Annotated in this window: 99 protein-coding genes (2 of these 99 only partly in view); 66 read left to right on the forward strand and 33 right to left on the reverse strand. The window is 69.6% G+C overall.

The window, feature by feature from the left end; genetic code table 11:
* On the reverse strand, window positions 1-426 hold the 5' portion of the coding sequence (locus RUR_RS22710) for a hypothetical protein (RefSeq protein WP_283137178.1). The gene continues 87 nt to the left of window position 1, outside the view; only the first 426 of its 513 coding nucleotides appear in the window; the start codon lies at window positions 424-426; its stop codon lies off the left edge, out of view.
* A 255-nt stretch (window positions 427-681) separates the two neighbouring features.
* On the opposite strand from RUR_RS22710, the gene RUR_RS22715 reads away from it, so the two are divergent.
* From RUR_RS22715 to RUR_RS22775, 13 genes are all read left to right on the forward strand, one after another.
* Entirely contained in the window at window positions 682-1,509 is an 828-nt protein-coding gene (locus RUR_RS22715; protein WP_283137179.1) for a septum formation family protein, read from the forward strand.
* Complete coding sequence (gene wsfD / locus RUR_RS22720) at window positions 1,506-3,035, forward strand: glycan biosynthesis hexose transferase WsfD (protein ID WP_283137180.1); 1,530 nt, start codon at window positions 1,506-1,508, stop codon at window positions 3,033-3,035. Before RUR_RS22715 ends, wsfD begins: the two co-directional genes overlap by 4 nt.
* A gap of 312 nt (window positions 3,036-3,347) precedes the next feature.
* The gene (locus RUR_RS22725) at window positions 3,348-3,893 is read left to right on the forward strand and encodes a YybH family protein (RefSeq protein WP_283137181.1); all 546 of its coding nucleotides are present in this window, start codon (window positions 3,348-3,350) and stop codon (window positions 3,891-3,893) included.
* An 11-nt stretch (window positions 3,894-3,904) separates the two neighbouring features.
* Window positions 3,905-4,726 carry an alpha/beta fold hydrolase gene (locus tag RUR_RS22730; protein ID WP_283137182.1) on the forward strand — a complete coding sequence of 274 codons (822 nt, stop codon included), beginning with the start codon at window positions 3,905-3,907 and terminating at the stop codon, window positions 4,724-4,726.
* Window positions 4,723-5,646, forward strand: coding sequence for a DUF1028 domain-containing protein (locus RUR_RS22735; RefSeq protein ID WP_283137183.1), 924 nt, complete (start codon window positions 4,723-4,725; stop codon window positions 5,644-5,646). Before RUR_RS22730 ends, RUR_RS22735 begins: the two co-directional genes overlap by 4 nt.
* Window positions 5,643-6,623, forward strand: a complete 981-nt coding sequence (locus RUR_RS22740; protein ID WP_283137184.1) for an LLM class flavin-dependent oxidoreductase — start codon at window positions 5,643-5,645, stop codon at window positions 6,621-6,623. Before RUR_RS22735 ends, RUR_RS22740 begins: the two co-directional genes overlap by 4 nt.
* 22 nt (window positions 6,624-6,645) lie before the next feature.
* Window positions 6,646-8,262, forward strand: coding sequence for an ABC transporter substrate-binding protein (locus RUR_RS22745; protein ID WP_283137185.1), 1,617 nt, complete (start codon window positions 6,646-6,648; stop codon window positions 8,260-8,262).
* 61 nt (window positions 8,263-8,323) lie between these two features.
* Window positions 8,324-9,346 (forward strand): ABC transporter permease, encoded by a 1,023-nt coding sequence (locus RUR_RS22750; protein WP_283137186.1) that lies wholly within the window; start codon window positions 8,324-8,326, stop codon window positions 9,344-9,346.
* A 5-nt stretch (window positions 9,347-9,351) separates the two neighbouring features.
* Window positions 9,352-10,194 carry an ABC transporter permease gene (locus RUR_RS22755; protein ID WP_283137187.1) on the forward strand — a complete coding sequence of 281 codons (843 nt, stop codon included), beginning with the start codon at window positions 9,352-9,354 and terminating at the stop codon, window positions 10,192-10,194.
* Window positions 10,191-10,973 carry an ABC transporter ATP-binding protein gene (locus RUR_RS22760; protein WP_283137188.1) on the forward strand — a complete coding sequence of 261 codons (783 nt, stop codon included), beginning with the start codon at window positions 10,191-10,193 and terminating at the stop codon, window positions 10,971-10,973. The genes RUR_RS22755 and RUR_RS22760 overlap by 4 nt, the downstream gene beginning before the upstream one ends.
* 2 nt (window positions 10,974-10,975) lie before the next feature.
* On the forward strand, window positions 10,976-11,890 hold the full coding sequence (locus RUR_RS22765) for an ABC transporter ATP-binding protein (protein ID WP_283137903.1): 915 nt from the start codon (window positions 10,976-10,978) through the stop codon (window positions 11,888-11,890).
* Complete coding sequence (locus RUR_RS22770) at window positions 11,887-13,089, forward strand: M20 metallopeptidase family protein (protein ID WP_283137189.1); 1,203 nt, start codon at window positions 11,887-11,889, stop codon at window positions 13,087-13,089. The genes RUR_RS22765 and RUR_RS22770 overlap by 4 nt, the downstream gene beginning before the upstream one ends.
* On the forward strand, window positions 13,083-13,685 hold the full coding sequence (locus RUR_RS22775) for a TetR/AcrR family transcriptional regulator (protein ID WP_283137190.1): 603 nt from the start codon (window positions 13,083-13,085) through the stop codon (window positions 13,683-13,685). Before RUR_RS22770 ends, RUR_RS22775 begins: the two co-directional genes overlap by 7 nt.
* Window positions 13,686-13,730: 45 nt before the next feature.
* Here the strand turns inward: RUR_RS22775 and RUR_RS22780 are convergent, their stop codons facing one another.
* From RUR_RS22780 to RUR_RS22805, 6 genes are all read right to left on the reverse strand, one after another.
* Window positions 13,731-14,846 carry a serine hydrolase domain-containing protein gene (locus RUR_RS22780; RefSeq protein ID WP_283137191.1) on the reverse strand — a complete coding sequence of 372 codons (1,116 nt, stop codon included), beginning with the start codon at window positions 14,844-14,846 and terminating at the stop codon, window positions 13,731-13,733.
* 311 nt (window positions 14,847-15,157) lie between these two features.
* Window positions 15,158-15,565, reverse strand: coding sequence for a RidA family protein (locus RUR_RS22785; protein ID WP_283137192.1), 408 nt, complete (start codon window positions 15,563-15,565; stop codon window positions 15,158-15,160).
* Entirely contained in the window at window positions 15,555-16,199 is a 645-nt protein-coding gene (locus tag RUR_RS22790) for a TetR/AcrR family transcriptional regulator (RefSeq protein ID WP_283137193.1), read from the reverse strand. The genes RUR_RS22785 and RUR_RS22790 overlap by 11 nt, the downstream gene beginning before the upstream one ends.
* On the reverse strand, window positions 16,189-17,010 hold the full coding sequence (locus tag RUR_RS22795; protein WP_283137194.1) for an SDR family NAD(P)-dependent oxidoreductase: 822 nt from the start codon (window positions 17,008-17,010) through the stop codon (window positions 16,189-16,191). The genes RUR_RS22790 and RUR_RS22795 overlap by 11 nt, the downstream gene beginning before the upstream one ends.
* Window positions 17,011-17,051: 41 nt before the next feature.
* Entirely contained in the window at window positions 17,052-20,159 is a 3,108-nt protein-coding gene (locus RUR_RS22800; protein WP_283137195.1) for a non-ribosomal peptide synthetase, read from the reverse strand.
* Window positions 20,156-26,656 (reverse strand): non-ribosomal peptide synthetase, encoded by a 6,501-nt coding sequence (locus tag RUR_RS22805; protein ID WP_283137196.1) that lies wholly within the window; start codon window positions 26,654-26,656, stop codon window positions 20,156-20,158. Before RUR_RS22805 ends, RUR_RS22800 begins: the two co-directional genes overlap by 4 nt.
* Window positions 26,657-27,021: 365 nt before the next feature.
* On the opposite strand from RUR_RS22805, the gene RUR_RS22810 reads away from it, so the two are divergent.
* From RUR_RS22810 to RUR_RS22825, 4 genes are all read left to right on the forward strand, one after another.
* Window positions 27,022-28,131, forward strand: coding sequence for a WD40/YVTN/BNR-like repeat-containing protein (locus RUR_RS22810; RefSeq protein ID WP_283137197.1), 1,110 nt, complete (start codon window positions 27,022-27,024; stop codon window positions 28,129-28,131).
* Window positions 28,132-28,545: 414 nt separating this feature from the next.
* The gene (locus RUR_RS22815) at window positions 28,546-34,692 is read left to right on the forward strand and encodes a phospholipase A2 (RefSeq protein ID WP_283137198.1); all 6,147 of its coding nucleotides are present in this window, start codon (window positions 28,546-28,548) and stop codon (window positions 34,690-34,692) included.
* Between the two features lie 78 nt (window positions 34,693-34,770).
* The gene (locus RUR_RS22820; RefSeq protein ID WP_283137199.1) at window positions 34,771-35,142 is read left to right on the forward strand and encodes a hypothetical protein; all 372 of its coding nucleotides are present in this window, start codon (window positions 34,771-34,773) and stop codon (window positions 35,140-35,142) included.
* A 285-nt stretch (window positions 35,143-35,427) separates the two neighbouring features.
* A complete protein-coding gene (locus RUR_RS22825) occupies window positions 35,428-38,502 on the forward strand; it encodes an AfsR/SARP family transcriptional regulator (RefSeq protein WP_283137200.1) in 3,075 nt (1,024 codons plus the stop codon).
* A 12-nt stretch (window positions 38,503-38,514) separates the two neighbouring features.
* Here RUR_RS22825 and RUR_RS22830 read toward each other — a convergent pair whose 3' ends face one another.
* A complete protein-coding gene (locus RUR_RS22830) occupies window positions 38,515-39,072 on the reverse strand; it encodes an ATP-binding protein (RefSeq protein WP_283137201.1) in 558 nt (185 codons plus the stop codon).
* A 238-nt stretch (window positions 39,073-39,310) separates the two neighbouring features.
* On the opposite strand from RUR_RS22830, the gene RUR_RS22835 reads away from it, so the two are divergent.
* The 5 genes from RUR_RS22835 (at window position 39,311) to RUR_RS22855 (ending at window position 44,773) form a co-directional block, all read left to right on the forward strand.
* Complete coding sequence (locus RUR_RS22835) at window positions 39,311-40,222, forward strand: helix-turn-helix domain-containing protein (RefSeq protein ID WP_283137202.1); 912 nt, start codon at window positions 39,311-39,313, stop codon at window positions 40,220-40,222.
* A 222-nt stretch (window positions 40,223-40,444) separates the two neighbouring features.
* Window positions 40,445-40,681 (forward strand): DUF397 domain-containing protein, encoded by a 237-nt coding sequence (locus tag RUR_RS22840; RefSeq protein ID WP_283137203.1) that lies wholly within the window; start codon window positions 40,445-40,447, stop codon window positions 40,679-40,681.
* A gap of 265 nt (window positions 40,682-40,946) precedes the next feature.
* Entirely contained in the window at window positions 40,947-41,906 is a 960-nt protein-coding gene (locus RUR_RS22845; RefSeq protein ID WP_283137204.1) for a LysR family transcriptional regulator, read from the forward strand.
* Window positions 41,907-41,989: 83 nt separating this feature from the next.
* Entirely contained in the window at window positions 41,990-43,468 is a 1,479-nt protein-coding gene (locus RUR_RS22850) for a S1 family peptidase (protein WP_283137205.1), read from the forward strand.
* A 318-nt stretch (window positions 43,469-43,786) separates the two neighbouring features.
* Window positions 43,787-44,773, forward strand: a complete 987-nt coding sequence (locus tag RUR_RS22855; protein ID WP_283137206.1) for an RNA ligase family protein — start codon at window positions 43,787-43,789, stop codon at window positions 44,771-44,773.
* Window positions 44,774-44,816: 43 nt separating this feature from the next.
* On the opposite strand, the gene RUR_RS22860 is transcribed toward RUR_RS22855, so the two are convergent.
* Window positions 44,817-45,224 (reverse strand): RidA family protein, encoded by a 408-nt coding sequence (locus RUR_RS22860; protein ID WP_283137207.1) that lies wholly within the window; start codon window positions 45,222-45,224, stop codon window positions 44,817-44,819.
* 75 nt (window positions 45,225-45,299) lie between these two features.
* On the opposite strand from RUR_RS22860, the gene RUR_RS22865 reads away from it, so the two are divergent.
* Both RUR_RS22865 and RUR_RS22870 read left to right on the forward strand, forming a co-directional pair.
* Window positions 45,300-45,917, forward strand: coding sequence for a TetR/AcrR family transcriptional regulator (locus RUR_RS22865; protein ID WP_283137208.1), 618 nt, complete (start codon window positions 45,300-45,302; stop codon window positions 45,915-45,917).
* A gap of 456 nt (window positions 45,918-46,373) precedes the next feature.
* Window positions 46,374-46,910 carry a GNAT family N-acetyltransferase gene (locus tag RUR_RS22870; RefSeq protein WP_283137209.1) on the forward strand — a complete coding sequence of 179 codons (537 nt, stop codon included), beginning with the start codon at window positions 46,374-46,376 and terminating at the stop codon, window positions 46,908-46,910.
* Between the two features lie 49 nt (window positions 46,911-46,959).
* Here the strand turns inward: RUR_RS22870 and RUR_RS22875 are convergent, their stop codons facing one another.
* Window positions 46,960-49,956: a leucine-rich repeat domain-containing protein gene (locus RUR_RS22875; protein ID WP_283137210.1), complete on the reverse strand. Its 2,997-nt coding sequence runs from the start codon at window positions 49,954-49,956 to the stop codon at window positions 46,960-46,962.
* A gap of 133 nt (window positions 49,957-50,089) precedes the next feature.
* On the opposite strand from RUR_RS22875, the gene RUR_RS22880 reads away from it, so the two are divergent.
* Window positions 50,090-50,236 (forward strand): hypothetical protein, encoded by a 147-nt coding sequence (locus tag RUR_RS22880; protein WP_283137211.1) that lies wholly within the window; start codon window positions 50,090-50,092, stop codon window positions 50,234-50,236.
* 174 nt (window positions 50,237-50,410) lie between these two features.
* Here the strand turns inward: RUR_RS22880 and RUR_RS22885 are convergent, their stop codons facing one another.
* From RUR_RS22885 to RUR_RS22920, 8 genes are all read right to left on the reverse strand, one after another.
* Complete coding sequence (locus RUR_RS22885) at window positions 50,411-51,628, reverse strand: ROK family transcriptional regulator (protein ID WP_283137212.1); 1,218 nt, start codon at window positions 51,626-51,628, stop codon at window positions 50,411-50,413.
* 624 nt (window positions 51,629-52,252) lie between these two features.
* Window positions 52,253-52,840, reverse strand: coding sequence for an alkaline shock response membrane anchor protein AmaP (amaP, locus tag RUR_RS22890; RefSeq protein ID WP_283137213.1), 588 nt, complete (start codon window positions 52,838-52,840; stop codon window positions 52,253-52,255).
* Complete coding sequence (locus tag RUR_RS22895; RefSeq protein ID WP_283137214.1) at window positions 52,837-53,475, reverse strand: DUF6286 domain-containing protein; 639 nt, start codon at window positions 53,473-53,475, stop codon at window positions 52,837-52,839. The genes amaP and RUR_RS22895 overlap by 4 nt, the downstream gene beginning before the upstream one ends.
* Before the next feature lie 5 nt (window positions 53,476-53,480).
* On the reverse strand, window positions 53,481-53,840 hold the full coding sequence (locus RUR_RS22900) for an Asp23/Gls24 family envelope stress response protein (protein WP_283137215.1): 360 nt from the start codon (window positions 53,838-53,840) through the stop codon (window positions 53,481-53,483).
* A complete protein-coding gene (locus RUR_RS22905) occupies window positions 53,837-54,025 on the reverse strand; it encodes a hypothetical protein (protein ID WP_283137920.1) in 189 nt (62 codons plus the stop codon). The genes RUR_RS22900 and RUR_RS22905 overlap by 4 nt, the downstream gene beginning before the upstream one ends.
* Window positions 54,022-54,318 (reverse strand): Asp23/Gls24 family envelope stress response protein, encoded by a 297-nt coding sequence (locus RUR_RS22910; RefSeq protein ID WP_283137216.1) that lies wholly within the window; start codon window positions 54,316-54,318, stop codon window positions 54,022-54,024. Before RUR_RS22910 ends, RUR_RS22905 begins: the two co-directional genes overlap by 4 nt.
* On the reverse strand, window positions 54,315-54,848 hold the full coding sequence (locus RUR_RS22915; protein ID WP_428847018.1) for an Asp23/Gls24 family envelope stress response protein: 534 nt from the start codon (window positions 54,846-54,848) through the stop codon (window positions 54,315-54,317). The genes RUR_RS22910 and RUR_RS22915 overlap by 4 nt, the downstream gene beginning before the upstream one ends.
* Window positions 54,849-54,873: 25 nt before the next feature.
* The gene (locus RUR_RS22920; protein ID WP_283137218.1) at window positions 54,874-55,122 is read right to left on the reverse strand and encodes a hypothetical protein; all 249 of its coding nucleotides are present in this window, start codon (window positions 55,120-55,122) and stop codon (window positions 54,874-54,876) included.
* A 555-nt stretch (window positions 55,123-55,677) separates the two neighbouring features.
* On the opposite strand from RUR_RS22920, the gene RUR_RS22925 reads away from it, so the two are divergent.
* The 3 genes from RUR_RS22925 to RUR_RS22935 all read left to right on the forward strand — a co-directional run bounded on the left by RUR_RS22925 (window position 55,678) and on the right by RUR_RS22935 (window position 58,732).
* Window positions 55,678-56,385, forward strand: a complete 708-nt coding sequence (locus RUR_RS22925) for a phosphatase PAP2 family protein (protein ID WP_283137219.1) — start codon at window positions 55,678-55,680, stop codon at window positions 56,383-56,385.
* 901 nt (window positions 56,386-57,286) lie between these two features.
* Window positions 57,287-57,874 (forward strand): sigma-70 family RNA polymerase sigma factor, encoded by a 588-nt coding sequence (locus RUR_RS22930; RefSeq protein ID WP_283137220.1) that lies wholly within the window; start codon window positions 57,287-57,289, stop codon window positions 57,872-57,874.
* 210 nt (window positions 57,875-58,084) lie between these two features.
* Window positions 58,085-58,732: a fasciclin domain-containing protein gene (locus RUR_RS22935; protein ID WP_283137221.1), complete on the forward strand. Its 648-nt coding sequence runs from the start codon at window positions 58,085-58,087 to the stop codon at window positions 58,730-58,732.
* 60 nt (window positions 58,733-58,792) lie between these two features.
* Here RUR_RS22935 and RUR_RS22940 read toward each other — a convergent pair whose 3' ends face one another.
* The 3 genes from RUR_RS22940 to RUR_RS22950 are packed head-to-tail and all read right to left on the reverse strand — an operon-like array spanning window position 58,793 to window position 61,082.
* Complete coding sequence (locus tag RUR_RS22940) at window positions 58,793-60,370, reverse strand: PH domain-containing protein (protein WP_283137222.1); 1,578 nt, start codon at window positions 60,368-60,370, stop codon at window positions 58,793-58,795.
* Window positions 60,367-60,858 carry a PH domain-containing protein gene (locus RUR_RS22945; protein ID WP_283137223.1) on the reverse strand — a complete coding sequence of 164 codons (492 nt, stop codon included), beginning with the start codon at window positions 60,856-60,858 and terminating at the stop codon, window positions 60,367-60,369. Before RUR_RS22945 ends, RUR_RS22940 begins: the two co-directional genes overlap by 4 nt.
* Window positions 60,858-61,082, reverse strand: a complete 225-nt coding sequence (locus RUR_RS22950) for a hypothetical protein (RefSeq protein ID WP_283137224.1) — start codon at window positions 61,080-61,082, stop codon at window positions 60,858-60,860. Before RUR_RS22950 ends, RUR_RS22945 begins: the two co-directional genes overlap by 1 nt.
* Window positions 61,083-61,189: 107 nt before the next feature.
* On the opposite strand from RUR_RS22950, the gene RUR_RS22955 reads away from it, so the two are divergent.
* Together RUR_RS22955 and RUR_RS22960 are read left to right on the forward strand one after the other, a co-directional pair.
* On the forward strand, window positions 61,190-62,407 hold the full coding sequence (locus RUR_RS22955) for a sensor histidine kinase (RefSeq protein WP_283137225.1): 1,218 nt from the start codon (window positions 61,190-61,192) through the stop codon (window positions 62,405-62,407).
* On the forward strand, window positions 62,404-63,057 hold the full coding sequence (locus tag RUR_RS22960) for a response regulator (RefSeq protein ID WP_283137226.1): 654 nt from the start codon (window positions 62,404-62,406) through the stop codon (window positions 63,055-63,057). Before RUR_RS22955 ends, RUR_RS22960 begins: the two co-directional genes overlap by 4 nt.
* On the opposite strand, the gene RUR_RS22965 is transcribed toward RUR_RS22960, so the two are convergent.
* Complete coding sequence (locus RUR_RS22965) at window positions 63,054-64,118, reverse strand: tetratricopeptide repeat protein (RefSeq protein WP_283137227.1); 1,065 nt, start codon at window positions 64,116-64,118, stop codon at window positions 63,054-63,056. The genes RUR_RS22960 and RUR_RS22965 overlap by 4 nt on opposite strands.
* A gap of 185 nt (window positions 64,119-64,303) precedes the next feature.
* On the opposite strand from RUR_RS22965, the gene RUR_RS22970 reads away from it, so the two are divergent.
* From RUR_RS22970 to RUR_RS23000, 7 genes are all read left to right on the forward strand, one after another.
* Entirely contained in the window at window positions 64,304-65,548 is a 1,245-nt protein-coding gene (locus RUR_RS22970) for a hypothetical protein (RefSeq protein WP_283137228.1), read from the forward strand.
* Window positions 65,545-66,720 carry a cytochrome P450 gene (locus tag RUR_RS22975; RefSeq protein WP_283137229.1) on the forward strand — a complete coding sequence of 392 codons (1,176 nt, stop codon included), beginning with the start codon at window positions 65,545-65,547 and terminating at the stop codon, window positions 66,718-66,720. Before RUR_RS22970 ends, RUR_RS22975 begins: the two co-directional genes overlap by 4 nt.
* A 301-nt stretch (window positions 66,721-67,021) precedes the next feature.
* Window positions 67,022-67,219 (forward strand): hypothetical protein, encoded by a 198-nt coding sequence (locus RUR_RS22980; RefSeq protein ID WP_283137230.1) that lies wholly within the window; start codon window positions 67,022-67,024, stop codon window positions 67,217-67,219.
* Entirely contained in the window at window positions 67,220-67,741 is a 522-nt protein-coding gene (locus tag RUR_RS22985; protein WP_283137231.1) for a DUF6879 family protein, read from the forward strand.
* Window positions 67,742-67,751: 10 nt separating this feature from the next.
* Window positions 67,752-68,594 carry a helix-turn-helix domain-containing protein gene (locus tag RUR_RS22990; protein ID WP_283137232.1) on the forward strand — a complete coding sequence of 281 codons (843 nt, stop codon included), beginning with the start codon at window positions 67,752-67,754 and terminating at the stop codon, window positions 68,592-68,594.
* Window positions 68,595-68,791: 197 nt separating this feature from the next.
* A complete protein-coding gene (locus RUR_RS22995) occupies window positions 68,792-69,652 on the forward strand; it encodes a radical SAM/SPASM domain-containing protein (RefSeq protein ID WP_283137233.1) in 861 nt (286 codons plus the stop codon).
* A 13-nt stretch (window positions 69,653-69,665) separates the two neighbouring features.
* Complete coding sequence (locus tag RUR_RS23000; RefSeq protein ID WP_283137234.1) at window positions 69,666-70,796, forward strand: methyltransferase domain-containing protein; 1,131 nt, start codon at window positions 69,666-69,668, stop codon at window positions 70,794-70,796.
* A 362-nt stretch (window positions 70,797-71,158) separates the two neighbouring features.
* Here RUR_RS23000 and RUR_RS23005 read toward each other — a convergent pair whose 3' ends face one another.
* The 6 genes from RUR_RS23005 to RUR_RS23030 all read right to left on the reverse strand — a co-directional run bounded on the left by RUR_RS23005 (window position 71,159) and on the right by RUR_RS23030 (window position 78,768).
* Window positions 71,159-72,904: a S8 family peptidase gene (locus RUR_RS23005; RefSeq protein WP_283137235.1), complete on the reverse strand. Its 1,746-nt coding sequence runs from the start codon at window positions 72,902-72,904 to the stop codon at window positions 71,159-71,161.
* 194 nt (window positions 72,905-73,098) lie between these two features.
* Window positions 73,099-73,776 (reverse strand): uracil-DNA glycosylase, encoded by a 678-nt coding sequence (locus RUR_RS23010; RefSeq protein ID WP_283137236.1) that lies wholly within the window; start codon window positions 73,774-73,776, stop codon window positions 73,099-73,101.
* 106 nt (window positions 73,777-73,882) lie between these two features.
* Window positions 73,883-74,770, reverse strand: coding sequence for a carbohydrate ABC transporter permease (locus RUR_RS23015; protein ID WP_283137237.1), 888 nt, complete (start codon window positions 74,768-74,770; stop codon window positions 73,883-73,885).
* Window positions 74,770-76,158 carry an ABC transporter permease gene (locus RUR_RS23020; RefSeq protein ID WP_283137238.1) on the reverse strand — a complete coding sequence of 463 codons (1,389 nt, stop codon included), beginning with the start codon at window positions 76,156-76,158 and terminating at the stop codon, window positions 74,770-74,772. The genes RUR_RS23015 and RUR_RS23020 overlap by 1 nt, the downstream gene beginning before the upstream one ends.
* Before the next feature lie 13 nt (window positions 76,159-76,171).
* Complete coding sequence (locus RUR_RS23025; RefSeq protein ID WP_283137239.1) at window positions 76,172-77,494, reverse strand: ABC transporter substrate-binding protein; 1,323 nt, start codon at window positions 77,492-77,494, stop codon at window positions 76,172-76,174.
* Window positions 77,495-77,505: 11 nt separating this feature from the next.
* Window positions 77,506-78,768 (reverse strand): ABC transporter substrate-binding protein, encoded by a 1,263-nt coding sequence (locus tag RUR_RS23030; RefSeq protein WP_283137240.1) that lies wholly within the window; start codon window positions 78,766-78,768, stop codon window positions 77,506-77,508.
* A 128-nt stretch (window positions 78,769-78,896) separates the two neighbouring features.
* On the opposite strand from RUR_RS23030, the gene RUR_RS23035 reads away from it, so the two are divergent.
* The 3 genes from RUR_RS23035 to RUR_RS23045 are packed head-to-tail and all read left to right on the forward strand — an operon-like array spanning window position 78,897 to window position 82,410.
* On the forward strand, window positions 78,897-79,403 hold the full coding sequence (locus RUR_RS23035; RefSeq protein ID WP_283137241.1) for a PadR family transcriptional regulator: 507 nt from the start codon (window positions 78,897-78,899) through the stop codon (window positions 79,401-79,403).
* The gene (locus RUR_RS23040) at window positions 79,400-80,128 is read left to right on the forward strand and encodes an ABC transporter ATP-binding protein (RefSeq protein ID WP_283137242.1); all 729 of its coding nucleotides are present in this window, start codon (window positions 79,400-79,402) and stop codon (window positions 80,126-80,128) included. Before RUR_RS23035 ends, RUR_RS23040 begins: the two co-directional genes overlap by 4 nt.
* A 2-nt stretch (window positions 80,129-80,130) precedes the next feature.
* Window positions 80,131-82,410: an ABC transporter permease gene (locus tag RUR_RS23045; RefSeq protein WP_283137243.1), complete on the forward strand. Its 2,280-nt coding sequence runs from the start codon at window positions 80,131-80,133 to the stop codon at window positions 82,408-82,410.
* A 68-nt stretch (window positions 82,411-82,478) separates the two neighbouring features.
* Here RUR_RS23045 and RUR_RS23050 read toward each other — a convergent pair whose 3' ends face one another.
* Window positions 82,479-82,823, reverse strand: a complete 345-nt coding sequence (locus tag RUR_RS23050) for a hypothetical protein (protein ID WP_283137244.1) — start codon at window positions 82,821-82,823, stop codon at window positions 82,479-82,481.
* On the reverse strand, window positions 82,820-84,490 hold the full coding sequence (locus RUR_RS23055; protein ID WP_283137245.1) for an asparagine synthase-related protein: 1,671 nt from the start codon (window positions 84,488-84,490) through the stop codon (window positions 82,820-82,822). Before RUR_RS23055 ends, RUR_RS23050 begins: the two co-directional genes overlap by 4 nt.
* A gap of 63 nt (window positions 84,491-84,553) precedes the next feature.
* Here RUR_RS23055 and RUR_RS23060 point away from each other — a divergent pair, with 63 nt between their 5' ends.
* From RUR_RS23060 to RUR_RS23080, 5 genes are all read left to right on the forward strand, one after another.
* Complete coding sequence (locus tag RUR_RS23060; RefSeq protein WP_283137246.1) at window positions 84,554-86,326, forward strand: glycosyltransferase; 1,773 nt, start codon at window positions 84,554-84,556, stop codon at window positions 86,324-86,326.
* 14 nt (window positions 86,327-86,340) lie between these two features.
* Window positions 86,341-87,063 carry a DALR anticodon-binding domain-containing protein gene (locus RUR_RS23065; RefSeq protein WP_283137247.1) on the forward strand — a complete coding sequence of 241 codons (723 nt, stop codon included), beginning with the start codon at window positions 86,341-86,343 and terminating at the stop codon, window positions 87,061-87,063.
* 383 nt (window positions 87,064-87,446) lie between these two features.
* Window positions 87,447-88,829, forward strand: coding sequence for a diaminopimelate decarboxylase (lysA, locus tag RUR_RS23070; RefSeq protein ID WP_283137248.1), 1,383 nt, complete (start codon window positions 87,447-87,449; stop codon window positions 88,827-88,829).
* 34 nt (window positions 88,830-88,863) lie between these two features.
* Window positions 88,864-90,156 (forward strand): homoserine dehydrogenase, encoded by a 1,293-nt coding sequence (locus RUR_RS23075; RefSeq protein ID WP_283137249.1) that lies wholly within the window; start codon window positions 88,864-88,866, stop codon window positions 90,154-90,156.
* Between the two features lie 71 nt (window positions 90,157-90,227).
* Window positions 90,228-91,085: a polysaccharide deacetylase family protein gene (locus RUR_RS23080; RefSeq protein ID WP_283137250.1), complete on the forward strand. Its 858-nt coding sequence runs from the start codon at window positions 90,228-90,230 to the stop codon at window positions 91,083-91,085.
* On the opposite strand, the gene RUR_RS23085 is transcribed toward RUR_RS23080, so the two are convergent.
* Complete coding sequence (locus tag RUR_RS23085; RefSeq protein ID WP_283137251.1) at window positions 91,064-92,623, reverse strand: glycosyltransferase family 2 protein; 1,560 nt, start codon at window positions 92,621-92,623, stop codon at window positions 91,064-91,066. The genes RUR_RS23080 and RUR_RS23085 overlap by 22 nt on opposite strands.
* Window positions 92,620-94,026 carry a glycosyltransferase family 2 protein gene (locus RUR_RS23090; protein ID WP_283137252.1) on the reverse strand — a complete coding sequence of 469 codons (1,407 nt, stop codon included), beginning with the start codon at window positions 94,024-94,026 and terminating at the stop codon, window positions 92,620-92,622. Before RUR_RS23090 ends, RUR_RS23085 begins: the two co-directional genes overlap by 4 nt.
* Window positions 94,027-94,253: 227 nt before the next feature.
* Between RUR_RS23090 and thrC the strand changes: the two genes are divergently transcribed.
* The 5 genes from thrC (at window position 94,254) to RUR_RS23115 (ending at window position 100,963) form a co-directional block, all read left to right on the forward strand.
* A complete protein-coding gene (gene thrC / locus RUR_RS23095) occupies window positions 94,254-95,312 on the forward strand; it encodes a threonine synthase (protein ID WP_283137253.1) in 1,059 nt (352 codons plus the stop codon).
* 109 nt (window positions 95,313-95,421) lie between these two features.
* Window positions 95,422-96,321, forward strand: coding sequence for a homoserine kinase (gene thrB, locus RUR_RS23100; RefSeq protein ID WP_283137254.1), 900 nt, complete (start codon window positions 95,422-95,424; stop codon window positions 96,319-96,321).
* A gap of 379 nt (window positions 96,322-96,700) precedes the next feature.
* Complete coding sequence (rho, locus tag RUR_RS23105; protein ID WP_283137255.1) at window positions 96,701-98,740, forward strand: transcription termination factor Rho; 2,040 nt, start codon at window positions 96,701-96,703, stop codon at window positions 98,738-98,740.
* Window positions 98,741-98,926: 186 nt separating this feature from the next.
* Window positions 98,927-100,231: a sensor histidine kinase gene (locus RUR_RS23110; RefSeq protein ID WP_283137256.1), complete on the forward strand. Its 1,305-nt coding sequence runs from the start codon at window positions 98,927-98,929 to the stop codon at window positions 100,229-100,231.
* An 81-nt stretch (window positions 100,232-100,312) separates the two neighbouring features.
* Window positions 100,313-100,963, forward strand: coding sequence for a response regulator transcription factor (locus RUR_RS23115; protein ID WP_283137257.1), 651 nt, complete (start codon window positions 100,313-100,315; stop codon window positions 100,961-100,963).
* Here RUR_RS23115 and RUR_RS23120 read toward each other — a convergent pair.
* The gene (locus tag RUR_RS23120) at window positions 100,960-102,000 is read right to left on the reverse strand and encodes a transthyretin-like family protein (protein WP_283137258.1); all 1,041 of its coding nucleotides are present in this window, start codon (window positions 101,998-102,000) and stop codon (window positions 100,960-100,962) included. The two genes, RUR_RS23115 and RUR_RS23120, sit on opposite strands and share 4 nt — an antisense overlap.
* A gap of 236 nt (window positions 102,001-102,236) precedes the next feature.
* On the opposite strand from RUR_RS23120, the gene rpmE reads away from it, so the two are divergent.
* The 16 genes from rpmE to RUR_RS23200 all read left to right on the forward strand — a co-directional run.
* Window positions 102,237-102,455, forward strand: coding sequence for a 50S ribosomal protein L31 (gene rpmE / locus RUR_RS23125; protein ID WP_283137259.1), 219 nt, complete (start codon window positions 102,237-102,239; stop codon window positions 102,453-102,455).
* Window positions 102,456-102,572: 117 nt separating this feature from the next.
* Window positions 102,573-103,625: a peptide chain release factor 1 gene (prfA, locus tag RUR_RS23130; protein WP_283137260.1), complete on the forward strand. Its 1,053-nt coding sequence runs from the start codon at window positions 102,573-102,575 to the stop codon at window positions 103,623-103,625.
* A gap of 12 nt (window positions 103,626-103,637) precedes the next feature.
* Complete coding sequence (gene prmC, locus RUR_RS23135) at window positions 103,638-104,492, forward strand: peptide chain release factor N(5)-glutamine methyltransferase (RefSeq protein WP_283137261.1); 855 nt, start codon at window positions 103,638-103,640, stop codon at window positions 104,490-104,492.
* 25 nt (window positions 104,493-104,517) lie between these two features.
* Window positions 104,518-105,180, forward strand: coding sequence for an L-threonylcarbamoyladenylate synthase (locus RUR_RS23140; protein ID WP_283137262.1), 663 nt, complete (start codon window positions 104,518-104,520; stop codon window positions 105,178-105,180).
* Between the two features lie 135 nt (window positions 105,181-105,315).
* Window positions 105,316-106,617 carry a hypothetical protein gene (locus RUR_RS23145; RefSeq protein ID WP_283137263.1) on the forward strand — a complete coding sequence of 434 codons (1,302 nt, stop codon included), beginning with the start codon at window positions 105,316-105,318 and terminating at the stop codon, window positions 106,615-106,617.
* The gene (locus RUR_RS23150) at window positions 106,614-107,027 is read left to right on the forward strand and encodes a hypothetical protein (protein ID WP_283137264.1); all 414 of its coding nucleotides are present in this window, start codon (window positions 106,614-106,616) and stop codon (window positions 107,025-107,027) included. Before RUR_RS23145 ends, RUR_RS23150 begins: the two co-directional genes overlap by 4 nt.
* A gap of 119 nt (window positions 107,028-107,146) precedes the next feature.
* The gene (locus RUR_RS23155; protein WP_283137265.1) at window positions 107,147-108,406 is read left to right on the forward strand and encodes a serine hydroxymethyltransferase; all 1,260 of its coding nucleotides are present in this window, start codon (window positions 107,147-107,149) and stop codon (window positions 108,404-108,406) included.
* 110 nt (window positions 108,407-108,516) lie between these two features.
* The gene (locus RUR_RS23160; RefSeq protein WP_283137904.1) at window positions 108,517-109,812 is read left to right on the forward strand and encodes an MraY family glycosyltransferase; all 1,296 of its coding nucleotides are present in this window, start codon (window positions 108,517-108,519) and stop codon (window positions 109,810-109,812) included.
* A gap of 183 nt (window positions 109,813-109,995) precedes the next feature.
* Complete coding sequence (locus RUR_RS23165) at window positions 109,996-110,421, forward strand: Cg1360 family ATP-synthase-associated protein (protein WP_283137266.1); 426 nt, start codon at window positions 109,996-109,998, stop codon at window positions 110,419-110,421.
* Window positions 110,422-110,544: 123 nt separating this feature from the next.
* Window positions 110,545-110,760, forward strand: a complete 216-nt coding sequence (locus RUR_RS23170) for a hypothetical protein (RefSeq protein WP_283137267.1) — start codon at window positions 110,545-110,547, stop codon at window positions 110,758-110,760.
* Between the two features lie 145 nt (window positions 110,761-110,905).
* Window positions 110,906-111,697 carry a F0F1 ATP synthase subunit A gene (atpB, locus tag RUR_RS23175; RefSeq protein ID WP_283137268.1) on the forward strand — a complete coding sequence of 264 codons (792 nt, stop codon included), beginning with the start codon at window positions 110,906-110,908 and terminating at the stop codon, window positions 111,695-111,697.
* 95 nt (window positions 111,698-111,792) lie between these two features.
* On the forward strand, window positions 111,793-112,023 hold the full coding sequence (atpE, locus tag RUR_RS23180; protein WP_283137269.1) for an ATP synthase F0 subunit C: 231 nt from the start codon (window positions 111,793-111,795) through the stop codon (window positions 112,021-112,023).
* A gap of 30 nt (window positions 112,024-112,053) precedes the next feature.
* A complete protein-coding gene (locus tag RUR_RS23185; RefSeq protein ID WP_283137270.1) occupies window positions 112,054-112,614 on the forward strand; it encodes a F0F1 ATP synthase subunit B in 561 nt (186 codons plus the stop codon).
* A gap of 19 nt (window positions 112,615-112,633) precedes the next feature.
* Entirely contained in the window at window positions 112,634-113,449 is an 816-nt protein-coding gene (locus RUR_RS23190) for a F0F1 ATP synthase subunit delta (RefSeq protein ID WP_346349060.1), read from the forward strand.
* Window positions 113,450-113,498: 49 nt separating this feature from the next.
* Window positions 113,499-115,151, forward strand: a complete 1,653-nt coding sequence (gene atpA, locus RUR_RS23195) for a F0F1 ATP synthase subunit alpha (RefSeq protein ID WP_283137271.1) — start codon at window positions 113,499-113,501, stop codon at window positions 115,149-115,151.
* A protein-coding gene (locus tag RUR_RS23200; protein ID WP_283137272.1) for a F0F1 ATP synthase subunit gamma crosses the window boundary here: on the forward strand, window positions 115,151-115,343 show its beginning. It continues 710 nt past the right edge of the window; the window shows 193 of its 903 coding nt (coding positions 1-193); its start codon is at window positions 115,151-115,153; its stop codon lies beyond the right edge, outside the window. The genes atpA and RUR_RS23200 overlap by 1 nt, the downstream gene beginning before the upstream one ends.

Raw genomic sequence — 115,343 nt, forward strand, 5'->3', positions numbered from 1 at the left:
GTGCCCCCAGTAGTAGCCGGGGTCGAAGCCCAGGCCTTTGATCAGCAGGGTGACGGTCAGGATCCGCACCTGGTTGGTGGCGAGCATCAGCAGGGTCGCCGTGACCAGCGCCAGCAGTGGCCAGAGCGACACCTTGCGCTGCAGCCAGACCACCAGCCCCGAGATCAGGAGCAGCGGCAGGACCAGGAACGCCGAGGTGCACTCGGGGGTGATGCGCAGCCCCATCGGCACCGCGGTGTGGTTGTCGAACGTCACGATCGCGCGGGAGGCGCTGTATCCCGTCTCGGTGCTCGCGAACACCGCCACCACGTCGCTGGCGATCACCGCCTCCAGGCCGCGGAGCTCGTCGTTCCAGATCAGGATGAGCAAGAGAAAACCCGCGAAAACCGTGAGCAGCAGGAGCCGGTACGGCAGGGCGTCGGGCAATCCGCGTCCCGCACGACTCCGTGGATGGCTACGGATCGCCCGTTCGGTCATTCATCCCCCCGGAACCCAGGCACGCACGCGCGTACGACTCCGCAACGTAGTTGCTCGCGCCAGGCGGGGAGGGCAGGGCACACTCACCCTCCCGGGTGATTGTGGCGAGTCCGGATCACCCTGCGGGGGGAGCCGGGCGAGCCCTGTCACCTGCGTGTCCGCGGCCGGGCTACCTTCTGGCCCGTCCGTTTCGAAGGGGGTCAGGTGCCGTTCCCACACCGAGTCCGCAGCGCGTTCCTCTGCGCCGCCCTCGTCGCCGCCACCGGATGCTCGGGGCACGATCCGCACGCGGGAATCGTGTCGAGCGCCGCGATGGAGATCGGTGACTGCCATCGGCTGGAGCTTCCCGAGGAGCTTTACAACGGGAGCGACGTCGCCCCGCCGGTTCCCTGCAACGAACCCCATCAGACCGAAACCTACATGCTGACCCGGTACTCGGGGCCGATCGCGGCCCACCGGGAGCGGCCCAGCCCCGAGCAGCTCGTCAAGGAGATCGACCGGCTCTGCGACTACCGGCCGATCCGCCCGTATCTCGGCGCCGGTCCGATGGACGGCCAGTGGGGCGTCGCGATCTGGGGGAAGTTCCCCACCCGGGCCGAGTGGCTGCGGGGGGATCGCACGCTCCGCTGCGACCTGCTCGGGCCGACGCTGGTCGCGGCCAGGGGGCCCGAACTCACGGTGCCGCTGCGCGGGATCATGGTCAGGGCCGAGTCCGCCGTGGTCCGCCGCTGCCGGCTCGGGCCCGCCGACGTGACCTGCGCGCAGCCTCACGACGTGGAGTGGGTGGAACCGCCCGTGGACCTGCCGCCCGGCCGGTATCCCGGGGTGCGGCGGGTGGCCCGGCTGGCCGAGGAGATGTGCCGGGTGAACGCGGCGAACTTCGTCGGCGGCCCGCTCCGCGGACTGCGCCTGCGCCTGGAGCCGCCGGGCCCGGACCGCTGGCGCCGCGACGACCGCCGGGTGGAATGCTGGCTGGGCCGTGAAGACGGGGCGCCCGTCGTCGGCACGCTCCGCGGGGGACTCGCCCGGTGAGACGCGAACGGGTGCTCACCGCGGCGGCCACCGGGCTGCTCTGGGCGGGGGTCATGCTGGCCCGGCTGTTCACCGGCTCCGCGATCGGGCTGGCCGAGCAGGGCGACGGCAAGCGCCTGCTGTGCACGCTCGGGGTGGCGAACCGGCGGCCCTGGGACGCGAACATGTGGCGTTTCGTCTATCCGACCTGGGACCCCCACACCTGGTACGGCGAGACCTGCGGCGCCGACGGCAGCGGGGAGACCTACCACTCCACCCAGGTCTGGCTGCTCTGGCTGGCCAAGCAGCTCACCGGCCCGCTGGGGCTGCCGGGGGCGCTGGACCTCCGGGCGCTGGGCGTGGTCTGCGCGGTCGGCGTGGGCCTGGTGTGCGCGGTGTTCACGCTGGTGCTGCCGGGCCGCTGGTGGGTGCGGGTCCCGCTGGCCTCCGGAATCGGGCTGATTTATGCGGACTCCGCGTTCGCCGGCTTCTTCGTCTCGCCGTTCTCCGAGCCGGCCGCCCTGCTCGGCCTGGGCCTGCTGCTGGCCGCCCTGCTGCACCTGCTGCGCCGCCGCCGGGCCACGTTCGGGTCGCTCCTGATGGTCGTCGCCTGCGCCCTCTTCGTGATCGGGGCGAAGATTCAGCTGGTCTCCTTCGTCGTCCCGGTCTGCCTGGCCATGCTGCTGCCGCCCCATCGGGGGGTGACCGCCGCCCGGATGTGGGGGCCGGTGCGCTGGGCGCTGCGCCGTACCCCGGCCATCCTCGCCTGTGTCGTGCTCGTCGGCTCGACGTCGTACTACCTGACGCAGCAGCCGAAACGGCAGACCGAGGTGGCGATCTACGACGCGATCTTCGGGTCGCTGCTGCACGACAACGTCTCGGCGGCCGAGGATCTGCGCGACCTGGGGCTGGACCCGGTGCTGGCGTCCGCCGCGGACACCAACATCCTGAGCCCGAACTCCATCGCGACCACCGAGCACTACCAGCACTTCAAGGAGACGGTCACCCCGGTGGCCATCGCCCGCTTCTACCTGACCCATCCGGCCGCGGCCCTGCGCCTGCTCGGCTGGGGGCTGGAGGGGGTGGCGCACCCGGGCCTGGACTACCTCGGCTCCTACCCGGTCGGCGCGGGCCTGTCACCTGGGGCGAAGGAGCATCGGATCATCGTGTACACCACGCTCTGGGGGGTGTACACGGCGGCTCCCGCGCTGCTGGTGTTCCTCTGGCTCGGCGTGTTCGTCCTCGGCTGGCTGACGCTCCGAACCGGCCGGCCGACCTGGAAGGAGCGGGCCGCGGGCCGCCTCGCGGTCCTGGTGCCCGTGATGATCTGGACCCAGTTCTGGATGGTGGCGCTCGGCGAGGGCCGGGTCGAGGCGACCCGGCACATGACCTACGTCACCTTCCTGACCGCGTTCTGCCTGCCGCTCACCGCCCTCTGCGTCCTGCTGCTGATCCGCCGGGCCCGCCCCAGGCCGGACTGGCGGCACGCCCTCACCCCCGAGGAGAGCCTCCGCCTGACGGGGAAGGACAGCTACGCCGAGGTCTGATCGGCCCGCCGCAGGCCGTACCGCCGCGATCGTTGCGGTTGACAGCCACCGGCGGCGTGGGATTGGGTGTAATCCAATTACATAGCCGTCGCATGGGAGATCGGATGTCCGCTCCCGGGGCGCCTTGCTCGCTTCCTGGGAGCGGGAAGGCTGGGCCGGTGGGATGCGCGCCGACGGCCCCGCGCCGCCGCCCCCTTCCGGCCGAGCGATAAAAGCGGTGACAAGGATTTTTTCGGCCGAGGTCTGGTGGTGGAGAAGGGAGATATGTAATCTGATTACAAGTCACTTCCTGGCTTGGTCGAGAGGTTTCCCATGACAAATCCGGAGCCCGACAGAGAGCAGTTGCTCCGACTTCACCGCGACTGGTACTACTCGAACTTCAATATCAACATCCCGCTCATGAGAACGGTCTTCCCCAAGGGGGACGATCAATTTCTGATGTTCAATCTCAACGACCATCCGTATTTCGGAGTCGACGATCTCGCGAACCTGTGGGCGGCTTTCTCCGCGACCGACCGCTGGGGTCTCTGCGAAGACTACGTGATCAGGGTCGAGGTGTCCGGTGACATGGGATATGTGGTCTCAGAAGGTACCTTCCCCGCCTGGCGGATCAAGGATGAGGACGGAAACGTCCTCCCCGAGGACGAGGTCGTCGACATAACCACCCGATATCGGTCGACAGAGATTTACAAGCGCGACGACGGCGAGGGCGGTTCCGAATGGAAGATGTGGCATTTCCACTGCTCCGCCCGCCCGCCCGGCGACGCCATACCGGACGCCAAGACAAAAGATGACACGAGCGACGCTCGTGGTCTCGGAAACACCCCGTACAGCGTTGGCATTCGCACCGAATATTAGGCGCGGAAACGATGCTCCGCTACGGGACCGTACGTACCCGCCTGAATAACGCGATTTCATTTGCGGACCTCGGTCCCGGCGGTGGCGAGGAGAAGGCGCCGGCCTTCCTTGTGCATCCGATCAACATGCGGAAGGAATGCTGGCTCGATCTCGTCCGGGTGCTCGCCGCCGAGCGGCGCTGCATCGCCGTTGACCTGGCCGGTCACGGGGAGTCCGGCGACGCCGGAGACTACTCCCTCGCCGGCTGGGTGTCGGACTGCGCCGACGTCGCGGCTGCGCTGGAGCTGGAGCGTTTTCATCTCGTCGGCGGCTCGCTCGGCGGCACGATCGCGTTGTGTCTGGCGGGCGAGCTGCCGGCGGGGGCGCTGTCGGTCACGGCGATGGGCAGCTCCCTCCGCGACGAACCGGACCCCGGCCAAGAACAGGGTGCCGACCTGGCAGACCTTCTCGACACCGGCACGGTCGACGAGATGTTCGCCGTCCTCGCCGCCGAGGCGGTGGCGCCTGGCTCGGCGGCGAGCCTCGTCGCGACGGTCAGACATCTGACCAGCACGCGCGGCGCACCGGCCATCCGCCGGATCTGGCACGCCGCCCTGTCCGCGGACGGGACGGCGTGGACGCCGGGTGTCGCCTGCCCGGTACTCGTGATCACGGGTGCGTTCGACACGGGCTGCCCGCCGGAAGCCGGCCGCAGGATGGCGGAGAGCGTGGGCGGACGGCACGAGATCCTGCCGGGCACAGGGCATCTGCCCATGCTCGAGGACGCCGCCGCCGTACTCGACCTGCTCGTTCCCCACCTCGAATCCGCCGAATCGAAAGCAGAAGCACAGTGACGTTCTCCATCGTCGCGAGGGACGAGGCCACAGGACGGCTGGGAGTCGCGACCGCGACCCACGCCTACGGTGTCGGCCCCGTCGCGAACTTCGCCCGCGCCGGAGTGGGCGCGATAGCGACTCAGTCGTTCGTCGAGATCTCCTACGGACCCAAGGGCCTGGACCTGCTGGAACTGGGAATCGCGCCGGACAAGGCGCTTGCGGGCCTGCTGTCGGCCGATCCCGACCGCGAGATCCGGCAAGTGGCCTTCGTCGACTCCGCAGGGGCGACGGCGCACCACACCGGGTCGCGTTGCGTCCCCTCGCGCGGCAGCGTGGTCGAGGGTACGGCGATCGCCGTCGGCAACATGCTGGACAACGATCGGGTGCTGCCCGCGATGTCGGACGCCTTCGGCTCGGCCGAGGGCGACTTCGCCGAGCGGCTCATCGCCGCACTCGAAGCGGGGGAGCGGGCGGGTGGCGACGTCCGCGGGCGGATGTCGGCGTCCCTGCGCGTCGTCGCCGCGGAGCCCGCGGCGCATCCATGGGAGGGCACCCTCTACGACCTGCGTGTCGACGTCGACCCCGATCCGCTCAAGGCGCTTCGCACGAGCCTGCGGATGAGCGAGGCCTACACCGTCTTCTTCGAGTCCGTATTCGCTCCCGGACTGGTCACCGGCATGGAACCGGTGGTGGGCGACGCCCTGGAGGATGCGCTCGCCGGCCTTCGGCGGACTCAGGGCGTCCTGGGGCAGGACCTGGAGCCCACCGTCTGGCAGGGTGTCCTCCTCCTTCGCGCGGGTCACGCCGAGCGTGGATGTGAACTCCTCGCGCGGGCCGTCGCCGCTCGCCCGCAATTCTCCCGTTTCATCGATGGGCTCGCCCAGATCGGAACCATCTCCATGACCTCTGATCAGATTCTCAGGACGGCGGGGCGTTGACCGGGCACTCGGCCGTGCCGCTCGTGGGTTTCGTCCTCGGCAGTACCTTCCATCCCGCCGAGCTGATCACCGTGGCCCGGGCGCTCGAAGACAACGGCTTCGACAGCGTCTGGTCGACGGAGGACTACTTCATGACCGGTGGCGTGTCGGGAGCCGCGGTGATCCTCGGGGCGACCGAGCGGCTTTTGGTGGGGACCGGCCTGCTCTCCGCCTATGCCCGTCACCCGGCGTTGACCGCCATGGAGAGCGCGACACTGGCGTCCGCCCATCCCGGCCGATTCAGGCTCGGCCTCGGCGCGGGCGGCTTGGAGTGGCTCGACCAGCAAGGAATCGGCCATGCCCGGCCGTTGTCCGCCGTCCGGGGAAACGTCGCGACCGTACGCGCCCTGCTCGCGGGGGAGGAGGTCTCCGGGGATCACGGCGGTTTCCGTTTCGACGGAGTCCGCCTGCATTTCCTGCCGGAGAAAGCGCCGCCGATCTTCATCGGCGCCACCGGGCCGAAGATGACGGCGCTGGCCGGCGAGGTCGCCGACGGGCTGCTGCTGTCGGTTTTCAGCTCCCCGGCGTTCGTCCGCGGCCAGCGCGAGATCGTGGCCGCGGCCTCCGGGGGCCGGGACACGCACATCTCGACGTTCGCCTTCTTCGCACTCGGTGACACCACCGAAGAGGCGAGGGCCAAGGCCCGTCCGGTGCTCGCCGCCTACCTCAATGCCGAAAGCGCGCTCATGACCGATGCGATCGGCATCACCGAGGACCTGAACGCCCTCCTGGCCGAAGGCGGCGAGGCCGCGCTCCTGGCGAAGATGCCGGACAGCTGGATCGACCAGCTGTGCGTGTGCGGCGACCTCGACACCTGCATGACGAGGATTCACGAGCTCGCCGCCGCGGGCTCCGGCGAGGTGGCGCTCGCGCCGGTCACGATCGATTCCCTCACGCATGACATCGAAAAACTCGGCTTAGCCCTGCGGGCCGGTTGACACGGCAAGAGAAGAGCCGGACATGAAACACCGCACACAAGCCCTCATCGCGATGGCGTCCGCCTCGCTGCTCCTCGTCGCCGCGGCCGGTTGCGGCGGCGACGGCGCCGGGAAGAAGGCCGGCGCCAAGGAAGTCATCATCGCCTACGCCACCGACGTCGACACACTGGACCCGCACCAGCTCCGCTCGGAAGCCGCCTACGGGGTGGTCGGGAACATCTACGGGACGCTCATGCAGGAGGAGTACTCCGCCCCGGCCGACGGCGTTCTCAAGTACACCGGCAAGAGCACTCTGTATCTCGCCCAGTCCGCGACCTGGAACAAGGACCGGACGACCCTGACCTTCAAACTGCGGCCGGACGCGGTGTTCGCGGACGGCAGACCGATCACCTCGGAGGACGTCGTCTACTCGCTGCGGCGGGCCCTCTCCGACGTCGGCTACGCGTCCGCGATCGGCACCTGGCTGAACATCTCCGACCCGGAGAAGGGCATCGTCGCGGTGGACACGTCCACCGTCGACGTCAAGGTGACGCACTACTCGCCGTTGATCGAGAAGTTCCTCGCGTTCCAGCTGTTCCCCATGCTCGACCGGTCGGCCGCCGAGAAGGCCGCCGGGAGCGACGATCCCTGGGCGGCCGGGTTCTTCGGCAAGGACGCCACGGAGTCGGGGCCCTATGTCATCGACTCCCAGGTCAAGGGGCAGAGCCTCACCTTGGTGAAGAACAAGGCGTTCAAGGCGTCGGACACCGCCGACGCCCCCGACCGGGTCGTGGTCCAGAACATGCCCGATCCGCAGCAGGCGTTTCTCGCGCTGCAGAACGGGGCGGTCGACATCGTCACCGGCCTGACACCCGATCTCGCCCAGGCGGTCGAGCGCGACCCGGATCTGAAACTGTACGAGCTCGCCTACAGCGACGTCGCGTTCCTCGGCATGAACAACAAGGATCCCGTGCTGAAGGACGCGCGCGTGCGCCGGGCGATCTCCCACCTCATCCCCTATCAGACCTTGCGGGACGAGGTGATGAAGGGCTACTCCGGCGCGGCCTACGGAGCCGTGCCGTACCCGATGTCGGACGCGCTGGACCCGACCGGCGAGAAGATCGCCTATCCCACCGATGTGAACGCCGCGAAGAAACTCCTCGACGAGGCGGGGATCAAGCCGGGAGAACTCTCGCTGACGCTGTCCGTCCAGGCCAGTGACACGGTCCTGCGGCAGTCGGCGATCTTCATCCAGAGCGCCCTCGCGCAGGCGGGGATCGCGCTCAAGGTCAACGAGATGAACGACGCCGACTTCTCCACGAACCTCGGCAAACTCCAGATGTTCCTCGACTCGTGGTACTCGTGGGGTCAGGACTCGATCTACCAGCTCTTCTTCCTCCTGAAGTCCGGCGTGTTCACCAACTACACCGGCTTCAGCGACAAGAAGCTGGACAAGCTGATCGAGCAGGCCATGGCGACCACCGATCCCGGTGAGCGGCGCGCGCTCTCCCGGCAGGCGCAGCGGATCGTCGTCGACCAGGCGCCGTGGGCATTCCTGTTCACCCGGAACGTGCTCATCGGCGCGAAGTCGACCGTCTCCGGGATCACGCACTCCGACGACGCCAATCTGCGGTATGACCGGCTGCGAATCGCGCAGTAGGCGGCCGGGCGGTGACGGGCGGGCCGCCGGGGAGCCCGCCCGCCGCCGGAAGGGGTTCACAATGCTCAGGTCTGGTTTGGCGCGGTCAGGGATCGCAGTCGTCGGCGTGGTCGGCGTGGCCGTGCTCATCTTCTTCATCACGCGATTGCTTCCAGGTGACCCGGCGCGTGTCGCGGCAGGTCAGTACGCCACCGATGCACAGGTCGAACAGTTGCGTCGGCAGTACGGCCTGGACCAGCCGGTCCTGGTGCAGTTCGGCCGGTACATGGTGGACTTCTTCCGGCTGGACCTCGGCACCTCGATCCGCACCGGGCAACCTGTGACGGACGAGCTGCTGACCCGGCTCCCCGCCACGGTCGAACTGGGTCTTCTCGCACTGCTGATCGCGGTCGTCCTCGGTGTCGGCCTGGGCGTCCTGGCGGCGGTCCACCGCCACCGCGTCGTGGACAAGATCATTCAGCTTCTGGTCGTCTTCGCCTCGGCCGCGGCGGTGTTCTGGATCGCCCTGCTGGCCATCTACCTGTTCGTCAACGAATGGGGCGTCTTCACCAGCCCGATCGGCCGGCTTCCCCGCGGATACGCCCCTCCCGATCCCGTCACCGGGTTCTACGTCGTCGACGCGCTGCTCGCGGGCGACCTGGAAACGGCCGGTGCCGCGCTGCGCACCCTCCTCTTTCCGGCGATGCTCCTGGGGCTCCACGCCTCGCCGTCCATCGTCAAGATCGTCCGCTCGTCGACGATCCGCGCACTGGAATCCGACTACGCGCGGACGTCGCGCTCCTTCGGCTACCCGCCGGGCTCGATCCTCTTCCACGATGGCCTGCGCAACGCGCTGCTGCCGGTCATCACCAACATCGGCCTTGTCGCCGGCTTCGTCCTCGCAGGCGGGAACGTCCTCATCGAACAGCTCTACGCCTGGCCGGGCATCGGGCAGTACGCCTATGACTCGCTCCAGGAGAACGATCTGTTCGCCCTCCGCGGCTACGTCATCCTCATCGGAGTCACGTACATCCTCCTCAACATCGTCCTCGAACTCGCCTATCGCCGGGCCGATCCCCGTGTCGCCGTCGCCGAGGGGAGGTGACGCGGATGACACCGATCGACAACGCCCTCCGCGGCAACGTCGCCGGCCGGATGAGACCGGGCGATTCCTTCGCCTACGCGGCCTTCGGCGTCCTCGCCGTCCTCATCGCGATGGGCGTCGTCGTGCCGCTCCTGTACGGCGACGGTGACGTGGCGATGAAGACACAGGGGCTCTTGCCGCCCTCATGGGAGCACCCCTTCGGCACCGACCGCTACGGCAGGGACATCTTCCTGCGCAGCATGGCCGCCGTGCGCATCGACGTCACACTCGGCTTCGCCGTGGCGCTGTCGGTCCTGGTGTTCGGGTCGATCGTGGGGGCGCTCAGCGCGACCTTCGGCCGGACCGTCGACATGGTGATCATGCGAATCACCGACGTCTTTCTCGCGTTCCCCGCCGTCGTGCTCGCTCTGATCATCACCGCCTCGCTCGGCAAGAGCGCGTGGTTCGCGGCGATCGCCGTGGCCATCGCCTACACGCCCCCCATGGTACGGCTCTCGCGGTCGAAGGCCCTGGAGATCCGGTCGGCGGACTACGTCGCCGCGGGGCGGCTGAGCGGCGCGTCGACCGTGGGACTCGCCTTCCGGCACGTCCTGCCGAACGCGGTCAAGTATCCCTTCGTCCAGTCCACCCTGGTCGCCTCGTGGGCGATCCTCGACTTCGCCGCGCTGTCGTTCCTCGGGGTCGGCGTGCAACCGCCGACGCCGGAGTGGGGCTCGATGATCGCCGAAGGCGTCGGCGACATCCTGCTCGGCTCGTGGTGGCCCTCGTTCTTCCCCGGTTCGATGATCCTCTTGTCGGCCGCCTCGTTCCAGATCATCGGCGACTGGCTCGACCGGAGGCTGCGATGACCCTGCTCAGCGTCGAGGGACTTTCCATCCGGACGGCCGACGGGCACACCCTGGTGCGCGACTTCGCCCTCGACGTGAACCCCGGCGAGATCGTGGGAATCGTGGGCGAGTCAGGCTCGGGGAAGACGATGACCGCGCTGTCGCTTCTCGGCCTGCTCCCCGCGGGGGTCTCGGTCGCCTGCGGTGACGCGAGCCTGTCCGGCAGGCCGTTTCTCCGGGACGGCCGCGTGTGCGAACGGCCGAACGCCACGATGATCTTCCAGAATCCGACGGCGGCGCTGAACCCGACCATGAAGATCGAGGCGCAACTCATCCGGCTGCTCACCTTCCTCGGCAAACGCCGGGGAACCGGTCGGCGCGGCCGGCGCGCCAGGGCCGAGGCGCTGCTCGAATCGGTGGGAATCCACGAACCCCGGGCGGTCCTTCGCAGATATCCGCATCAGCTCTCCGGCGGCATGAACCAGCGGGTCATGGTCGCCATGGCCGTCGCGGCCGAACCGAGCCTGCTGATCGCGGACGAGCCCACCACGGGCCTCGACGTGACCGTGCAGGCACAGATCCTGGAGCTGATCCGGTCGACGGTCGCCTCGCGCGGGATCGGCGTGCTCTTCGTCTCCCATGACATGGGCGTCATCGCGCAGACATGCCGGAGGGTCGCCGTGATGTACCACGGTGAGCTCCGCGAGTTCGCCGACGTGGACGACGTCTTCCACGCCCCCCGGGACGCGTACACCGAAGAACTCCTCGCTTCGACGTTGGAACAACCCTCGGAAAGGTGACGATGGACCTCGTTCTCGACGACATCGGAGTCGTCTACCGACGCGGCGGCTACGAGACCCGCGCCGTCCGCGGCGTGAGCCTGCACATTCGAAAGGGGGAAACACTCGCGATCGTCGGAGAGTCGGGCAGCGGCAAGACGACGATCGCGAAGGTCGCGGCCGGATTGCAGAAGGCGACCTCGGGCTCGCTGGCCTGGCGGAGCACGCCGTACGGTGCCCCCGAGGGTGCTCGCGGCACCGGTTCCCGGCGCGTGCAGATGGTCTTCCAGCATCCCGTGCAGTCGCTTGATCCGCTGTGGCGGATCCGGCGGGCGGTGCAGGAGCCGCTGTGGCACGGCGGTGCCTCCCGCCGCGAAGCCGATGCGCGCGCCGCCGAACTGATCACTCAGGTGGGCCTGGACCCGTCGGTGCTCGACCGCTACCCCCGGCAGATCTCGGGAGGCCAGGCGCAGCGCGTCGCCATCGCCCGCGCGCTCATCGCGAAACCGGAGATCGTCATCCTCGACGAGCCGACCGCCAGTCTGGATCAGACGGTCCGGGCGCGCATCCTCACCTTGCTGGCAGAGCTCCAGGCCGGAACCGGAGTCGGCTATCTGATGATCACGCATGACATCTCCAGCGTGCGCCGCCTGGCCACCCGCATCGCCGTCATGTACCACGGGCTGATCGTGGAAAGCGGCCCCGCTTCAGCGGTCCTGGACGCCCCCCGGCATCCCTACACACGTGCTCTCATCGCCGCCGTGCCGATCGCCGATCCACGCGTCCCCTGGAACGGCGCGGAACACGTGGCCCGGCACCGGGCCGGCATCCTCGCCCAAGCTCCCTGCCCGGTCGAGAGCTCACCGTGCCGGGACCACGGCACCGGGCTCCACCAGGTCGGTTCCGAGCATCTCGTCGCCTGCACCGCCGCGGCATGAACCCGTTGAGAGGGCCCGACGTGATCGACCTCATCGAGCTCCGCCGGCGACTGCACCGGCATCCCGAGCTGGCCCTGCACCTGCCGGAGACCAGGAAGACGCTTCTTGAGGCGCTCGCACCGCTCGGCCTGCGGGTGGAGACCAGTGAGAAGTCGTCGTCGCTCGCCGTCGTGATCCCGGGAAGAGGCCCGGGCCCCACGGTCCTGCTGCGGGCCGACATGGACGGCCTGCCGATGACCGAGGAATCGGGGGTCGCCTTCTCCTCGACCAACGGGAGCATGCATGCCTGCGGCCACGATCTGCACATGGCCGGACTGGTCGGCGCGATCTACGAGCTGTGCGCACGTCGGGAGGAGTTCGACGGCGACGTCCTCGCCGTCTTCCAGCCCGGCGAGGAAGGCGCGGGCGGGGCCGAGCTCATGATCTCCGAGAACGTGCTCCTGACAACGGGGAGGAAGCCCGTAGCATCATTCGGTGTGCACGTCCTGTCGTTCGCCGAGTCGGGCACCTTCCACTGTCGTGAAGGGGCCGTCATGGGGGCGACCCTTCTTTTCGACCTCGTGGTACTCGGGCGAGGGGGACACGCCGCCCGGCCGCACACGGCTCGCGACCCCATCTCCACCGCCAGCCTGATCGTGCAGGGCATCCAGACCTTTGTCGCTCAGAACAGCTCGCCCGCCGACCCCATCATCGTGACGGTCGGATCGCTCTGCGCGGGCACGGCGGCCAACGTCATTCCGAACAGCGCACGGCTGAAGGTGAGCCTGCGGGCGACGAGCTCGGCCACGGCGCGTGACGCCTTCGGCAGGATCGCGGATATGAGCGCCGCGATCGCCGAGGCATTCGGCCTGAAGGCGACGGCGGAGGCCGGCCCCGATCTCGGCCCCACCGTCAGTGACAAGGAGGGCGCGGACCTGGTCCGCGGCACCGTCACCGACCTCTTCGGCGCGGGGCGGCACAAGGAGCCGGCCCTGCCCGAAATGATCTCAGAGGACTTCTCCCTCTTCCTCGAAGAGACCGGCGGCGCCTTCGTGCTGGTGGGGGCCGCCGTCGCGGACCCTCCGCATCTGCTGCCCACCAACCACTCGGCGGAGGCGCGGTTCGACGACTCCGTGGTACCCGACATCTCCCGCCTGCTCGCCGAACTGGCCGTCAGGCGGCTGAACGCCACTCCGACCATGAATGAGACAACGTGCTGACACCGGATCGGAAGCCGAGCAGGGAACCCGCCGCCAAGTCGGACGAGCTGCTCGGCAAGATCATCGAGATCGTGCGGCGAACCGGCCTGGCGGGATTCTCCCTGGACACGCTCGCGGCGGAACTCGGGACGAGCAGCCGCATGCTCGTCTACTACTTCGGCAGCAAGGACGAACTGCTCGGCCGGATCGTCTACACGATCCGCGACGACACCGTCAAAGCCCTGGCGAGCGCCCCGCCGAGCACGATCGTCGACGCCATCGACGCGTGGTGGAACTACTACCGGGCCAACCTCCCGGACATGCAGTTCTTCTTCCACCTGACGTCGCGCAGCTTCGAGGAGCCCGACAAGTTCAGAGAGTTCTCGAGCACCGCCGTCGAGCAGTGGGTGGCCTACTTCCACCGAAGCCTTCAAGGCGCCTGCCGCGACGACGAGGAAGCCCGTGCCGTGGCCCGGCTGGTGCTCGCGACCGTTCGAGGTCTGATGGTCGACCTGCTCATCACCGGAGACCGGCAGCACGTCGAACAGTCCCTCGGGGAGTTCAAATCCCTCATGCGGAAGTCTCATGTCGAGGGCTCGGCCACGTCAGGCGGGTGAATCCCACGCGTGCCGGGTGTCCGGCACGCGTGAAACGCGTAGCTGTCAGCCGCAGGTGACCTCGGTGTTGAGATTGTCGCCCAGCACCGCCGCGAGCTCACCCACCCGGGCGTGGTCGTGCAACCGGCGGGTCACATAGCCGACGGCGTGGTCGTTGAGGAACGACCACCACGCGGCCGACCCGCCGAGCCCGCCCAGGCCGACGAACGAGTCGGTACGGAGGAACCCCAGCGTCCAGTTGACCGTCACCCCGACGGTCTGGTCATGGCCGCACACCTGGGTCTTGAGGTACTCCTCGTGCAGCTCCCGCCCGAGCAGCCGGCGGACCGGCCCGTCGGCGTCGGTCAACGTGGCGTAGAACCCGGCGAGGGCGGTGGCGGACGCATGCAGGTTGGCCGCGCCGAACACCGCCTGCCGCCACGCGGTGGAGTTGAGCCGGGCGAGTTCCATCGCGCCGGTCGGAACCGCAAGCGCCCGCCGGTAGGACGGATAGACCTCGTTCACATAGTGATCGGGCCCGCCCGGGAGCCCGTACTCGAGTTCGGCCACCCGGTCCAGGTCACCGTCGGGCACACCGAAGTGGGCGTCGAACCCCAACGCCGGCCGGACGGTCTCGGCGAAGACCTCACCCAGCGACCGTCCCGTGGCGGCCCGGAGCACGCCGTCGATCAGGTGCCCGTACGTCAGCGCGTGTTCCGCCGTCACGGTCCCCGGCGGGGATTCGGCCGGTGAGGTGGCCAGCAGGTGCCGGAGCCCGGCGTCGTCGAGCAGGTCCAGCGATCCCGCCGCGGCCGGGAACCCCGGGAAGCCCGCGCGGTGCGTGAGAATGTGCCGCAGCGTCGTCCGCTCTTTGCCGTGTGACGCGAACTCCTTCCAGTGATTCCCGACGGGCTCGTCCAGTTCCAAAGCCCCGTCGGCCACCGCGGTCAGCGCGGTGAGCGCCGCGAACGGCTTCGACGTCGAATAGGTGTGCACCAGCGTGTCGCCGCGCCACGGCGCGCTTCGCGCGGTGTCGGCCCACCCGCCGCTGAGCCCGACGACCTCTTTGCCGCCGGCCCAGATGGAAAGCCCGGCCCCGGTCTCCCGGCCTTCCTCGACCAGCTTTGAGAAGACCTCGCGGACCGGTTCATATCCACGTGCGACGAACCCGCTGACACTCATGTGCGTACCTTCCCAGCAATGATGGGCTATGGGAGTCGAGCCTGCATGGTGTGTGACGGTCACCGGCAACACGTCGGCAACGCGCGACGGGCCGGGAAAGGCGACATGGGAGAACGCCGGCCGTCACGAACACCGCAAGGTTATGTAATCGGATTACATCCGACCCTACTCGGCCCGAGGCCCGTGTCAACCCTCAGCCGGCGAGGCGCCGGGCTGCCGCCACCCCGACACCGATCGGGGGAACCCGCAGTCGGCCGTACCCGGATGTCGGGGTTGCCGAGGTGGGTACGGCCTGCGGCGGGCTGAGGCCGCTACGCGGTGGGGAGGGCGGCGGTGAGGTCGAGCTCCACGAGCTGGCCGGGGAAACCCAGGCTCGCCACGCCGAGCAGGGTGCTCGCGGTGGTGAACGCGGCGGCGATGGGGGAGTCGTTCAGCCGTCGCCACACGTCGGCCAGCACGGTGTTGTCCGGGCTCACCACGTAGATCGTCGCCCGGACGACGTGCTCGGGGCCGGTGCCCGCGGCCCGCAGCGCGGTGAGGGCGTTGGCGGCCACCTGGTCGGCTTGGGCCAGGACGTCGCCGATCCCGACGACCTCGCCCGCCTGGTTGAGCGGGCACTGTCCGGCGAGGAAGGCGAGTCTGCCCGCCTCGACGATGGTGATGTGGTGGTATCCGGGAGTCTTGTGGAGTTCATCGGGATTGATGCGGTCAATGGTCACCCGGGTAGTCTTCCCCGGGGGTGGGGGCGGATGCCACCGCGTTTCCGGCGACGGAGCGCCAGACGGGTTCGGGCAGCAGCCGGGCCGCCTCGTCCAGGTCGATGCCGGGGACCCCGCCCAGCCAGCGGCGGGCGACCTCGGTGACGGGACCGAGCAGGAGCGACTCCAGCAGGATGTCCGGCAGGTCGGCGACCTCACCCGAGTCGATGTACGGACGCAGCCAGGCCTGCATCCGCGCGATCCGGGGCCGTTTCGCCGCGGCGAGCATGGCGGCGTGCGCGGGCAGGAAGCTCGCGTAGGCCGAGGCGTGGATGAAGTGCGCGGCGGCCCGGTGCTCCCGGGTGAACCGGAGGTAGCCGCGGACCAGCGCGTCCACCCCGGCCCGGGCGCCGGACACGCCCTCCAAGGTTTCGACGAGCCCGTCCAGCAACTCGCCCATGCACCGGTTGTAGAGCGCCGCGGCGAGCCCGTCGAAACTGCCGAAATGGTGGTAGAGGCTGCCGACGCTCACCCCGCTCGTCTTGACGACGGCGGTCAGGGTGAAGCCGTCGTGCCCGGTTTCCCCGTAGGCCTTCAGGGCTCCGTTCAGCAGCCGTTCCACCGTCTCCTCGCTGCGCCGCTGCCTAACCGGCACGTGCGGTCAGCTCCATCGCCTGGTCCCAGACCCGCCGGGCCAGGACGGTGTCGGCGGCGACCGGTTCCAGGGGCCGCTCCCGGTCGAGGTCGAAGTACCTGCCGGTCCCCGAGGTGGCCATGGCCAGCCGGGCGACCGGCTCGGCGCCCTGCTCCGGGCTCTTCCACAGGAACTTCACGGCTTTGAGCAGCAGCCCGGCGGGTCCGCCCCGGGCGCCGAGGTTGGTGCGGATCACCCCGGGGTGCACGGCGTCGATGGTGGCCCCGGTGTCCTTCCACCGCTCGGCGAAGAGCGGGACGCACAGGAGGTTGCAGAGTTTGGTGTCGGCGTAGGTGCGCATCGGGTGGAAGTCGGCGCCCACGGCGGTGCGGTCGGGATCGACCCTGCCCCGCGTGTACAGCCCGGCGCTGACTTGGACGACCCGGGTCCCCGAGGAGGTGAGGAGGGGCTCCAGTTTTCGGTTGATCAGGAAAGGGGCCAGGTGGTTGACGACGAAGGAGGTTTCCAGGTCGTCGGCGGTCCGGGTGAGGGCGGTGGGCCAGACCCCGGCGTTGTGCACCAGCACGTCGATGCGGGGGAAGCGGAGGGCGAGCGACTCGGCCACGGCACGGGCGCCCGCCAGGGTGGACAGGTCGCCGAGGACCAGGTCGGCTCCCGGGCCGCCGAGTTGCGCGACGGCGGCCCGGGCCGCCTCCCCTCTGGCCTCGTCCCGGGCGACCAGGACGATCCGGCAGCCTTGGACGGCGAGGTTCCTGGCCACGGCGAAGCCGATGCCGCCGCTGGCCCCGGTGATCACAACGGTCGTACTCATGCGGGCCAGCGTACGGCAGAAATTAGAAAAGTTCTCTAGTTTTACCGAAGCAGGCGCTCCGCCTCCTCCTCGGAGAGCTGATCGATCTCCTCGGCGAGCCGCTCCTCCACGACGACGGCGAGATCCCGGACCGAGCGGGCGCTGAACAGCGTGTTCAGCGGCAGGTCCAGCCCCACCTCCGAGCAGAGCCGGGCCACGACCCGGGCGGCGAGCAGCGAATGGCCGCCCAGCTCGAAGAAGTCCTCCTCCACCCCGAACCGGTCGTGCCCGAGCACCTCGCTCCAGACCGAGTGGACCAGCTCCTCGCTCGCCGTCTCCGGCGGGACCGCGGCCAGGACCACGGCCCGGCCCGCCCCGGCCGCGTCCGGGGGTACGGGCAGCGCCGCCCGGTTCAGCTTTCCGTTCGGGAGTCGCGGGAACTCGGTGACCCCCAGGTAGACGCCCGGCGTCATCCCGCTCGGCAGGCGGTTGCGCAAGAACGCGCGGAGCTGCCCGGCGAGCTCGGCCGGATCCCCCGCCCAGTCCACGTAGGCGACCAGCACCTGCTCGCCCGAGGGGTCCGGGCGGACCGCGGCGACCGCCCGGCGGACCAGCGGGTGCTCCTCGCAGACCGACTCCACCTCCCCGAGCTCGATGCGCACCCCCCGCAGCTTGACCTGGTCGTCGAGCCGGCCGAGGAACTCCAGTGTCCCGTCCGTGTGCCGCCGTACCAGGTCGCCCGTCCGGTACAGCCGACGTCCGGGCTCCGCGGCGAAGGGGTCGGGCACGAAACGGTCCGCGGTGACCCCCGGGCGGCCGTGGTAGCCGCGGGCGAGCCCGTCCCCGCCGAGGCACAGCTCCCCCGGGACCCCGAGCGGCACCGGCCGCAGCGTCCGGTCCAGCACGTGGGCGACGGTGTTGGCGACCGGCAGGCCGATGGAGACGCTCCGCGGCCGGGCCGCAATCCGATGGGCGCACGACCAGATCGTCGTCTCCGTCGGGCCGTACAGGTTCCACACCTCGTCGGAGATCTCCGTCAGCCGGCCCGCCAGGGCCGGCGGGAGCGGCTCGCCGCCGCTGAAGATCCGGAGGGACTTCTCCGGCAGTTCGGGCAGGATCGCCTGCAGGACCGAGGGCGGCGCCTGCACGGTGGTCACGCCCGTCGTGGCGATGAGTTCGCGGAGCCCGCCGGACCCCACCACGACCGCCCCGCCGTTCAGCAGCGGGCCGAAGATCTCCAGCGCGGCGATGTCGAAGGAGAGCGAGGTGAGCTGGAGCACCCGCTCCGCCGCGGAGAAGCCGATGTCGGCGACGAGGTTGACCACGCCCCGGTGCGGCACCATGACACCCTTGGGGCGCCCGGTCGACCCCGAGGTGTAGATCACGTACGCCAGCCGGTCGGGGGAGCCGGCGGGCTGTGGGGCGTCCACGGGTCCCTCGTCGAGCGGCAGCGTGTCGAGCAGCAGTGTCGACGGGTGGTCCAGGGGCGCGAGCGCGGAATGGGTGAGCAGCAGGACGGCCCCGGAGTCGGCCAGCATGAAGGCGAGCCGGTCCGCGGGGTAGTCCGGGTCCAGCGGGACGTAGCAGCCGCCGGCCTTGAGCACCGCGAACAGCGCGACGATCGTGTCCGGCTCGCGGGGGAGGCGGACGGCCACCGGCGACTCCCGCCCGACCCCTTCGGCCCTGAGCAGGACGGCGAGCCGGCCCGCGCGTTCGTCCAGCTCCCGGTAGGTGAGGCTCGCCCCGCCGGACAGTACGGCCGGCGCGTCCGGGGTCCTGGCGGCCTGCTCGGCGATGAGCTCGTGCAGGCAGCGGTCCGGGTAGGCGGCCTCGGTACGGTTCCACGCGGTGAGCAGCCGGCTCCGCTCGGCCTCGTCGAAGAGGGGGAGCGCCGAGATGGGCCGGTCCGGGTCCGAGACGGCGGCGTCCAGCAGGGTGAGGTACGCCTGGACGAGCCGGTCGATCGTGGCCTGGTCGAACAGGTCGGGGCTGTACTCGATCCAGCCGTCGATCTTCCCCTGCGGGTTGCGCAGTTCCAGGGTGAGGTCGGTCTTGGTGGTGCGGTTGAGGTACTGGCCGTCCTCCTCCACGGTCATGTGGTTGAACCCGACCTGGAAGAAGGGCATCCGGCTGGGATCCCGGGGCGGCTGGAGCTCCTCCACCAGCTTGGCGAACGGGATGCTCTGGTGGTCGAGCCCGTCGAACACGGTGGTGGAGACCCGGCCGAGCGCCTCGGTGAAGGTCGGGTCCCCGCCGAGGTCGGTGCGGAGCGGGAGCGTGTTCACGAACATGCCGACCAGCGCGTTCAGTTCGGGCAGCTCACGTCCGGAGACCGGGACCCCGACGATCACGTCCGGCTGTCCGGACCACCGGGCCACCAGTGTCTTGAAGGCGGTGAGCAGGACCGTGAACGCCGTCGTGCCGTTCCCGCGGGCGAGTACGGCGATCCGCTCGTTCAGCTCGTCGGAGATCTTGAAGGGGCGGTGGTCCCCGCGGTAGGTGAACTCCGCCGGGCGTGGGCGGTCGACGGGCAGCCCGGTCTCGGCGGGCAGCCCGGCCAGGTGCTTGCGCCAGTAGTCGAGCTGGGCCGTGAGCTCGCCGCCGTCCAGCCGCCCGCGCTGCCAGACCGCGTAGTCGGCGTACTGGATGGGGAGCTCGGGCAGGACGGGTTCACGCCCCTCCCGGAGGGCGTGGTAGACGTCGGCCAGCTCGGGCCAGAGGACGTTCGACGACCAGGCGTCCTGGATCGCGTGATGGGCGATCATGAGGAGTCGCCAGTCGGCGCCGCCGAGCGAGCACATGCGCAGGCGCCACAGGGGAGCGCGGTCGAGCGGGATCGGGGTCTCCGCCTCCTCGGCCTTGATCCGGGCGAACTCCGCCTCCGCCTGGTCGCGGGGGAGCCCGGACAGGTCGTCGAAGACGACGTCGTAGGGGAGCTCCGGGACGATGATCTGGACGACTCGGTCGTCCCGGAGCTCGAACGAGGTGCGCAGCGCCTCGTGCCGGGCGACCATCAGCGTGAACGCCCTGCGGAACACCTCGGGGTCGAACGGACGCAGCTTGAGGGTGTACGAGATCGAGTTGACGTTGTAGACGGCCAGGTCCGCGTGGAGCCTGCCGAGGAACCAGGTCCGCTCCTGGGCGTAGGAGGCGGGGAAGACGCTTGTCATCGGGCGGCCCCGACGTGCCGGCTGAACTCCTCGGCGACGAGGGGGAGCGCGTCGGTCTGCCCGAGGGTCGCCAGCCAGTGCCATTGGTCGAGTACGTGGTACATGCGGTACAGGTCAGCCCTTTCCTGCCAGTCCTGCGGCAACGGTCCGTATCCATCGTTGAACGCCCGTACGCGGTCTGGGTCGCCGCGCATGGCGAAGTAGTCGGTTCGCGCGATGTCCAGCAGGGGGTCGCCGGAGACGGCGTTCTCCATGTCGATCACCCCGGTCATCCGCCAGACCCCGTTCTCCCGCGCCACCATCACGTTCCGCTCGTGGAAGTCGTGGTGGCACAGGACCGGCGGGCCGGCGCGGTCGAGCAGGTGCCGCCGGTCGGCGACGTACCGCTCCAGCGCGGCGTGCAGGGCCGGATCCCCGCCGAGATCGGTGAACTGGGCGAGCTTGGCGTCGAATTGCCCGCCGATGTAGGCGGCGTTGGAGCCCTGGGCGTCGACCCCGTCGCCGTCGATGGGGCCGAAGTCGCGCAGGGTCACGCCGTGGATCGCCCGCAGCGCCCGGCCCATCTCGGTGTAGAGCGGGAGCAGCGCGGACTCGGGCAGCTCGCCGGAGACCTCCGAGAGCGGCCGGCCTTCGACCTTGGTCATGACGATGTAGGCGTGGGGGAGGTCGGTCTTGGACTCGTCCCACAGCACCACCGCGGGGGCGTTCACCTCGGCGTTTTCGAGCAGGGAGTACACGTGCAGCTCCTTGCGGAGCCGGGCGGCGAACACCTCGGGGTAGATCTTGACGATGAACCGCAGGTCGGGCCGGGCGCAGACCACCTCGTAGACGGCGCTGATCTCCCCGCCGGTCCGCAGCAGCACCTTGTCGACCCGGACGCCGGGATACCTGCGGCCCAGGATGGTGGCGGCCTTCTCCGCGGAGAGCGGCATGGTGATCGCCTTGGCGAAGGCGGGCGCGGTCCAGGAGACGGTGATCCGGTTGCCCTCGGTCCGGGCTTTCAGCGCCTCGGCGCCGACGATGTCGTCGGGGGTCGCGTCGGGGACCTCGTCGTCGAAGCGCGAGTAGATCTTCAGCCGCATACAGATCAGCACGTAGCAGGCGATGCCCACCCCGAGCAGGATGAACAGGAAGGCGAGCCCGCGCCCGGGGCCGACCCCGATCACCGCGCCCACCGAGGAGGCCAGGGCGCCGCCCGGCATGAGCATCGGCTCCAGCAGGAGCTGGCCGACGGGGGCGACGATGCCCCAGCCCAGCGGGAGGGTGGACCAGGCGACCATCTGGTTGAGCGCCATCACCCGCCCGTGGAACCGCTGCGGCACCTTGACGTGGACGATCGTGATGTAGATCCCGTTGACCAGGGCGAGGGCACCCCACAGCCCGAACGCGCCGAGGCCCACCGTGACGGCCGACTCGTGCAGGCCCGTGACGACGGCGAAGCCGGAGAGCACGAGCGTGGCGATGAGCACCCCGCGCATCCGCCGTTTCCGGGGACCGCCCCACAGCGCCATCACCAGCCCGCCGAGGACCGTGCCGACCCCGCCGAGGAAGGAGATCCGGCCGGCCGTCTCGATCGAGTTGAAGGAGAGCACCAGGGGGGTGATCGAGAGCAGGGCCGCGGAGAGCATCGTGTTGAGCAGGGCGAAGTAGACGACGATCGCCCGGAAGTGCCGGTCGCCGATGGAGAGCTTGAACCCGTTGACGATCTCGGCCCAGAGCGACTCCCTGCGCTGGTGGGCCATGGTGGCCGGGAACTTCAGCACCAGCAGGGCGCCGAGCACGAACACGAGGCCGAGCACGTCGAAGACGATGATTCCCTTGAGCCCGATCGAGGCGAGCATCGCCACCGCCAGCAGCGGGGCGACGAACTGGGAGGTCCCGACCACCATCTGCATGACCCCGTTGGCGTGCCCGAGGTACTGCTTGGGCACCAGCTGCGGGAGCGCGGTGCCGAACCCGAGCCGCTGGATGGTGAGCGCGATCGACAGCAGGGCGGTGAGCGGGTAGAAGTGCCAGATCTGCAGGGTGTCGGTCCAGAGCAGGACGCCCAGGGTGAGCTGAGTGACCCCGGCGAGACCGTTTCCGGCGAGCATGACCCGGCGCCGGTTGGACCGGTCGACGAGTGCGCCGATGAGCGGGGCCGCGATCACACCAGGCATGATCGCGAGCATGAAGAAGACCGCGTAGTCGAGGAGCGACCCGGTGGTGGTGTAGATCCAGATGGGGATCGCGAAATCGGTCAGCGCCGTGCCGATCAGGGCCACGAGCTGGGCGGACGCGATCAACAGGAAGCGCTGCATGCTCGGCTTGGGGCCCGTGTCCCGAGCCGTCTCCTCGGGGGGTGGATTCGCCGTGGAGGAGGTCTCCTCCAGCCACCACCCCGCGCCGGGGCCGCGGGCCCGCGACCCCAGAGTGTCGGCGGAATCCTGCGCCATCGCCACATGGGAGTTGGTGAGAATCTCGGCCAGCTCGGCCGCCCGGTACTTGATGAAGTAGTGTCCCGCCTCGTCCAGGACGACCAGCGCGGTCTCCTCGGAGAGGAAGTGCCACTCCCGGTAGCGCTCCCGGTAGTAGTCGGTCGCCGGGTCCTGCTCCCCGACCACCGAGATGATCGGCGCCCGCAGCGGGGCGATGCGGTCGCCGAGCAGCCGGGTGAAGTACTCCTCCGCGTGCAGGGTGTCGACGCGCATGTTGCGCGCCATGAACTTGATCTGCTCGGCGTCGAGGCCCACGGTGTCCGCGCCCATCGACTTCATCCGGTTCTCGTACGCCCGGTCGCCGCGCAACCGGTCGTAGCGGGTGAGCCGGGCCAGCGGTCCCGCGATCCGCCCACGGGGCCGGGCGAAGGGGAAGATCGCCCCCATGTAGACCGCTTCGAGCTCGCGACCCGCCTCCTCCAGCAGGCGCGCGGTCTCCACCGCGATGGCGCCGCCGATGCCGCAGTGGCCGTACAGGACCAGCGGTCCCTCGATCCGGGCGAGGATCTCCTCCGCGCAGAGCCGGGCCACCTCGTCGATGGGTTTGGCGGCTTCGTCGGGGATCCCGGGGTCGTGGCCGGGGATCGCCAGCGCGTACAGCGAGCACCCGTTCGGGAGCGCGTCGGCGAGCGGCTGGAAGACGATGGGGTTGCCCCCGCCGTACGGGACGCAGACGTAGGTGATCATGCGCTGTCCCGGCGGAAGCGGCCGGGTCAGCTCGTACAGCAGGGCCCGCGGCCCGTCCGCGCCGCCCTCCGGACGCTCCAGCAGCATCGCCAGCCCCCGCACGGTGGGCCGGGTGAACAGATCCATCACCCCGATCGCGCGGCCCTCCCCGAACCCGATCCCAGGGTTCTCGGTCAGCGCCCGCCGGAGCTTGGCGGTGGCCTGGATCGCCATCAGCGAATGGCCGCCCAGCTGGAAGAAGTCGTCGTCCACCCCGACCTGCGGCACCCGCAGCACCTCGCGCCAGATCGCCGCGATCATGATCTCGGCCGGGGTGCTCGGCTCGGTGTAGACCTCCGCGGCCTCCCGCTGCACCTCCGGCTCCGGCAGGGCCGCCCGGTCCAGCTTGCCGTTCGGGGTGAGCGGGAACGCCTCCAGCGTCACGAAGACGCCGGGCACCATGTAGTCCGGGAGTACCTCGCCCAGCGCGGCGCGGAGCACGGCCGGATCCGGGACGGCGCCCGTCTCGGGGATCAGATAGGCCACGAGCCGCTCGTCCCGGACCACGACGACCGTGTCCCGGACCCCCGGCCGGGCGCGGAGCGCAACCTCGATCTCACCCAGCTCGATCCGGAGTCCGCGCAGCTTGACCTGGTGGTCGATCCGGCCGAGGAACTCGATGGCGCCGTCGGCGCGGAGCCGGGTGAGGTCCCCGGTCCGGTAGAGGCGTGACCCGGCGGGGCCGTACGGGTCGGGGACGAAACGCTCGGCGGTGAGGGCCGGCCGGTCGTGGTATCCGCGGGCCAGCTGCGGTCCGGCGATGTGCAGCTCGCCGGCGACGCCGACGGGCACCGGGCGCAGATGCTCGTCCAGGACGTGCAGCCGGGTGTTCTGCACCGGCCGCCCGATCGGGATCTCCGTCTCGCCGCCGGCGCAACGCCAGTGACTGACGTCGATGGCGGCCTCGGTCGGCCCGTACAGGTTGTGCAGTTCGCAGCCGGGGAGCCGGCTGAGGAACCGGTCGGCGGAGGCGGCCGGCAGCGCCTCCCCGCTGCACACCACGCGTTTCAGCGAGACGCACGCCTCGATCCCGTCCTCCTCCAGGAAGGCGGCGAGCATCGAGGGGACGAAGTGCATCGTGGTGATCTTCCGCTCGACGATGAGGTCGCGCAGGTAGGCGGTGTCCTTGTGCCCGCCGGGACGCGCCACGACGAGCCTGGCCCCCGCGAGCAGCGGCCAGAAGAACTCCCACACCGAGACGTCGAAGCTCGCCGGGGTTTTCTGCAGGACGGCGTCGGCGGAGGTGAGCGGGTAGGTCTTCTGCATCCAGTCGAGCCGGTTGCAGATGCCGCGGTGGGTGTTGGGCACGCCTTTCGGCTGTCCGGTCGAGCCCGAGGTGTAGATCATGTAGGCCGCGTTCGCCTCGGTCGCCGCCCGCTCCGGGTTCCGCGCCGGGCGGGACCTGTCCGGTTCGTCGAGCAGGACGATCGGGACGTCGGCGGTGGGCAGGGTCTCCAGCAGGGCCTTCTCGGTGACGAGTACGGCCGCCGCGGCGTCGGCCAGCATGAAGGCGAGCCGGTCCCGCGGATACTCCGGATCCAGCGGGACGTAGGCGCCGCCCGACTTGAGGATGCCGAGAAGGCCGATGACGAGGTCGAGGGAGCGTTCCGCGCAGATCGCCACGCGGGACTCCGATCCGACGCCGAGGTCGCGCAGGCGGTGGGCCAGGCGGTTGGCCCGGGCGTTGAGTTCGCCGTACGACAGCCGCCCGTCCTCGAACTCGACGGCGATCGCCCGCGGGTCCCGCGCCACCTGGGCCTCGATCAGCTCCGGCAGGGTCGCCCGATCGGGGTAGGGCTCGTCCCGTCCGGCGGCGGCGTCCAGGATGCGCGCCAGCTCGGCGTCGCCCAGCAGCTCCAGCCGGGAGACCTTGGTCCCGGGGTCGGCGACGATCGCGCGCAGCACCGCGGTGAGGTGCCCGCTGAGCCGGGCGATCGTCTCGGGGTCGAACAGGTCCCGGTTGTAGATGAACATCCCGTCCAGGCCGTCGGGCTGTTCGACCACGTAGAGTTCCAGGTCGAACCGGGTGTTCCCGCCGATGAAGGTGTACGGCTCCGCGACCAGCTCCCCGGCCCGGCGGTCCTTCGTCCCGTTCGCGTAGCTCTGCATCGTGAAGATCACCTGGAAGATCGGCGACCTGCTCACGTCCCGTTCGACGTTCAGCTCCCCGACCAGCTGCTCGAACGGCAGCTCCTGGTGCGCGTAGGCGTCGAGGACGCCGCGGCGGGTCCGCGCCAGCAGCTCGGCGAAGTCCGGGTCGCCCGTCAGGTCGGCCCGCATCGCCAGGACGTTGACGAACAGGCCGATCATGCGCTCCAGCTCGGTCCGCGGCCGCCCGGCGACCGGGGAGCCCACCGCGAAGTCATGCTGCCCCGAATGACGGGACAGGACCGTCTGGTAGGCGGCGAGCAGCGTCATGTAGAGGGTCGCGTCGTGCTCCCGGCTCAGCCTGGTCAGGGCCGCCGCCAGATCGGGGTCGAGGTGGAACCCGTGCGAGGCCCCGGCGAAGCTCTGCTCGGCCCGGCGCGGCCGATCCAGGGGGAGCTCCAGCGGGCCGACCCCGAGCAGCTGCTCCTTCCAGTACTCAAGGTCGGCGGCGACCGCCGGTCCGGAGAGCCGCTCCCGCTGCCACGCGGCGAAGTCGCCGTACCGGATCGGCAGTTCGGGCAGCTCCGGGCGGCGGCCCGCGGCGATCGCGCCGTACGCGGCGCAGAGCTCGTCGGCGAGGATCTCCATCGACCAGCCGTCGCTCACGATGTGGTGCAGCGCGACCAGCAGGATGTGCTCGGCCTCGGCGAGGCGGACGAGCACCGCGCGCAGCAGCGGCCCCTCGGTCAGGTCGAAGGGGCGCGCGGTCTCCACGCCGAGGATCTCCACCGCCCGTCGCTCCGGCTCGGCCTCGGCGCTCACGTCGACGCGGAGCAGCCGCACCGGGGCCTTCTCGTGCACGACGAGCAGCGGCTCGCCGTCGATCGAGGTGGGGAAGCAGGTGCGCAGCGTCTCGTGCCGGGCGACGATCTCGTCGAGGGCGCCGGTGAGGGCCGCGGTGTCGAGCGGGCCGCGGAGCCGCAGCGTGAGGGGGATCGTGTAGGCGCCGCTTCCGGGGACGAACTGGTCCATGAACCAGAGCCGCTCCTGGGCGAACGACAGCGGCGGCGGGCCGGCCTCGGCCGGGAGTCTCGGAATCGTGAACGCCGGGCCGCCGGTACGGCGGCGTAGCCGCTGCTGGAGAAGCCTGCTCTTGGCCGCGGACAGCTCGACGTTGCCGGAGGACAGCCCAGGGGAGGTCGTCACGCTGTAGCTCACTTTCCCTCAGATGCGAATGGCAGCCCTCCCGGGCTGTTAATACGCCGTTTCTGCGGATTTAAGCGATTACTTGCTGAACGACGTCATTCATTCATACGAAACCGGGTGAAGTCGAGAGGCTGTCCGGCGAGGGGTAAGGCAGAGTACAGGGGCCATACATTGTGATGCTTAACTGGGATAAATCCGTTATATGAAGTGGGTAACCAGGCACCGGCTGAAATAATAGTCGGATTTGTGCTATTTTATCCGGTTTTAGATAGTGTGGGAATACTGTTAAACCGGTGAGCCGTGGACGCCTGATCATGCCTAGGCTACTTTACCGCCATACCTGACAATTGTTATGGATGGTGGAGATGAAGCGACTGATCACCCTCGGGTTGTGCGTCCTCACCGTGGCCACCCTGTCCGTCCAGGGGTCCGCGTCGGCGACCGCCGAACCCGCTCCCGCCGGGCGGGAGGCGGCCACCTCGCCCCACCTGGCCTGGCGGATCACCCCCACCGGGGTCGCCGCGCGCCTGCGCGGGCTCTCGGTGGTCAGCCGCGACACGGCGTGGGCCTCCGGGAGCGGCGGAACCGTCATCCGCACCGAGGACGGCGGCGTGACCTGGCGGAACGTCTCCCCACCCGGGGTCACCGGCCTCCAGTTCCGCGACATCGAGGCGTTCGACGGCAGACGGGCCGTGATCCTTTCCATCGGCGAGGGCGACGCCTCACGCGTGTACCGCACCGAGGACGGCGGCGCGAGCTGGACCCAGACGTTCGTCAACGACGACTCCCGGGCCTTCTACGACTGCGTGGCCTTCTTCGACGACCGCAACGGACTCGCCATGAGCGACCCCGTCGACGGCCGGTTCCGCATCCTGTCCACCGAGGACGGCGGCCGGAGCTGGCGGGTCCTCCCCGCCGACCGGATGCCCCCCGCCCTGCCGGGTGAGGCCGGGTTCGCCGCGAGCGGGCAGTGCCTGGTGGCCGAGAAGCACGGCCGCAACGCCTGGATGGCCACCGGCGGAGCCGCGGAGGCGCGGATCTTCCACACCCGGGACCGAGGCCGCAGCTGGACGGTGGCGACCGCGCCGATCCCCGGCGGCGACCCCGCACGCGGCGTCTTCGCGCTCGCCTTCCGCGACGGGCGGCACGGGATCGCCGTCGGCGGGGACTACCGCCCGGACCAGGCGTCCCCGGACGCGTCCGCGCTCAGCCGGGACGGCGGGCGGAGCTGGAGCCCGGCCCGGCGCCACCCGCAGGCGTACCGTTCGGGCGTCACCTGGATCCCGCACACCGGCGTCGCGGCGATCGCCGTCGGCCCGACGGGCAGCGACCTCACCCTGGACGGCGGACGGAGCTGGCGCCCGTTCGACACCGGCTCCTTCGACACCGTCTCCTGCGCCCGCGACCTCGGCTGCTGGGCCTCCGGCGAACAGGGCCGCGTCGCCCGCCTCACCTTCGCGCGTACCCCCTCCTGACCGGCTCCGCGGGTCGCCGCCGACTGTTCCGGTGATCGTTGTGGTGTACGGCCCTTCCGGGGTGGGTACCGCATAAGGATCACCGGACGGCCGTGGCGTGATCGTCGGTGTGTTTTCCGTTGTCGCGATACGGATCACCGACGGAATCGGATTTTAGTGGTTTCTCCAGTATTGAGGCAGTCGGCCAAACCATTAGGGTGGGGAGCCGCTTGCCGGTCGACGCGGAGAATGGTGAAGAACACAGATTTGTCAGCTAGCCGGAAGTCATCGGCGTATTGGCAGGTCAGCTAGGCGCTATACGGGTTATATACGTGGGGTAAACACCGTGGATCCACGCTGAGGTGCTTCTGACGACCTCAGTGGAGGGAGATCCGGTCCGTGAAACCCCCCAGACTGACACGAACCTTGTCAGCCGTGGTCTCGATATCCCTGGTGGCGACAATCGCCCCCTCCGTCTCCGCCGAAGCGGCGCCCGTCCGGCCGCTCACCCCCGTCCCCACCCCGCGGGCCGCGTGCCCGGCCGAAGCCCAGGATGAGAACTCGGCCACGCTGATCGCGCGGCTCTGCGGCAAGCGGGTGAAGATATCCGGTCTCACCACCGAGATCGACGAGTACTTCGCCAACCCGGACGGCACCACGAGCCGGGAACACGACTTCCGTCCCGTCCGGGTCAAGCGGGACCAGGGCTGGGTCCCGGCCGACGCCACCCTGGTGCGGGCCGCCGACGGCTCGATCGCCCCCAAGGCGGCGGCGCTGGACGTCAGGTTCTCCGGCGGCGGCGCCGGACCTCTGGTGCGGGCGTCCCTGGAGGGTACGGAGCTCACGCTCGGCTCCCCGGTCGGCGCCCTGCCCACGCCCACCCTGACGGGGGCCACCGCGACCTACCCCGAGGTCATGCCGGGCGTGGACCTCCAGGTCACCGCCGACGTGGACGGCTTCTCCGAGAAACTGATCGTCAAGAACCGGTGGGCGGCGGCCAACCCCGCGCTGAAGCGGCTCAGTTTCCCCGCCGTCACGAAGAAGGGCTCACTCAAGGCCGACGGGGACGGCAACCTCACCGTCACGGCCGCCTCGGGCAAGGAGGTCTTCGTCGCCCCGGCCGCGCAGATGTGGGACGCCTCCCATGAGCGCTCGGTGAAGGGCCTGCGGGTCCCCGGGATCACCACGGACACCGCCGAGGAGGGCAAGCGCCGCCCGATCGCCACCCGGATCGCCAAGGGCGCCCTCGAGGTGCTTCCGGACACCGCCATGCTGACGGACCCGCAGGCGAGGTTCCCGCTCGTCATCGACCCGGGGTTCACCTCGTACCGGTACAGCTGGAACTACGTGGAGTCCGCCTACCCCACCACCCGCTACCACAACACCGCCGAGCACGCGCGGGTCGGCAGCTCCAACGGCGGCTCCAGCAAGATCCGGTCCTTCTGGAACATGAACCTGGCCGGGATGGGCACCCGCAAGACCATCCAGGCCGCCACCTTCAGCGCCCGGGAGATCTGGGCGTGGAGCTGCTCGCCGCGGAACGTCGAGCTGCACCGGGTGCCCACGGTGGCCACCACCGTCACCTGGAACACCCAGCCGGCCGGCAACAAGTTCATCGGCGCGAAGAACGTCGCCTACGGCTGGTCCTCGGCCGGGATCGGCGGGGCGTCCAGCTGCCCGGCCGCCTGGGTCGGCTGGGATGTGAAGACCGCGCTGCAGGAGATCATGAACAGCGGCGGCACGTCGATCTCGTTCATGCTCAAGGCGGCCAGCGAGACCGACAACACCCACTGGAAGCGGTTCGAGAACAACCCCAAGCTCACCGTCACCTACAACACCCCGCCCGCGGCGCCGACGGCCCTCACCGCCGCGCCCTGCTCGGCGGTGTGCGCGAGCCCTGCGACGGTGACCTCGCTGCGGCCCACGCTCAAAGCCAGGTTGACCGACCCCGACGGGCAGCCGGTCAACTCGGTGTTCGAGGTGTGGACCCCGAACCGGACGACCCTGGTCACCTCGGGGGCGGTCGGGGACGTGGCCTCGGGGTCCGTCGCCTCCTGGACGGCTCCCGCGCTCACCGAGGGAACCACCTACCACTGGCGGGTCCGGGCCGGTGACCGGATCGACCTCAGCGCGTGGTCGGCCTGGCAGGTGTTCACCGTGGACACGGTCACCCCGGTGGCTCCGACGATCACCTCGGCGGACTACCCGGCCGACGACTGGGCGCTCGGCGCCGGTCAGGCGGGCACGTTCACGATCACGCCCGCGAACGCCGACGCCGCCGCCGTGCTGTGGAGCTTCGACAACGGGCCGCAGCAGAGCGCGGCCGTCACCGGCGGCGCCGCGCACGAGGTGGTGTTCACCCCGGCCACCAACGGCCCGCACACGCTGACCGCGTGGGTCCGGGACGGCGGCGGCAACGTCTCACCGGCGGCGACCTACACGTTCAACGCCGGAAGCTCGGCGGTCACCTCGCCCCAGGACGGCTCCACGACCGCCCGCCGGGTGACCCTTTCGGCCGCCGCGGACCAGGGCATGACCGACGTCACGTTCTTCTACCGGCGCGGCTCGGCCGACACCTGGAACCAGGTCCCGGCCGCCGACGTGCGCCGCAGGTCCGACGGTTCCGCCGTGACCTGGCCGGTCCCGCTGACCGGCGGCACCTCGCCGGCGCTGGTCTGGGACGTCGCCCGCACCCTGGCCGAAGACGGCGCGGTGCAGATCCGCGCCCGGTTCGGCATGGGCACGGCCGCGCCCGCCCACTCCCGGCAGGTCGAGATCACCGTGGACCGGAATTCCGGCGGGGCCGCGACCCAGGCGGTCGGCCCGGGATTCGTGAACCTGCTCACCGGCGACTTCAGCTTCGGCGCCGGCGACGTCTCGGCGTTCGGCGTCGGCGTCATGCGCTCCTACTCCTCGCGGGACTCCGAAGCCGCGGGAAGCGACGGGCTGGTGCCGGTGTTCGGCGCACCGTGGACCTCCACGGGGCTCTCCGAGGCGGCGCCGAGCACGTACAACCTGCTCAGGCCGACCTCGGCCACCTCGTTGGAGATCGTCAACATCGAGGACCAGGCGATCGGCTTCACCAAGAACGCCGACGGCACCTGGTCCGCGGCGCCCGGGTTCGCAGACCTCACCCTCACCTACACCGCGGGGAACGACCGCTACACGCTCGCCGATTCGGGCACCGGGAACACCACGGTGTTCGCGAAGGTGGACCCGGCCGCGACGAGCTACCCGGTGCGGACCGTCTACCCGCCGACGGGCGACGGCACGGCGGTGTTCTTCCACGAGAAGGTGACGGGGGCGGACGGGGTCGTCCGGGCCCGGCCCACCAGGATCGTCTCCCCCCAGTCGCCGTCGCCGGCCACGTGTGACGTCGACGACCCGGCGACCCTGCCGACCGGCTGCCGGGTGCTTCAGTTCGTCTACGCGGACCAGAGCACCGCCACCGCGGAGCAGCCGGGTGACTACGCGGGACGGGTAAGCCGGATCCTGCTGTGGAAGGGCGGCACGGCCACCGGCGAGTCCCTGGCCGAGTACCTGTACGACGCCGACGGGCGGCTCCGGGAGACCTGGGACCCGCGGATCGTCCCCGCGGCCAAGACCGTCTACACCTACGACGCGGCGAACCGGGTGACCTCCTTCGCACCCCCCGGCGAGCTTCCGTGGACGTTCGTGTACGGCCGGGTGGGCAACCCCGAGACCGCCGGGGACGGCATGCTCCTGAAGGTGTCCCGGCCGACCCTGGTTCAGGGGAGCACCACCCAGACCGACGGCGTCGCGACCACCTCGGTCGTGTACGACGTGCCGCTGGCCGGGGCCGCGGCGCCGTACCCGATGGCGGCGGAGGACACGGCCACCTGGGGCCAGGCCGACACCCCGGTCGACGCCACCGCGGTCTTCCCGCCCGACTCGGTCCCGGCGGCCCACACCGGGGTGAGCGGGCTCGACTACCGGCGGGCGACCGTGCAGTACTTCAACACCGAAGGCAGGAGCGTCAACCAGGTCGAGCCCGGCGGGCATGTGACCACCGCCGAGCACGACCGGCTCGGCAACGTGATCCGGTCGCTCTCGGCGAGCAACCGGGCACTCGCCCTCGGCCAGGGGCAGCAGGCGGCCCAGGACCTGACCGAGCTCGGCATCGTCGGACTCAGCACCGCCCAGCGGGCCCGGCTGCTCTCCACCGAGTCCGTCTACAACGCCGACGGGACGCGGAAGGAGTCCGACCTCGGCCCGATCCAGATGGTGACACTGGAGGGGAGCCTGCCCGCCGAGGGCACCCTGGCGGCGCTGCCCGCCGGGAGCCGGGTCGCGGCGCGGGCCGCGACGGTCCTCCGCTACGACGAGGGCCGCCCGACCGACGGGACCGCCGAGGTGGAGAACGTGGTCACCACGAGCACGGTCGGCGCGCGGATCGCCGGGCGCACGACGGACGGCGACCGCAGATCCGTCCGCACCTACTACGACTGGACGAAGGGGCGGATACTGAAGACGGTCGAGGACCCCGGCGGGCTCGCCTTGACCAAGACCATGTCCTACGACTCAGGTGGCAGGCTCCGGGAGAGCACGATGCCGCGCTCCGACGGCAACGACGCGGGGACCACGGTCCGCGAGTACTACACGGCGGACGGCACCGGGGTCTGCGGCGGCAAGCCGGAGTGGGCCGGGCAGCTCTGCCGGGTCCGGGCCAAGGCCGACGCGACCGGCGGCGGCGCGGGCCCCGCGCAGCTGGTGACCAAGACCTACGAGTACCACGCGAACGGACGGGCCAACCGGCTGATCGAGAACGTGGCCGGGGTCACCCGGACCACGGTGACCGAGTACGACGGCGCCGGGCGCGCCGTCAAGGTCACGGTGACCGGAGGCCTGGGCGTCGCCGTACCCGAGGTGACCACCGAGTACGACGCCGCGGGGCGGCCCGTACGGATCACCGGGTCCAACGGGACCGTGATCACCCGCGGGTACGACGCCCTCGGGCGGCAGGTCTCCTACACCGACGCCGCCGGCGGTGTCACCCGGGCCGAGTACGACGCACTGGACCGGGTGGTCAAGAAGGTCGACGGGGCTCCCTCCACGACGACCTACGCCTACGACCACCAGCGGGAGCCGCGGGGCCTGGTCACCTCGCAGACCGACTCGGTCGCCGGCACCCACACCGCGACCTACGACGGCGACGGCGCGGTGATCCGCGAGGACCTGCCGGGAGGCGTCTGGTACGGCGTGCTCAGGAACACCGTCGGCACCCCGGTGTGGCGCGGCTACCAGAGCTCGACCGGTGCCTGGCTGCTGAACGACTCCACGGCCTTCTCGGTGCACGGCCGGCCGATCGACCACCAGGGGGTCTCCTCCCAGTCGTACGGCTACGACGCGGCCGGGCGGCTGACCGAGGTCAAGGACCGGGTGGGACCGGTCTGCACCCGCAGGGCGTACGGGTACGACGCCAACTCCAACCGCACCTCGCTGAACACGGCGAGCTCGCCGCCCGGCGGCAGCTGCCCGGTCACCGGGGGCACGGTGAAGAACCACACCTACGACACGGCCGACCGGCTGGTGGACTCCGGCTACGTCTACGACGCCTTCGGCCGTACCACGGCGACCCCGGAGGGGGAGAGCTACGAGTACCACGTCAACGATCTGATCGCCTCGGCCAGGTCCGGCGACACCCGGCAGACCTGGTCGCTCGACCCGCAGCTGCGGCGGAACCGCATCGCGGTGGACCGGCTTGAGGCGGGTGCCTGGACCCCGGTCACCACCCGGGTCGACCACTTCGGCTCCGACGACGACAAGCCGTCCTGGACCGTGGAGAACACTTCGACCGGTGCGGTGACCAGGAACGTCCCCTCCATCGCGGGGGCGCTGTCGGCGGTCACCTCGGCCACCGGGAACGTCCGGCTGCAGCTGCTCAACCTCCACGACGACGTGCAGGTGAGCTACGACCTGGCCACAGGCGTGCCGACCGTGCTCGACTTCGACGAATTCGGCAACCCGCGTCCCGGACAGGCCACGGCACGGTACGGCTGGCACGGCGCCGCCCAGCGCCAGGCGGACACCCCCGGAGGGGCCGTCCAGATGGGGCTCCGGCTCTATCAGCCGAAGACCGGCCGGTTCCTGCAGACCGACCCGGTCGAGGGCGGCGGGGCCAACTCCTACGACTACGCGGGCCAGTCGCCTGTCGGCAACGCCGACCTGGACGGCCGGGCCTGGTCCTCGTGCCGGAGTTTCTGGGAGTTCGCCTTCGTGCACTGCGGAATGCGCTCTGTCTGGTACGCGAAGAAGTGGCGTTCCGTGCAGTGGGTGAAGACCGCCGGAGGCTGGTGGGTCCGCGGCATCAAGTACGACAACTGCACGAAGGCCCCGGACAAGCCGTTCGGGATGGACTTCCGGGCGGCCTGCCAGATGCACGACTACGGCTACGCGCTCTACCGGGCCGGCGAGCTGGTGGCCAGCAAGTATCAAGTCGACTATGTGTTCTGGTATGTCCTGCACTTCGGCGTATGCAAGAAGTACAAGTGGCGCCGGGCTCTCTGCTACCGGACCGCTTACGAGTACTACACGGCGGTGGTCCTGTTCGGCTGGCCGTAAGCCGGGCACACCGTGACCGGGCGGGGGTTCTCGTGAGGGCCCCCGCCTCCGGCCGTACCCCATCCCCAAGGAGGTCGTGTGAAGATCGGCACCCTCGTCTGGTTCGTCGCCCTGCTCGTCGCCGGCTCGGCGGGGGTCGCCCTCTGCCTCGCCACCGCCGAGACCCTCCCCGGAGCCGCTCCGGACCTGTTCGACTCGTCGTATCTCGCACCGGTGTTCGGCGTACTCGCGGTCCTCGCGGCGGTGGCCTCCTGGTTCCGTCCCGGAGCTTCGGCGGTATGGGGGTTGGCGGTGGCGGTGCCGTTCTTCGCCGTCCTCGCCTTCCGGGTCGTGGTCGACGGCAGCGGGGACGGGCTCTGGGTCGTCGGACTCGGCATCCTGATTCTGCTGACCGTCCTCCCGGTGAGCGCGGCCCTTTTGACCGCGGTGTTCGCCCGCCGGGCACCTTGACAGCCGCTTCTCCCACGGGATCGACGTCGTCGACGGCGGGTTCGTGTTCGGTCCGCTCATGCTCCCGGTCGTTTCATCGACGGTCCCGCCGATCGCGAGCACGATCACCGCGGCGATTGCCGGGCGGAAAGCCCGATGACCACCTGCCCACGGGGCCGATGGCGAGAGGAGACAGACCGGAAAGCCACTGACAACGACACATACAGTGCTGATAAGGAGGCTTGACGCCCCTCGTAAGGATCGTGCAGATTATGCATGGCATGATCCTCTTCGACAGGGGCTGTGATGGATTTTGCCATCCTGGGGCCAATTGAGGTCAGAGACCAGGCCCTGCCTCGCCCGCTCGCCGGGCTGAAACAGCGGATCCTGCTCGCCACCCTCATCCACCACGCCAACCAGCCGGTCCCCCAGCACCTGCTCATCCACCGGCTCTGGGGCGACAACCCGCCGCGGACCGCGGCCGACAACCTCCGCCTGTACGTGTACCAGCTGCGCCGGGCCCTCGGACAGAACCGGATCGCCCGCAGCCAGGGCGGCTACCGGCTGGAGATCCGGCCCGGTGAACTCGACGCCGACCGGTTCGAGAGCCTCGCCGAACAGGGCAGAACCGCCCTCGCCGCCGGCGACCCGCACCAGGCGGCCGACCTGCTCCGCCAAGCCGTCGCGCTGTGGCGGGGACCCGCCTACGCCGACCTGGAAGCCGTTCCCGAACTCCAGGACGACGCGCTCCGGCTGGAGGAGCGCCGGCTCGCCACCCTGGAAAATCGGATAGAGGCCGATCTGGCCATCGGCGACGGCGCCGTGCTCATCGGCGAACTTCTCCTCCTCGTCGGCGAGAACCCGCTGCGCGAACGGCTGCGCGGCCAGCTGATGACCGCGTTCCACCTGGCCGGACGGCAAGCCGAAGCGCTCTCGGTCTACGCCGACGCCCGCCGCATCTTCGCCGCCGAGCTGGGCCTCGACCCCGGCCCCGAACTGCAGCGGCTGCACGAGGCCATCCTGACCGGGGCCCCACCCCCCACCGGCCGAGCCGAACCGAGTGAACGCCGCGCCCTCGCCCAGCTCCCCCCGGACGTCGGCGACTTCACCGGGCGAACCGTGCACGTGAAGAAGCTGACCGCGCTGCTCGGCCCCGCCGGCAAGGCCGTACCCGACCGGCGGCCGGTCACCGTCTCGGTCATCGCCGGGATGGGCGGCATCGGCAAGACCGCGCTCGCCGTCCACACCGCGCACCGGCTCTCCGGGGCCTTCCGGGACGGTCAGCTCTACGTCAACCTGCGCGGCGCGGAGGCCGACCCCGCCGACCCGGCGCAGGTCCTCGGCCGGTTCCTCACCGTTCTCGGCGTCTCCGGCCCGAGCATCCCCGAGTCCCTGGACGACCGGGCCGCGCTGTACCGCAGCCACCTCGCCCACCGCCGGGTCCTCATCGTGCTCGACAACGCGGCCTCCGAGACCCAGGTCCGTCCGCTGCTGCCCGGAACGGCCGGCTGCGCCGTACTCCTCACCAGCCGGACCCGGCTCACCGGCCTGGAAGGCGCGGCGCTGATCGACCTGGACGTGCTCTCCCCCGGGCACGCGGTCGAGCTGCTCGCCCGGATCGCCGGGCCGGAACGCGTCGCCGCCGAGCCGCAGGCGGCGGGCGAGATCGTCGCCCTCTGCGGGCACATCCCCCTCGCGGTCCGGATCGCCGGGGCCAGGCTCGCCGCCCGGCCGCACCGCAACCTGGCCTCCTTCGCCCACCGCCTGCGGGACGAGCACAGCAGGCTCGACCATCTCGCCACCGGAGACCTGGCCGTACGGGCGAGCCTGGCGCTCAGTTACGTGGGGCTCGCCCCCCGGACCCGCATGCTCTTCCGCCGGCTTGGCCTGCTGCAGGCCCCCGACTTCGCGGCCTGGGTCGCCGCGGCGCTGCTCGACGTCCCCTACGCCGACGGCGAGGCGGAGATCGAGGCGCTCGTCGACGCTCAGCTGCTCACCGTCTCCGGGACCGATGCGAGCGGGCAGATGCGGTACCGGTTCCACGACCTGCTCCGGATCTACGCGCGGGAGTGCGCCGAACTGGAGGAGACCGAGCCGGAACGGGAGCGGGCGCTGGTCCGGGCGTTCGGCGCCTGGCTCGCGCTCGCCGAACGGGCGATGGAACGGGTGCCCGGCCCCTGCTACGCCGTGATCCACGGCACGGCACCCCGCCACCGGCTCCCGGGCGACCTCGTCGACGAGCTGCTCGCCGACTCCGTCGCCTGGTTCGACGCCGAACGGATCGCCCTGCAGGCCGCCATCGGGCAGGCGTGCGCGATGCGACTGGACGAGTTCGCCTGGGATCTGGCCGGCTGCCTGGAGCGCTACCTAGACGTCCGCGGCTTCTTCGGTGAGTGCCGCCAGGTCAACGAACAGGTCATCCGGGTGTGCCGGGAGACGGACAACCGGCTGGGCCACGCCGTCATGCTGCGCGGCCTCACCGACATCACCACCTGGGTGGAGAGCGGCCACGAGGGAGACGCGATGGGCTCCCTGCACACGCGCAGCGCCGAGCTGGTCCGGCTCTTCGCGGAGATCGGGGAGATGCGCGGCCTCTCCGACGCCCACGTCATGTGCGCCTGGGGACTGGCCGGCCAAGGGCTCACCGAGCAGGCGCTGGAGTCCGGACGGCTGGCTCTCCGGCTGGCCGAGGAGTCCGGCCACCTCGCCGGTCAAGCACGGGCCCAGCTGGCGCTCGGCGTCGCCAACGGGCTGCAGCACCCGGAGGTGACGCTGGCCCACCTCGACGAGAGCCTGCGGCTGGCGCGCCCGCTCGGCAACCGGCGCTTCGAGTCCACGATCCACCAGTTCATCGGCCTGGTGCACAGTGAGCGCGGCGACTACCAGGTGGCCCACGAGAACCTCACCCGGTCGCTGCTCGTCCGGGGGGAGCTGCACGATCCGACGTCCGAGTCGCTCACTCTGGTCGCCCTGGCGGGGCTGTACGCCAGGAACGGGGACGCGCGGGCCCGGCCCACCGCCGAGGCGGCGGAGTCGCTCGGCCGTCAGTACAACCTCGGGCACCATCTCGCCCACGCCCTCTGGGTGCTCGCCCGGATCGACCTCACGGAGGGCGAAAGCGCCGCGGCCGTCCCGCGGATGGAGGAGTCGGTCCGGCTCTGGCGGACCCGGGGCTGGAAGTCGTTCCTCGCCGACGCCTTGATCACTTTGGGCCGGGTCTACCTGGCGAACGGGTCGGACGCGGACGCGGTCACGGTCTGGCGGGAGGCCGGTGAACTCTTCGCCGCGATGGGCGACCATGCCAAAGTGAGCGAGGTGGCGACCCTCCTGGACGGGCTCGCGGGGGAGGGGGAGTCCCGCGCGGCGTCGTCCAGGCGCTGACCCGAAACCGGGCTAGGCGAAGGACGGCTCGAAGAGCGCCCAGACGATCTTTCCGCGGAGTCCGTGCGGGGTCCAGCCCCAGCGGGCGGTGAGCGCGTCCACCAGGTGAAGCCCACGGCCGGTCTCGGCGAAATCGCTCGCCATGATCGGCGCGTCGGCGGTGAGGTCCCGGACCGCGCAGGCCATCTGGGACCGCATCTGGAGCAGCCGGAGCTGGATCGGCCGGTCCCCGGGGAGCCGGTCTGCTTCCCGCAGGCCGTACCGGAGGGCGTTGGTCACCAGCTCGGAGACCACCAGCTGCGCGTCGCCGTACAGGTCCTGCAGGTTCCAGCCCCGGAGTGTCTCCTTGGTGAACTCCCTGCTCGCCCGGGCGGAGACGGCCTCGGGGGCGAGGTCACAGGTGACGACGTCCGGGGTGAGCCGGTCGGAGAACACCCGTGCGGGAGCCGGCACGTCGTGCCGGGGTGAACCGCGGGGGAGATAGTCCAATTCGAGTGCGGCCAGGAGCCAGCCGGGCGCTTCGCCCCTGATTGCCTTGCCTGCTCCCCCTGGTGCCAGGTGTGCGGTCATCGGGATCCCTGCGGCATCGTCTCAATCACACGGTCCTGCATTGCTCGCTACCACTAGCCTTCTTCCCGTAGCTTACTGATGCAAGCACTGATGCAAGTGCAAACGTTGTGAACATGCTGACACATCGTCTGGATCGACGACCACAGATGAACACATTGACGTTCCCCGTTGTCGACGGGAAGTCACGGATGAGAGGCTGAACGCTTATCCATTCAACGACCGCTCGGGGAGTGCACCCATGATCACAGCGCGGGCGGAGGAGGACGGACCCGTGGACTCCCTTCTCTCGCAGTCGCAGGGCGGCGGCCCGACGGTGCTCCGTATCCTCCTGGGCGCTCAGCTCCGCAGGCTGCGACGGACCAGGGGTATCACCCGGGAGGAAGCGGGCCACGCGATCCGCGGCTCCCACGCCAAGATAAGCCGTCTGGAACTAGGACGGGTCGGCTTCAAAGAGCGCGATGTGGCCGACTTGCTGACGTTGTACGGCGTAGTGGACAACCAGGAGCGTGAGGCACTGCTCACCCTCGCCCGGCAGGCGAGCACGCCCGGCTGGTGGCACAAGTACAGTGACGTGCTGCCCAGCTGGTTCGGCGTCTACGTCGGGCTGGAGGAAGCCGCCTCGCTCATCCGGACGTTCGAGATCCAGTTCATCCCGGGGCTGCTCCAGACCGAGGACTACGCCCGCGCCGTCATCATGCTCGGGCACCGCCACGCCCCGCGGGAAGAGATCGAGCGCAGGATTCGGCTGCGGATGCAGCGGCAGAGCCGCCTCTACCGCGACAACCCCCCGAGACTCTGGGCGATCGCCGACGAGGCGACGCTGCGCCGCCCGGTCGGCGGGAGCGCGGTGATGCGCGCCCAGATCGAGCATCTGCTCAAGGTGACCGGGCTGCCCAACATCACCCTCCAGGTCTTGCCGCTCGACCGGAGCGGGCAGACCGCGGCCAACGGCCCGTTCAGCATCCTGCGGTTCCGTGAGCGCGAACTCCCCGACCTGATCTATCTCGAACAGCTCACCAGCGCCCTGTACCTGGACAAGCAGGAGGACACCCAGAGCTACCTGAGCGTGATGGACCAGCTCTCCCTCGGGGCGTACTCGGCCTCGGAGACCACGGAGTTCCTGCAGTCGCTCCTGGAGGAGGGCGGCTGACCGCCGCACTCCCGAAGCGGCCCGGCCGGTCGCCACTCTGCGTCATCTTCCCAGTACATATGGAACGCCGGATTATTCAGGTGTGCATGCGCTACTGTTTCGGCTGGGCCCTTAATCCGATGGGAATGGCCCTTATTTCCCCTCGCGTGCGGAACGACCACGAGTGAAACGCCGCCGAGGCGGTACAAGGTTCTCTCCGCACAGTTCATGGAGTGATGTCACATGAATCAGACACATAATGGAATGCCCGCAAACCAGCTCGACGGCGTAACCTGGCGGAAGAGCTCGCGGAGCAACCCCAATGGGAACTGCGTCGAGGTGGCCACGCTGGCCGACGGACAGATCGCCGTCCGCAACTCCCGCCACCCCAGCGGTCCGGCGCTCCTCTACACCCCGAGCGAGATGAGCGCTTTCGTCCTGGGTGCGAAGGATGGAGACTTCGACTACTTGATCGCCTGATCTGAGTCGACCGTCGGTGAAGACGACGCGGCGTACGAGCCGTCCGAGACGTTTGTGCGCCGCGTTAAATATCTCCAGACTTTCACTGAGGAACCGGAGCAATACCCTTAAACACCGGCCGCCGCGGAACGGCGCAGGCCGGATCGTTCCATAATCTATCATGATCGCGATCAACCGGCGAATCAGACACTCCGTCATGAACCATGGTCAAAAATCATGACATGGCGGCATTGAAGGGATGCTGTATGGGTCATACCTTCCCGGTATGGATCTCGAGCTCCGCCACCTCAAAATCGTCCGAGCGGTCGCCGAGGCCGGCAGTGTCACCAAGGCTGCAAGTGCGCTTGGGCTGGCGCAGCCCGCCCTCACCGCGCAGCTGAAGCGCATAGAACGATCGCTCGGCGGACCCCTGTTCATGCGTGATCGCTCGGGCGCGCGACCCACACCCCTCGGTGAACTCGTGCTGGCCCGCGCGCGTGTCCTCCTCCCCGCCGCACAGCGGCTCCAGGAGGAGGCGACCCGATTCGCCAACGCCGGGGAGAGCACCCGGCAGTTCCGGCTCGGCGCGACCAACAACCCCGTCCTCGGCGGGCTGGTGGACCGGCTCGCGACCGCGTACCCGGCCACCGCGATCAGCACCTACACCTCCTGGTCGGCCGAGGAACTGGCCGGGATGACCGGTGCGGGACGGCTGGACTTCGTGCTGACCGGCGTGTGCGGGGACAGCGCGCCGCCCGCGGCCGACGCCCTCGTCTGGCAGACCATCGCCATGGACCCGGTTTTCGTCGTGGTCAACGAGCGCCACCCGCTTGCCGACGTGCCTGAGGTCGACCTGATCGAGCTCGTCGAGGAGAACTGGTCGGTCACCCCCGGGGACGGCTGCTTCGGCGACTGCTTCGCCGCCGCCTGTGCCAAAGCCGGGTTCACCCCGAAAACCATCTACGAGACCGATGTGGCCACCGGCGGCTACCTCGCCCAGGTGGGCCGGGCGGTCGCGCTCTGCCAGGCCACCTACCGGCTCAGCCACGGCCTGGCCGTCGTGCCGCTGGCCGGTGCGCCCCTGCAATGGCGGCAGCTGCTCGGCTGGCACCCCGAGTCACCGGCGGCCGCGGCCTCCCCCCGGGTCACCGCCTACGCCAAAGCGGCCCACCGCGACGTCGTCCGGCGGAGCCGCAGATACGCGGAATGGCTCATCCGCAACCCCAGATTCGGTACCGCCCCATAGCACGGTGATAGGGGCAAATTAATAGATCCTCGCGCCAGGCGAGTGCGGCTACCTTGGCGGCACCCCCCATCCAAGGAGAGCCCATGCTCCGTCGCCTGGCGTCCGCGGGAACCGTTATCGCGGCCACCGCCGTCGTCCTCACCACCGCACCCGTCTCCGCGGAACCCACACCCCTGACCGCGGACGGATTCGCCGTCAAGCCCCCGCCCGCCGAGATGCTCGACGCCATGCAGCGTGACCTCCGGCTCACCCCGGAGCAGGCGATCACGCGTCTGGCCAACGAGGAGCGCGCCGCCCGTCAGGAGAACACGCTCCGCAAAGGCCTCGCCGGCAAGTTCGGCGGCGCCTGGCTCAACGCGGACGCCTCCAAGCTCGTCGTCGCCACCACCGACGCCGGCCAGCTGAAGCGGATCAGTCTGGAGGGCGGCCAGCCGGTCCTGGTCGCCAAGAGCCTGGCCCAGCTCGAAGCCGTCAAGGCCCGGCTCGACGCCGCGGCCGCGTCCGGCAAGGGCTCGGTCCCGCTCTGGTACGTCGACACACCCAGCAACAGCGTCGTCGTCCAAGCCGCCGACCAGGTGCAGGCCGACGCCTTCATCGGCGCCGCCGGCCTCGACCGCAGCGCGGTCCGCGTCGAGATCTCCGCCGAGCAGTACCGATCCCTCTACGACATCCGCGGCGGAGACGCCTACTACATGGGAAGCGGCGGGCGCTGCTCCGTCGGCTTCTCGGTCACCCGCGGCACCCAGCAGGGCTTCGCCACCGCCGGCCACTGCGGCAACGTCGGCGAGAGCGTCTCCGGATTCAACCGGGTCGCCATGGGCAGCTTCCAGGGCTCCTCGTTCCCCGGCAACGACTACGCCTGGGTCGCCACCAACGCCAACTGGACCGCCCAGCCGTGGGTCAAGAGCGGCAGCTCCAACGTCACCGTGGCCGGCTCCACCCAGGCCGCCGTGGGCGCCTCCATCTGCCGGTCCGGTTCCACCACCGGCTGGCGCTGCGGAACCATCCAGCAGCACAACACCAGCGTCACCTACCCTGAAGGCACCATCACCGGCGTGACCCGCACCACCGTCTGCGCCGAGCCCGGCGACTCCGGCGGCTCCTACATCTCCGGCAGCCAGGCCCAGGGCGTCACCTCCGGCGGCTCCGGCAACTGCACCTCCGGCGGCACCACCTTCCACCAGCCGATCAACGAGATCCTCTCCGTCTACGGCCTCACCCTGAAGACGAGCGGGACCCCGCCGCCCACCGGCTGCACCGGCTACCAGAACACCTACACCGGCTCGCTGACCAGCGGCGGCCAGCAGTACCAGCCGACCGGCGGCAGCTACACCACCACCGTCACCGGCACCCACCGCGTCTGCCTTGACGGACCCAACGGCGTCGACTTCGACATCTACCTGCAGAAGCTCTCCGGCACCACCTGGAGCAACGTCGCCAGCGGCACCTCCGCGAACCCCGACGAGGCCTTCACCTACAACGGCACCGCGGGCACCTACCGGGTCCGCGTCCACGCCTACAGCGGCTCCGGCTCCTACACCCTCGGCCTGACCCGCCCATAACCCCTTAGCTCGGCTTCTCCCCCCGGCATCCGGTGGCCACAAGCCGCCGGATGCCGTCGTTTTCGGTACGGCCTTGGGCACGGCACACCAACCCCCCCGCCACCCGGACCGGTTGGCAGACGAGCGCTTCAGGTGGAAGCCACCTGCCAGAGGGCATGAAGGCTCGACCCCAGCCGGAACCGGTCGCCCGATCGGCGGTCTGGCCGAACGAGCCGGTCCGAAATTGCGTTGATCTCCGGGAGGTTGTCGGAGACACTGCCCGCTGGAGTGTCCTGGCCAGGCGATAGGGCGGCCAGTCGGCGAAACGGGGGTCTGGCCGTGTTCTACCCGAAGATTCCTCAGCGGTTCGGCGACGGGTTGCCGGCCGGCGGGAGCTGGGTGGCCGAGGAGAAGGTGCACGGCGCGCATTTGGCGTTGGTCAGCGACGGCCGGACGGCGCAGGCCGCCGGGCGGCGCGGCCTGCTGGACGAGGATCGGCTTGAATCGTTCTTCGGGCTGACGCGGCTGTGGCCGGTACTGGCGACGGCGGCGGCCGCCGCGGCCCGGACCGCCGAGCAGAAGGTCATCTTGTACGGGGAGTTGGCCGGGGGAAGCTATCCGCACCCGCAGGTACCGCCGGTCGAGGGCGTCGACCCAGTGCAGACCGGCGTGTGGTACAGCCCTGACTTGGTGTGGCTGGCGTTCGACGGAGCCGTCCGAACATCGTCGGGCCTGCGCTGGATGGGCTATGCGGAACTGACGGAACTGCTGGCCGAGGTGGGTCTGGATCGCGTGCCGCTGCTCGGCCAAGGCCGTCGGCAGCAGCTGGGAGAGCTGCCTGTGGATTTCCCGACATCGGTGCCCGGCCGCCTGGGCCTTCCGGAACTGCCCGGCAACCAGGCCGAAGGCTACGTCCTCAAGCCGGCCACCTCCTGGGACACATCGGAACGGGGGCCGCGGCCCGTACTGAAGGTCAAGCATCCCGGCTTCGCCGAGGACTCCCGCTACGACGGCGCCCGGCCGTTCGTGCCGCCGCCCGGCGGGGTGACGGGAGTGCCGGCCTGGGTGCTGACGGCTGCGGTCGAGCGGCTGACTCCGCCACGGGTGGACGCGGCCCGCAGCAAGCTCGGCCCGGCCGTCGACGCCGCCGGGTTGGCCGCAGAGGTCGTGGCCGACCTGCTCACCGACCTCGACGACGACCTGGGCGGTCTCTCCGAGCTCCACCGTCAGCGCCTGGCCGCAGCGCTCGCACCCGCAGCCGGCATGCTGGCCGCACTTCACATCGGCGGAACCAGCCGTACTTCGCTGGGACAGACCCGCACGTAGGGTACAGCTGGGTACATTCGATCCCGCTTCTGGCTGAGGCGAGCTACTCCAGGACCGCGGTGGCTTCGACCTCGACCAGGAGGTCCGGTTCCCCCAGCGCCGCGACGCCCAGCAATGTGATCGGTTTGACCGGGTCGACCCCCAGCTTCGCCGCGGCCCGGCCGACTCCCTCACCCAGGAGGGGCAGCTTCTCCGGGCTCCAGTCGACGACGTAGACGGTCAGCTTCGCCACGTCGTCGAAGGATCCGCCGATCGCGGCCAGAGCGGTTCCGATGTTGAGGTAGGACTGTTCGACTTGAGCGGCGAGATCTCCTTCGCCGACCGGCCGGCCGTCGGCATCGCGGGCGACCTGCCCCGCCAGGAACACCAGCTTGGATCCGGTGGCGATGGAGAGCTGCCGGTAGACGTCGGGTTTCGGCAGTCCTTCGGGATTGATCAGCGTGATGGCCATGGCCCCTCCTCGGCGACAAGAATGAGAAAATCAGCGGTGGCGCGTAAGCATAGCAATGTTATGTATTGTGGAGCCATGGTGAGGACGAAGGATCCGGCGGTCCGCTCTCTCCTGCTGGACCGAGCCGCGCAGATGCTCAGAACCCGGCAGCCGGTGACACTTCGCTCGCTGGTCGCCGGAACCGATGTGTCCACCATGGCCGTCTACACCTATTTCGGTGGCATGGACGGCCTGTGGAAGGCGCTGCGGCAGGAAGGCTTCACCCGGTTGGCGGCCAAGCTCGCGGCCGTCCCGATGTCGGAGGATCCCGTCCACGACCTCGCCGCCCTGGGGGCCGCCTATCTGTCCAACGCTCTGGAGGCCCCCGACCTCTACCGCGTCATGTTCGACACGGGCTTCGAACTCGAAGACGCCGCGGCCGCGGACGAATCCCTGCACAGCCTCGTCCATGCCATTGAACGGGCCAAGGCGGCAGGGCGATTCCGCGGCGATGTCGACCCGGTGGCGCTGGCGACACAGAGCTGGGCGATCGGCCACGGGCTCGCATCACTTGTCGCCACAGGACCTCTGCCGCACGCCGCACTCGCCCACGTCGTGCCCGTACTGACCGCACTGTTCATCGGCGCCGGAGACACCCCCGACCGATGCCGCCAGTCGGTCGAGCGGGGCTGGAACCAAAATCCTCCGGCCTGAGCGCGCCTGCGCCATCGACGAGGCAGGTCCTGCAACCCCAGTCGATTCACCGTCCGCCGACGACAACGCTCTTGCCAGGGTCCAGACGTCGTTCTTCGCGCTTACTCGCCCGGCGAGAATTGTTGGCCGGCTGGAGCACGCGGCACCCTTGACTCCCGATCCTCAACCGAACTGCGGCAGATCGTCGAGGTCGTGCGGGCGTTGCCCGGTGGCCCGGACGGCGGTACTGCGAGAAACCCGACGCGTTTTCCGTCCTTGATGTCAGACAAACAGCCGTCTTGCTGTCTCCAGCCTCGGATGTGCTCCCATCCGTATTGAGACGCCTCGACGCCAAGACCTATGAGCTCCAGGGGGCGACTACAAATCCCTCACCAAAATGCCAGCACGATATCCACATGATCCTTAAATAAGGGATATCAGTTGCATGTCCTTGGGCCGGTCAAAGAAAATCGTTCGATGGACCGAGGCGTGATCAAAACCGGATGGCTAACCCTGCGACCATTTGCACTGGAGGATATCCCGTGGGTTTATGAGGTGTCCCAGGATCCGGCGTTGCAGCACTTCGTGGAGTTGCCGTCGCCCTACCGCATGGAAAACGCGGCGTTCTTCGTCGAGCAGCTGGCCATCGCCGGAGGACAGAGTGGACAGCGTCTGGAGTTCCTCGCTGAGGAAACGTCCACGGGAAATCGCCTGGGCCGCGTGGGTCTGTGGTTGGGCACACCGGGCACGGCCGAGATCGGATACTGGGTTGATCCGAAAGCCCGCACACGTGGCGTTGCCACCGACGCGGTGCGAGCTGTTTGTCGATGGGCCTTCCGCACCCACGGCCTGGAACTGATCGAGTGGCGCGCGGAAGTAGGAAACCTGGCTTCTCGCCGAGTTGCGGAGAAGGCAGGCTTCATCGTGGAGGCCACACTCCGGAAGCGGCTCTTTCACCGAGGAACTCGGGTGGATGCATGGTTCGGCTCCCTGCTCAAGAACGAGGCCCTTTGAGCTCCCACCAACGACTCTGTTAGTGCAGAAAAGCGCAGGTTTGTCGCAGTCATTCCGGGGGTTGGGCGGGGTAGTGCAGAGCCTGGCGGTGGCGGTGGCACAGGTAGACGATGCCTCGGCTCTCGGGGAGTTCGCGTTCGCGCAGGCCGCCCCATTCCTTTTCCGGGTCGAGTTCGACCAGGACTTGGCGCAGCTCGGTGAAGTCGGCGGTGGGTCGTCGCCCGTGGTCGGTGTCAGGATAAGGGTGGTGCCGTTCCAGTGCGGGTCGCGGTTCATCGGTGGATGAGCCGAGATCGTCGAGGAGTCTGCGGGACAACTCCAGCCGGGCTCTGTCCTCCTCGGTGAGGGCGATGTCGCCGAGGCCGGACAGCATGGACCCGACGACCGGCAGCATGCCGAGAAGGCCGGTCAGCAGGACGTGGAGATAGGGGGCGTAGCGGCTGAGCCCCGCGGGCAGACGCTTGAGCTCGTACACGCCGGCGCCGTCATCCAGGGGATGCGGGCCTTCGGGGTGCTCGCAGTACAGCCGGAACTCGTAGGTGAGCCGCCCGGTCTTGACGACGGTGAAGATACCGGGGCAGCGGGTTCCCTGTTCTCCGCGGTGGCGAAGCAGGTCACGGACGTGGTCCAGCATGTACAGCTGGGCACGCTCGATCCTGTTGGTGGTTTGGGCGAGTCGGCCCAGTCCGGCTTTGAGCTCGCTCACATCACGTTCGAGATGGAACGGGCGAAGCCCGAACAGCAATGTGCGGGGATCGACGTCGTCGATGGTTTCGGGGCATTGCAGGGATTTCCCGCGCTCAAGCGCTCGCTGTGCCGCCTGGTAGGGGAACTCGTGTCCACACCCATCGGCGCAGGGGCAGGGGATGAAACGCCGCACGTTCAGGCCGGGGTAGCGTTCGGCCAGGATGCCGGTGAACGCTTCGTCCAGGATCGAGTAGAACCGGTGCGGGGCGGGGCCGCGCACGCTCAGCCGGATGGTGGGCTGGGCGGAGTCGTCGTCGACGAGCAGCGCCAGCGGACGCAGGCTGCCGCCGTCGGGTCCGGCGGTGTGGTCGTGATGGCGGAGCAGTACACCCCGCGCCCAGGCGATGCCGGTGGTGTAGCGGTGCTCGCGGGCGATGAACCAGGAGGGGACGCCGGCCTGCCGGGAGGACAGCCGGTAGGTCAGGTCCACCTGGGTGGCTCCTTCGGCACGAAGGATCTCCTCCCATTCGGCCGGTAGGGCGGGGGTACCGGCAGGGAGCCGCTCGACCAGCAGCGCGACGTCCTCATGGCCGGGGGCGTCGATGCGGTAGGCCAGGTCGAAGCGCTCCATGAGTACCGTTAGCGTGTCCCAGAGGCCGGGATTGTCCAGGTCGCGCCAGAGCTCGGCCCGGTGGGTACGGCTGAGCAGCCCGCGCCGTTCCGTCACCTGACGGCTGTCGAGCACCCGGGTGATCATCTCGTCCACCCAGGCGGGCTTCAGCACGACCACCTCGCTGAGCTGCGGGTCGACGGCGAAGTGCAGGATGTCGCCACGATCGTGCAGCGCGGCCCGCAACGCCCTGTGTTCGACCTCGTCCGTCAGGCCGTGATCAATCATGAGCCGGTCGGCTTGGTGGGTGCTGATCCAGCGTCCAGGCCGGTTGGTCAGCTCGCGAGCGGCGGCGGTCCAGGTGTCCGGCCAGGGGCGGCCCATCAAAGGCAGATCGGCCGCCTGGCGGGCGATCTCCGCACGAAGCTCGTCGATGCCGGTGCCGTCGGCGCAGTCCACCTGGAGAATCCGCCGGATCTGCGGGTAGCGGGTAAACAGGTCGTTCTCATCCAGGTCGGCCACAGACGAGGAGCAGTGGGTGGCAACGACAAGAATGGGGGAGTTGGGCGCGGCGGTGGTGATGGCCTGAAGCCAGGCTTCGACCTGGCCTCCGGTACGCCAGCCCTGCCGGCTGTTCCACACCAGCAGAAACAGCGAGCGGTCGGTGAGATAGAAGCGCTGGGTGGCCCGATACTCCAGCTGCCCGCCGAAGTCCCACACGTTCAGCCGCATCGCGGTGTCCGGCAGGCTCGGGTGCGGCAGGTCCAACGGATCCAGGTGCACACCGTGCGTCTGCGGCTCGCTCTTGTCGTACTCCAGCCCGCACAGCGCCTTGGCCACCGAGGTCTTCCCCACCATGGCCTCGCCCACCACCAGCATCTTCGACGCCCACTGCGCCTCGCTACCCCGCTGTAGCGCCCGCAAGAACGCCAATATCGCGGCGGTCCCCGACACCAGGATCTCCGGTGGCGGACTAACCAGCGGATTGTTGTCGAGGGAGAGCGTGGTGAGGTTGGTGAGGTTGCTCAGCCATTGGGGTAGTTCGGTGAGTTGATTATCGCTGATGAAGAGCTGGTTGAGGTTGGTGAGGTTGCTCAGAGTCTCGGGTAGTGCGGTGAGTTGATTGTTGTCGAGGGAGAGCGTGGTGAGGTTGGTGAGGTTTTCCAGCGATTCGGGTAGTGCGGTGAGTTGATTGTCGTGGAGGGTGAGCTCGGTGAGGTTGGTGAGGTTGCTCAGCCATTCGGGTAGTGCGGTGAGCCTGCTGTCGCCAATGTAGATCTTGGTGAGGTTGGTGAGGTTGCTTAGCCATTGGGGTAGTTCGGTGAATTGGTTGTCGCCGATGTAGAGCCTGGTGAGGTTGGTGAGGTTTTCCAGCGATTCGGGTAGTGCGGTGAGCTCATTGAGGTTGAGGGAGAGTGCGGTGAGGTTGGTGAGGTTTCCCAGCGATTCGGGTAGTCCGGCGAGTTGGTTCTTATGGAGATGGAGGTTGGTGAGGTTGGTGAGGTTGCCCAGGGATTCGGGTAGTTCGGTGATTCGGTTGATACCGAGGGCGATGGTGGTGAGGTTGGTGAGGTCGGTCAGCCATTCAGGCAGTTCTGTGAGCTGATTATTGTGGAGGGTGAGGACGTTGAGGTTGGTGAGGTTGCTCAGCGACGTGGGGAGATGATCGAGAGCGAGATCGGATAGATCCAGCTCCTTAGCGTTGGTATGGGCGGCTTCCTCGATACGACTAATCGCCTCTTCACTCATCGAGCCCTCCCGTGTCCAGCACCGATCGAAGTCCCTGGGATGCCCACCTATGGCCCCCGTGGGCGTCGTTGACCAGGCGCTATGGTGTCAAGAATCGCGCCCTGTGTGAGCTGATTTCGCCATATGTCGATAAATGCAGCTAGCGTGCCCGGGCGAGGGTTTCCGGCCGGGGTACGACCTCAGCGCGGTCCGGGTCGGAACCCGGACGGGAGATCGCCAGGCCGCAGCCGTACGAGCCCTCACCGACCTCATCGTCCAGTCCGCCATCCTCGTCGGCTGACCGCTGCTGGGCGGAGCTCGGCCGTACAGACTTCACAAGCGGTGTTGTACGGCCTCAAGGCGCGGTCCGGGGCCACCTGTCGGTGCGGGAAGTGTCGTGGGTCGTGGTTGGGCCGGATGATCGTCGTGGTGTGTGCACCGCGGGAGCATAGAGCGCAACGATCACCAGCACGGCCTACCGGGTGGTGGAGGCGAAGAGGTCTTCGCGGGCGGTGAGCAGGGCCAGGCGGCGGGCGCCGGTGAGGACCGGGTTGCCTTCGACGGTGGAGAGCCGGAGCGGGGGCTTGGGGATCGTCATGAGGTGGAGTTCCTGCTCCACCAGGGCGCGCAGGGTTTCGCCGCCCGCGACCGCGACGTCCCCGGCCAGGACGACGAGTTCGGGGTCGAGGACGGCGACCACGGCGGCGAGTCCGAGCGCGAGCCGGGTGGCGATGTCGTCCAGCGCGTCCTTCGCCCGGGCGGCCTCGTCGCCGTTCCCGGCCGGGTCGGCTGTCAGTGCCGCGGCGGCGGACTGTACGGCCCGTGCGAGGGTGGGGCCGCGGAAGCCGTACGACCTCAGGACGGTTCGTACGGCCGGGCCGCCGGTGAGGGCGTGCAGTCCGTAGGCGGCGGAGCGGCCGGGCACCTGGGGGAGGGGTGCTCCGGGGACGGGCATGTAGCCGATCTCGCCGGCGCCTCCGGTGGCACCCCGGTGCAGTCTGCCGCCGAGGACCACGGCCATGCCGAGCCCGTCGCCGGCCCACATCAGGACGAAGTTCCGGCCGGCCCGCGCGACGCCGTGCGTCTGCTCGGCCATGGCGACCAGGTTGACGTCGTTCTCCACGGCCACGTGGAGTCCGTCGAGCCCGTCGCGCAGGGCGGTGAGCAGGTGGGGCATGCGCCAGCCGGGCAGGTGGGCCGCGTAGCCGAGCCGTCCGGTGGCGGGGTCGACGGCGCCTTGGATGCCGATGACGGTACGGCGGAGGCGCGTCAGGGGGACGTCGGCGGCGAGGCAGGCTCCGGTGAGGGCGCTGCGGACGCGTTCGACGGCGTCGACTCCGGTCCGTCCGGGGGTGGGAAGCAGGTATTCGCCGACGACGGCTCCGGAGATGTCGGCGACGGAGGCGGAGATCCGGGTGGGGGAGACGTCGAGCCCGGCGACGTAGGCGGTGCCGGGGTTGATCCGGTACACCTCGGCGGCGCGTCCGGGGCCGCCTTCCCGAGTGCCTTCGGGGATGACGAGCCCGGCGTCCTGGAGGCGGGCGAGCAGCTGGGAAGCGGTGGGTTTGGAGAGGCCGAGGAGTGCGCCGATCTCCGGGCGGGTGAGCGGCCCCCGTTCCGTCAACGCCTCAAGGGCGGCCTTGTCGTTGGCCACGCGGATCAGGTTGGGTGCGGCGGGGGCGGGCTGGACCACCGGAACGGTCCTATCTGTAAAAGTTAGGAAACTTTCCTAACTTGAGACCTGTGGAGGCAATTGTTGTACGGCCGTCATTCTATCCCTCTGCCTTGGACTATCCGGATTCGCTGACGCACTGATTGGTCGGTATGCCCATCCTGGCAGTCTAGTTAGGGAACTTTGCTAACTATCATGCGCACCCTTCCCCCTTGAGGGGGCGATGTGGACCCGTACAACCCCTGGCGCTCGGATAACGGGCAGGCGCACCAAGCTCATTCCCCTCGTTCTGCTCACCCTGCCGGCACAGCTGATCCGAAACAGCGCCCGGGTACGCGGCCAAGCGGCCCCTATCGGCGAACAGACGAGCCTTGACCTCGTCGGACGAGGATGCGACACCGACCGGGAGCAAGGCCGTGGACTCAAGGGCGGCGGGAGCCGTTGATGCGGCCGCGAGATGGGTTTCCGCCGGGCAATTACACCACCGGGCGCCGGTGGCGTCGAGGAGGTCGCCGGCGCAACAGGGACCGCGATCTCGCCCGAATCCACGGCAAACAGCGTGGTACGCCGTACGGCCACTCGCCCTGGGGAACGGAGGTCCACACACCGGCGGGTGACGCTCCCCATCGCCGCCGGCGAACGCCGTCACCGGACCTGACGTGCCCCCGGGGCGGTGGTGAAGTCGATCTTGGCGACGGTGGGGAGGCGGTCCACTTCGAGGGCGTTCCGCAGATGGGGGAGCGCTTGGTCGGTCACCCGGTTGAGCAGGGCGCCGAGGTCGGCGTCCGGTTCCGTCTGCAGGTTGAGACGGAGCCGGGGACGGTCGGGAGACCCGGCGAGTACGGCGTGCGCGCCCCGTACCTGCGGGTAGCGGCCCACCTCCTCGGCGAGCGCGTTGGTGACGGTGGCCGAGTCCATCTCGGTGACCCCGGAGGGATCGGAATCGAGGCGCATCCGCCGCATCCGGTCCAACCGGACCTGCGTGAACAGCCAGCGGAGGCCGAGCAGGGCGACGATCACGGCGAGGGCGGCGACGGCGGGCCAGAACCACGCCTGCTGCTGGGCGAAGGCCGCGGTCTGTCGGGTAAGGATGGGCTGGGCGGCGACGGTACGGCCGAAGGCACCCAATCCGAGCGCGAGCGCGAGCCCGCCCACGGCGAGCAGGACGAGTCCGACCAGGGTGAGGCCGAGCCGGTTTCCCCTGGCGGTGGTGCGCTCGCTCGTCCGGCTCATGTCGTCCCCCGATGCCGTACCGTCACTTTGATCGGCAGATCCTGCGCGGGCGCCAGCCGTTCGAGCTCCCTGGACACCGAGGCGTGGATCTGCTCGGGGATCCCGTGCGGATCCCGCAGGTCGGTGTGCGCGGACACCTCGATCCGGCCCCGCGGCAGCCGTACCCACGCGGAGCGCACCCCGTCCACCCGGGTCGCCGCGACCGCGAGTGCGTGGCCGGCCACCCCGCGTTTGACGCCCACCACGAGGTCGGGGTCGGTGCTGCGGAGCGGCAGGAGTTTCGGGCGTCCGGGGACGAGCGCCAAGGCGATCAGGAGCAGTCCGATGAGCGCGAGGATCGCGCCGGTCAGGAGCGCGGCGGGGGCCTGCCAGGGGGTGCTCGCCGCCCATCCGGCGAACAGGTGGTACGGCGGTGTCCAGGTCGGCCGCCCGAGCATCGTGGAGATCACATTGACCGCGACGAGGGTGCCCACAGCGATCAGCGCCAGGGCCGTGAGCACGGCGGGGATCATCCGTTTCGGCCGGAAGGTCCGTATCTTCGTCATGATCTGGGGGGTCTGGGTGTGGGTATCACCGGGTTCGGGGCCTTCGCCGGGAGTGGGGCCTTCGCCGGGCACTCCGGGGAGGCCGGTCACGCCCGTCACAGTGTGTCCCAAACCGGAGCCGGGTCGGTGCCGGGTGGTTCGAGCCGCGTCACGGAGATGTCGACGTGGCGGACCGAGAGTCCGGTGAGCTCGTGCACCCGGCGCTGGACGTGGTCGCGGACCTCCGCGGTGACCTGCCGCACCGGCTCGGGGTAGCGGATCGCCAGATCCAGCCGGACCGAGGCGATGGAGCCGTCGACCTTCGCCGACGCCTTCGGGCCGGTCCAGAGCGAGCCGACCCGGCCGCGCTGGATCCCCGATGCCCGGTCGACCTCCCCGGCGGCCTCGGCGGCGATCTTCGCCACCACCCGGCCGGGGACGACGGTGACGCCACGCCCGGTCAGGGGTTCGCTCATCGCCGCCTCGCGAACAGGTCGGACATGTCGAGGTTGCCGGCTTCGGCGACCCGGCCGACGAACAGGCCGGCCACTCCCAGCACGAGCACCAGCAGGAACGCGCCGAGTCCGCCGAACGCGCCGGCGAGCCCCAGCACCGTTCCGTAGGTCAGCCCGACGATCGACCAAATCGGGTATGCGTTCATGTCTCCCCCTGAAGCTCAGATTCGGTACGGACGTCGTCGACGGTCACGTTCACCGGCAGGTCCCCCGTAAGATCGGCGACCGCGCCCCGGACCGATTCGGCGATCTCCGCCAGAGGCCGCCCGTACCTGGCGACGATGTGGATCTCCACCTCGTCGTCGCGGACCGCCACCCCCGAGACCATCTCCCCCGGAAGATAGGTGGCGACCGTCCCGTACGGGCCGCCGGACAGGCCCACCACATCCGGGCACGTCGTGACCCGCTCCGCGATGAGCCCCGCGACCTCGCCGGTCATTTGACCCGTGGCTCCGACGTGGCGCCCGTCTGCTGCTGCTGCTGCGTTCGCTCCTGCCCGGGCAGCCAGACGTCGTCGACGAGAATGTTGACCTCGGTCACCTCAAGCCCGCACATCCGCTCCACCGCCCCGATCACGTTCTTGCGGACGGCGTTCGCGAGATCCGGGATGGAGATCCCGTACTCGACGACGAGGTCGATGTCGGCGGCGGCCTGCCGCTCCCCGACCTCCACGGCTATCCCCCGAGTGGCGCTGCCGTAGTCGCCCCCCGGCAGTCGTTCCTTGATGGCCCCGAAGGCCCGGGCCGTCCCGACACCGAAGTCGCGGACGCCCCGGACCTCTCGGGCCGCCATGCCCGCGATCTTCGCCACGACGGTGTCGCTGATCGTGGTGTTACCTTGGTCGGTCAGGAGCCGGCTGCCCCCGCCCTCCCGGACCGCCTGCCTCTCCCGAGCCTGCTGCTGGGGTACGGATTGCTCCGCCCCCTTGGCCGGCGTGGTCTGCGACGGAGTGGTTCTCATCTCGGACATGGTGAATCCCCCGATCTATGCTGGCTCAGTCGTTGGAGTAGCGGTCCTTCTGCTTGCTCGCCGACTCACCGAACTTGCCTGCGGTGTCGCCGAACTTGTTCTTGGCATCGCCGAACTTGTTCTTGGCGTCACCGATCGCGTCCTTGGCCTTCGCCTTGGCCTCCTCGGCCTTGCGCTCAGCCTCACGACGCGCCTCGTCGGCACCCTTGTTTGGGTTCGGGGCCTTCTTGCCCTTGCCGAATGACTGCTCACCCTTGCTGTTGAGCTTTCCCATGATTCCCCCTTATGTCCCTGTTAGTAGTACCCACTACACAGAGCGTAATCACGATGTACCCCCAGAGTTCCGCCGTTCACGCTCGAACAGGCATGGAACTGGACAAAAAGGGTGAGGATGATCCCCTTAGCCCGTCGAGCGGTCCCGCCGCCACAACCATCGACGCGGCCATCACCGGTTCCAGGGAGACCGAAGCGCGCTCCGACCCGAATCAAGATTGGCCCGCACGACACGCGTCGAGGGGTGATCCGAACTGAGTGCTCGCTCACACCCCGCCGGAGTGGCCTCGTGTAAGGGGATGGCCTGGTCGAGTCGTCCGGCTGTTTGGTAGAAGGTCTCGACACCAAACCGTGCCTATCCGGGCACCGATCACGTTTTGTTGGTTCGCAGCGGCATTTATCGGCCGACATGATCCATACCAAAGCGGGGTGAACTAGGGTGACCCGCGTGAGCCTGCCTAAGGGGACCGGCAGCGGGTTTTCGCGCCTGGTCGCACGTGCTCGAACAGTCGCACTTGTCGGGAAGACGGGTGGGCGCCCCGCACCACTCGTCGAAGTGGCACTCCTGCTGCTCGTGATCCTGGTCTTCGTACGACTCCATTCCGCCGCCGGGAAAGACGTCGCGGCCGCCACCGCCAACGCTCTGGCCTTGCAATCCATCGAGCGGGCCCTCAACCTGGACATCGCCCTGGCGGCGAACCGGTGGCTGACCGAGCATCCGGCCCTCATCCAGCCGGCGGTGTACTACTACCGCTTGTACTACCTCGCGATCATCGGTGTGCTGGTGTGGGTCTTCGTCCGGCACGCCGAGGTCTACGTCAAGGTCCGCCGGACCCTCGTCACGATGATCCTCCTCGTGCTGCCCGTCTTCTGGGCGCTGCCCATGTCGCCCCCGCGGTTCGCCCTGCCGGGTGTCGTCGACATCATCGCCGAGCACGACATCCTGGGCAGCCACGCTCTGAGCGGCCACGCCGCACGGGAGGTCGAGAACAGCCAGAACCTGTATTCGGCGATGCCCAGCATGCACGTGGGGTGGTCGCTGTGGTGCGCGTACGCCGTGTGGTACGCGCTGCGGGTCTCCCATCCGCGACTTGCCCTGCTGTCGTGGATCTTTCCGCTGGGTATGGCGACGGTCGTGCTCATCACGGGAAACCACTACGTGCTCGACGTCGCCGGAGCGATCGTGTTGCTGGTCGTCTCCATCGCCGTCGTATCGGCGTGGGGCCGCCTCACCGAGCGCCGATTCGCCCGGTACGGCGCATAGCGCGCTCGACCTTCCCCGTAAGTCCTCGCCGAACGCGTTGCGCACATGTCCGGCGGACAAGAAGGCCGGCCGCAGGCGCGGGCGACAGGTTGTCGGGTGCCATCCCGCAGTCAGGGATTCCGTCGTCGGTCGCGCCTACTCAGCCGTCGTGGAGGGTCCTGAGACCTTCGGCGACACCGACCTTGCGGGATCCGGTGCTGCTGGAATGGAGAATGGCTGCGGGGCTTGGGATTCCTCTAGAAATGATGAAGTTTATTAACGAGTGGAGCGATCAATCAGGCTGTTCATTGCTGCAATTCCCAGGGGAATGATAAGTGGCCGGAGAGGAATCCCGGCCGCACGGTATGTGCGGGAGGGTTTCCCGTCGAGCCTGGGCCGTAGCTTAGCGCCAACCTCTGCGACTCCGCGCACCACAACCCCGGCGACCGGTTGACGTGGGACGGAAGCCGTCCGGGAAGGGGTCCTCACCCAGAGGTCGTGGGAGCCGATCCGCCCGACCTTGTTCGAGCGGAGCCGGTACGGCGGACCGCCCGGCCGAGCGCTGCGGAGGCCGCCTGGGCCGAGCGAAGCTCCGTACAAAATCCAAATAAGCACGAAATTTCGGGACAACCCACTACAGCACGAGAATCCAGCCTCATGACGGCTTAAAGATTGCGGATATACCGGAGCGTGTCGACGGACGAAGTGTATTCCCCCTGGTGGAATACCGTTGTTCCAGGCAGACGCCGCTTAATGTAAGGATCGCGCTGTTCTGCGGGGCCGGTGAAAGACCGGTGATTGTGCGCTCCATTCCGATCGGCGTGAGGCTGTCGCACGGCCCCCGCGGGTGTCACGGCTTCGAATTCCTTGGCGGGTTTCACGCATGAAGACGGGATGTGCGCCGATGCGAGAGGCAGAGCCGATGCGAGAAGCTGAGGAGGATCGGCACTGCTTCGGGCAGCCGGAGGAGTCGCTCGACGAGCTTCTCCGGGTGGTCGCCCGGGGGGACGAGAAGGCATTCGAACGGCTGTACGCGCAGACCTCCGCCCGGGTGTACGGGCTCGTCCGCCGGATTCTGCGGGACTGCGGGCAGTCCGAGGAGGTGGTCCAGGAGATCTTCATGGAGGTCTGGCGGACCGCCGCCCGGTTCGACCCGGCGAAGGGGAGCGCGGTGGCGTGGGTGATGACGGTGGCGCATCGCCGCAGCGTCGATCGGGTTCGATCGGAGCAGGCGGCGCACGAGCGGGAGCGCGGGGCGGTCGCCCTTTCCCCGGAACGCCCGCACGATCACGTCTCGGAGAACGTGGAGGACCGCTTGGAGCACGAGCGGGTGCGCCGGTGCCTGGCCTCCCTCACCGACCTGCAGCGGGAGTCGATCACTCTCGCCTACTACGAGGGGTACACCCATCAGCAGGTGGCGCAGGTCCTCGCCATCCCGCTCGGGACCGTGAAGACCCGGATGCGCGATGGGTTGATCCGGCTCCGCGACTGTCTCGGGGTCGGGGCCTGAAATACGCTCTTCACTTTAAGTTGCAAATCCTTGACGCCAAGTAGCAATCCACTTGGTCCGGTGCCTCCGAATCCGGAGCGTGGAGACATGCCCGTTCAGGCTCGTCCACGGCGAGGCCGCGCCGCCAGGCGGCGTGCACACGGCGATGGTGCCGATTCCGGTACCGCCCGCCTCGATTGCCAGAAAACGATTCAGCACATGGAGGATCAGGTGAAGAGGAAGATACTCGCCGTGACGGTGTGCGGTGCCGCGATGGTGCTGACCGCCTGTGGGTCGAGTGGTACGGCGTCGAGTGGTGCGGCGCAAAACGCGGCGACTGCCCCGATGCCGGAGGTATCGTCTCCTGCGCCCGAGTCGTCGACGCCCGGCGCGCCCCCGATTCCCGGCAAGCCGTTCGGTCCCGCCTGCGCGGCGATCCCCGAGACGGGTAAGGGCAGCCTGGAGGAGATGGCCAAGGAGCCGGTCGCCACGGCGCTGGCGTCCAACCCCGAACTGTCGGTGTTCACCAAGGCCGTCGACAAGGCGGACCTGGCCGAGAAGCTGAACAAGAAGGAGGACATCACGGTGTTCGCCCCGACCAACGAGGCGTTCGCCAAGATTCCTGCGGATCAGCTTGAGAAGGCCATGAAGGACGAGACCCTGCTGACCAAGATTCTCAAGTTCCACGTCGTGGAGGGACGCAAGACCCCGACCGACCTGCAGAACGGCAGCTTCACCACCCTGGAGGGCGGCACGATCACCACGTCGGGCTCCGGACAGGAGTTCAAGGTCGACGACAAGGCCAACGTCGTCTGCGGCGACATCAACACCAAGAACGCCACCGTGTACGTCATCGACTCGGTGCTCATGCCTCAGTAGGCGACATCGTGACGAGGGGCCGGGACTTCCCGGCCCCTCGTCACGGCCCCCGTCGGTGGGTTATCGAGGGGAGTCAGCCGATACGGGCGCAGGCGCGTTGTCGTACTCGATGAACGGCGTGAGCAGGCCGGGAACGGCCCGGTCGGCGAGCGCCAGCCCCTCGTCGAAGGCGACGTCCACCACCTGGTAGGCACCCGACCCCGCCGCCGTGGTCGCCTCGACGGTGAGGAGCCCCAACCGCCGCTGCAGAATCGACTGCTTGAGGGTGAAACCGACGATTCCGGTACGGCGGAGCGAGACCTTCCGGCGGACGAAGGTGCCGGAACGCGCGATCAGATAGCCGCCGCTGAGCCGATGACCAAGGCTGCGGTAGGCGTCCAGGGCCAGCAGGAGCGCCGGCGCGATCAGGGCGAGCGTGACGTAGGGCGCCCAGGCGGGGACCACCGGAATCCAGAGGGCCGCCAGACCCGTTCCGGCCGTAAGGATCACCGGGGTGACGACCGCCCCCACCAGCCTGCGCCGTCTGGCCGTGGGGGGATGGACGCGCAGCCGTACCGGCTCCTCGCCCACGGGCACGTCCCCCAGAACCTCGGCGCCCACTCGCTCGGCCAGATTCACGGGCAGGGGAGGGGCGAGCGCCTTCGCGCTCTCGGTCGCCCCCTCCTCGTCCTTCTTCAACCCGGAGGCGATCACGTTGACCCGGGCGCCGCCGCCCCAGCGGAGCGGGAGCGGTTCGGCTATCTCGACGCCGCGCAGCCGCTTCGTCTTCAACGTGATCGACTTGGCGGTGAGCAGTCCCCGCCGGATGCGGAGCGTGTCCCCCGACTCGCGCTCCAGCCGATACTGCCACCACGCCTCGGCGAAGAAGACCAGCGAGGCGATCAGGCCGACCAGCAGGTTCGCCGCCACGGCCACCACCACCATGAGCCAGATCGGCAGCGCGGTGAACTCCGCCCACAGGGTCCGCACGACCTGCATCTCCTCGGGTTCGCCGACCGTGTCCAGCGCCCGGTAGATCGCGAAGACGAGGGCGGTGCCGCCGACGAACATCCAGACCGTGAGGGGGGCGTATCGGATCCACGCCCAGTTCAGGGTGAGGATGGCCGGGTCGGCTTTCCCCCGCGCCTGCGCCTGCTCCTGCGCCTGGACCGCGGCGGGTGCGGCGGAGTCGAGCAGTTCACGGCGGAGTTCCTCGGCCCGGGCGAGGGAGATCGGGTCGAGTTTGAACTCGTCCTGGGAGTCGCCGCCGGTCTTCTCCCCGGTCCCCACCACGACGCTGCGCAGACCGAGGACGCGGTGGACCGGTTTGGCGGTGAAGTCCACCACGCGGATCCGATCCCGTGGGATGAACTGGTGTTTCCTGATGAACAGGCCCGACCGGAGTTCGAAGCGCTCGGGGGTGACCCGATACCAGGTGACCCGCCAGTAGACGAAGTCGAGGGCGACGAACGCCGCGATGGCGAGGAGGGCGAGTCCCACCACCGCCGCGGCGATGAGCGGGATCGTCAGGTCCCGGTTGAACAGGAAGACGACGACCGGAACGGAGAACAGGGGGACGGCCTGCGCCACGGACAGCACCGTGTAGAGATGGGTCTTGCGGTCGAGCCGCTCCCACCCCCGGGTTTGCGACTCGCTCATGTGGCGTCCCCGGGAGTCGCCTGGGTGATCTCGGTCAGCCGCCGGGTGAGTTCGGCGGCGAGCTCCTGATCGAGGCCGACGATGCGCAGCGCACCCGCGGTCGAGGCGGTGGTCACCGTGACGTCGGAGATCCCGTACCGGCGCTGCAGCGGACCCTGGGCCGTGTCCACGGTCTGAATCCGGGACATCGGGGCGATCCGCCACTCCTGGAAGATCCATCCGGTCTTGGTGTAGACCGCTTCGTCGGTGACCTCCCAGCGGTTGAGGCGGTAGTGCATGCGCGGCACGATCGGGATGGGGATGAGCAGGATCAGCGCGAGGACGACGAGTCCGGCGGTAAGCCAGATCACGCCCGATGTGAAGATCAGGTGGAGCGTGGTGAGCACGGCCAGGAGGGGCACCGCGAACAGCAGCGACTGCACCGTCCACCAGATGACGACGCGGGGGTCGGCCTGATGACGGGGGGGCCGCAGGTTGACGCCGTTCATCACGTGTCTTCCTTCGCCTTGCCGCGACTCCTGGACTCGACGGCGAGGAGGAGGGCCACGCCGAGGGCACCCAGCGCGATGCTCGCGTAGATCTCGTATCCGTCCAGGAAGGTCAGATGGTTCACGAGCCACCAGCTCTTCGAGCCTCCGGCGAGGTTGTTCACGAGCCCGCCGACCGCCTGGATCAGGATGAGCGTCGTGAGGAGCTGCAGGAGTCCTTTCATGATTCCATCGTGGCGATCCGGGCGGTTTACCCACACCTTTCTTAGGGAGGTGCGGCATCGACTTTGGTTGGTATCTCGCAGTCCCGCAGTACACCTAACCTCATGGCATGCGCAGGCCGGAGTATCAGACGCTGCTCCCCGCGGGGTTGCTCGACGGTCCCCGGCACGGGGGGCGGGTCCGGCGTTCCACCAGGGATTGGCTGGTCGACATCCTGTGCTTCCTGTTCGCGGTGGGCGCCGGTCTGGCGATCGCGCAGGATGTGGCGAACAGCCCGACGATGACCGGCGGCCGCCTGCTCGTCGAGCAGATCGTCGGCGGACTCGCCTGCGTCGCCCTCTGGTTCCGGCGTCGCTGGCCGGCGGCCCTCGGGCTGGTGTCGGTGCCGGTCACCCTGGTCTCGGACCTGGCGGCCGGTGCCGTCATGGTCCTCGTCTTCACGGTCGCCGTCCACCGGCCCTTCCGCTGGGTGCTCGTCATCGGCGGCCTGCACATCGTGACGGTCGTGCCTTATTTGGTGTTGCGTCCGGATCCGGCGACCCCGATCTGGATGACCGTGCTGATCGGCACTCTGATCATCGCCGTCGTCTCCGTCTGGGGGATGCTGGTCCGCGCCCGCAGGGAGTTGGTGCACTCCCTCAGGGAGCGCACCGTCCGGGCCGAGAGCGAGGCCGCGCTCCGGGTCGAGCGGGCCCGCCAGCTGGAGCGCCAGCGGATCGCCAGGGAGATGCACGACGTGCTCGCGCACCGCATCTCCCTGCTGAGCCTGCACGCGGGGGCGTTGGAGTTCCGTCCGGACGCCCCGTCCGAGGAGATCGCCAGGGCCGCCGGGGCGATCCGCACCAGCGCGCATCAGGCGCTCCAGGACCTGCGCGAGGTGATCGGGGTGCTGCGCGGCCCGTACGGGCAGCCGGACGGCACGCCGGAACGCCCGCAACCGAAGCTGGCCGATCTCCCGGCGCTCATCGAGGAGTCCCGGGAGGCCGGCGCCGAGGTGACCTTCGACATCACGCTGGAGGACCTGGGCTCCGTCCCCGAGGGCCTCGGCCGCAACATCTACCGGATCGCCCAGGAGGGGCTGACCAATGCCCGCAAACACGCTCAGGGCAGACAGGTGCGGGTGACCGTCGCGGGCTCGCCGGGTACCGGCCTCGCCGTGGAGATCCGCAACCACCTGCCGTCCGGCGGAGTCACGGAGATCCCCGGCACCGGTACGGGACTCATCGGGTTGAAGGAGCGGGCCGACCTGGTCGGGGGAAGTCTGGAACACGGACCGACGCTCGGCGGGGAATTCCGGCTCCGGGCGTGGCTACCCTGGTCGGCATGAACATCAGGGTCGCGATAGTGGACGACGACGCCCTCGTCCGGGCCGGGTTGTCGATGATCCTCGGCGGCACCGACGACCTGGTGGTCGTCGGCGAGGCCGCGGACGGGGCCGACGTGCCCGACCTGGTGAGCCGGCTCGAACCCGACGTCGTGCTGATGGACATCAGGATGCCGAAGGTGGACGGGCTCACCGCCACCGAGCGGCTGCGCGGGCGGGAGCGCGCCCCCGAGGTCGTGGTGCTGACGACCTTCAACGCCGACGCGCACGTCCTGCGGGCGCTACGCGCAGGGGCGGCCGGGTTCCTGCTCAAGGACACGCCCCCGGCGGAGATCGTCGCGGCCATCCGCAAGGTCGCCCGGGGGGAGCCGATCCTGTCGCCGACGGTCACCCGGCAGCTGATCGCACACGTCTCCGGGGGAGAGGACGACTCCCGGCGCACTCGGGCCCGGGAGCTGGTCGCCCGGCTGAGCGAGCGGGAGCGGGAGGTCGCCGTCTCGGTGGCGCAGGGCAGGTCCAACGCCGAGATCGGCGCCGAGCTCTACATGAGCGTGGCCACCGTGAAGGCCTACGTCTCCAGGATCATGGCGAAGCTGGACATGAACAACCGGGTCCAGGTGGCGCTGCTGGTCCACGACTCCGATCCGTACTAGGCGAGCAGGTCCTCACGTCTGCGGCGGAACCGGCCCGCGGCGTCGTGCCGTCCGAGGACCGTCATGATCTCGCTCATCGTGTCGAGTGTCTCGGCGAGCGAGGGGCGGTGCAGGTGCGGGTCCTCGCTGAAGAGGCGCTCTTCGATGGCGAGCGTCCGGGCCATGGCGTCCAGTGCCTCCAGGTGCCGCCCGCGCATCCGCAGATACTCCCCGAGCCCGCTGAGGAGGACCGACAGGAGCAGCGGGTCGGGGTCGGGTGCGCTCTCGTGGATCTGTACGGCGCGCCGCGCCAGCCGTACCGCCTCCGCGTAGTTGCCGAGTTTGGCCTGGCAGAACGCGTGTCGGCTGACGGCGTGGGCGTGTTTGCCCGGGTGGGTGCCGAGTGCGGACCAGAGCATGTCCGCGTAGTTCATGACCCGGGAGGCGTCCATCGTCCGGTTGATCTTCAACAGGTTGAGCCCGAGCGCCACGTAGGCTTCGGCGAGCGCCCGGTCGGGCTCGTCGCCGAGCCGCTCCTCCAGCAGCGCGATGAGCTGGGCCGCCGCGTCCGCCGCGTCGTCGTATCTGCCGATCTTGGACAGGTGGCCGCACATCCGGCTGAGCGAGCACTCCAGGTCCGGTCCGATCCCCAGAGGGTCCCGCTCGAAGAGTTCCCGGCGGATGGCCACCGCCCGCTCGATCGCCGCGGCGGCCTCGGCACCCCGGCCCAGCGCCCCCAGGTAGGCGGTGGTGTTGTACAGCACCAGGGCCACGCCGGCCGGGTACTCCGGCAGGTCTTCGAAGATCTCCAGCGCGCGCTCCGCCGTACGCAGCGCCGCGTGGTTGAGGCCGAGCGCGCTCTGCTGGACGCTGAGGCTGTTCAGCGCGTTGGCCAGGCCGGCCCGGGTGTCGGGGTCGGTGAGGTCGAGCCGCTCGTACAGGACCACGGAGCGTTGCGCGGCCGCCGCCGCGGCCTCGGGCCGGTCCGTCGCGCCGAGCCGGGTGCAGCGTCTATTCCAAGCGGCGGCCAGATCCGCGACGATCTGGTGCGCCGGTAGATCCGTCAGCGGGGCCACCCTCACCTGTGTCAGGCTACTCTCAGGATGGCGTTCATGCCGGGCGGTTGTCGTCATCCATCCGCCCGAATACGAATCCGGGGTGAATCACCCGCATCATCCCGATGACGGATACTTCATCACGATTGCTGGGCCATAATGGTGACTCCGGTCGGTGAAAACCACGGAGCCGTCGTCGATCTGGGAGATCTGTGAGCCATCAGCTCATCAGCGGTCTTGTCGTGTCCGTGGCGCTGGCGGCGGCTCTTCTCGGGTGGCGGCGGCGCTGGGGGCCCGCGATCGTCTTCGCCGTCCTCATCGGGGCGGCCTTCCGAATCGTCGTCCTCATCCTCGCCTCCCGCGACATCTGGGTCCCCTGGGACTTCGCCGCGGACTTCCGGGAGACCGCCGAGAACGTGATCGCCGGCCGGGACCCGGTACGCGAGATCCGGGAAGGCGGCTGGCACTTCCTCCCCCCGATGGCCTACGTGATGGCGGCCGAGTACCAGCTGGGAGTGCTGATCGACCTGCCCTGGCAGGTCGTCGGACGGTTCGCCCCGGTCCTGGCGGACCTCGCGCTCATCCCGCTGACAGCCAGGCTCGCGGGCAGCCGCCGGGCCGGCTTCCAGTACGCCGTCAACCCCGTCGCGATCTTCGTCAGCGCCTTCCACGGGCAGATCGAGCCGGTCGCCCTCATGTTCGGAGTCGCCGCGCTCATCCTCGCCAGGCAGGGCCGGGCCGTCACCGCCGGCCTCGCCGTCGGCATGGCGATCTCGGTGAACAGCTGGCCCGTCCTGCTCGTCCCCGGGATCCTGGCGGCCCTGCACGGCCTGCGGGCGCGACTGATCGGCCTGGTCGTCGCCGGACTCGTCCCCGTGCTCTGGCTGCTCACCATGCCGCTGGAAAACCTCGGGCTCCTCCTCAGCACCCGCGCCGTCGTCGGAGACTGGGGGTGGACCGCGATCCTGCTCGGTGGCGATCAAGCCCTGCACCCGCTCTACGGCCGGATCGGGACCACACTCCTGCTCATCACCATGGGCCTCGTCTGGTACCTCTGGCGCCGGGCCGACCCCATCGTGCTCACCTCCGCCATCCTGCTCGCCTTCTGCGTCGTCACCCACCGGCTCGGCGTGCAGTACCTGCTCTGGTTCATGCCCTACCTGCTCGCCCGGCCCACCGGGCTGTTCAGCGGGCAGACCGACCTCGCCGACCCCACGGCCAGACCCGGGTGGGAGGTCCCCGCCCTGTTCACCGCGGCCGGGATCTGGGCCGGCTGGGGATACCTGGTCCTGCTTCAGGCGCCGAGCGACGCGGTCTGGTGGGCCTGGCACCGGCCCTGGGCCCTCGCCTCCGTCGTGGTCCTCGCCACGATCGTCCTGGCCATGCCGTGGCGCGCCCGCCTGCGTCCCGGCCTCGCCGACGGCGCCGCCCCCGGCCGTACCGGAGCCGTCCGGTGACGCCGACCGCCCGGCGGCACGAACGGCGGCTTATCCGGGCCGGGAACCCCTCGCTGGCCGCGCTGCTCACCCTGGCGCGGGTCACCGGACCCATCAGGAAGATCCCCCGCGTCGGCTGGGTGGTGAACGACCCCGTCGTGGCCCGCCGGATCCTCAACGACTACGACCATTTCACGATGGTGGGGGAGGGCGGAGTCGGGCACCTGTGGGGACAGCTGTTCGGTCCCGCCTTCGCCGCGTTCTTCGGCGGACAGGGCCACGCCGACCTCAGGGTCAAAGCACGGGACATGTTCACCGAGGTCAAGTCGACGGCGCTGGTCGACCGGGTGCTCACCCCCATGCTGTCCGATGTACGGCGAAATCTCGCCGAAGGCGACCGCGTCGACGTGGTGCGGACGGCCAAACTGATGACCGGCCGGGTCGTGGCCGACGTACTCGGTCTGGAGTTGCGCGACCGGGACGAGGCCTACCTGAGGCTGTTCGTATCCGGGGAGCGGCTCGCCGCCCTCGCCCTCGGCACCCAGGTCTCCACCGTGCTCGCCCCCGAGACGATCGAACAGGCACGATCGGTGGTCCGGGAGATCACCGGAGGAGTCGAGGAGGCCTACCGAACCCGTGGTGCGGAGACGATTCTCGGCCGCAGCCGGGAGATCGGCCTCGACGTGGAGATCGCCAAGGCGCTCGCCACCCTCGTGACGATCGCCGGCACCGAGACCGCGGCCTCCGCCATGGCCCGTACGGTCGCCCTGCTCGCCGACACCGGGCAGACCGCCGCCCTCCTCGCGGACCGCTCCCGAATCCCCGACGCGGTACGGGAAGGACTCCGGGTCACCTCCGCGGCGCCCGTACTCGGTCGGCACGTGGCCAAGGACGTCGTGGTCCAGGGCCGTCGGCTGCGCGCCGGGGACCGGATCCTGCTCGCCGTCCACACCGCCAACAACCGCCCCGGCGGCTTCGACGTCACCCGCCCCTACCTTCCGGAAACCCGCCAGCTCTGGTTCGGCGCCGGCCGCCACCTCTGCCTGGGCGCCGCCCTCGGCCGAGCCCAGCTCACCCGCCTCCTGGAAACCCTCACCGCCGCAGGCCGCCCTTGGCGGATCGAGTCCCGCACCCCCGCCAGGAAAGTCCTGGTCCCCACCTACGCCACGCTGACAATCCGGATGGCAGAGTAGGCGTCTTCTCTCGTCCTCTTTCCCATTGCCCTTCTAATGCAGTCTCATCACGCCGGGGCTACCAGATTCGCGGTGGCGTTTCGAACCCAAAGGTGCCTTTGGGGCTACGGATGGTTTGGAGCGAGGAGGCTGTGCTGGAACCCAAATTTCCGGGGACTCGGTGGATCTGGGCAATCCAGCTGAGGGCAACGACCCAACGATGCGCCTCTCTCTTTTGCTCGCGCAGCAGTCTTGACGATTTGATATTCGAGCATGACCATCAGAGAACGACAATATTCCAGAATTCCAGAGAGGTCCGAGCATGAAACTCACGTTTCTCGGCAGCACCTCCGACGACGGGCAGTGCCCCACTCTCTACGCCACCGATCGTGGAACCTATGTCGTGCAGGGTGATCTTGTTACCGACCCGGAGGCGCTTGGCCAGCTTCGCAACGTCCTGCCCGGGGAGAGCTTCGTCGAGATTCCCGCGGAGCTGCTGCGCTTCGCCCCGGGGTCTTGAGTGCCGCTGCTCACCGCTGAGGAGTTCGGCGCCCTGTGGGACGACTTCCGGCACTCCGCGTTCAAGTTCGAGGTCCGAGACCGCTACTCCGTATCCTCCGAGCAGGAGTCGCTGTCTAGGTTCCTGGCTGATGAGCCGGATCCTGATCGAGCGAGGCGGCCGTGGCTGGCTCGGATGAAGACGGCCACGCAGCAGGGGAAACGTATCGAGCGGGTGCGCGTGGTGAGTGAACCGCATTCGGATTACGTGCGGTGGCTTCTTGCAGGCGGGCCGCTCAATGCCGAAGCGGGCGAGGACATCCGCTATCTGCCCCGTCCCAAGACCGAAGGAAGCGGCCTCCCCGGCTACGACTTCGCTCTTTTCGACTCCCGACAACTCGTTCGGCTCCACTTCGACGAGAACGACCGGCCCCTCCGGCATGAGCTCGTCACGGATCCGGCTGTGGTGGTGCGGCACTGCTATTGGCGAGACGCCGCCTGGCATTACGCCGTGCCGTTCGCGCGATACGCACAACAGCGGTAGAACATCCACCGTGCCACGAGTTCAGGAAGCCAGGGAGGCACTCGGCCGACAGCTCCGCGAGCTACGCCGGAATGCCGGACTTACCGGTACAGCGCTCGCGAAACTGCTCGGCTGGCCGCAGTCCAAGGTTTCCAAGATTGAGAATGGTAGGCAGACGCCGACCGAGGCCGACATTCGCACCTGGGCAGTGGCGACGGGAGGCGAGGATGCGGCCACTCCTCTGCTGGCTCGGCTGGAGACGCTGGAGAGTATGTACGCCGAATGGCGGCGGCGGCTCGGCGGCGGCACCGCAGTACGTCAGCGAGCCAGCATCGCCTTGGAGGCGGGAGCCACACGCATCCGGGCGTTCGAGACCACCGTGATCCCTGGCCTGCTTCAGACGCCTGACTACGCCCGATATCGGCTCAGCCAGTCGGTGAAGCGCCACGGGGTCGTCGACGACGTCGACGAGGGGGTACGTGTCCGCATGCAACGTCAGGAGGTGCTGTACCGGCCAGGCAAGCGGTTTCACTTTGTGATGACAGAGGCTGCTCTGAGGTATCGCCTATGTCCTGTCGAGGTAATGTTCGGGCAGCTCGACAGGCTCATCGCCCTGTGCGCAATGAGCACCATTCGTGTGGGAATCGTCGGCTTTGGTGCCGAGTTGCCTGACTCGCCCAAGCATGGGTTCTGGATCTTCGATGATCAGATGGTGCTTGTGGAGACAATCGGTGCAGAACTCACGCTGAAAGAGCCTCGGGAGATCGGTCTCTATGCTCAGGTTTTCGATCGCTTAGCCTCGGTTGCCGACTATGGGAGTGAGGCTAGGCGGCTGCTGACCAGGGTCATCGATGAGTTGCCAGGCACGGGATGAATTCTTGCTTCTTCTCCCGCCTGAACACTATTCCAAGGAATTCGAATATTCGAGAATAATCCTTGTTGGATGCCGGCTCGCGTTTTACCGTCACGATCGTGCTCCTGATGCGCAGGACGGCGCGACAGGAGGTCTGCCCTTCCCGGGGCTGTGATCGCCAGCACCATCCGGACCTCAGCTGGAATGAGGCGAATGCGATGACCGTGCTCACCGAACCCGCCACTGGTCTGCTCGCGGGCTGGTACCTTGCGGCCGAACTCACCGGCCGCTGCCAACTCTCCTGCAGCCACTGCTACGCCTCGTCCGGCCCTCTCGTCGGCCATGGCGCCATGACCGGCGACGACTGGTGCCGCCTCATTGACGAGGCCGCGGCCCTCGCCATCCACGAGGTGCAGTTCATCGGCGGCGAGCCTACCCGGCATCCGGAGTTCGAGCGCATCCTCACCCATGCCATCGACAAGGTTCAGGTGGAGGTGTTCACGAACCTGTACCGGATCAAGGAATCTCTGTGGGAGCGGCTGGCCCGGCCGGGCGTCTCGCTCGCCACGAGCTTCTACAGCAACCAGCAGTCCGAGCACGCCCGGATTACCGGCCGCCACGACGGATACGGCCGCACGCGCGCGAACATCATCCGCGCGGTCGGCCTCGGCATCTCCATCCGGGCCGCCATCGTGGACATGCTGCCCGGCCAGCACATCGAGGAGGCCCGTACCGAACTCTCCGCGCTTGGCGTCACCAGGATTCGTGTGGACCGGCTCCGCGGCATCGGCCGAGCCGCAACCCTCACCGCCGCTCCGGACCCGTCCCAGCTGTGCGGCCGGTGCGGCGACAAGCGGCTCGCGGTTTCCCCCAGCGGGGATGTCACCCCGTGCGTCCTGTCCCGCTGGATGATCACCGGCAACGTCCTCGCCCAGCCGCTCGCCGCGATTGTTGGCGGCCAGGCGTGGTACGAGGCTCTCACCCGGATCCCGCCCGTCACCGGCGTGTGTGACCCCGAATGCAATCCTGCCAGTGACGGCGCCGACTGCGCTCCTGCTCAGCAGGTCGACGGACAATAGGAGAATCGCCGCCATGGATTGGACCCCCCATGCCGCCCGTCTCGCCGAGCAGGTGACCAGACCGCGGTCACGATGGCGAGACCCCGTTGCGCGTACTCCCCGGCATCTGCTCGTGCCGCGCTGGTGGGCGCCCGGACCGGACGGGCGACATGTGGTCGACGGACCGGCCGACCCACGCGCATGGGCGTCGTCGGCGTACGGTGATCGCACGCTGGTCACCCGGATCGGCGGTCTGCACGCGGACGACGCCTCCGCCGAGGACCGGCCCCGAGGCAATCCGACGTCGTCGGCGACGCTGCCGAGCCTGGTCCTGCGCATGTTCGGCCACGCCGACCTGCACGACGGCGTCGACGTTATGGATGTGGGGGTCGGCTCCGGATACGGGGCCGCCCTGCTCACGGCCCGGCTTGGCGACCGGCGGGTGACGAGCGTCGACGTGGACCCGTACCTGGTGAAGATCGCCACAGAACGACTCGACGGGATCGGTCTCCGTCCGGCTGTCGTGACGGTGGACGCGACCGGCCCGCTTCCCGGTGAGTACGACCGGATCGTGGCCACCGTGTCCGTGCCGCGCATCCCCGCCTCGTGGCTGGAATCGCTCCGCCCAGGTGGCAGGCTCGTCACCACCGTCGCCAATATGACGATCATCATCGTCGCGGACAAGACGGCGGACGGTGGCGCGGTCGGGAGCGTTCAGTGGGACCGTGCCGGGTTCATGGTTGTGCGGCACGGCGCCGACTACCCCTCCCGGCCGGAAGTGTTCGAACGGATCCGCGACCGCGACGGCGACGATGTTTCCGTCGGCCGGTACCCGGTTGTCCAGGTGATCGAGGCGTGGGAACTCCAGTCGATGCTGGAGGTGGTCGTGCCTGGCGTCTCCCACTGGTATGAGGAAGGAGAGGACGGCCGCCGCACGGCGTGGATGGCGCATGCGGACGGCTCGTGGGTACGCGCCACGGCCCTCCACGACCAGCCGCCGACCGTCCACCAGGGCGGCCCGCGCCGCCTGTGGGACATCCTCGACGGGATCCGGCACCGGTGGCTGGTCGAGGGGAGCCTGCCCTTGTACGGGGCGAAGGCCGTGATCACCCCGGATGGGGCGATCAACCTTCAGCGGGGCGGCTGGAAGGCCGTCATCGGATAGCGCGCGTGGGGCCTACTCCGTAGTCACGATCAAGGCGGTTGTCACAGCTGGTACAGCCGAGGTTCTATTGCGGGGTTCCCGGGCTCCGGCCGTAAGAGCGGCTGGGCCTTAGGTGCTGGTCACGCTACGTCCGCACTTCTCGCGCCGCGCTGTTTGCGGCGCGAGAATGCGCGCGACGGTTCGCGCCGGACGCCCTTTGTCCGGCGCGAACCGTCGCGGTCAATGTCGAAAGTACTGTTCTTGTAAGCCGGATCGTGCCTGACGGGGTATCGCGCGTCCGTTGTTGTCACCCGAACCGTGCCCGGCCGGTCGACCCCTGCGGTGCTTACTCCGGGGAGCTCGCACCACAGGGGAAACACCTATCAGTGGCCGCGGACGGCGCGGAGGGCGTTGATTCGGCCTTCGCCGAAGAAGCCGTTGCGGGTCGCGGTGCCCTCGCAGGTGTGGGTGGCACGGACCTCGCGGAAGGTGCCGTCGGCCTGGAGGATGTAGCGGACGTAGGTGTGGGCAGGGGGCGAGGGGCACGCCACGTCGTCGGTGGTCCGCTTGAGGATCGCCTCGGTGACGGGCGCCGGGAGGGTGAGCCCGCCTCGGGCTCCGTCGCGGACGCCGTACTTGCTGACGATCAGGGCGGCGACGCCGGCCGCGTGCGGCGAGGCCATCGAGGTGCCCTGGAGGTACTGGTAGTACCCGCAGGTCGCCCCGTCGCAGTCGCGGATCACCCAGGGCACGTTGGGCGTGCCGTCGGGGTTGAGGTGCCCGTTCTGCTCGGCCATGTTCCGCGGGTAGGCGGCGAGGATTCCCTTGCTGCGGTCGATCTTGTTGTCGGCGGTGTCGTACGTGTCGCCACCGGGGGCGGAGATGTCCACGAAGCCGTTGCCGTAGCTGGAGTAGTAGGACTTGCGCCCGCTGATGCCGTTGGCGGAGACGGAGATGACGTTCTCGGCCTCGGTCGGGATGGAGACGCAGCTCGGCGGGATGGTCCGGGTGTAGGGCGCCTCACCGGGCACGGACGCGAAGTTCGGGCTGCCGGTGTCGATGTACTCCCTGGTGTAGTCGGCGGCCTGGTTGCCTGCGGCGGCGACGAGGGTCACGCCGCGCCGGTGCGCGTAGTCGATGGCCCGCTGGGTCGCGGTGATGACCGTCTGCTGCTCCAGCCGGTCCGCGGGCGAGTCCGCGGGGTTGTCGACGCAGTTGAACAGCCACGGGTCCAGGTAGTAGCTCATGTTGACGACGTCGATGCCGACTCGGGCGGCGTAGGTGAGCGCGTCCAGGGTGGGCTGGAGGAAGAAGTAGCCGGAGTCCTGGCCGACGCGCAGGTTGACGATGCTGACGCCGGGGGCGACGCCGGACATGCCGATCCCGTTGACGGGCGAGGCGATGGTCGAGGCGACGTGGGTGCCGTGGTCGTTCTCGTCGACGTCGCTCGGGTCCTGGCAGGACTGGTCGGGCTCGGCGGAGCAGGGGCCGTCGACTTCGTCGCCGTTGGCGTCGACGGGGATGTCGACGGTGAAGTTCCGGCTGAGCCTGCGGTCGAAGTTCGGCGCGATGTCGGGGTGGCTGCCGTCGACGCCGGTGTCCATGACGCCGACGCGGACCCGCCGGTCACCGGGTTCGACCCGATACGACCCGTCGACGGTGGCCTTGATCTGCTTCATGTCCCACTGGAGGCCGGCGAGGGGTTCCTCGTCTCCGCCGGCCTGCCCGGGGCGGGTGGCCGTGCGGGTGTCCTTGCGGGCTTCCCGTTCGACGTCTCTGGCTTCGACGGCACGCTTGAGGGCGTCGCCGGTGAGCGGGGTCGACTTGGGGACCGAGCCGATGGACCGGTTGTGCGCGACTCCGGCTAGAGCGTCCTGGCTCCGTGCGGCGTTCGCGAACCCGGCGTCGCGTGCGGCGACCGTGGCCACCCCGATGTCGGTGTTCTCCTTGAGGATCGTTCCGCCTGCCGCCTTGATCGCTTTGTGTGCGGCGGCCGGTGCCACGCCCTCCTTGTAGAGGACGACGTATTCGCCTGCGCCGGCCGTGGCGGCGGGTCCGGCCTGGGCGGGGGGTGTCGCCAATACGCCGGCTGTGGCGGCGGCGACGATGAGGATGAGGACGCGCTTCACCCACACCTCCGAGTCGATGGGTTAGTGTCATACCCTCATTTCACGGATTACGAAGATTGTAAAGATTTGTCACGTCGGTAACCCCGGTCACTGGGATACGTTTTCATAAACCGATTTCGGTCGGGCGAATAAATGAAGAGGAGACCGCCGGATTCCCCGGCGATCTCCTCGGTGGAGCGATGTGATCCGACGACCTACGGGAGCTTCCAGTCGACCGGCTGGGCACCCTGCTCCTCAAGGAGCTGGTTGGCCCTGCTGAACGGGCGGGAGCCGAAGAACCCGCTCCGCGCCGAGAGCGGGCTGGGGTGCGCGGACTCCACGCACGGCACCGGCCCGAGCATCGGCTTGAGCGATCGGGCGTCGCGTCCCCACAGGATCGCGACCATGGGGGTTCCCCGGGCCACCAGCGCGCGGATGGCCTGCTCGGTGACCTCTTCCCAGCCCTTGCCCCGGTGCGAGGCGGGCTTGCCGGGCGCCACGGTGAGCACCCGGTTGAGCATCAGGATGCCTTGCTCGGTCCACCGGGTGAGGTCCCCGTTGCTCGGCTTGGGATGCCCGAGGTCCTCGACGTACTCCTTGTAGATGTTGACCAGGCTTCCCGGGAGCGGGCGCACCTCCGGCGCCACGGAGAAGCTCAGGCCCACCGGGTGGCCGGGGGTCGGATAGGGATCCTGGCCGACGATCAGCACCCGTACGTCTTCGAAGGGCTGCTGGAAGGCCCGTAGGACGTGCTCTCCGGCGGGAAGGTACTGCCGTCCTTCGGCGATCTCCTGTCGTAGGAAGTCGCCCAGCGCGCTGATGCGCGGGGCGACGGGTTCGAGGGCTTCCGCCCAGCCTGCATTGACGAGTTCATTCAGTGGACGCCCTGCCATAGCCGTTTACCCTAGCGCCGCGCACCGACATGAGTACCCCATTTGGTAGGGCCTCGCCCGGTCTCACCCACCCCGACGGTGAGACCGGGTCCGGCCGTCCGGACCGCTACTTCACCGAGCCGGCGAGCAGGCCCCGGACGAAGTAGCGCTGGAAGGCGAAGAAGAGGATCAACGGCACGATCAGCGAGAGGAACGCGCCGGGGGCGAGGATGTCGACGTTGGTCCCGAACTGGCGCATCTGCGACTGGAGCGCCTTGGTCATCGGCTGGTTCTCGGTGTCGGCGAAGACCAGGGCGATCAGCAGGTCGTTCCAGACCCAGAGGAACTGGAAGATGCCGAGTGAGGCCACGGCGGGTTTGGCGAGCGGGAAGACCACCGTGGAGAAGATCTTCCACTCGCCCGCGCCGTCCATCCGGGCGGCTTCGAGGAGCTCCCGGGGGATCCCCACGAAGAAGTTCCGGAGCAGGAAGATCGCGAACGGCAGCCCGAACGCCACATGAAAGAGCACCACACCCGGAATAGAGCCAAATATCCCGAGAAATCCGTACAGCTTGGCGATGGGGATCAGGGCGATCTGGATCGGGACCACGAGCAGGCCGACCACGACCAGGAAGACCAGGTCCCGGCCCGGGAACTCGATCCAGGCGAAGGCGTAGCCGGCCATCGCCGCGATCCCGATCACCAGGACCGTGGACGGGACGGTGATCCACACCGTGTTCCAGAACGACGACGTGAAGCCGGAGCTCAGCAGGTTGGTGTAGTTCTCGAAGGTGAGCTGAGCGGGTTTGGTGAAGAAGGTCCACCAGCCGCTGGCGTTGTTGTCGGTCTCGTCGCGGATCGAGACGACTAGCAGCCCGAGGGTGGGCAGCAGCCAGAAGAGCCCGATCAGGATGAGGAAGACCTGGATCAGCCCGCCTCCGGCCCGGCCGGCGATCCGGGCGGCGAGTCCGGGGCGCGGGGCGGCGTGTGCTCCTGGGGCCGTCGCCGTCGTCATCATTGCTCCCGCCTGAACCGTCGGACGTTGAAGAACATGAACGGCAGGACGAGGACGAGAAGGAAGATCGCCAGCGCGCTGCCCAGTCCCTGGTTCCCACCCCCGCCGAACGACACCCGCCACATCTCCAGCGCGATCACGTTCGCGTCGGGCTGGACCGAGCCCGGGGCGATGATGAAGACGAGGTCGAACACCTTGAGGACATTGATGATCATGGTGACGAAGACCACCAGGAGCACCGGGGAGAGCAGTGGAACGGTGATCTTCCGGAAGACCTGCCACTCGGTGGCCCCGTCGATACGGGCGGCCTCCAGCGCGTCCCGCGGGATCGCGGCGAGCCCCGCGGCGATCAGCACCATGGCGAATCCGGCCCACACCCAGATGTAGGCGCCGATGATCGCCGGTGTGATCAACGTAGGCCCGAGCCAGGTCAGGCCGTTGAAGGGCGCCTCGAAGTTGGCGGCGGGGAGCCGGACCGTGTAGGAGCCGGGGGCCAGGCCGGTGATGGCGAAGGTCCCGTTCGGCTCGGTCACGGCCGTCCCGGCGACCTTGCCGCCCGCGACGGCTTCCACACTGACCCCGCCCAGGCCCTTCTCCGCCGAGTCGATCGTGTTGACCGCGCCGGGGGAGCCCGGGGTGAAGTCCAGCCAGACCGTGCCGGTGATCTCGCCCGGCCGGGCCGGCGCGCCGGCCGCGGGGGTCTCGTCGGCGGGAAGCGACTCACGGTTCAGCCCGACGAGCGGGAACAGGACCGACTGGCCGGGCTGGGTCGGCTGCCGCAGGACCACGGCGCCGTCGGCGACCGTGGCCGGGGCGAGGTCGTTCTCCCGCGGGCGGGCCCCCGGATATCCGGTGTTGCTCCGGAAGACGTCCGCGACCGTGGTGATCACCGCGTTGGCCACACCGCGGTCGGGGTCCTGCTCGTAGACGAGGCGGAAGATGACCCCGGAGGCCAGGAGCGAGACGGCCATCGGCATGAAGACGACGAGCTTGAAGGCGGTGCCCCAGCGGATCCGCTCGGTGAGGACGGCGAAGATCAGGCCGATCACGGTGACCACGATGGGGGCGACGACCACCCAGATGACGTTGTTGCGGATCGTGACGAGGGTGTCGGGGTCGGTGAAGATGGCGGTGTAGTTCTCCAGCCCCACGAAGCCGTCGCCGCCCGCGTCGTAGAGGCTGCGGACGACCGAGTAGGCGATCGGGTACATCACCAGCGCGCCGAGCAGCACGGCGGCCGGGAGCAGGAAGGAGACGGCCAGGGCGGGTGAAGGCCCAAGCCTGGCCGGGGCGGTGGGGCGCGGGGGGTCGGTGGCCGGAGGGGCGGCCCCGCGGACGGCGTCGTCGCCGTCGCGCGGGTCGCCCCGGCCGTCGAGCGGATCGGTCACGGCCGTCCGTCCTCTACTTGTAGGCCTTGGCGGCTTCGGCCTCCAGCTTGGCCTGGATGCCCTTGATGTCGGCGGGGCTGCGGAGCAGGTCCTGCAGGAGCTTCCACTCGCCCTTGCCGTCGGTGCCGCCGAAGGCGCTCGGCGCCAGGTCGGACATGTCATACCGGACGGACTCGCCCGCCTGGATGATCGTCTGAGCCAGCTGCCTGGTCAGCTCGGACGGGTAGTTGTCGGGGGAGACGTTGCGGTTGGGCGAGAGGTAGCCGGGGAGCTTGGCCCAGACCGAACCGCCTTCGGCCGAGGCGAGGTACTCCAGCAGGGCCATGCCGCCCTTGGAGTCCTTCAGCGCCACCGCGATGTCGCCGCCGAGGACGACGGGGTCGATCGCCCCGACCTTCGGGAACGGGAAGATCTTGGCGTCTTCCCCGACCTTGGCCCCGGACTGTACGGCCGAGGCGGCGACGAAGTCGGCCTCGATGACCATCGCCGCCTTCTTCTGGCCGTACACCTGGGTCACGCAGGTCGGGAAGTCGGTCTGCAGGGCCCCGGAGGAGCCGCCGAGCATGAACTCCTGCTTGCCGAAGATCTGCGTGATCTTCTCCAGCGCCGTCGTCACCGAAGGGTCGGTCCACGGGATCTCGTGCTTGGCGAGCTTGTCGTAGTTCTCCGGCCCGGCGCTGGAGAGGTAGACGTTCTCGAACAGGTCGGTGAGGGTCCAGCCGGAGGCGCCGCACAGGGCGAACGGCGCGGTGCCCGAGTCGGACAGGGCCGGCGCGGTCTTGCCGATCAGATCGTCCCAGGTGGCCGGGGGCTGGACGCCCGCCTCCTCGAAGGCCGGGACCCGGTACCAGACCGTGGACTTGTGCGCGGCCTTGACCAGAACCCCGTAGACCTGGCCGTTCGCCGAGCCCAGGTTCTTCCAGTAGGGCGTGTAGTTCGCGTCGATCTGCTTCTGCACCTCGGCGGTGAGCGGCTTGAGCGCCTTGGCGTCGGCGTACTGCTGGACGAGGCCGGGCTGGGGGAGGATCGCGATGTCGGGCGGGTTGTTGCCCTGGATCCGCGGGCCGAGGTAGGCGCCGGTGTCCTCACCGGTCGAGGCGTAGGTGACCTTCGCCCCGGTCTTCTCGGTGAAGGCCTTGAGCACCTGCTCGAAGTTGGCCTGCTCCTCGCCGGTCCACTTCGCCGCGACCTCGACGGTCACGCCTTCCAGGGACTTGGCCGCGGGGGCCGATCCACTCGCGGCGGGACCGCCCGCCGGCTCCTGGGCGGCTCCCCCGCAGGCCGCGACGGCCAGGCAGAGCCCGGACAGGACGGCGGCCGTCTTGAGGATCTTCATTGACGCCTCACTTAGGGTGTTCGAAGGATTTCGTTGAGCTCGTGTTTGAGGGTGGAGAGGGTTTCCTCCACGGAGCCGCGCCCGTTCAGGACCGCCGAGACCGAGTTCGCTATCGCCAGGCTGATCTGGTTGTAGTTCGGGCTCGTGGGCCTGGGGCGGGCCGACAGGATGCTCTGCTTGAGGGTGGGGAGGTACGGGAACCGCTTGATCAGGGCCGGATCGTCGTAGAGCTCCGCCCAGACGGGGGGAAACGACCCTTCGACCAGGACGCGCCGCTGGTTCTCCAGTCCGGTGAAGTAGCGGATGAACTCGTGGGCGGACTTCTGGCGCTTGGAGAACGCGCTGACGGCGAGGTTGCTCCCGCCGAGTGACCCGGACCCCGGACCGGTCAGGCCCGGGAGCGGGGCGATGCCGACCTTGCCCGCGACGGGTGAGTCGGGGCGGGTCGCCGGGCCGTACGCCGGCGGCCAGTTCCGCGCGAAGAGCAGCCTGCCCTCCTGGAAGGCGAGCCGGGACTCCTCCTCCTTGTAGGTGAGCGACTCGGCGGGGATCCAGCCTTCGCGCAGCCCCTGGACGAGGAACTCAAGGCCTGGGGCCGCGCCCGTGAGCAGGGCGGTACGGCCGTCCCGGCTGAGGATCTCCCCTCCGGCGGACTGCACGGCTTCGGTGAAGTTCACGGTGAGCCCCTCGTAGGGGAGGAACTGCCCGGCGTAGCCGCCCACGCGATGCCGTCCGGCCAGTTCCCGGGCGAGCCGGCGGAGCTCGGCCCAGGTCCGCGGCGGCTTGGCCCCTTCCGCCGCGAGGATGTCGGAGCGGTAGTAGAGCAGGCCGGTGTTGCTGGTGTACGGCACCGCGTAGAGCTTTCCCCGGTACATCGCGGTGCCGGTCACCGGCGCCAGGAAGCGGTCGAGCGGGAACGCGGCGGGGGAGAGGGGGATCACCCAGCCCGCCTCGGCGAACTCCGCGGTCCACATCACGTCCAGGCCGAGGACGTCGTACCGGTCGCTCTGGGCCTGCAGGTTGGCGACGAGCTGTGCCCGCTGCTCGTCGGCCGCCTCCGGGAGTTCGATGAGGGTGACCTCCTGGCCCGGGTGGGTGGCGTTCCAGGAGTCGAGCAACGGCTGCAGGTATCGGGTCGTGTCCTTGCCGGTGGCAAAGGTGATCGGCCCGGATCCGGCGGTGTCGCCGGTCGGGGAGCTCCGCCGGTCCGCCGAGCATCCCGTGATCACACTGATGACCAGCAGCAGCGTGACCAGGACAGGGGCTCGCCGCACAGCGTCCTCCGGGGTGGGTCTTCCTACATTCGTGTTATGTAGGATCAGATGCATTCATGTTATGCACAGCGGTAATGTGAGTGTCAATGGACATGACCGTCTCAGCCGAGTAACGAGGAGGTGGCGAAATGCGACTCCAGCTGCTCGCGCTCCTGGCTAAGGAGCCTGCCCACGGATACGAGCTCAAACAGGCTCTTGAGCAGACGTTTGGCAACGCCTACCCCTCTCCCAACATCGGCCAGATCTACGTGACCCTGGGGAGACTGGAAAAGGACGGCCTCGTCCGCGGCGTCGACGTCGAGCAGTCCAACCGGCCGAACAAGAAGGTCTACCACCTCACCGCGGCGGGCCTGGACACCCTCGCCATCTGGGCCGACGAGCCCACCGAGGGGCCGCGGGTCCGGGACGAGTTCTTCATGAAACTCGTGCTGGCCCCCATGACCGGGATGGCGGACCGGATGGCGCTGATCACCAGGCAGCGCCGCCACTACCTCGCCCTCATGCAAGACCTCAACCAGCTGCTGGCCGCAACGGATCGGGGAAACCGTTACGCGATTCTGCTGATCGAGGGGGCCATGCTGCATCTGCAGGCCGACCTCGAATGGCTCGACCGTTGTCAGGAGGAGCTCCTGTGACCCCTGTCCTCGCAGTCAAGAACCTCGTGAAGATCTACCGGACGGCGGGAGCCCCGGTGCCCGCGGTCCGCGGCGTGGACCTGGAGGTGGAGCAGGGCGAGTTCGTCGCGGTGATGGGCCCCTCGGGATCGGGGAAGTCGACCCTGGTGCACGTCATGGCGGGCCTGGACTCGCGCACCGACGGGGAGATCTGGCTGGCCGGGGAGCGGGTGGACACCCTCGGGGAGGCCGCCTGGGCCGTCAAACGACGCAAGCACATCGGCTTCGTCTTCCAGTTCTTCAACCTGGTCGCGAACATGACCGTCGCCGACAACGTGGAGCTTCCGGCCCTCCTGGCCGGCCAGTCGGCCCGCCAGGCCCGGGAGCGCCGCGACTACCTCCTCGGCGAGCTCGGGCTCACCGCCCAGGCCGACTCCCCGCCCGGACGGCTCTCCGGCGGGGAGCAGCAGCGGGTCGCGCTCGCCCGGGCGCTGGCCAACCAGCCGACCCTGCTCCTGGCGGACGAGCCGACCGGCAACCTCGACAGCGGGAACACCCGGGACGTGCTCCGCCTGCTCAAGGCCGTACACGGCAACGGGCAGAGCATCGTCCTGGTGACCCACGACGCCCGGGTGGCGACCATGGCCGACCGGGTGCTGACCCTGTGCGACGGCCAGATCACCGACGACGGCCGGATCAAGGGCCGGGGCGGCGGCGTCAGCGACGTGGTACGGCTGAGAGGCTGACGGTGAGCACGACACGCGCCTCACTGCGGTGGATCCGCGCCGACGTCAAGGCCCGGCGCGGTCAGGCGGGACTCGCCGCCTGCGTCGTCGCGGGGGTGGTCACCGCCTTGATCATGGCGGCGACGCTGCTGGAGGACGGCACCAACCCCTGGCGGGGGCTATTCGCCCAGTCCCGGGGCGCGCACGTCTGGATCCACACGGTCGGGGTGGCCGACCCCTCGGCCGCGCTCGCCCGGCTGGACCAGGTCACCGCCGTCGCCGGCCCCTACCGGACGGCGCCGGCGACCCTGCTGCAGGGCTTCGTGAAGTCGGGGGTGACCTTGCGGGCGATGGGGTTCACCCCGCCGGAGGTCGCCCGCCCGCTGATCCGCGAGGGGCGGTGGCTGGATCCGGCCAACCCCACCGGTGTGGTGGTCGAACGCTCCTTCGCGCGGGCGACGCGCCTTGTGGTGGGCGGGCACTTCCCGGTGCGCGGGGTCGACGGGGTGACCCACGACCTGACCGTGGCGGGGATCGCCGACACATCCGACCAGGGCTTCTACCCGGAGCGGCAACCGGGCCTGGTGTGGGCGCCGGCGGACACCGTACGGCAGGTGGATCCGGTTTCCCGGTTGAGCGTCACCGGCCTGCTGCTGGAGGATCCCGAGGACGCCGAACTGGTCGTCCAGCGCGCGGTCACCGTCCTCGGCGGCGAGGTGGAGCGGGCCTTCACCTGGCGGGGGATCCAGGCCGAGATGGAGCTCGACAACCGCCTGCTCGGGTTGCTGCTCGCGCTCTTCGGGATCGTGGGGCTCGTCGCGGCGGGGCTGGCCATCGCCAACGCCACCGGAGGCCAGGTGCTTGGCCGGCTGCACGACATCGCCGTGCTCAAGTCGCTCGGCTTCACCCGGGGGCAGGTGACCCGGATGCTGCTCGCCGAGCACGCGGCGGTCGGGCTCGCCGGCGTCGCGGCGGGCGTCCTGATCGCCCGGCTGCTCACCGTCTCGGTCTTCGCCGACACGGTCGCCGTGCCGCTCTCGCTCGCCCCGCTGCTGGCGATCACCGGGGGCACCGTCCTCACCGTGGTGGTCGCGACGCTCATCCCGGCCTGGCGCGGCGGGCGGACCCCGGCGCTGCCCGCCGTCCCGGTGGCGCCGCCCCACGGCAGGCTCTCCCGCCTGGCCCGGGTCGCGTTGCTGGTACGGCTGCCGCCCGCCTTGGTCCTGGGCGCCAGGGACGCCTTCACCAGGAGGGTTCCGGCCGCGTTGACCACGTTCGGGCTGGCCGTGCCCATGATGATGATCACGATCGGCCTCGGCTGCTGGGCGACGCTGGACGGCTTTCGCGACAACCCCGAGCAGGTGGGCCAGGCCGCCGCGCTCACCGTGCGGCCGGGGATCCTCTCCTCGGCGGAAGCCAAGCGGATCGCCGAGTCGGATCCGGCGGTGGCGGAGGTCTACCCCGGGGCGGATGTGGAGGTCTTCGTCCCCGGCCAGAACCGCACGGTCACCACGCGGGCCGTGGGCACCTCGCGGCGCCCGTACCCCTTCCCCGTCGTGGAGGGCCGGATGTTCGCCCGGCACGGGGAGGCCGTCGCGGGGCAGGGGCTGCTCGACCTCATCCGCCAGCGGATCGGGGACCGGATCCGGGTGACCGTCGGCGGGAGCACGGTGATCCTGCGGATCGTCGGCCGGACGATCGAGCCGGAACGCGACGGCGAGGTCCTGTCGCTGGGCATCGACAGCCTCGCCGGGAAGGACGCGGATCCGCCGGAGTTCTACTCGCTGGTGCTCCGTCCCGGCGCCGACCCCGCCGAGGTGCGGACCCGGCTGCTCGCCGCCTCGCGCAACGGGCTCGACGTGCAGCGTGTGGTCAACCCGGCCGAACGCCTGGAGGTGGTCCGGCCGGTGATCGTGGCGCTGATCGCGGTGCTCGCCCTGATCGCCCTGGCCAACCTGCTGACCGCCAGCGCGATCGGGCTGCGCGACCACAAGCGGGACCTCGGGGTGCTGAAGGCGATGGGCCTCACCCCGCGTCAGATCACCGCCACCCTGGTGGTGGGCACCGGGCTGCTCGCCTTGATCGCCGTCGTGACGGGGACCGTCGCCGGCGCGGTGCTCTCCGCCGAACTCATCGATCTGCAGGGGCGGACCAGCGGGGTGGGGGCGGGCATCGGGCGGACACCCGACCCGGTCACCCTGGTCGGCGCCGCGTTGACGGCTCTCGCGGCGACGACGCTGACGGCGCTCGTGCCCGCGCGTCGCGCCGCACGGGCCCAGATCGCCGCCGCGGTCAGAAGCTGACCGACCGGGTCGTGCTCACCGTCCTCGACCGGGCCGGGGGGATGAGCACGACATCGGGGTCATCGGGCTCAGTGGGCGTGCCCGGAGTGGTCGTGCTCGTCGTCGTCCTCCTCTTCCTCGGGCTCGTCGACCGCTTCGACGCCGAGGCTGGCGACCCTGAGGTCCACCTCGTCGATGGGGTCGACGAGGGCGAGCACGTCCTCGGGGTCGATGAGCCACTGCAGGGCCGCGGCCCCGCTGTCGTCGTTCCTGATCTCCTCGAGCTGTTCCCGGCGCTCGTCCTCGTCCAGGTCGGCCTCGGGGTCGTTCACGGCGGCCATCGCGGCGGCCTGGAGCGCGTCAACGTCCAGGACCTCGACGGTTAGCTCGACCGTAAGCTTGAGGTAACGTTCGGTGTCCTCTGCCTCACTCATGGGGACGATCGTAGAGCCCATGGAGGGGTGAGGTCGCCCAGCCGGTGCTCGTAGTCGGTCAGCCATGCCCCGAAGACGGCGAGTCCGCGCAGCCAGAAGCGGGAGTTCCAGGCGCCGAATCCGGTCAGCGCGTCGGGTCCGGCGGCGACGACCGCGGTCATCTCGGGGGAGAGCAGCGAGGGCACCGAGGCGACCACCCGGGACAGCATCGCGTGCGTCCACTCCCGGGCGGCGGGGCCCGCCGAGCGCAGGGGGGTCCGGCGCAGCGGGAGGGTTCCGTTGGTGGAGGGCAGCGCGGCGATCCGGGGGCTGGCGGCCCGCAGCAGCTCGCGGTAGAACCGGCCGCCTTCCTTGCGGGTGACCGGGACGGACAGGGCGCCGTCGAGGAACTCCGGGTGCAGGAACGGGAAGACCGGCGTCGTCTCGGGCCCGAGCAGGTTGACCGGGGAGCGGGCTATGCCCCGTACCGTCCTGGTGTGCAGGACGGAGAGCGGCAGCTCGGAGCGATGGCCGCGGAGGGGGGAGACGGCCTGGGCGAAGGCGCTCCGGACCCGGTCGTCGATCCACTCCAGGGCGCCCGCGCCGAGGATCGGCATGTGGGGTTCGCCGGTGAGGAGGGCTTTGAGCAGGGCGGCCTGGCGTTCGGCGTCGGATCGGGCGCTCACGGCGTCCGCGGTGATGAGGAAGTTCTTGAGCAGCGGGCCGCCGGCGAGGCCGTCGACCACCGGCATCCCGGTGGGCTGCACGGCCTTGGCGAACGGGGCGTACCAGGCGTGGTGCGAGGTGAGGTACTCCAGCCGCCGCGCCGTCCACAGCGCCTCTCGCGGGTAGTCGGCCGCGTTCTGCGGGATGATCCGGTGCGGCAGTCCGAGTTCGGCGGTGACGCAGCGCGCGTAGTCCAGGTCGTTGTCGAGCCCGTCGTCGGGGCTGGTGGTCCAGGATTCGACGCGGGCTCCGGTGGACACGGTGACGGCGGCGAGGAGGCGGGAGTCGTATCCGCCGCTGACCGGGACGAGCAGGGGGCGGTCGGCGTACGGCTTGAGCGCGTCGCGCAGGAGTTCGATCACGTCGCCGGCGCGCAGGCCCCGGTCGTAGGGTTCCTCGCGCACCCAGCGCGGGCGGCGCCGGTCCACGGTGAGCTTGCCGCGGCGCCGGGACCAGATGAGGGCGGTGGAGCCGGGGAGGCGCCGGACCCCCTCGTACGGCGTGTCCTCCAAAAGCGGATATGTCAGGCGAAGGATCGCGGCCCACGCGTCCCAGTTCACCGTGAGCCCGCCGGACAGCAGCGGCTCGATCAGCCCCGCGAAGTACACCGCGTCGTCGTCGCCCGAGTAGTAGACGTCGACCAGCCCGAAGCCACCCGTGTGCAGGACGACCGAATCCGGGGAGACGATCAGGCCCGGGGTCTCGTAGGTCTCGGCGACCCCCAGCCAGCCACCCGGCCCGGGGGGCGTCCGCCCACCCCAGGCGAAACCGGTCCCCTCGGGGGAGTCCGTGTACGGCGGCAGCGGCGCCGAGCTGAACAGGGCCACCCCGTCCGACTCGTGTACCGAGGTCACGGCGGGTCCGGCGGCGACGAGGGCGCGCAGACGTGCCTCATCGAACCGGCCGAGCGCGCCACAGACGTAGGGGCGTGTATGGAATCGTGGCCAATCATTGCTGAGCACGCAGCCGAGTGTACGGACATAACGGGCTATTCTTTGGCCGACCTTGCCAAGGAGCGTGACCTCATGGACGACGAGTTGCTCGACAACACCCGCAAGAGCCTCGCGGAGGCCGTCGAGCGGGCGAGTGAAGCCGCCCGGACGGCGAGACTGCTCGCCCAGTCCCAGGAGCGGCTCGCGCAAGCCGTACTCACCGAGGAGCTCCTGGCGCAGACGGAGGAGCGGCTGGCCGTCGCCGAGAGCACCGTCGGGAAACTCCGGGCCGAACTCGCCGAGACGCGCTACCGGGCCGAGGTGGCCCAGTGGAAACTGGACTCCGCGCAAACCACCCGCTGGTCCCGCCTCGGTGACGCGCTCAGCGGCAACCGCCGCAACCCCGTGAAACTCGCCCGGGAAATCCGCAAGGCCACCAAACCCGCCCCGCGCAAGCCCGCCCCCAAGAAGCGGGAGGTCCCCGTCCCCGCGGCCCCGGCCCACCCCGCGGCCGCCGCCCCGGCGGTGAACCGGCCGATCAAGTACGAGGTTCCCAAGGGGCCCGTCGCCCGCCCCCAGCTCACCGTCGCCGCGATCGTGGACCGCCACTCCGAGGCGATCTTCCGGTACGAGTGGCGCCAGGTCACCAACTTCGGCCCCGAGAACTGGCGGCGCATGCTGGACGAGCACCGGCCGCACCTGCTCTTCGTGGAATCCGTCCAGCCCGGTCCGCGGCAAGGCAACGGAGGACGGTGGCTCACCGGGCTGAGCGGGGAGTCCGGCGCGCTCCGCGACCTCCTCGCCGCCTGCGCCGAACGGGGCATCCGCACCGCCTTCTGGCAGTCCGCGCCGGGCGAACCCCCCCAGATCGCAGCCGAGTTCGAGTTCCGCTTCACCGCGTACCCGGAGGACGACCGGGACGGCGCCCTGCCGCTGCCCTTCGCCGTCCAGCCCCGGGTACACAACCCCGTCCCCCTGCCCGGCGGCCGGACCGAAAGCACCCTCGACCTCGCCCGGCTCTCCTACGACGACCTGCTCACCGCCTACCGCCGGCTCACCGCCCTGCCGGGCGGCGTCCCCGCCCGGCACGCGGCCGAGATCGCCGCCTGCGGCCTCGACGGGCTCCAATCCTGGCGGGACAGCCGTTCGGTGACCCCGCTCGTCGACGGGATGCTGGACGCCGTCGGCCTGCCGCACACCCGGGCCGGCACCACGGTCTGCGCCGTCTCCGTCGTCGACGGCCCGGGCCGCCTGGACCACCTGCGGGCCCAGCTCGCCCGGCAGACCCTGCGCCCCGACTCCCTGGTCCTCCTCACCCGGGGCCTCGACCGGCAGGTCGTGGCCAAAACCCTCGACGGGCTCGGGATCGAGGTCACCGTACGCGAGGCCGAGCCCCTCGCCACCGCCGGCGCGTGCCTGGGCCGGGCGCTCGCCCTCGCCGAAGGCGACTACGTCGCCGTCCTGGACGCCGACGACCTGTACGGCGAGCACCACCTGGCCGACCTGGTCCGCGTCCTCGGCCACACCGACGCCGCCGTCGTCGGGAAGGCCGCCCACTACGTCTACGTCCCCGGCAGCGACCTCACACTGCTCCGGCACGCCGACGCCGAACACAGCCCGACGCCCGAGCTGAGCGGCGGCAGCCTCCTCGCCCGCCGCACCGTCCTCGCCGAACTCGGCTTCGCCGACCTCACCCACGGCTGGGACGAGGTCCTCATGCGCCGCTGCGTCGCCGACGACATCCCCGTGTTCGCCGCCGACCGCTTCTCCTACGTGCGGGTACGCGACGACGTCCCCGACTCGGCCCGGGTGGAACACCACGGACGGCCCGAGACCCTCGCGCGCATCGGCGCGGCGGCCGACTGAGTACCCTGGCGGTCATGACTCCGGCCGAGCTCGGCGCGACCGTCGCCCGGACCGTGGCCGAGCTCGCCCCGGGGGCGTGCGCCGACCCGACGCCGCGCCCCCACGGAGACTGGGCGCGGTCCGCGGTCTACGCCGTCCGCTCCGCCGCCCGCCTCACCCCCGGCCTCCGGGAGATGATCGCGGTACGGCTGAACGCGGCCCCCGGGATCACCGCGACCGAGCCCGGCCCCGGCGGCCTGCTCCTGATCACCGTCGCCACGCCGGAGGCCCTGCTCACCGAGCTGATCGCCACGGCGGTCCCGCCCGTCCCGGCGTTGCCCGGCCCGGCCCTCGCCTGGCCCGACCACCCCAGAACCTTCGAAAACCCCGGCTTCGCCGTCAGATTCGCCTGGATACGGGCGACCCGGCTCCGGCGCTGGGCCGGCGACCTCGGCGTCCCCGTCGACCCCCCTGCCCCCGGCCCGCTCCCCGAACCCGGCGAACGCCGCCTCCTCCGCCTCCTCGCCGAACACCCCAGCCGCCGTACCGCCCCCAACCCCCGCCGAGGCCTTCCCACCTACCTGGAACACCTCGCCGACGCCTACCACGACGTCCACGAGCACCACCCCGCCCTCCCCTGGGGCGACCACCCGGTCACCGACCTCCACCTGGCCAGACTGGCCCTGGCATTCGCCGTACAGAAGGTCCTCGAATGGGGGCTGGGGACGCTTGGAGAGAACCCGCCGGAATGGCGATAGCCGAGCATCTTCAGCCTTCGCCGGGTCGTTCCCACAGCTTGGGCACGTGCGCGCTCGAAACGCCCCCGCGTCTGGACTGAGGAAGGCGTCGTCGCGCTAGCGGCGGCGCCTGACGAGGGAAGACGCGGGTCACCGGCGTTTCGAGCCGGCCGAGCGGAGCTCGGCCAGAAGGTACTGGTCCTTGACGGCGACTTCTCCTGACACGGTGAGCACGTCCGGGTTGTGACCGCGACCGTACCTACCGGGCCCAGCGGGTAAATGCAGACGTAGCGCGTCCAGCACCTGAGATCCAGCTGTGTTTACCCCCGGCCCGAGGACACCGGTATATCTCGGATGGCGGGCGGGGGCACGGGAGGATGCGGGGTTCGGATAGCCTGCTACGGGTGAGCAGATTCGCCCATCCGGCAGGTCCCCGGCACGCTGAAGTGTTGCCCGAGGAGCATCCGCCGCACGCCCCCGCCGACCTCAACGCGCTGGTGCCGATGATCTGGCCTCGTTCCGCACGGAGGACGGACGGCGTCTTGACGATCGCCGGTGCCGACGTCCGGCGGCTGGCGCGGGAGTACGGTACCCCGCTGTACGTGGTGGACGAGGACGACTTCCGGTCGCGGTGCCGGGAGTACCGGGAGGCGTTCCCCGACGACGACGTCTACTACGCGGGCAAGGCGTTCCTCTGCCGTGAGGTGGCCCGGTGGGTCGATCAGGAGGGGCTGGGGCTCGACGTCTGCAGCGGCGGTGAGCTGGCGGTCGCGCTGAGCGTCGGGTTCCCGCCGGAGCGGATCGCGCTGCACGGCAACAACAAGTCGGTCGCGGAGCTGTCGCGCGCCCTGGAGGCGGGCGTGGGGCGGATCGTCGTCGACTCGTTCGAGGAGATCGAGCGGGTGGCGACCCTGGCGGTGCGGTACGGCGTCCGCCCGAAGATCCAGATCCGGGTCACGGTGGGCGTCGAGGCGCACACGCACGAGTTCATCGCGACCGCCCACGACGATCAGAAGTTCGGGTTCTCGCTGAGCGGCGGCGCGGCGGCGGAGGCGGTGCGCCGGGTGCTGGCCCGCCCCGAGCTGGAGCTGGTCGGCCTCCATTCGCACATCGGCTCGCAGATCTTCGACACGGCCGGTTTCGAGGTGGCGGCGCGCCGGCTCGCCCGCCTGCTGGGGAAGATCAAGGAGGAGCACGGCACGGTCCTTCCCGAGCTGGACCTCGGGGGTGGTCTCGGCATCGCCTACACCGCCGAGGACGAGCCGGCCGACGTCAAGGTCATCGCCGACAGTCTCCGGGACATCGTCAGCAGGGAGTGCGGGGCGGCGGGCCTGCCGGTGCCGCGGATCACGGTGGAGCCGGGTCGCGCCATCGCGGGGCCGGGGGGCATCACGGTGTACGAGGTCGGTACGGTCAAGGACGTGGAGGGCCTGCGGACCTATGTGAGCGTCGACGGGGGGATGAGTGACAACGTCCGTACCGCGCTTTACGGGGCGGACTACACCGCTCTGCTGGCCTCCCGGACCTCGGACGCGACCCCGATGCTCTCCCGGCTCGTGGGCAAGCACTGCGAGAGCGGCGACATCGTCGTACGGGATCTGTGGTTTCCGGGGGATCTCACCCCGGGTGATCTGGTGGCGGTCGCGGGGACGGGCGCGTACTGCCGCTCCCTGGCCAGCAACTACAACTATCTGCCCAAGCCCGCGGTGGTCGCCGTACGGAACGGGAACGCACGGGTGATCGTCAGTCGCCAGACCGAAGAGGATCTGTTGAGGGGCCAGCTGTGAAACGCGGGCCGAGCGAGAACGGGAGCACGACCGGATGACGTTGAGGATTGCGCTGCTCGGCTGTGGCGTGGTCGGGTCCCAGGTGGTCAGGCTGCTGCGCGAGCAGGCGTCGGACTTGGAGGCCAGGGTCGGGGCACCGCTGGAGCTGGCGGGCATCGCGGTACGGCGCCTGGCGCGGCGCAGGGATGCGGCGGTACCGGCCGAGCTGCTCACCACGGACGCGCACGAGCTGGTGACCAGGGACGACGTCGACATCGTGGTGGAGGTGATCGGCGGGATCGAGCCCGCCCGGTCGCTGCTGCTGGCGGCGCTCGGCAAGGGTAAGGCCGTGGTGACGGCGAACAAGGCGCTGCTCGCGGAGGACGGCGCCACCGTCCATCGGGCGGCGCGGGAGAGCGGGGCGGACCTCTACTTCGAGGCTTCGGTGGCGGGCGCGATCCCGCTGCTGCGTCCGCTCCGGGAATCGCTCGCCGGTGACCATGTGCAGCGGGTGCTCGGCATCGTTAACGGGACGACCAACTACATCCTCGACAAGATGGACAGTACGGGCGCCTCATTCGCGGACGCCCTGGAGGAGGCGCAGGCGCTGGGGTACGCCGAGGCCGACCCCACGGCCGACGTGGAGGGCTTCGACGCCGCCGCCAAGGCCGCGATCCTGGCGGGCCTGGCCTTCCACACCCGGGTGACGGCGGCCGACGTGCACCGGGAGGGGATCGTCGACATCACGGCGGCCGACGTCGCCGGGGCGCGGAGCATGGGCTATGTGATCAAGCTGCTCGCGATCTGCGCCCGGTCCGAGGACGGGCGTTCGGTGGGTGTCCGGGTCCACCCGGCGATGATCCCGCGGAGCCATCCGCTGGCCGGGGTCGGCGAGGCCTACAACGCGGTCTTCGTGGAGGCGGAGTCGGCGGGGCGGCTCATGTTCTACGGGGCGGGCGCCGGCGGGGCGCCCACCGCCTCGGCCGTGCTGGGCGACATCGTGGCGGTGGGGCGGAACCGGCTGGCCGGGACGCGCGGGCCGCAGGAGTCGGTGTACGCCGAGCTGCCGGTGCATCCGATGGGCAACACGGTCACCCGGTACCACATCAGCCTGGACGTCGCGGACAAGCCCGGTGTGCTCGCGCAGGTCGCACAGGTCTTCGCGGAGCACGACGTCTCGATCCGGACGGTGCGCCAGCAGGGGTACGGCGACGACGCGCAGCTGGTGATCGTGACCCATCGGGCGACCGACGCGGCGCTGTCGGCGACGGTGAACCGGCTGCGGGAGATGGACATCGTCCGGGCGGTTGCGAGCGTCATGCGCGTTGAGGGCGACGATGTCGGATAAGTGGTCACTGTTTACTAACCGTGACTTTAAGGGAGGATCATCCTAAAGAGTCGGCGATAGTGTGCTTCTTCATGAGACGCCGACATCTGGTACTGATCACGGTGGGTGCCCTGCTGGGCACCCTGCAAGCCCTCCCCGCGACCGCCGAGCCGTCGGCCACGCCTGCGGCGGCTCAACCGAGTGCGGTACGGACGGTCGTCGCCTTGACCTTCGACGACGGCACGGCCGATCACGCCAAGGTCGCCCAGATGCTGACCAAGCGCGGGATGAAGGGCACCTTCTACGTCAACAGCGGTCGGCTCGACCGGCCGGGCCGGCTGACGACCAAGCAGGTGCTCGACATCGCCAAGGCGGGGCACGAGATCGGCGGTCACACGGTGAACCACGTCCGGCTGCCCAACCTCAACGAGGTCGACCAGGAGACCGAGATCTGCGAGGACCGCCGCGCGCTGCTCGACCTGGGGCTGAAGGTGCGCTCGTTCGCCTATCCGTTCGGGGCGTTCGACGAGACCAGCAAGCAACTGGCCATGCAGTGCGGGTACATCACCGCCCGCGGTGTGGGCGGCGTGCGCACCCCGGCGGGCTGCACGACGTGCCCGGTGACGGAGAAGATCCCGCCCGGCGACTTCGCCTACGTGCGGACCGCGTCGTCGGCGCGTCAGGGGCGTGGCGCGGACGTCTTCAAGGACGCGGTCGTCCAGACCGAGAGGAACGGCGGCGGTCTCGTCGCGATCGTCTTCCACCGGGTGGACGAGAGCAAGGGCACCTACGTGACCACTCCCAAGGCCCTCGGCGAGTTCCTGGACTGGTTGCGCGCGCGCAAGTCCAAGGGGACCACGGTGCAGGCGCTCGGCGACGTCGTCGGGGGCAGGCTCTGGCCCGTCCCCGACGACGTGCGGCACGCCGCTCAGGACCGGGTTCTGCGCTGAAACTCCTTGAGCAGTTCGGTCACCCGCTTGTGGAGCTGCGGGCTGCCCTTGGCCTGACCTTGGGTGGTCCGCTGCTCCGCCTTACGCTGCCAGGCCCCCGCCTCGGCCTTCCACTTGCCGGCGTCGCGCATCCACCGCTCGGCGACCCTCTTCCACATCGCGGACTCATCCGCCTGTGACCAGGGCTTGCGCGCGGTCGCCTGAGGCGCGAAGCCATACTCCTCGCCGTCGACCCGGGTCGCGCCGAACATGTCGTCGATCGCCCGGTCCAGGTCGTCGCCGCCGACCAGACGGGCCCGGGCCAGGGCGGCGGTCCGCTCCAGCCGGGCCGTCCGCCCGTTCCCGAGGTCGACGGACACCAGGCCGTACCCGTGCTCCGTCGCCAGGTCGGTCAGCTGCCGCAGGCTGCGGAAGTCGGGGACCCAGCCGGCGGGGCAGCTCAGGCGGAACGGAACCGGGGTCGGCCCCGGGTCGATCCCCTGGGCGAGCCGCACCCTCCCCTCGTGCTCGTAGGCCGCGTGCAGCATTCGCAGGTCGAGCAGGGGGTCGTCGAGAAAGGGGCGGCGCTCCCGGGCCCGCAGGATGTTCCACGGCCCGGTGAGGGTGACCCGGACGTCGGGGATCGAGGAGGCGAGGAACCCGTCCACGGTGGCCGCGGTGTCCTCGTAGTCGGCGGCTTGGACGGCGACCTCCACGTACGGCACCAGCCATTGGCGGTTGGGGTGCCTGCGCCGCTCGCGGGGGAAGGGGATGCGCTGGGCGATGAACGGGGTGTTCCGCCTGTGGACCTCCTTGCCCCGCCGCTGTATCCGGCTCTCGCCCAGGTGCCAGCAGCGGGACTCCTGGTCGGGGATGAACACGGCCCCCGCCTGGGCGAGCCGATAGCCGAGTTCGGTGTCGGAACCGAGGTCGAGGGAGGTGTCCATGCCGCCCGCCGCTTTGAAGAACCGGGCGTGTACCGAGCCGGAGGCCCCGACGTGCAGGCGGTAGGCGTCGTAGTCGGCCCGCCGGAGGTTGTCCGTGCGCTCCAGGATGTCCGCCACGCGTCCCATCCGCGACCCGGCTTCGAAGAGCTCGTCGGGGGAGGCGTCGCCGAGGTCGGCGGGGACGAAGCGAAGATGGCCGAGGACCACCAGGTAGTCGGCGAGATGATGCCAGCGCACCTGCGCCTCGACGTACTCGCGGGAGGGCACGACGTCCGCGTCGAGCCATTGGAGGACCTCGCCGTCGGCGAGGTCGGCGCCGAACTGCCGGGCGTGCGCGCTGCCCCAGCCGGCGGCGGGGCTCCGTACCAGCCGGGTGCGTTCGGGGACGTGCTCGGGGAGCCGCAGCGGGGGGTCCGTGCCGTCGTCGACGACGACGACCTCCATGAGACGGCTCGGGTAGGTCTGGCCGGCGAGTCCGGCGAGGGTGCGGTCGAGCTTGTCCTGGTCTCCGTACGCGGGGACGACCACGGAGACCGAGAGAAGCGGAGTCCACTCACCGACATTTGCTGGCTTGAGGGTCGAATAGTCGTTATGTCGGATACGTGGATTCATCGGCCGCGCCGCCAGAATGGTTTACGTTCCGACCTTTCATGTCGCTTTCCTGGGTTTTCATCATTTTTCATAGGATTAGTCACTTCAGGAGAGTTTTCATTCTCGGGGACGGTTACTCGGGTGGAGGGAAGCTCTGCGGATCGGACGCCGTGCACCGCGTCGATCACCGTGTCCAGGGGTTCGCCGGGTTCGCGCAGGAGCAGGGCCCGGCTCACCGCCGAGGTCCGCTCCAGCCGTACCTCACCGAAGTCGATCACTCCGTCCCGCCGCTCGTCGGCCTCGGCCAGGAGCCGGGGGAGCAGGCCGGGATCGATCGTCCACCCGGCGGGGCAGATCAGCCGGAACGGGATCGGGGCCGAGACGGGTCCGGGGTCGGAGACGAGGCGGACCCGCCCGTCGCCGTCGAAGGTCTCGCGGATCAGCCGCAGCTCCAGCCCGGGCTCGTCCACCAGGGGACCGGCCGGGCGGCGCCGGGGATCGGGCCAGGGGGCGACCAGCGTCAGCCGTACATCCTCCTCGGCGAAGCTCGCCGCCGTGGCCCGTACCTGCTCCGACGTCGCCCCGGTGACGTCCACCACCACGTCCGCCCAGGGCACGAGCCAGCGCCGGCCCCGCTCCTTGCGCAGCTCCCGGCGCTGCGGGACGCGGTGGGCGAGGTAGGGCTCGTAGCAGCGGAGCAGCCGCTCGCGCCGTGCGTCGCGGAGGGCGGGCAGGCCCAGGTGCACGGCCTGGGCGAGCGGCTCGGGGACGAAGGCGGCGCCGGCCTGGGCGAGCCGGAAGGCGAACTCGGTGTCGCCGCCGAGGATCATCGCCGGGTCGGCCCCGCCGGAGGCGGTGTAGAGCGAGCGGCGCAGCGACATCGTGGGGCCGGTGCAGACGTGGTAGGGGTTGCGCGCCGACCTGAGCATGTCGAGCTTCTCGATCGTGGCCTCGGTCGAGCTGGCCTTCCCCTGGGTGAGGTCGAAGGCCTTCTCCGGCGCTGGGTACACGTCGTCGGGGGAGATTCGGTCCGACTCAAATGGCAGGAACCGCTTGTACCCGATGGTGACCAGATACCGCGCCTGGTGCTGCCAGCGCATGAGGGCCTCGAGGTGGGCGGGGAAGAGGACCATGTCGGCGTCGACCCGCTGGATCACCTCCCCCTCCGAGGCGAGGGCGCCGGTGTGGAAGGCGTGGGCCGAACCCCAGCCGTCCGGTTCGGCGCGGATGAGCCTGGTGTTCTCCGGGGTCAGGGCGGGGAGACGCAGCGGCGGCTCGGTGCCGTCGTCGACGACCACGACCTCGGTAAGATGAGAAGGATAACTCTGCGCGGCGAGTGCGGCGAGGGTCAGGTCAAGCTTGTCCTGACCCCCGTAGGCCGGGACGACAACGGAAATCGTCAGACTCGGTTGCCATTCGCCCAAGGGGGGTGGCTGGAGTAACCCGTAGTCATTGCGACGGATACGAGGCTCCATAAGCGATTCTCCTGGGCTCGGCGGGTTGTGGTTGACCATATCTGATGACTTCCGCGTTATCTTGAACGATTGTGATGGAGGTTTGCTGTGAGTCTGGAAATCGGCCGGTTTCCCGTGATCCCGGCCGATGGCCGTACACTCATGCGCAACACCGCAGCTAGTTGAGGGGTACGGCGATGGGCAGGGCCTGGCGTGGAGTCATCGAGGAGTATCGTGACCGGCTGCCGGTGACCGAGATGACGCCGGTCGTCACCATCATGGAGGGCGGGACGCCGCTGGTGCCCGCGCGCCGGGTCTCCGAACTGACCGGGTGCGAGGTTCACCTCAAGGTCGAGGGGGCCAACCCCACCGGCAGTTTCAAGGACCGCGGGATGACCATGGCCATCTCCAAGGCCGCCGAGGACGGCGCCAAGGCGGTCATCTGCGCCTCCACCGGGAACACCAGCGCCTCGGCCGCCGCGTACGCGGTCCGGGCCGGCATGACCTGTGCGGTCCTGGTGCCCCGTGGCAAGATCGCGATGGGCAAGCTCGCCCAGGCGCTCGTGCACGGCGCCAGGCTGCTTCAGGTGGACGGCTCGTTCGACGACTGCCTGGAGCTGGCGCGCAAGCTCGCCGAGCACTACCCGGTGGCCTTGGTCAACTCGGTCAACCCGTTCCGGCTGCAGGGGCAGAAGACCGCCGCCTTCGAGATCGTGGACGCGCTCGGGGACGCCCCCGACGTGCACTGCCTGCCGGTGGGCAACGCGGGCAACATCGCGGCCTACTGGATGGGCTACCAGGAGTACGCCGAGTCCGGCCCCGCCACTCAGACCCCGCGCATGCTGGGCTTCCAGGCGAGCGGCTCGGCGCCGATCGTCAACGGCGCCCCGGTGACCCATCCGCAGACGATCGCCACCGCGATCCGCATCGGCAACCCGGCCTCCTGGGACCTGGCCGTCGCCGCGCGGGACGAGTCGGGCGGGCAGATCCAGGCGGTGACCGATCGCCAGATCATGAAGGCCTACCGGCTGCTCGCGGCCGAGGAGGGCGTCTTCGTCGAGCTCGCGTCCGCGGCGAGCGTCGCCGGTCTCCTGCAGGCCGCCGAGCAGGGGCTGGTACGGCCGGGCGAGCGGATCGTCTGCACGGTGACGGGCAACGGCCTGAAGGACCCGGACTGGGCGATCTCGGGGGCTCCCGCGCCCACCACCATCCCGATCGACGCCGTCGCGGCGGCGACCGCGCTCAAGCTGACCTGACCCACCGCACGGCGCGGCGGACCCCGGCGGTGACGACGCCGGGGCGTCGACCATGGCCGCCTGCTCCGGGAATCGCCGGTAAAGGGCCGGGCAGGTCTTTTGTGAAAGGATGTGCACAATCGCGGAAGCACTGATCAAGGTACCGGCGACCAGCGCGAACCTCGGCCCCGGCTTCGACGCGCTCGGGCTCGCGCTGACCCTGTACGACGAGGTCACCGTCGAATGGGACGGTCCCGCCGACGGTTTGCGCGTCGAGGTGACCGGGGAGGGCGCCGCCGAGGTGCCCCGGGACGAGACGCACCTGGTGGTCCGCTCGATGCGGGCCGCGTTCGAGCGCCTGGGCGTGCCCGGGCCCGCCGGACTCACCCTGCGCTGCCACAACCGGATCCCGCACGGCCGCGGCCTCGGCTCGTCCGCCGCGGCGATCTGTGCCGGTCTGCTCGCGGCGCAGGCCGTCACCGGGGCCGAGTTCGACGTGTTCGCGCTCGCGGCGGAGCTGGAGGGGCACCCGGACAACGTGGCCGCCTGCCTGGCCGGCGGGCTGACGATCGCCTGGACCGAGCGCGGGGAGGCGAAGCTGGTACGGCTGACGCCCGATCCGCGGGTGATCCCGGTGGTCTGCGTCCCGGCGACCAAGCTCTCCACCCACGAGGCGCGGGGGCTGCTGCCGCAGGTCGTACCGCATCGGGACGCGGCGGTGAACGCCGGGCGGGCCGCGCTGCTGATCGCCGCGCTCACCTCCCGCCCGGACCTGCTGCCGCCCGCGACGGAGGATCTGCTCCACCAGAACTACCGCTCCTCCGCGATGCCGGCGACCGCGGATCTCGTCCGGCGGTTGCGAGAGGAGGGCTTTTCAGCGGTAGTCTCTGGGGCAGGTCCTACCGTCATGGCGTTTACGACAACGGATTCATTGGATTCGCTCGCGCCAAAAGTGGGTACTGACTGGCACATCCAGCCACTGAACATCGACCTAAACGGTGCGGTCGTTCAGTTCTCAACGACACGCTGAAACCTCTTCGACCTCCAGGGAATAGCTGTGTGCGCTGGTGATGTTAGGCTGATAGCCGCACCAGATGCCCCCGTGTTGGGTGCACGCTCGTTAGTCATCCTTCGCCGGATCTGCCCTCGTGTCGCCACATGCCAGCGACACGGCGCACCGCGACGGTGGCTCCCCACATCCTCGATGTGGGCCTGCGAGCGAATCGTCCCGGCATCTCGCTGGATGTGTTACCCGGATGTCTCAGCAGTGTCGAGGATGCGGTTGACATCACCGAGTTCAAAACACCGCGGAGTTCCGCGGATCCCGACCCGGTTCGTTCCCGCCGGGTCGCATCACCGGGACGCCTGGCCGGGTCAGGCCGGCGCCCGTTCCCTGGGAAGGACCCTTAGTGAGCGATACCACAGAACTACTCTCTGACGCATCGGGCAACCCACCGCCGTCGACCGGAGACACCCCCACCCGTGCCGCGGCCCGACCGCGTCGTCGCACTGGCACCGGCCTGTCCGCCATGGTGCTGCCTGAGTTGCAGGCTCTCGCGTCGAGCCTGGGCATCAGCGGTATCGGGCGGATGCGCAAGAGTCAGCTGATCGCCGCTATTCAGGAGAAGCAGGGCGTATCCCCTGACTCGGCCGAGTCGGCTCCCGCGCCGGCGGCGTCGGAGGCCACCCGGCCCCAGTCCCGTCGTTCCGCGGCCGCCACGGTCGAGCGCACCGACCCCGCGCCGCAGCGGACCGCCGCTCCGGAGCGTGCCGAGACCCAGGACCGGTCCGAGGCCCCCGCGCGTTCGGAGGCCCCTGAGCGGGTGGGACGGACGCGACGGGAGCGGGTCCGGGCCGCCGCCGAATCGGACGAGCAGTCGTCGTTCCCCGAGACGGCCCAGACGGAGCCGGCGGACCGGGCCGCCGACGCCGACCGGTCCGAGAGCGGCCGGATCGACGGCGGACGGCGTGGGCGCGACGACCGCGGCCGGGACGACCGCCGGGGCCAGAGCCGCCGGGACGGCCGTACGGACGGCCGCTCCGAGGGCCGGTCGGAGCGTGGCGACCGCGGGGACCGCGGCGACCGCGGCGATCGGGGGGCGGACCGGGATCGCGGCGACAGCCGTACCGAACCCCGCGCGGCGGACTCCGGAGACGGTCGCCGCGGCGACCGTGGAAGCGACCGTGGGGGCGACCAGGGAGGCATGGACGACGGCGACGGGCGCCGCGGGCGCCGCGGGCGGTTCCGCGAGCGCAACCGCCGCGGGCGTGACCGCTTCTCGGAGAACGAGCCCGTCCTCGCCGACGACGACGTGCTGATCCCCGTCGCCGGAATCCTGGACATCCTCGACAACTACGCGTTCGTCCGGACGACCGGGTACCTGCCGGGATCCAACGACGTCTACGTGTCGCTCGCCCAGATCCGCCGCAACGGCCTGCGCAAGGGTGACGTGATCACCGGTGCGGTCCGTCAGCCCAGGGACGGGGAGCGCCGCGAGAAGTTCAACGCCCTGGTGCGCCTGGACACGGTCAACGGCATGGAGCCGGACCAGGCCCGGAACCGGCCGGACTTCACCAAGCTCACGCCCCTGTACCCGCAGGAGCGGCTCCGCCTGGAGACCGAGCACAACGTGCTCACCACGCGGATCATCGACCTGGTCGCCCCGATCGGCAAGGGCCAGCGCGGCCTGATCGTCTCCCCCCCCAAAGCGGGTAAGACGATGGTGCTGCAGGCGATCGCCAACGCGATCACCCACAACAACCCCGAGTGCCACCTGATGGTCGTCCTCGTCGACGAGCGGCCGGAAGAGGTCACCGACATGCAGCGGTCGGTGAAGGGCGAGGTCATCCACTCCACCTTCGACCGTCCCGCCGAGGACCACACGACCGTGGCCGAGCTCGCCATCGAGCGCGCCAAGCGCCTGGTCGAGCTGGGGCACGACGTCGTGGTGCTGCTCGACTCGATCACCCGCCTCGGGCGCGCGTACAACCTCGCCGCCCCGGCGTCCGGCCGGATCCTGTCCGGTGGTGTCGACTCCACCGCGCTGTACCCGCCCAAGCGGTTCTTCGGCGCGGCGCGCAACATCGAGAACGGCGGCTCGCTGACGATCCTGGCCACGGCCCTGGTCGAGACCGGGTCGAAGATGGACGAGGTCATCTTCGAGGAGTTCAAGGGCACCGGCAACGCCGAGCTCAAGCTCAACCGGGGCCTCGCCGACAAGCGGATCTTCCCCGCGGTGGACGTGGACGCGTCCGGCACCCGTAAGGAAGAGATCCTCATGTCGCCGGAGGAGCTCCAGGTCGTCTGGAAGCTCCGCCGGGTGCTGCACGCCCTCGACATGCAGCAGGCGCTGGAACTCCTTCTGGAGAAGATGAAGGAGACCAAGTCCAACACCGAGTTCCTCCTGCAGGTGCAGAAGACCACGGTCAACGACCGGGACCGGGACTAGCCGTGACAGCGGACAGGGGGCGTCGCCCCCTGTCCGCTGTGCTTTGTCCGGGGTAAGGGTTTTATCCGGGGTAGGGCTAGCCCTACCGGGAAGACACCTGCCCTCCGCATCGCGTACACACCCTTTGACCAGGCATCCTCAAGACGGAGAGCTCCACGACGACGGGCTCTGCGCGAGAGGACCAGGATGACCGTCAACCACGCCGACCACACGACTCCCTTGCGGGACAGAGTGCCCTTCGGCCCTGTCGGGCCGGTGGGGGTGCTCGTCGATCCTGCGACCTGGCGGGTGGCCCTTTACCAGGTTCTCGTGATTTTTCCGGGACTGTTCTGGTTCTTCCTCATCGTCGGGGCGTCCGCCGTTTCCCTCGCCCTCAGCCTCGTCGTCGTCGGCATCCCCCTGCTGGCCGTGACGCTGGTGCTCATCCGGAGCGCGGCCACGCTGGAGCGGCAGACGCTCGCCCTCGCGCTCGGCGTCGGGATCGCGCAGCCGTACCGGCCCGCCCCCGCCGGACTGCGCCGACGGTTGCGATGGTTCATCACGGATCCGGCCACCTGGAAGGATCTCGCGTACTTCGCGGTGCTTCTCCCGCTCGGCATCGTCCATCTCGTGGTCGGGCTCACGTTGTGGACGGCCGCCTTCGCGATGGTGGCCGCGCCGATCTTGGTGATGTTCGACGAACCCGTCCTGGTGCTCTACGAGGGGTTCGCCGTCGACACCATGCCCGAAGCCGTGCTCGCCACGCTGCTGGGGGTCTTCTTCACGGTCGGCGCGGCGTACGCGTCCCGGGGGATGGGCCTGATGCACGCCAGGGTCGGCCGGACCCTGCTCGGCACGAGCGAGGTGGACCGGCTCACCGCGCACGCCGCGCACCTGCAGGTCAGCCGGGCCAGGGCGGTGGACGCCGCGGAGGCGGAGCGGCGGCGGATCGAGCGGGACCTGCACGACGGGGCGCAGCAGCGGCTGCTCGCGGTCGCGATGGAGCTCGGCCGGGCCCAGAAGAAGCTGGACGAGGACCCGGAGGCGGTCCGGGAGCTGATCGAGTCCGCGCACCGGGAGGCCAAGGCCGCCATCGCCGACCTGCGGAACCTGGCGCGGGGCATCTATCCGGCGATTCTCACCGACCGAGGGCTCGACGCCGCCCTCTCCGCGCTCGCGGCCCGCGCCCCGATCCGGGTGGACGTCAGTGTGGAGATCGTCGAACGGCCGCCCGCCGCCGTCGAGAGCATCGCGTACTTCACCGTCGCCGAGACCCTGGTCAACGTGGCCAAGCACGCCGGTGCCACCGAGGCCGTCGTGGCGGTGGTCCACCGGGGCGACCGGGTCGTCGTCGAGGTCTCCGACAACGGGATCGGCGGAGCGGCCCTGCATCCCGGCGGCGGGCTCGCCGGTCTGGCCGACCGCGCCGCCACCATCGACGGAACCCTGACCGTGGCGAGCCCGCCGGGCGGTCCCACCCTGATCCGCGCCGAGCTCCCCTGCGTCTGGTGATCCGCGAAGCGGTGCGCGGGACACGGCTTCGGATCCGTGGCGGTCCTAAGGTGAAGAGGTGTCTCGTGAACGGGGTGTGTCGTGCGGGTGGTGATCGCTGAGGACTCGGTGCTGCTCAGGGAGGGGCTGGTCCGGCTCCTGGCCGACGGCGGGATCGAGACCGTGGCGGCGGTGGGGGACGGTCCCGGCCTGGTCGAGGCGGTCGCGGCGCACACCCCCGACCTGGCCGTGGTGGATGTGCGGATGCCGCCGAGCCACACCGACGAGGGGCTGCGGGCGGCCCTCGCCGTACGGGCGGCCGTCCCCGGGTTCCCCATCCTGGTGCTTTCCCAGTACGTCGAGGAGCGGTACGCGCTCGACCTGATCGGCGGTGGGGCGGCGGCCGTGGGTTACCTGCTCAAGGAGCGGGTGGCCGACGTCGCCGAGTTCCTCGACACGGTGCGCCGGGTGCGCGCGGGCGGCACCGTGATCGACCCCGAGGTGGTCATGCAGCTCCTCGGCCGTCGGCGCCGGGGCACCGACGTGGACGCGTTGACGCCGCGGGAGCGTGCCGTGCTCGGCCTGATGGCGGAGGGACGGTCGAACACGGCGATCGCCACGCGCCTGACGGTGACCGAGGGGGCGGTGGAGAAGCACATCTCCTCCATTTTCGCCAAGCTGAGCCTGGGACCCGCCCCCGACGACCACCGCCGGGTGCTCGCCGTGCTGGCCTATCTGGGCGCGCGTTCCTAGCGGACGTCGACGGTGTCGACGGCGCTCTTCCCGGCGGCCTTGGCCATCCAGGTGCCGTCGGCGCGGGCGACGGCCGAGGCGGTGTACCGGCCCTTGGCGTCGGTCTTGACCTGGGTCACCAGGGTGTACCGCTTGGCGCCGCGCTTCTTGAAGTACAGCGCGACCTTCGTCTTGGCGTAGGGCTTGGCACCCTTGAGGAGCTTGCCGGTGAGGGTGAGCCGCTTGCCCGCCCGTACCGGTTCCGGCTTGGCGTCCAGGGTGAGCGAGACCTTGACGGCGGGGGTGCCGCCCTTGACGGTGAACGCCGCGTCGTCCGTGACCCCGTCCGGGCCCCGGTACGCGGTGATCCGGGCCTGCCAGCGTCCGCCGGCCGTCTTGGCGGTGAGGGCGGCGGTGCCGCGCCAGGTGCCGTCGGCCTGCCTGGTCAGCCCGTCGAGCGTGACCTTGCCGCGTCCGTCGGCGCTTCTGAGCTCGCCGCGGACCCGGTCGGTGTGGGTCGCCTCGGCGGTCACCGTGACCTCGGTCCGGCCGTCCCGCTTGAGGGCCACCGGGTCCGGTGACACGGAGATCTCGCCGAGGGCGACCTTGGGGTCGACCGCAAAGGCGTAGGTGCTCTCCTTGGTGCCGTTGACGGTGACGCGGAGCGTCCAGTCGCCGGGGGCGTCGTCGGGACCGAGGGTGATCTCTCCGGCGACCTCGGGGGCGGGGGCGCCCAGGCTCGCGGCGCGCCAGGTGGTCTCGTCGGGGCCGCGTACCGCGGCGCTGAGCGAGGTCACCTTGCCCGGGTCCTTGAGCCGTACGGTGAAGGCGAGGTCGTTGTCGGTCTTGAGCGGGATGTAGCTCGACCCGGACATCACCACGTTGAGGACTTCGTCGCTCGCGGACAGGCTGGAGAGCGGCCGTCCGTTCGCCTGCACGCCAAGGGACGGGTTCGCCGACTGGCCGGGGTACGGCGGTTCGGGTACGGCCGACGCGGGCGAAGCCGTACCCAGGAGGAGAGCTGCTCCGCAGAGCGCCCCAGTCAGGATCTTCTTCACATCTACCCCCGTAGTACTGCAAACGTTGCGTCTTGGGCAGGAGAGACCAGTGTGACGGAAGTCCACGGTCCACGAACGTGGAATACCGGGGTGCGGCAGCATGTTCTCGTATCTGGCACACTGGTAGCCGAACTGTCGCGGTACCGGTTCCCGCTCGAACGCGCCCGCATCCGATGGCGCGCCGGCCATCCCAGGCCGAGGCGACCCGGCGACCGCACATGGAGAGGAAACACATTATGAAGCCCGACATCCACCCGGAGTATGTCGTCACTCAGGTGAGCTGTACCTGTGGCAACACCTTCACCACGCGGAGCACCGCCAAGAACGGTGTCATCCACGCCGATGTGTGCTCCAACTGCCACCCCTTCTACACGGGTAAGCAGAAGATCCTGGACACCGGCGGCCGGGTGGCGCGCTTCGAGCGGCGTTTCGGCAAGAAGGCCGGGAACAAGTAGCTCGGTGCGGGGGCCGGGCGGCCTCTCCGCCCCGGCCTCGCGGACACCGGTCCGGTCGATCCGGACCGGCGTCCCACGCATTCCTTCCCGCCGTCCGAAGTGAAGTAAGGATCTCCGGTGAATCTCGACGAGCTGCTCGCTGAGTTTGAGGGCCTGGAACATCGGCTCGCCGATCCTTCCGTGCACTCCGATCAGCACAAGGCGCGCGCCCTGGGTAAGCGGTATGCCGAGTTGACCCCGATCGTCCAGGCGTATCGCGAGTACACGCAGGTCGGAGAGGACCTGGGCACCGCCCGCGAGCTGGCGGGCGAGGACGAGACCTTCGCGCTGGAGGCCGAGGAGCTCGGCAGGCGGCAGGGGGAGCTGGAGGAGCGGCTGCGCCGCCTCCTCATCCCCCGCGATCCCAGTGACGACAAGAACATCCTCATGGAGATCAAGGCGGGTGAGGGCGGCGAGGAATCCGCCCTGTTCGCCGGGGACCTGCTCCGGATGTACCTCCGCTACGCCGAGCGGGTCGGCTGGGGGGCGGAGATCGTCGACGCCCAGCACTCCGACCTCGGCGGCTACAAGGACGTCACCGTCGCGATCAAGGGGAAGGGCCCCGAGGGGGTCTGGTCGCGCCTGAAGTACGAAGGCGGCGTGCACCGGGTGCAGCGGGTTCCGGTGACCGAGTCGCAGGGGCGGATCCACACCTCCGCCGCCGGTGTGCTCGTCATCCCCGAGGCGGAGGAGGTCGAGGTCCAGGTCGACCCGAACGACCTGCGGATCGACGTCTTCCGCTCCAGCGGTCCCGGTGGCCAGAGCGTCAACACCACCGACTCCGCCGTACGGATCACCCACATTCCGAGCGGCATCGTCGTCTCATGTCAGAACGAGAAGAGCCAGCTCCAGAACAAGGAGCAGGCGATGCGTATCCTGCGGGCGCGGCTCCTCGCCGCCGCGCAGGAGCAGGCCGACGCAGCCGCCGCCGCCGAGCGGAAATCCCAAGTGCGCACGGTGGACAGATCCGAACGGATCAGGACGTACAACTTCCCGGAGAACCGGATTTCGGATCACCGGGTGGGTTTCAAGGCGTACAACCTTGACCAAGTCCTGGACGGCGATCTGTCCGCGGTGATACAAGCGCTGGTCGACGCTGATTTGGCGGAGAAACTCGCTGCCCACTCCTGATCGCTTAGGACCATGTCGCTTCTGCTGGACGAGATAGCCCTTGCCACCACCCGGCTCGCCGAGGCGGGGGTTCCGTCACCCCGCGCGGACGCCGAGGAGCTCGCCGCCTTCGTGCACCGGGTGCGCCGGAGCGAACTCCACCTGGTCCCCGACGGCGCCTTCGACGCGCTCTTCTGGGAGGGCATCGCCCGCAGGGCGGCACGCGAGCCGCTCCAGCACATCACCGGCCGGGCGTTCTTCCGGTATCTGGAGCTCGCGGTGGGTCCGGGGGTCTTCGTGCCCCGCCCGGAGACCGAGGTGGTCGCCGGGTGGGCGATCTCCGCGCTGCAGGAGATGGACGTCGCCTCGCCCGTGGTGGTGGACCTCGGCACCGGATCCGGGGCGATCGCCCTCTCCATCGCCCAGGAGGTGCCGCTCGCCCGGGTCCACGCGGTGGAGATCGATCCCGACGCCTACGACTGGGCCAAGCGCAACATCCGCGAGCACGGCCAGGGCAGGGTCAGGCTCCACCCGGCGGACCTCGCCGACTGCCTGCCGGAGCTGGCGGGCCGGGTGGACCTGGTGATCTCCAATCCGCCCTACATCCCGCCCGACGCGATCCCCCGCGACCCCGAGGTCCGCGACTACGACCCGGCCCGGGCGCTCTACGGCTCGGGGGACGACGGACTCGGCGAGGTGCGGGCCGTGGAGGACACGGCCCGGCGGCTCCTGCGTCCCGGCGGGTTCGCGGTGGTCGAGCACGCCGACACCCAGGGGACCGACGTCTACTGGCTCTTCCCCGAGGACAGCGGATGGCGGGACATGAGCAATCACAAGGACCTCACCGGCCGGGGACGCTTCGTCACCGCGCGTTTCGGTCAGGAGTGACACCGATCGTGGAAGGATTGTCGCCGTGAGCCGACGTTTTGACTGTGCCGACCCCGAACAGCGGGCCGACGGGCTGCTCGCGGCCTCCTCCGCGGTCCGCGCCGGGGAACTCGTGGTGCTCCCCACCGACACGGTGTACGGCGTCGGCGGCGACGCCTTCAGCCTCTCCTCCGTCAACGCGGTGCTGGCGGCCAAGGGGCGGGGGCGCGACGTGCCCGTGCCCGTCCTGGTCGGCACGGTCCGGGCGGCGAGCGCGCTCATCGACAACCTCGGGGTCGCCGGCAACGATCTCGTCGAGGCGTTCTGGCCCGGTCCGCTCACCCTGGTGTGCCGCGCCAACCGCTCGCTGAGCTGGGACCTGGGGGAGACCAAGGGCACCGTGGCGGTCCGGATGCCGCTCCACCCGGTCGCCCTGGAGCTGCTCAAGGAGACCGGTCCGATGGCGGTGAGCAGCGCCAACCGGCACGGCAGTCCCCCGGCGACCACCGCCGACGAGGCGGAGAAGCAGCTGGGCGACTCGGTCTCGGTCTACCTGGACGGGGGCCCCTGCCACGCGGGGACGCCCTCGACCATCCTGGACCTCACCACCCCCATCCCGCGCCTGCTGCGGCGGGGTGCCATCCCGGCGGACAAGATCCGCGCCATCGTGGGCTTCCTCGCCACGGACGAGCCGTCCGCCGACGGGTAGCGGGCCCGGGCCGCCGCGACCCGGGGCACACCGTGTCCAGGTGTGTTCATATTGTCGCCGAAGTTGGTGGGGATCCTGAGGCGATGCCCGTGTACCGTGAGGGTCGGCACTCCCGATCAACCTCCGGAGACGCCCATGGGCAAACTCAACGGCATGGACCCGAAGCTGGTCCGCCAGATGCTCACCGACCTTGAGCACCGTGCCAAGCGCATCCAGGCGCTCGATGCCAAGATCACTCAGTTGATGAGCACGGCCGGAGTCCCGGCCCCGGTTCCCAAGAGGCCCGCCCAGCTCGCCGACCTCGGTCTCGACCTGGTCCGGGACGTCAGGGCCCGGCTGGCCGTCCTGGAGAAGCAGGAGCGGCTCCGGCTCAATCCGCCGGCGCCGCCACGGCGCACCACCCCCAAACCGGCCGTCACGCCGCAGCGCAGGACCCCGCCGCCCATGAAGAACGGCAGGGGCACCCGGCAGGGCGCGGCTCCGCCGCGGAAGCCGCAGACCCCCAGGCGCCAGCCGCAGATGCCCTCGCCCGCCGAGCCGCCTCCGGCCACGCCGAAGCCGAAGACCGAGCCCGAGCTGCCCCGCCATGCGGTCCCTCCGATGGAGCCGGGCCCCGGGGGCGACGTGCTTCCCCTCGCGGAAGGCCCGGCGGGACGCAAGGTGGGGGAGATAGCCCCGCAAGGGCCGGGCGCCGAGCCGCCCGCGCCGCCGGCGCAGGACCGGCCCGCCGGGATGGGGCCCCAGACCGCCGGATCGGCGGAGGGCGGCGCCGGAGGCCGGGCCCCGCAGGGCGGTCCCGTCCTCCCGGAACCCTCGGATCCGTCCGGCTCGGGCCGAAGCGGTGGCGTGCCGGCCCCGTCCGATCCGGCGGTGGCCGAACCGCCGGTGCGGGAGGTGGGCCTGGAGTCCCCGCCGGGTGGGTCTGAGCCGCCCGGCTCGACGGCGCCGGGTATGCCCGTCGCGGGGGAGGGCCGGGCCCCGCAGGATGGCCCCGTCTTCCCGGAACCTTCGGATTCGTCCGGCTCGGACCAGCGGGCCGGTGTGCCGGCACCGTCCGATCCCGGGGTCGCCGAACCGCCGGTGCGGGAGGTAGGCATGGAATCTCCGCCGGGTGGGTCTGAGCCGCCCGGCTCGACGGCGCCGGGTTCGCCCGTCGCGGGGGAGGGCCGGGCCCCGCAGGGTGGACCGGTGCCGGTCGAAACCCCCGATCCGTCCCGCCTTCGCCAGGACGCCGACGGATCGACGCCGGCCGATCCGGGCCAGGGAGGCGCCGGGCGGCGCCCGTACGATCCGATCGTGACCGAGACGACCCCGGCGCGACCGGAGGGGACGCAGGGCGGTGCGACGCCGCGCGGGTCCGGGCCGTGGAGCGGGTACGCCGACGGGCCCCCCGGGACGGTCGAGCCGCAGGGGCCGGCGGAACAGGAGGGCCGATGACGGAGAACCGGTACGACGACCCGCCGGCGCCGACCTATCCGAGCCGCGGCGCCGGTCCGGAGAGCGGTGGCATGCCGGCCCCGGGCCTGCTGGATCGCCACACACCGGGCGGGGCCGCGCCGAGCTGGGTGTTCAACCCCGAGTACGAGAAGCTGATCATCCTCTGGCGGCAGGTGGAGAAGCTGCTGGACGAGCTGACCCCCATCCTCGACCCGGTGCTCACCATGGCCCGGTCCAAGGACGTATGGGACGCCCCGGTGGCCGAGCGGTACGTGCAGGACCTGACCAGGTGGCGGCAGGACCTGATCGCCTACCGGGCGACGATCCTGGGGGCGATCAGCAGGCTGGCGGGGTCGGAGGCGGTGCCCAAGTGGATTCCGGCGAAGAACTCCCCCGAGGTGCTGCGCTGAGGGGACGGGCGTTCTCCGGATGCTTGTCATGATGGCGTAAAGATCGCATCAGGCGAGGTTACGGCCGGGACAGGCGGTCATACAGTGGTCGGTAAGCCGCCCTACCGGGAAGTGATCCGATGCAGGGAACCCCGTACTACGGACCGGACTTCGATCTCCTGCAGAGTCGGGATCCCGAGCTCGCCCAGGTGCTTCTGGACGAACTCGACCGGCTCCGCGGCGAGCTGCAACTGATCGCGAGCGAGAACCTCGCCTCGCCCGCCGTCCTCGCCGCGCTGGGATCCACCCTGACCAACAAGTACGCCGAGGGCTATCCGGGCCGCCGCTGCTACGGGGGCTGCGAGGTCGTCGACCGGGCCGAGAACCTCGCCAACGAACGGGCGAAACGCCTGTTCGGCGCGGATCACGTGAACCTTCAGCCGTACTCGGGGACCTCCGCCAACCTCGCGACGTACGCGGCGCTCCTGCAGCCCGGGGACACGGTGCTCGCCCTGGCGCTGCCGCACGGCGGGCATTACACCCACGGCTCCCGGCTCAACTTCTCCGGCCGGTGGTTCGACATCGTCCCGTACGGCGTGCGCCGGGACGACGAGCTGATCGACTACGACGAGGTACGCCACCTGACCCTCCGGCACCGGCCCAAAATGATCATCTGCGGCGCCACCTCGTACCCGCGGACGATCGACTTCTCGGTCTTCCGCGGGATCGCCGACGAGGTGGGCGCCTGGCTCGTCGTGGACGCGGCCCACCTCATCGGGCTGGTGGCGGGCGGGAGCGTCCCCTCACCGGTGCCCCACGCGGACGTGGTGACCTTCAGCACCCACAAGACGCTGCGGGGGCCGCGCGGCGGCGGGGTGCTCTGCACGGCGGAACTCGCCCCCCGGATCGACCAGGCGGTCTTCCCCTTCGTCCAGGGCGGCCCCCTGATGGACACGATCGCGGCCAAGGCGGTCGCGCTGGGGGAGGCGCTGGACCCGTCCTTCGCCGACTACACCGAATCGGTCGTCCGCAACGCCCGTACCCTCGTCGAGGCCCTGGCGGGGGAGGGGATGCGGCCGGTCTCCGGGGGCACCGACACCCACCTCGCCCTCGTCGACGTACGCGGGCTCGGCGTCACCGGGGTCGACGTGGAGCAGTGGTGCGCGGACGCCCGGATCGTGGTGAACAAGAACGTGATTCCCTACGATCCGGAGCCTCCAACCGTCACCTCGGGTGTCCGGGTGGGGACGCTCTGTGTGACGACGCAGGGTATGGGCGTCGCCGAGATGAAGGAGATCGCATCGTGGATCGCCGACGCGGTAAAAAATCCGGCTTCGGCGCAGACGATCGCCACCAAGGTCGCTAACCTGGTGGCCAGGCACCGTGCCTATCCCGAGTGAGTGGCGTCCTGCAGGCCCACCCGGACGGATCGTCGGGTACCTCTGTGTACTTTGCGGTCACATGCACACGGTGAGTTCGGGAGACTGAGGGCGTGCGCGAATACTTACTTGTGATTTTGGTCGCAGCGGTTGTGGTCTATCTGCTGGTGCCACTGGTCCGGGTGTTCGCGCTCAAGATCGGGGCAATGACCGAGGTCCGGGATCGCGACGTGCACTCGGTTCCCACCCCCCGGCTCGGCGGGCTCGGCATGTTCGGCGGGATGGTCGCGGGTCTGCTCCTGGTGAGCCAGCTCAGGCTGGGCGAGGCGATCGGGCAGACCTATCCGCAGGCGATCACCGGGTTGCTGCTGGCCGGCGGGCTGATCGTGGTGACCGGCTTCCTGGACGACTGGTGGGGCATGGACCCCTTCATCAAGTTCGGCGGTCAGGTCGGCGCCGGAAGCCTGCTGGTCTACGGCGGGATCAGCCTCCCGTCGATCCCGCTGCCGTTCGGCTGGAACTACATCCTCGACCCGGTCGTCGGGGTTCCGGTGACCATCCTGGTCGTGGTGGTCATGATCAACGCGGTGAACTTCGTGGACGGGCTGGACGGCCTCGCCGCCGGCCTGGTGGGCATCGCGTCGCTGGCCACCTTCGTGTACGCCTACGCCCTGACGATCTTCAACGGGAGTTCCCGGCTCACCCTGTCGACGCTGATCAGCGCACTCGTGATCGGGATGTGCCTGGGATTCCTGCCGCACAACTTCCACCCCGCGCGGATCTTCATGGGTGACACGGGCTCGATGCTCATCGGCCTGTTCCTCGCCGCCTCGATCATCTTGACCAGCATCGACGCCAAAGTCGTGGACGACGTCAACCGGTTCCCGACGATTCTCCCGCTGCTGCTCCCGGTCGCGGTGATGCTGCTGCCGCTGATCGACCTGATCATGGCGGTGGTCCGGCGGACCTCCTACGGCAAGTCGCCCTTCGCCCCCGACAAGAAGCACCTGCACCACCGGCTCCTGGAGATCGGCCACTCCCACCGGCGAACCGTGGTGATCATGTATCTCTGGGCGACGATGTTCGCGACCGCGGTGATGGCCTTCTCCCTGTGGGGTTCGCCGATCGTCGTCCTGGTCTCCATGAGTGTGATCGCGGTGGGGGCACTGGTGCTGATGACGCTGCCCCGATGGAAGTCACGCAACGCCGGGCGTTCAGGTTCGGATCGGGGCAGGCCGGGCGGCGGCACGCGGCGTAAGCCCAGGCCGCAGCCGGGTTCGGCGCCCTCCGGCGACCAGGCGGCACGCATGCCCGAGGGCGACGAGGAGTTCCGAGAACCCATCGCCGAGTACAGCGGTGACCCAGGTGAGTACGCGAGTCCGGAAAGCCAGGGGCCCGAGGTCTCGCTGCGTTCTCGTCACGTCTAGCGACCGTTTCTGTACTCGGCAGGCCGTCGACTCTCCGCCGCACCGGCCCGTGCGGAGCCGGTGAACGGGCTGGTAAAGGCGCTTTTGCGGAGCTTGTGATATCTTTCACGAGCAGGCTTGCTTGAGAGTCGGGGGCCACCCCCGGTGACGAGACCCTTGTTTCCCGACGACTCCGGAGCGCAAATGCAGCCCAACGACGTACGTCTGCTTCGTGACGCCGTGATTCCCACCGCCCTGGCCGGGCTGGCCGCCGTCCTGATCGCCGCGTTCACCACCGGCGTGACCGGCGCGGTCGGCGCCGCGATGGGTGTGTTTCTCGTCGCATTTTTCTTCTCGATAGGCCTGTTCGTGGTTTCCTGGGCGAGCCGTATCTCGCCGCAGATGATGATGGTCGCGGCCATTCTGAGTTACGCCGTGAAGTTCGTCGTCATCGCCGTCTCGCTCCAGGCGTTCAAAGACGTTTCGATCTGGCATCCCAAGGCGTTCGCCTGGACCGTCGTCGCCTGCACCGTCGTCTGGCTCGCGGCCGAGGCCCGGGCGTTCATGAAGACGCGGATGCTCTACGTCGAGCCCGGCACCCAGGTTCCCGGTATGAAGGACGGGCCATGACCGTCGTTCTGACCGTCGGCCAGATTCCGCATAACAAATTCATCGACATAACCGGTGAAACGCCGCTTCGGGTGGCACCCGATATGACTAGTCCTCACCACGCCTGCTATCGTCGGGCTCGCGATGAGCGTACAGAAGCGACCGCCCGAAGACGACGGCCGCGACTTCGCCAACACCGCCTGGAGCGCCCCGAGCTATCTGATCTCGGGGATGGTGATCTGGGGTGGAGCTGGCTGGTTGTTGAGCCGGTTAACTGGCGTGGACGCTTTCATCCCCATAGGCCTTCTCGTCGGTCTCGGGCTCGCCATCTACCTGGTCTATCTGAAATACGGCCGCTGACCCAGGATCGGGGCCTCCCGCCGATCAAGCCCCTTTTGCCCGTCTTTACCTTGAAGGGAACGCCCGTGCGCGAGCGTAGCGAGCGGACAGACAAGCGCAGTAGCGTTCGCAAACTTGTCATCGAGCTCCTGAACGAGGTGGCCGAGTGAGCACGTTCGCGATTGTCGCCAACGATGAGTTCAAGGCCCCCGGGGTCGAGATCTTCCAGCTCCCGCCGCTCTGGGAAGGCGCCCCGTTCTGGCTGACCAAGCCGGTGGTCCTCGCGGTGGTGAGCGCGCTGGGCATCTGCCTCCTCGCCTGGTCCGCGTTCGCCAAGCCGAAGCTGGTGCCCCGCGGGCTGCAGAACGTGGGCGAAATGGGCTACACGTTCGTCCGCGACCAGGTCGGCCGCCCGTTCCTCGGCAAGGACACCGACAAGTGGATGGGGCTGCTCCTCAGCCTGTTCTTCCTGGTGTGGATCTGGAACCTGCTGGCCGTGGTGCCGGGCATCAACTTCCCGGTCAACTCGCACATCGCCTTCCCGGCCGTGCTGGCGATCATCATCTACCTGCTCAAGATCTATCTGGGCATCCGGCACCAGGGCTTCGTCGGCTACTTCAAGGGCATGATGTTCCCGCCGGGCGTGCCTAAGTTCATGTACGTCCTGCTGGCGCCGATCGAGTTCCTGCAGAACATGATCTTCGCGCCGTTCACCCACGCGGTCCGGCTCTTCGCGAACATGTTCGCCGGTCACATCATCCTCGCGTTCTTCAGCCTGGTGGGCTTCCACTTCCTGATCACCCACCTCACGCCGGCCGGATTCACGCTCGGCGTGCTCGGCGTGGTGATGACGATTCTGATGACCGCCTTCGAAATGTTCATCCAGTTCCTGCAGGCGTTCCTGTTCAGCCTGCTCGCCGCGATGTACATCGGCCAGGGGCTGCACGCAGAGCACTAGTCAAGCCAGGTCTGCGGCCCCCGGCGGCAGACGCCTCCCGACGCAAGTCCAGACCGGTGGAACCTCCATCGGCCGACCAGTAAAGGATAAGAAGAATGGGTCTCCTCGCTGAGGTTAGCGGTCATCTCGGTTCGATCGGTTACGGTCTCGCCGCGATCGGCCCCGGTATCGGCGTCGGCATCATCTTCGGTCAGGGCGTGCAGGCCATCGCCCGTCAGCCCGAGGCGTACGGCCTCCTCCGTCAGAACATGCTTCTCGGCTTCGTCTTCACCGAGGCGCTCGCCCTGATCGGTCTGGTCGCCCCCTTCATCTACAACAACCTGTAGCCACATCCATCCCTGACGAAAGGCTGCACCATGACACTCGCAGCTTCACTCTTCACGGTGGCGTCGGAAGAGGGTAACAACCCGCTCCTGCCGCACACCTACGAGCTGGTCGTCGGCGGTCTGGCGTTCTTCGTCGTGGTGATCGTGGTCGGCAAGATTCTGGTGCCTCGCATCCAGAAGACGCTGGCCGAGCGCACGGCGGCGATCGAGGGCGGGATTGAGCGGGCCGAGAAGGCCCAGGCGGAAGCCCAGAGCACCCTCGAGTCCTACAAGGAAGAGCTCGCCAAGGCCCGGCACGACGCCGCGCGCCTCACGGCGGAGGCCCGCGAGCAGGCGGCGCAGATCAAGGCCGAACTCCGCGAGGAGGCCCAGGCCGAGGCACGCCGGCTCATCGAGGCCGCGCACGCTCAGATCGAGGCCGACCGCCAGCAGGCGTTTGTTCAGCTTCGCTCGGAGATCGGCCGTCTCTCCGTCGACCTGGCCGGCCGCATCGTCGGCGAGTCGCTCGAGGACCAGGCTCGGCAGAGCCGGATCATCGACCGATTCCTGGATGAGCTGGACGACCAGTCGCGGGAGCGGGTCGGCTCGTGACGACGGATAGGGCGCGACCATGACGATGATGGGGATGAGCCGGGCCTCGCTGGCCGAGCTCGAGGAGCGCTTCAACGGCATCGCCGGCAGCGCCGACCTCACCGAGTTGGCCGACGGGCTCTTCGCGGTCGTCTCGCTGCTCGACCGCGAGCACCGGCTCCGCCGTACCTTCACCGACCTGTCGGCCACGGCCGAGCGCAAGGCGGCGACCGTCCGTACCCTGCTCTCGGGCCGGGTGAGTGAAGCCGTGCTGGAAACGGTCGTGGCGGCCGTCGGGGCCAAGTGGTCGCGGGCGGGTGACCTGCCGGACGCGCTGGAGCGGTTCGGCGTGATCGCCGCGCTCGCCCAGGCCGAGGCGCAGGGGCAGCTCGACGACGTCGAAGACGAGCTGTTCCGCTTCGGCCGCGTCGTGGACGGTAACCCGAATCTGCGCCGAGCACTCGCCGACGCCGCCGCTCCGGTGGAGGCGAGGCTGGCGCTCGTTGACCAACTGCTCTCTGGCAAGACCGCGCCTGCCACGCTTCAGCTGGTCAGGCAGCTCGTGGCACACCCGCGAGGACGTAGCCTGGACAGAGGGCTTGAGGAGTTCGGACGGCTGGCTGCCCTCCAGCGCCGGCGGCTCGTGGCGGTGGTCCGCACCGCGGTGCCGCTGACCGACGGGCAGAAGCAGCGGCTCACGGCCTGGCTGCGAGCCTCGTACGGACATGACGTTCACCTGAACGTCGATCTCGACCCGCAGGTGCTCGGTGGATTCTCGGTTCGCGTGGGCGACGAGATCATCGACACCACCGTGGCGGGTCGTCTTGAAGAAGTCCGTCGGCGGCTCGCCGGCTGACCCGCAAGCCTTGGGTAACACAACCCTGAGAAATCGGAGATAGACGAAGATGGCGGAGCTTACGATCCGGCCGGACGAGATCCGGGACGCGCTTGAGCGCTTCGTCCAGGCGTACGAGCCGGAAGGTGCCGCGCGCGAGGAGATCGGGACCGTCGTCGATGCAGGCGACGGCATCGCCCATGTCTCCGGCCTTCCCTCGGCGATGGCGAACGAACTGCTTGAGTTCGAGGACGGCACACGTGGACTGGCGCTGAACCTGGACGTCCGGGAGATCGGTGCGGTCATCCTGGGCGACTTCAGCAACATCGAGGAAGGGCAGACGGTCCGCCGCACCGGCGAGGTCCTGTCCGTACCGGTCGGCGACAACTTCCTCGGCCGCGTGGTCGACCCGCTGGGCAACCCGCTGGACGGCAAGGGCGCGATCGAGCCCGAGGTACGGCGTGCGCTGGAGCTGCAGGCCCCCTCGGTGGTCCAGCGCCAGTCGGTGCGCGAGCCGCTGCAGACCGGCCTCAAGGCGATCGACGCCATGACGCCGATCGGCCGCGGCCAGCGTCAGCTGATCATCGGTGACCGCGGTACGGGCAAGACCGCGATCGCGGTGGACACGATTCTCAACCAGCGCGAGAACTGGCTGAGCGGCGACCCGAGCAAGCAGGTTCGCTGCGTGTACGTCGCGGTCGGCCAGAAGGGCTCGACGATCGCCCAGGTGAAGGGCCGCCTGGAAGAGGCCGGCGCGATGGAGTACACCACCATCGTGGCCGCTCCGGCGTCCGACCCCGCGGGCTACAAGTACCTCGCCCCCTACACCGGGAGCGCGATCGGGCAGCACTGGATGTACCAGGGCAAGCACGTTCTGATCGTGTTCGACGACCTGACCAAGCAGGCCGACGCCTACCGCGCCGTCTCGCTGCTGCTCCGCCGTCCGCCGGGCCGTGAGGCGTTCCCCGGCGACGTCTTCTATCTCCACTCGCGGCTGCTGGAGCGCTGCGCCAAGCTCTCCGACGACCTGGGCGCGGGTTCGATGACCGGACTCCCGATCATCGAGACCAAGGGGAACGACGTCTCCGCGTTCATCCCCACCAACGTCATCTCCATCACCGACGGACAGTGCTTCCTGGAGACGGACCTGTTCAACGCCGGTGTCCGCCCGGCCATCAACGTCGGTGTCTCGGTCTCCCGAGTCGGCGGTTCGGCGCAGATCAAGGCGATGAAGAAGGTCGCCGGTACGCTCCGCCTGTCGCTGTCGCAGTACCGTGACCTGGAGGCATTCGCCTCCTTCGCCTCCGACCTGGACGCGGCCTCCCGTGCCCAGCTGGAGCGCGGCGGTCGCCTGGTCGAGCTGCTGAAGCAGGCGCAGTACACGCCGTTCCCGGTCGAGAAGCAGGTCGTCTCGGTCTGGGCCGGGACCACCGGGCAGCTCGACGACGTCCCGCTGGAGGACATCCGCCGGTTCGAGGCGGAGTTCCTCGACTACGTCGGCCGCGAGTACAAGGGTGTCCTGGACAGTATCCGGGAGCTCAAGGACCTCGGGGACGACACGGTCACCACGCTCAAGGACGCCATCACGGAGTTCAAGAAGGGCTTCGAGACCTCCGCGGGCGAGCTGCTGATCAGTGACGAGCCGGTCGCGGCGCTCAAGGACAGCGACGTCGGCCAGGAGAAGATCGTCAAGCACGTCCGCCCCAAGACCGAGAAGCCGTAATGGGTGCCCAGCTCAGACTGCTCAGGCGGCGGATCAAGTCGGTCAGGTCGACCGCCAAGATCACGCGCGCGCAGGAGCTGATCGCCTCGTCGCGGATCGTCAAGGCCCAGCAGCGGATGCACGCCGCGCTGCCGTACGAGCGTGAGATCACCCGTACGGTGTCCGGCGTGCTCAGCAACACCGCCAAGGTGG

The organism is Rhizohabitans arisaemae, assembly GCF_025996515.1.
Taxonomy (GTDB): domain Bacteria; phylum Actinomycetota; class Actinomycetes; order Streptosporangiales; family Streptosporangiaceae; genus Rhizohabitans; species Rhizohabitans arisaemae.

Coding starts and splice junctions, on each gene's coding strand:
- RUR_RS23145 (WP_283137263.1), top strand. CDS start 105,316: ATGGGCAAACTCAACGGCATGGACCCGAAGCTGGTCCGCCAGATGCTC.
- thrC (WP_283137253.1), top strand. CDS start 94,254: ATGGGCAGGGCCTGGCGTGGAGTCATCGAGGAGTATCGTGACCGGCTG.
- prmC (WP_283137261.1), top strand. CDS start 103,638: ATGTCGCTTCTGCTGGACGAGATAGCCCTTGCCACCACCCGGCTCGCC.
- RUR_RS22725 (WP_283137181.1), top strand. CDS start 3,348: ATGACAAATCCGGAGCCCGACAGAGAGCAGTTGCTCCGACTTCACCGC.
- RUR_RS22940 (WP_283137222.1), bottom strand. CDS start 60,370: ATGAGCGAGTCGCAAACCCGGGGGTGGGAGCGGCTCGACCGCAAGACC.
- RUR_RS22730 (WP_283137182.1), top strand. CDS start 3,905: ATGCTCCGCTACGGGACCGTACGTACCCGCCTGAATAACGCGATTTCA.
- RUR_RS22930 (WP_283137220.1), top strand. CDS start 57,287: ATGCGAGAAGCTGAGGAGGATCGGCACTGCTTCGGGCAGCCGGAGGAG.
- RUR_RS22995 (WP_283137233.1), top strand. CDS start 68,792: ATGACCGTGCTCACCGAACCCGCCACTGGTCTGCTCGCGGGCTGGTAC.
- RUR_RS23170 (WP_283137267.1), top strand. CDS start 110,545: ATGAGCGTACAGAAGCGACCGCCCGAAGACGACGGCCGCGACTTCGCC.
- RUR_RS23150 (WP_283137264.1), top strand. CDS start 106,614: ATGACGGAGAACCGGTACGACGACCCGCCGGCGCCGACCTATCCGAGC.
- RUR_RS22765 (WP_283137903.1), top strand. CDS start 10,976: ATGGACCTCGTTCTCGACGACATCGGAGTCGTCTACCGACGCGGCGGC.
- RUR_RS23155 (WP_283137265.1), top strand. CDS start 107,147: ATGCAGGGAACCCCGTACTACGGACCGGACTTCGATCTCCTGCAGAGT.
- RUR_RS22900 (WP_283137215.1), bottom strand. CDS start 53,840: ATGAGCGAACCCCTGACCGGGCGTGGCGTCACCGTCGTCCCCGGCCGG.
- RUR_RS22875 (WP_283137210.1), bottom strand. CDS start 49,956: ATGAGTGAAGAGGCGATTAGTCGTATCGAGGAAGCCGCCCATACCAAC.
- RUR_RS22845 (WP_283137204.1), top strand. CDS start 40,947: ATGGATCTCGAGCTCCGCCACCTCAAAATCGTCCGAGCGGTCGCCGAG.
- RUR_RS22835 (WP_283137202.1), top strand. CDS start 39,311: ATGATCACAGCGCGGGCGGAGGAGGACGGACCCGTGGACTCCCTTCTC.
- RUR_RS22780 (WP_283137191.1), bottom strand. CDS start 14,846: ATGAGTGTCAGCGGGTTCGTCGCACGTGGATATGAACCGGTCCGCGAG.
- RUR_RS22840 (WP_283137203.1), top strand. CDS start 40,445: ATGAATCAGACACATAATGGAATGCCCGCAAACCAGCTCGACGGCGTA.
- rpmE (WP_283137259.1), top strand. CDS start 102,237: ATGAAGCCCGACATCCACCCGGAGTATGTCGTCACTCAGGTGAGCTGT.
- atpA (WP_283137271.1), top strand. CDS start 113,499: ATGGCGGAGCTTACGATCCGGCCGGACGAGATCCGGGACGCGCTTGAG.
- RUR_RS22880 (WP_283137211.1), top strand. CDS start 50,090: ATGCAGCTAGCGTGCCCGGGCGAGGGTTTCCGGCCGGGGTACGACCTC.
- RUR_RS22745 (WP_283137185.1), top strand. CDS start 6,646: ATGAAACACCGCACACAAGCCCTCATCGCGATGGCGTCCGCCTCGCTG.
- RUR_RS22850 (WP_283137205.1), top strand. CDS start 41,990: ATGCTCCGTCGCCTGGCGTCCGCGGGAACCGTTATCGCGGCCACCGCC.
- RUR_RS23000 (WP_283137234.1), top strand. CDS start 69,666: ATGGATTGGACCCCCCATGCCGCCCGTCTCGCCGAGCAGGTGACCAGA.
- RUR_RS23065 (WP_283137247.1), top strand. CDS start 86,341: ATGACTCCGGCCGAGCTCGGCGCGACCGTCGCCCGGACCGTGGCCGAG.
- RUR_RS23110 (WP_283137256.1), top strand. CDS start 98,927: ATGACCGTCAACCACGCCGACCACACGACTCCCTTGCGGGACAGAGTG.
- RUR_RS22870 (WP_283137209.1), top strand. CDS start 46,374: ATGGACCGAGGCGTGATCAAAACCGGATGGCTAACCCTGCGACCATTT.
- RUR_RS22950 (WP_283137224.1), bottom strand. CDS start 61,082: ATGAAAGGACTCCTGCAGCTCCTCACGACGCTCATCCTGATCCAGGCG.
- RUR_RS22865 (WP_283137208.1), top strand. CDS start 45,300: ATGGTGAGGACGAAGGATCCGGCGGTCCGCTCTCTCCTGCTGGACCGA.
- RUR_RS22910 (WP_283137216.1), bottom strand. CDS start 54,318: ATGACCGGCGAGGTCGCGGGGCTCATCGCGGAGCGGGTCACGACGTGC.
- thrB (WP_283137254.1), top strand. CDS start 95,422: ATGTGCACAATCGCGGAAGCACTGATCAAGGTACCGGCGACCAGCGCG.
- RUR_RS22905 (WP_283137920.1), bottom strand. CDS start 54,025: ATGAACGCATACCCGATTTGGTCGATCGTCGGGCTGACCTACGGAACG.
- RUR_RS22800 (WP_283137195.1), bottom strand. CDS start 20,159: ATGACAAGCGTCTTCCCCGCCTCCTACGCCCAGGAGCGGACCTGGTTC.
- RUR_RS22810 (WP_283137197.1), top strand. CDS start 27,022: ATGAAGCGACTGATCACCCTCGGGTTGTGCGTCCTCACCGTGGCCACC.
- RUR_RS22955 (WP_283137225.1), top strand. CDS start 61,190: ATGCGCAGGCCGGAGTATCAGACGCTGCTCCCCGCGGGGTTGCTCGAC.
- RUR_RS23010 (WP_283137236.1), bottom strand. CDS start 73,776: ATGGCAGGGCGTCCACTGAATGAACTCGTCAATGCAGGCTGGGCGGAA.
- RUR_RS23190 (WP_346349060.1), top strand. CDS start 112,634: ATGACGATGATGGGGATGAGCCGGGCCTCGCTGGCCGAGCTCGAGGAG.
- RUR_RS22860 (WP_283137207.1), bottom strand. CDS start 45,224: ATGGCCATCACGCTGATCAATCCCGAAGGACTGCCGAAACCCGACGTC.
- RUR_RS22755 (WP_283137187.1), top strand. CDS start 9,352: ATGACACCGATCGACAACGCCCTCCGCGGCAACGTCGCCGGCCGGATG.
- RUR_RS23085 (WP_283137251.1), bottom strand. CDS start 92,623: ATGAATCCACGTATCCGACATAACGACTATTCGACCCTCAAGCCAGCA.
- RUR_RS23025 (WP_283137239.1), bottom strand. CDS start 77,494: ATGAAGATCCTCAAGACGGCCGCCGTCCTGTCCGGGCTCTGCCTGGCC.
- RUR_RS22920 (WP_283137218.1), bottom strand. CDS start 55,122: ATGGGAAAGCTCAACAGCAAGGGTGAGCAGTCATTCGGCAAGGGCAAG.
- RUR_RS23075 (WP_283137249.1), top strand. CDS start 88,864: ATGACGTTGAGGATTGCGCTGCTCGGCTGTGGCGTGGTCGGGTCCCAG.
- RUR_RS22760 (WP_283137188.1), top strand. CDS start 10,191: ATGACCCTGCTCAGCGTCGAGGGACTTTCCATCCGGACGGCCGACGGG.
- RUR_RS22945 (WP_283137223.1), bottom strand. CDS start 60,858: ATGAACGGCGTCAACCTGCGGCCCCCCCGTCATCAGGCCGACCCCCGC.
- RUR_RS22825 (WP_283137200.1), top strand. CDS start 35,428: ATGGATTTTGCCATCCTGGGGCCAATTGAGGTCAGAGACCAGGCCCTG.
- RUR_RS22830 (WP_283137201.1), bottom strand. CDS start 39,072: ATGACCGCACACCTGGCACCAGGGGGAGCAGGCAAGGCAATCAGGGGC.
- RUR_RS22960 (WP_283137226.1), top strand. CDS start 62,404: ATGAACATCAGGGTCGCGATAGTGGACGACGACGCCCTCGTCCGGGCC.
- RUR_RS22915 (WP_428847018.1), bottom strand. CDS start 54,848: ATGTCCGAGATGAGAACCACTCCGTCGCAGACCACGCCGGCCAAGGGG.
- RUR_RS22750 (WP_283137186.1), top strand. CDS start 8,324: ATGCTCAGGTCTGGTTTGGCGCGGTCAGGGATCGCAGTCGTCGGCGTG.
- atpE (WP_283137269.1), top strand. CDS start 111,793: ATGGGTCTCCTCGCTGAGGTTAGCGGTCATCTCGGTTCGATCGGTTAC.
- RUR_RS23015 (WP_283137237.1), bottom strand. CDS start 74,770: ATGACGACGGCGACGGCCCCAGGAGCACACGCCGCCCCGCGCCCCGGA.
- amaP (WP_283137213.1), bottom strand. CDS start 52,840: ATGAGCCGGACGAGCGAGCGCACCACCGCCAGGGGAAACCGGCTCGGC.
- RUR_RS23035 (WP_283137241.1), top strand. CDS start 78,897: ATGCGACTCCAGCTGCTCGCGCTCCTGGCTAAGGAGCCTGCCCACGGA.
- RUR_RS22770 (WP_283137189.1), top strand. CDS start 11,887: ATGAACCCGTTGAGAGGGCCCGACGTGATCGACCTCATCGAGCTCCGC.
- RUR_RS23050 (WP_283137244.1), bottom strand. CDS start 82,823: ATGAGTGAGGCAGAGGACACCGAACGTTACCTCAAGCTTACGGTCGAG.
- RUR_RS23165 (WP_283137266.1), top strand. CDS start 109,996: ATGCAGCCCAACGACGTACGTCTGCTTCGTGACGCCGTGATTCCCACC.
- RUR_RS23080 (WP_283137250.1), top strand. CDS start 90,228: ATGAGACGCCGACATCTGGTACTGATCACGGTGGGTGCCCTGCTGGGC.
- RUR_RS22795 (WP_283137194.1), bottom strand. CDS start 17,010: ATGAGTACGACCGTTGTGATCACCGGGGCCAGCGGCGGCATCGGCTTC.
- RUR_RS23060 (WP_283137246.1), top strand. CDS start 84,554: ATGGACGACGAGTTGCTCGACAACACCCGCAAGAGCCTCGCGGAGGCC.
- RUR_RS22980 (WP_283137230.1), top strand. CDS start 67,022: ATGAAACTCACGTTTCTCGGCAGCACCTCCGACGACGGGCAGTGCCCC.
- RUR_RS23185 (WP_283137270.1), top strand. CDS start 112,054: ATGACACTCGCAGCTTCACTCTTCACGGTGGCGTCGGAAGAGGGTAAC.